Here is a 114,755-nt window from a genome sequence, read left to right as displayed (position 1 = left end):
GGGGCGCGCGGGTAGTGCGTCAGTACGAACACCGGTGCGTGGTACGGCGGGTCGTCGCCCCACCAGCCCGTCCACTCGTCGTCCCACTCGCCACGGCCTGGACCGAACATGTTGCGCCCCATGATGTAGGCGCCCGCGGTCGCGATGGCGGCGATTTCGGCGGCGTTCTCATCGGGCCGCTCGAAACGCCAGCGGGCCAGTCGTTCGCCGCCCTCGCCCAGCGGATGCTGCAGGCTCTGATTCACGCCGGCCGCGTAGCCGTCCTCCGCGACCATCATGTCGCAGGTCACTGTCATATCGTGCGCTCCTCTCTGTGTGGTACGGAACGCTTATCGCGGCGTTCGCAACCGAATTGCACCCTTGGCGGTTGACGGGTCGACCACGACGCCGCCCTGGGTGATCTGTAATTCGCCGCGGGCGACCATGCGCCGTGCGGCTCGTCGGGCCGGCTCCATCAGGTCGCGCCACTCCTCGCCGCCGATGGCGCGCGCCGCGTCAGACGGACAGATCGTGGCATCGCGTGCCCGTTCGTGAAGCAACGTCACGATGGTCGTTTCGAGCTGGAGGTCTGTCGTGTTGACCCCGTGTGAGCGGCAGGCTGCCGAGCAGTACTTCACCGAGTCCCAGTTGTGAGCCCACTTCGCACGCCACTCGATGCGTCGCCCACACGACGCGCAGGTCTTATCCGCCCGATCGGTTACGGGGTCAGCATCGGCACGGTGCCGTTGACGGTGGGCCATGGCCTCTATCTTGCCCGGAGTCCTGAGTTTGTGCCACGCTGGCGCTAGCGCCGTGCGGGCAGCAGCCACCTGCGAGAATGGAACCACCATGAAGACCCTTCTCAACATCATCTGGCTCGTGCTGTCAGGCTTCTGGCTGTTCCTCGGCTACATGCTGGCAGCCGCAATCATGTGCATTCTCATCGTGACGATCCCCTGGGGAATCGCCGCGGCACGCATCGGCGTCTACGCGCTCTGGCCGTTCGGCAAGACCGTGGTCGACGCCCCGGGCGCCGGCGCCGCGTCACTGCTCGGCAATGTCGTCTGGGTGATTCTGGCCGGCTGGTGGATCGCCCTCGAGCACCTGCTCTCCGGCATCGCCCTCTGCGTGACGATCATCGGCATCCCGTTCGGCATCGCCAACTTCAAGCTGATTCCGGTCGCGCTCATGCCGCTCGGCAAGCAGATCGTCGACACGCCGTAGTGTCGTAGGCAAGTCTCGCCTCCACTTCGAGCAATTACATTACCCAGTCGAACGCCTTCGCGGGTGAACGGGCGCCCTGAGCGGCCTTCGACCGGTTTGGCTCGTCGAGCTCCGACAGTAGCCCCTCTGTGAAGCTCACGAGCGCCCTGAAAATGGAAGGGGTGAGCCACCGCGGACGGGTAGCGAAGAGGATGTCCTCGCTCGCCGTGTTTCCGCTGGCGCCGGGAGCGAACGGGCATCCGCCCAGACCGCCCAGGGCGCCGTCCACCATAGTGGCCCCGGCCGAGATGGCCGAAAGAGTGTTCGCCACGCCGAGCCCCCACGTGTCGTGCCCGTGGAACACGATCTCCCGTGAAGGTGTCTCAAGGCGCACCCGGCTGATCAGCGACGCTACCTGCGCGGGCACCGCCTGCCCGAGCGTGTCACAGATCACGACGTGCGAGGCGCCGAGCGCGCGTTCATCCTGCGCGATCGCGAGCACCCGCGACGGAGCCACGTGACCGTCGAACGGACACGTGAACGACGTGGCGATGCACAGCTGGATCTGCCCATCCACGTCACGGCTGATCTCCACGGCCGCTGGCATGGCGGCGAGGCTCGCCTCGGTCGTGCGACCAATGTTGGCCTGATTGTGGGCATCCGTTGCGGAGAAGCAGTACTGAAAGTTGCGGGCACCGGCGGCGGCGGCGCGCTCCACATGCCGCGGCGTGGCGACCCACACCCAGCACCGCGCAAGCTCAGCGGGCGTGAGCTCCGCGAGCACCTCGAGAGTGTTCGCCATGGAGGGTACGAGGTCGGGCCGGGCCATCGACCCGATCTCCAGCGACTCCACCCCAAGCGCGAGCAATGACCGAATGGTCTCGAGCTTGCGCTCGGTGGAGAGCATGCCGCCGGTGAGTTGCAGGCCGTCGCGCAGGGTGACGTCGCGCAGCACCGCGGCGGGTTCGAGGGTGAACATCAGGCGGGCTGCAATTCGCTCATGATGTGGTCTATCTCGGCAGAGCTCTTGCCGAGAACCGCAGACAGCACCTCTCGGGTGTGTTCCCCGAGGTCTGGCCCGAGGGTCTTGATGTCGAGCGAGCGTTCGCCGATCACCGGCACAATGCCAGGGAAACCCACGCCAGGCAAGACCTGTGCCCCATCGGAGACATCGAAGCGCTGGATCATGTTGCGCGCCTCGTACTGCGCGTCCGCGCAGATATCGGCAGCCGTATATATACGACCAGACGGAACCCCCGCCTCCTCCAACACGGCCAAAGCCGCAGCTGCCGAAAGCCCCAACGTCCACCCCCCGATCGCGGCGTCGAGCTCATCCCGCCGCCGCCACCGCGCCGCATTGTTCTGCAACCCTGGGTCGAGCCCGAGGTCATCGCGGCCGATCACCTGCATGTAGCGCTGGTAAATAGCATCCGCGTTGCCAGCGATCACGATGCTCGCGCCGTCACCGCAGAGGTAGGCGTTGGTGGGGGCGATGCCGTCCATCCGCCCGCCGACACGCTCCCGCGCCACGCCATACGCCGAATAGTCGGGTATCAGCGATTCCATCATCGACAGCATCGATTCGTTGAGCGCCACGTCGATGACGCGTTCGTGCAACTCGAGCGCAGCATCCGTTCGCCCCTGACGCACCTCGCGCTGAAACAGGGCCATCACCGAGCCGAAGGCCGCGTAGAGCCCGGCGATCGAGTCGCCGATCGACACGCCGACCCGCACGGGAGGCCGGTCGGGGTCGCCCACGAGGTCGCGAAAGCCGCCCATCGCCTCGGCGACTGCGGCGAATCCGGGGCGCTGCGAGAGCGGCCCGGTCTGCCCGAACGCCGACACCCGGGTGAGAATGAGGTCGGGATTCACCGCGTTCAACTCGGCGGGCCCGAGTCCCCACTTCTCCAACGTGCCCGGCCGAAAGTTCTCGAGCACTACGTCGCAGTGCGCCACGAGTTCCAGCACGATGTCCCGCCCCAGCTCGGTCTTGAGGTCGAGCACGATCGACTTCTTGTTGCGGTTGATCGTGCGAAACAGCATTGACGTGCTGCCAGCGTGCAGCCGCCAGTTGCGCAGCTCGTCTCCGGTTCCGGGGCGCTCCACCTTGATCACCTCGGCGCCGAAATCGGCCAGCATGCGCCCGGCCGTGGGCGCGGCGATGAAGTTGCCGAGTTCGAGCACACGCACTCCGGTGAGCGGGGCCACGTTGGTCATATCAAGTCCTTTCGAGCGGATGCTGTGCGCCTATTTTCCGCCGACGAACTCGTTGGTGTAGGTGGCGGCGAGGTCGATCTCGGCGTCACCGACCTCCGGGTTGGCGATGCGCTGCGTGTCGAGCACGGCCTCGGCACCGGCCTCGCTGTTGCGTCCGTCTTCGGTGAGCTGCGGCTTGAGTTCCTCAATGAGCGCGGCGTAGCGTTCGAGGTCTCCGCCGCTGAAGGTCTCCGGCATCTCGGCCGCGATCTCGGCTCCGGTGTGCTCGGCAATGTAGGCGAGCGTCTTGGTGAGCACGTTCGCGAGTTTCTGGGCGGTCTCGGGGTTCTTCGCGAGCCAGTCGCTCTGCGCGTAGAACGACGACGACGGCCACATGTCGGTATCGTAGTGCTCCTCCACGCCCGCGGGCGAGCGCAGGTCGGCGAGGCTCACGGTTTCGGCGCCGGTGCGCTCCGCGAGCACGGACACATCGGGTTCGAGCATCACGCCGGCCACAACTCCACCCGACTCCATGGCAGCCACAGCGGATGCTCCGGCCCCCATCGCGACGACACTGACGCCATCGGGGTTCAAGCCCGCCTCCTCGAGCAGAAAGCGCAGCATAGTGTGGGTGGAGGAGCCCGGCGCAGTGACGCCAACACTCTTGCCGATGAGGTCGTCGAGGGACTTGATCTTTGAGGTTGATCCGGGAGCCACGACGAGGGCGATGGCGGGCGACTTGCCCATCTGCACGAACGAGGTGATGCTCTGGTTCTTCGCCTGCATCTGAATGGTGTGCTCGTAGTAGCCGCTCACCACGTTCACGCTGCCGCCGAGCAGCGCGGTGAGGGCCTTCGACCCGCCCTGCAGATCTTGCAGATCAACGTCGAGCCCCTCCTCCTCGTAATAGCCGAGCTGTTCGGCGAGGGTGGTGGGCAGGTAAGTGAGCAGGGTCTGACCGCCGATACCGATGGCGACTTTAGGGGTGGCTGCGGCATCCGCTCCCCCGCTTGCGGTACTGCTGCAGCCGGCAAACAGGGTGGCGGTGAGCAACGCTGCGGCGGCCACGGTGAACTTTTTGGGCAGGGACACGGTGTTCTCTTTCTCTAGGAAGATCAGTATTTACGCGCCGGGAACCGGGCGCCAGCGCAGCAGGTAGCGTTCGAGCCGGTTCACGCCGAGATCGACGAAGAGCACCACGATCATGAGGATGAACATGCCCGCGAACACGCCTTCGGTGTCAAACACGCCCTGAGCCTGAGCGATGACGTAGCCGACGCCGGCCGCGGCGCCGAGGTATTCGCCCACGACCGCGCCCACAATGGCGAAGCCGACGCTGATGTGCAGGCTGGAGAAGATCCAGGTGAGGGCGCTCGGCAGCACGACGTGCTGAATGAGGTGGCGTTCGGTGGCGCCGAGCATGCGGGCGTTGTCGAGCAACACCTTGTCGACGCTTTTCACGCCCTGCAGCACGTTGAAGAACACGATGAAGAAGACCAGGGTGACGCCGAAGGCCACCTTGGATTCGATACCGAGCCCGAACCACAAGAGGAAGATGGGCGCGAGCACCACGCGGGGCAGGGCGTTGAACATTTGCACGAACGGTTCGAACAGCCGCTCGAGAAAACGCACCCTGGCCAGCAGAAAGCCGAGAATGAGGCCGAGCCCGGTACCGATGATGAAGGCGTAGAGGGCTTCCTGCAGGGTGATCCACAGGTGCGGAAAGATGAAGCCGGTCGTGATCCAGTCCCACACGGCCACGCCGATGGCGCTCGGCAGCGAGAAGAAGAACGTATCGATCACGCCGGCCCGGCCGAGAATCTCCCAGGCACCGAGCACCACCGCGGTGAGCAGTAGCTGGTAGAAGCGCATCAGCACCGCGGGCGTTTCGCCGCGAGGTCGGGCCGAGCCGCTGCGGGGCGGGCGGGTAGCGGATGCGGCGGGAGCGGCATCCGCTCGAGTGGTCGTCGTTGACATGTCAGGCGGCCTGTGCCGCGTAGGTCTTAGCCACTTCGTCGCGCAGCTTGCCCCATATCTCGCGGTGCAGTTCGACGAACTGCGGATCGTCGCGAATCTCGAGCAGGTTGCGCGGGCGCGGCAGAGTGATGTCATAGCGGGCCACCACGTGGCTCGCCGGGCCGGCACTGAGCAGCACGACCTCATCGCTGAGGGCGATGGCTTCGTCGAGGTCGTGGGTGATGAAGATCACGGCCTTGCCCGACTCCTGCCAGATGTCGAGCAGCTCGTTCTCCATGATCTGGCGGGTCTGCACGTCGAGGGCGGAGAAGGGTTCGTCCATGAGCAGTATGTCGGGGTTCACGATCCAGGCCTGCGCGATGGAGGTGCGCTTGCGCATGCCGCCGCTGAGCTGGTGCGGGTAGCGGTCTTCGAAGTTCGACAGGCCCACCTTGGCGAGCCAGCGACGAGCCTCAGCGGCCGCTTCCTTCTTGCCAACGCCGCGCATGATGAGGCCGAGCGACACGTTGTCGAGCACGGTCTTCCACGGCAGCAGGGCGTCTTGCTGAAACATATACGAGGCCCGGCGGTTGACACCCACCACCGGGGCACCGAAGCTGCGCGCTTCACCCTGGCTCGGCGCCATCAGCCCGGCGGCCATGTTGAGCACCGTGGACTTGCCGCATCCTGTCGGGCCCACGATCGACACAAACTTGCCCGGCATCACCGTGAGGTCGATGCCCTTCACCGCGAAATAGGAGCCGCCCTGCGGCGTCACGAATTCCTTCGTGCAGGCATCGAGCTGGACTGCCGGTTGGTGCGCTGATTCTGTTGACGTCATTGTCATGCATTCCTTACAGGCCGGGTGTCGAGATTCTCACTCACATTGCGAGTGAACCACTCGCGATGTGGTTACATGAACCCTAGTGGCGCTTTGCACCCGAACGCAATGAATAATGGCTCTGTGACAAACGGATGCTTCGCTCGCCCAGCGCAGACAAGGACACCTCGTGACTGAAACAGCTGGTAACCGCATTCTGGTGCTGGGCAAGATTCGCCAGATCATGGACTGCTTCACCGTGGAAGAACCCACCCTGTCGCTGAGCGCGATTCGCCAGCGCGCCGGACTGCCCGAAAGCACCACTCAGCGCCTCGTACAGAACCTGGTGTCGGAGGGCTTTCTCGACCGCGACGGCAGCGGCTACCGCATCGGACTGGGCGTGGCGCGCTGGGCTATCAATGCCACGCAGGGCCTCGACGTGATCCAGGCCTCCCGACCGATGCTGCAGACCCTGCGTGAACACACCCAGGAGTCGTCGGTGCTCTATGTACGCTGGCGGCAGTACCGAACCGTGGTGGCCACGGCCCGCTCGCCGCGCGCCATCTCCCGCGTGCTCGAGGTAGGCACCGTCATGCCGCTGCACCTGGGTTCGGCCGGCAAGGTGTTTCTCGCCTTCGACGAGTTCGCCCGGCAGGAGCTGCTGACCGTTGCGCCTGAGGAGGCGCTGCCCGCCGAGCTGCTGGATCAGATCCGCACCCAGGGCTGGGCGTCATCGTTCGAGGAGCGCGAACCCGAGGTTGCCTCGGTGAGCTCCCCCGTATTCGACCACCATGGCAACGTGGTGGCTGTGGTGGGCATCGTGGCCCCGTTCTCGAGGCTCAACGAAGCGACCGCGATTCCGGGGTATACGGAGCCGGTCGTGGAGGCCGCCGCGCTGATCTCCGCTGCCCTGGGTTTCGAACAGTAGAACTTCCTGCGGAGCGCGCGGCGCAGGTTCGGCAGCGCCCGTTCCGGAAAAAAGCGGATGCCGTCTCCTTTGGCAAGAAATTCCGCAAGTGAGGCGCAAATCGGGCGCAAATAGCCCTCGACTTTGTGGTGCCATTATTGACACCGTTGTGTCTGGCTTCGGCAGAGCCGCTGTTGAGCGCGATGCGGGCGAATCCGAGAAATGTCCACTACGCCGCCCTTCTCAAGGTCTGCGAGCACTTCTTTGGCGCCGCTTGGCAAGCCGGCACCAGTCACGCCATCTTTCGAACACCCTGGCCAGGCATCCCTCGGGTAAGCATTCAAAATGACCACGGAACTGCCAAGCCCTACCAAGTGGGGCAAGTGCTCGCAGCAATCGACAAACTGGAAGGAGAACCCCAAGATAACCATCGACCACTACACCTACCGCGTTACTTGGTCTGCCGAAGACGAGGAGTTCGTTGGCCTGGTCTCCCACTTCCCGTCCCTCTCCTGGCTGGCCCCCGGACAGGTTGCTGCCTTGCTCGGAATCCGCAGTCTCACAGCCGACGTCGTCGCCGACCTTCAGCTGTCACAGGAGAAGATCCCGGTTCCGCTCGCCGATCGCGTCTACAGTGGCGAGTTCAAGCTCCGCATCCCGCCCGAGCTGAATCGATCGCTCGCGATGCAGGCCGCCGAGGAACGGGTCAGCCTCAACCGGCTGGTCGCTGCGCGGCTCGCGCGATAGCGTCTGCAAATCGGATGCCGCCTGCAATCAGCGCAGCGGAAACGCACCCGCCAACCGCGCCAGAGCGGCCTCCCCCACGATCGGAATTCCGTAGTCGCGGGCCTTGCGCGCCTTGCCCGACAGCGAGTCCGGGTCGGCGGCCACGAGCAGCGTCACTTTTTTGGTCACCGCACTTTTCGGCGCGAAGCCGCGGGCCAGCAGCTCCGATTCCCAGTCGCTGCGGGGTCGGGTCATCTCGCCGGTCAGCACCACGAGGTCGCCGAGGTGCAGTTCGAAGTGTGTACTCGTCACGGTGACGACTGCCGTTTCCGGCTGGTCGAGCCCGGCGTCGAGGGCATCCGCTGAGATGTCGAGCAGGTTGGCGACGTCGACAAGGTCGGCCATCTCATCCGTGGTGAGAATACCGTCGGCCCAGGCGATGCGGGCGAGCGCGGCGAAATACTCGCCGTGCAGCAGCTCGCAGCGGTGGCGGCTGAGGCCGAGCTCCTCGGCGAGCTGCACGAGCGCCTGCGCTTCGTGCGCCGAGAGCTTTCGGTCGAGCAGGCAGCGATCGAGCAGGGCGAGGTAGTCCTGGTGTTCGGCCGGTCCGGTGATCTCGGGCAGTCGCACGCTGATGCGTTCCAGAAAAGCGGATGCCGTCTGCTCCGTCGCGAATTCCGGCCGCGGGTACCACGGGCGCTCCGGCAACGACAGGGTCGGCCAGCGGTAGGCGGCGGCATGGTGAAGGGCGTCGGCCCACAGGAGCGGATCGGCGGCACCAATGATGTAGTTACTGAGTAATTGCGCGGTGGCGTAGGTATCGACCGAGGCTCGGTGGGCGCCGGTGAGATCGATGTCGTAGGCGGCGCAGCAGTCGGCGAGCGACCGACCGGTACCGGGTAGAAAGTCACGGGCGAGCTGCATGGTACACAGGCTGATCACCGGTTCGAAAATCGGGTAGCCGGCGCGGGCGAGTTCGGCGAGTAAAAAGCGGGTGTCGAAGGCGGCGTTGTGGGCCACGATGACGCGGCCGTCCAGCAGCGCCACGAGCTGCGGGGCAATCTCGTAGAAGCTGGGCGCGTTCATGACATCGGCGGCGCGCACGCGGTGGATATCCTGACGCCCGAGGTCTCGCCCGGGGTTGATGAGCGTCTCCCACTGCCCTTCGATCTGTCCGTCAGCGCTGACATGCGCGACGGCGACCTCGATGGCACGATCGTGGCCACCCGCGAAGAGTCCGGTGGTCTCGAAGTCGATGACGGCGAAACCGGGCATGGTACTCCTGAGCTGAGGGTGGTGGTTCCTTGACTGTAGCGAGGAGGCAGGCGCAACCGCGGCCCACAGACGAGGGGCGTCAGCGGTTGCGGCGGTGAAGCCGTTTAGCCCAGGCTCGCTCGGTGGGCCGCCGCATCGAACTCCGCGGTGAGCTGCCGAAGTTGCAGCACCTTCAGTGACGCGGCGAAGGCTCGTTCAAACGCGGCAGCATCCTTCGAGCGGATGCCGTAGAGCCGACTCACCCACTCCCCCACGTGCAGCTCGATCCGGCTCCAGAGCAGGCCGCGGGTGACGGTGAGAATCTCGACGTCCTCGACCGCGGTCACGATAGGGACGCCGCCCAGGGTGACCGTGAGGGTGCCGCCGTCGAGGGCGAGTTTCCAGTCGCCGGAGCTGGTGAGGGCCTTGCCCCAGGCGGATGGCTGCCAGGTTGGCGGCATGCTGGCTGTCCTCTCGCTAGCTCGACGCGTTCGATCCGGTTGCAGGACGCGGCTGACTGGCCGTGCATTCCAACAATCGTCCTGACTACGCGAGGCGGGCTTCAACCCGCACTTCGCACTCTAGCTGACACGTAGCCGGCCCGCGGCCCTCGGACAGGGCCAATTTTGGGGAGGCTCTGGCTAATCAGAGCGCCTCGGCTTCGTGGGTGGAGAGCTGCCGGTCGAGCAGGCAGCGGTCGAGCAACGCGAGGTAGTCCTGCTGTGACGTCGAAGGCGGCGTTGTGGGCCACGATAACGCGGCCGTCGAGCAGCACCACGAGCTACTCGTACACGTCCCGACGATGGCCGACGGTGACCACGACCACCACCAGAATGTCGTTGCGAATGGTGTAGATAATCCGATAGCTGCCCACCCGCACCCGATAGCCGTCCCGTCCTTGCAGCGCTCTCGCCCCGGGCGGGCGAGGGTCTTCGCCCAGCAGGGCGATGGCGCCTTGTACCCGACCGCGGTCCTGCGGATCAATGCGACGCAAAGCTTTGACCGCTGCCGGGCGCAATTCGATCCGGTATTTGCTCACATCCAGCCTAGATCCGCTTTGACCTGCTCCCAGGGAATGTTGTCGCCCTCGTCGGCCATCGCCACATCAAACGCCGCGACATCCTCAGCATCCTCAAGCGCTTCTTGCATGCGCGCGTACTGCTCAGGGCTCACCAGCACAGCAGCGACTTTTCCGCGACGCTCCAAGAAAACGGCCTCTGAGCTGGCCTGGGCAATCAACTCGGGTAGGCGCGCCCTGGCGTCGGTGACGCTTGACTTCGACATGCCTCAAATGTACATCAGCGTGATTGCAATGTACATGTGCAGTGCAGATCTGCAGCCGGGCGCACGGCAACGGCCAAACGGCGTCTGTTAGGCGCCGTCCGCGTGCGCTCGTGCCGCCATCCGCTGTGCACGGGCACGTTGAAAGAGCACGAAAAGTGCCACGAGGACTGCGGCACCAACACCGCTGGCGGTCCACACATACCAGTCGTTGCCCCGCACACATTGCGGCCACGCCCACCAGGGGCCAGGCCGCCGCCTCAAGCAGTTGGTCATAACCGTTCGCGAAAGACAATGTCACCGGATAACCGGGTGTCAGCGGTTGCGACGGTGCGGCGTGAACGGCTTGCGGTACCCGCCGACCGGCTTCACGACCGGCACCGATTCGCTGCCGTCGAGCGCCAGCGTCGTCTTGCAGCGCGGATAGCGGGCGCAGCCAAGAAAGGGGCCGCGCTTACCGGTGCGCTCAACCATGAACCCGCGACCACAGCGCGGGCAGACGATGGACTTCAATTCCTCGCCGATCGCGTTGGTGCGCAGCACGCCCTGGTCGCGAATGAGCTCCATCACGAAGCGGGATTCACGTTTGTCGATGGTGACCAGCAATGCGCTGCGCCGGGCGCGGGTCAGCGCAACATAAAACAGGCGCCGCTCTTCAGCCTTCGGAAATTCTTCGGCCTGCGGCATAGCGAGGCGCAACACCGGATCGTTGGGAATAGTGCTCGGAAATCCCCACTTTCCCGACACCAGACCGGCAATCACGACGTAATCAGCCTCCCCTCCCTTTGAAGTGTGGATGGTCGTGAACGACATCTCGAGCAGGTCAGAGAGGTGTTTACAGCCGTCCAGATAACTACTTTGGTGGCGGTATCGACCGAGCACGAGCACCGACACCGTGCGCCCGTTCGCACTGGGGATGGCGCCGCTGGCCACCCGGCCGTGCAGCTCAGTCAAACGATGACGGATGCCGGCCGCTACGGCCTTATCGGCTTGCACCGTCATGATCTCCACCGTGGGTGGGAACTCGGCGGTCGACGAAACGACGCTCTTGGTGATTTGCGCCGGATTCTGCAAAACGAAGGTGCTGGAGACATCCGCTATGGATTGCGGAAACCGAAAGGTGCGCTCGAGGCGCATGACGTCGCTCGGGCCGAACCAGCTCTCGAAGCCGGTCATGACCGAGAGGTCGGCTCCCGCGAAGCGGTTGATGCTTTGCCAATCATCACCGACCGCGAACAGGTGGCGGCCAGGTGCGGCGACGAGCGCCCGAGCCAAACGGGCGCGGGCGAAGCTGGCGTCCTGAAACTCGTCGACCATCACGAGTTCGTAGGGGCTCTCCCAATCGCCGTTTTCGAGGTGCTGCGCGGCAAGGGTGAGCATGTCTTCGAAGTCGATGCAGTCATCCGCCCGGAGTTTCTCGTTCCATTCTCGGCGGATTACCGCGAATAGTCGCAGAAACGACGCATCGCGGTAACGCACGGGGCCATGAGCCTGTTCGGCCAGGCGAGCGCTGAGCTGTTCGTCGGTGAGACAGTTACTTTTTGCGTGCAGGAGGAAGGTGCGAAAGGTACCGAGCAGAAGGGCGTTTTCGACGGGCTTCTGGCCTACGGCGAGGCGACCAGCGTCCGGCTGCAGCGTGCTACCACGCTCCGTCAGTTCGTGACCCAAGTTGGTCAAGGCGTTTCCGCCCCAGAGCTCCGCCATGGTCGTTTCCAGAAGGGTGGTGCCGTTGCTGCGATGGATGCGCCGCTTCCATGCCACACCATCGAGATAGTCCTCGAACGGCGACAACCCATCGGCATCAATTGCCCAATGCTCGTGGTACGCGTGGATGGCCGGGTAGAAAAAATCCGGCCGGTACTGCGCGTGCTCTGCGTCGACGGTTTCGATTTCGTAGCGCTGCTCGTAGACGTAGTCAACGCCGTTGAAGAACAGCCAGTCGGCGATCATGCGCTCTCCGGCGCTCTTGACGGTTTCACCCTGCGACGTTTTGAAACCCTCACCGGAATCGGACTTCGCCCCGTCATCATCCGGGTAATCGCGGGCAAGCACGGCGCGAAAGAAGTCCCACTCCGAGCGAAACACGACGTCGGTCGCGCGCAGCCGATCCACGATCAGGCAGAGCTGTTCGATGTCACCGCCGCCGTCGAGCCAGGGCGCCGATGACGGCTTCCGCCCGGTGGCCTGGCCGATGATTTCGAGCCCGAAGGCGTGAAAAGTGCGGGCGACGACCTTGTCGGCATCGAGACCGAGCGGTCCGAGGCGGTCGCGCGTGCGTTGTTGCAGTTGTTTGGCCGCCTCCTTGTTGAAGGCCAGCATGAGAATCTTGTCGGCCGGAATGAGGTTGCGGTGCAGGGCGTAACCGGCCTTGGCGACCATGGTGGAGGTTTTGCCCGAGCCCGCCGAGGCGACGACCAGCATGCGGTTGTCGAAGCAGATCACGGCGCGGGTCTGCTCTGGGGTCAGCGGCGAGGATTCCACGTTGTCGAAGAATTCGCGGCACTCATCCGTCTCACGCTCGAGGTGGCTCTGGTTTTCACGCGCGATGACGGCGCGCACGTCTTCTGACCAGTGCGCAATCGTAGCGGCGATGCCGTCGGTCTGGGCGTCAATGTGACGGCGCAAGACCTCGTCGTCGAGCAGTTGACTGAACCCGACGGCAGCCTTGCTGGCGGCCCAGTTCGTGCTGAATCCGGTGGTGATCCAGCCCTTGATTTGCAGGTGTATCGCGAGCGCGTCAGTGAATTCGTTTAGCCAGAGCATCGCTCGGTGAGCCACCGCATCGAACTCCGCGGTGAGCTGCCGAAGTTGCAGCGCCTTCAGTGACGCGGCGAAGGCTCGTTCAAACGCGGCAGCATCCTTCGAGCGGATGCCGTAGAGCCGACTCACCCACTCCCCCACGTGCAGCTCGATCCGGCTCCAGAGCAGGCCGCGGGTGACGGTGAGAATCTCGACGTCCTCGACCGCGGTCACGATAGGGACGCCGCCCAGGGTGACCGTGAGGGTGCCGCCGTCGAGGGCGAGTTTCCAGTCGCCGGAGCTGGTGAGGGCCTTGCCCCAGGCGGATGGCTGCCAGGTTGGGAGTGCGTCGTTGGTCATCGAGACCTGATCAAGAGCTTGATCGTACGTGCGGTAAAAGCAATGAGGGCTACCGGAATCGTAAACCTCAGGATTGTTTGAGCCAAGGAGTTCATTGCCGCGGTTGATTCCGCAGGAACGTTCGACGCATTCAACGCGTACTGCTGGGAGAAATACCGCGTTACGGCCACGAGAACGCTAAAACCCAGCGCCATCCAGAAAAGTTTCAGACAGTTGCTCCGGAGCACCTGTACGACACCATCAAGCAACCAAGAAGCGACGAACGACAAGATGCCAGCCCACAACATTACTGACGCGATCCCTGCAAATTGCGATGCAATCATGGACGAGAAAATGGTCGACCTCCGGGTTACTACATCTCTGTCACGTCGGATTCATCCCGGCGTTGTCTGCTCACCGCACGTTTCCGTGAAACAGCGACCTATCGGACATGGGGCATTTGCGCGTAATCCGAACTGTAGCGACACATTGTGGCGTCCCGCGGCCCTCGGACAGGGCCGATTTAGGGAGGTTCTGGAGCATCAGAGCGCCACGGTCTTGATCCCCGCCGACAGGCCCGCAGATCGCTCATCGAGGGACGGCGCTAGCGCTCACGTAGACGTCGGCGGGCATTTCTCGTTGGAGGTCCCAGGTGATGGCGATCGGCTTTTCGCCTGCATGCTTGAGGTAGTTGACGCGACCAAGACAGGTGTACGTGCCGACCATTCCCTCGTCGTCCTTACCGTCGTGGCGGGTGAAGAGCAGAACGTTTGAACCGCCGGGCCTGCCATTTATATAGCGGCTTCCAGTCGCGCTCTCGACGGTCGTCCCATTTTGAGATTCCCAGTGGAACCGGGAGGCGTTGAGGGCATAGTCGCGGTACATCGTGTTCGGCGAAAAGTCCTTTTCGGACTTATGGAGCGTCACGAGTAGGGCATCAGTCAACGTCTCGGCGCACCAGGCCACACCCTCACGGTGGCTGTCGACGCGGCCGCCCGTCTCCAAGTTTGCGTAGCCGAGTGCTGCCAGAATCTCTTCCCGGCGATACGAAGCGTGGCTGAACATCGGCACGTCTTCCAGCCCCTTCCCGAGGGCGAGCGGCACCCGCCGGGAGGCATCCGCGCTAAAGGCCACGATCTGCTGAATCTCCGAGCAGACAGTCCGCGTGGCCCGAAGCTGAATCAACGCAGCCTCATAAGACGCGAACTTGTTACCGTCCGGCCACAAAGTGAAGACAAGCATGCGCGCATATCGCTGGTCCCGGACGGACAGCTCCGCGTAGGCAGGGCACCCCGGTGTCGAGAGCCGAGTGTAGGCATCCGCTCGCTCGGGGTCGTCGACGTGCACGAAGGCAACCATCCGTTTGAGAAGCTGTTCCTCGCTTTCAGACATGACTGCGTCGTCACCAGTCGGCCCACTCAAACCGGCCTCTCGGGACAAATCGGTCCAGGTCCACCTGCTATAGATCTCGCGAATCCCCCGCTCGGCGTCTTCGAGGTACTCCGCGAGCAGGTATTCGTGTACCGACGGACGGGTCGATGCGTGTGAGCGGATGTCCGCAACGACGTCTTTCTTGAATTTGAGCTGCGAGCTGATGCTTTCCAGGACGACCTTGCGCGCAACCCGGTCCAACACAAGTTGCGACCCCGACGGCAAAAACGGGAACCCTGCCGCGGCCTCGCGCCTCAGACGGCTGCGGCCAAAGCCCGTCAACTCCCGATAGCGCGTATCGAGACGATATTCGCGGCGGTGCTGACCGATGTAGTCGAGCACGGTCAAAACTGCCTTGCCTTGCGCACGTCTTAATCCACGTCCGAGCTGCTGCAGAAAAATCGTCGGGCTCTGAGTGGGGCGCAACATCAGGATCGTGTCGACGACCGGAATGTCGAGTCCCTCATTGAGCACGTCCACCGCGAAAATGCAGCTGATCTCGCCGTGGCGTAGCCGACGCAGTGTCTCTTCGCGTTCCGCCGACGGAGTCGCGCCGGTAACACATGCCGACGTAATATTCGCCTCATTGAATTTGCGTGCCATGTACGCGGCGTGGGCTACGGAGACGCAAAATCCGATTGCTCGCATCTGGTGAACGTCCGTCACTTTGTCCGCCAGCGTCACCAAAATCTTGGCGGTCCTAGCATCGTTACCCGTGTAGACCGCGTCGAGGCCAGCGTCGCTGTAACTACCTCGCTTCCACTCAACTGACCTGAGATCGACGTCGTCTGAGATGCCGAAGTAGTGGAACGGGACCAGAATGTCAGCTTCGAGGGCGTCCCAGAGCCGGAGTTCGGCCGCGGCACGGCCGGCGAAGAAATCGTTCTTGACGTCGACACCATCCGCGCGCTCCGGCGTGGCGGTGAGACCGAGCAGTTCCTTGGGCTGGAGGTGTTCCAGCAGGCGCCGGTAGGTCTTCGCTTCGGCGTGATGGAATTCGTCGATGATGACCACGTCAAAGTGTTGGGGATGGATGTTCTCTACCCCGTAGGAGTTCAAGGACTGCACACTCGCGAAAACGTGGTTCCACCGCTCGGGCTTGCCCCCGGCGACAAACAGCTCCCCGAAGGTGCCGTCCATGAGAATTTGGCGGAAGACTCGTTGTGTCTGTTCAAGGATCTCCTTCCGGTGAGCGACGAACAGGATCTTCAGGTCAGAACCACGGGCCCGAAGCAGGTTCTGGTAGTCGAGCCCGGCGACGATCGTCTTGCCGGTACCGGTCGCGGCGATAATTAGGTTTCGGTGGCGACCGTGCACGTTTCGCTCGGCCTCGAGCGATTCCAGCATCGCCTGCTGGTACGGGTACGGTCGGACCTCAATGTTCGAGAGGTCGATGGAATCGCCACGGCCGTAATTCGCGCTGCGCCCCAATGCCATGTCGAGGCGTTCGGAATCGCGGTCCGGATCGTAATTCTCAAACGATGGGTCGTTCCAATAGCTGTCGAACGTCGCCGAAAATTTATGGATGAGCGCCGGCGTGCTGATCTGCGAGAGCCGTACGTTCCACTCCAGCCCGTCCACGAGGGCGGAGTGGGAGAGATTGGAACTCCCGACGTACGCCGTGTTGAAACCGGTCTTCCTCCGAAAAAGCCACGCCTTGGCATGCAAGCGGGTGGACTGGGTCTCATAGTTCACTTGCACTTCAGCGCCATACTTGGCCACGAGCTTGTCCAGTGCCTTGCGCTCGGTCGCTCCCACGTAGGTCGTCGTGATGACTCGGAACGGAATCTTGCGATCGTGAAGTTCGATGAGAGCGTCTTCGAGAACACGGATGCCGTGCCAGCGCACGAAGGCGCAGAGAAGGTCCACCTCATCTGCGCTCGCAAGCTCGGCCCGCAATTCAGCGCCCAGACTGGGCTCGTCTCGAGCGTTTGTGAGAAGGGCCGAATCGCTCAGCGCTGTCGCCGGGCGCTCGATCGCTTTTGCGCCGGCGCCGGGAGCGCTCAGCTGGAGCAGCTGACGCAACTCCCCGGGTTCAAAAGATTCATCGGACTGCAGGTCGGCGAGCACGCGGTTGACGAGCGCAACCCGATCAGCGGGATCGATGCCGGTCAGCGCCCGACGGGCGGCATGGGCGATGAATCGGGCGAGGAACTCGGGGGCCTCCGCGTCGACGATTTTATCGGTCGTCTTTCTTGCAGTCTCGGCGCGTACGGTGAGTTCACTCGTCAGGGAACCGGTAATGAGCGTCTCATAGAGCCCGAAGGGCATCGGTTCGGTCATTGGGTAATTTTCCGAGGATCCGCGAGGTCGGCCCGTGCAGGCTCATGGTCGCGGCTCGTTCTCGCACGCACACGTCTCATGTTGGCAATCCCCCAAGTATTTCTAGCGCCTGGTACTTCTGCCTACGACCATAGCAACGACCAGGCATTGGACTCCGTCCAGCACCACCTTGGTGTTCGGGCGCAGTCTCTCAGGCCCGTGGCTGGCACAAATTCCGGTTCCTTTGTGGCATCAGAAATTTCCAGTGACGTTCTCCGCCAGCGTTATTAGCTGTGGAAGAGCAACGAATACTCCGATTGCGGTCACCGTCGCAATGCTGAGCAGCTTCCAGCTGATGCGCCGAACGAGCGCAGATCGAAACTCGCCATCCAGCTTGGTGTACTGCGCCATAAAGTTCGGGGGGGGGGGAGTGCAGACGTGGCGGCAGACCAGGTCTCCGGCGCATCGACGATCGCCGCGAGTTCGACCAGTTCCGCTTCGGCAAGAATTACGGGCCGTTTCAGAAGCCAACGCCGCAAGTTGTACGCATCCAAGATTTTCACTTCCTCGGGCTGCTTCTTGATCGTGATCGACGCGGGGCTGACCAGCGCGATCACGGCCTGCACCGGCGGGAGCTGTGGCATCCGCTCGTGAAGTATTTTGGTGACGCGTGTGGCCTCGAATTTGGAGTTGCGAAGGTAGGGCTGCTTGTGGCCGTTGACCAGGAACGCCCGTTCGGCGATCCAGATCTTCTTGCCGCGATGGTGCTTGGTATTGATGGTGAAGATGCCGCCGGGGCCGATCACGAGGTGGTCGATATCGGCGTCGGCTTCGCCGATGGGGAGAGCGTGGAAGACTCGCCACTCGGGCGGGAGCCGGCTGAGAATTCTGCCGACCTCGATCTCGCCCTGGGCGCCGCGGTACCAGGCGACGCTGTCAGCGGCCAGCGGGGAGACGCCCCAGAACCGGGCGAAGCGCGTGCGCGGCGGCATCGACAGCTGCTGGTGGAGCAGCTCTTCGATGACCGATTGGGCGGCGATTCGATGGCGCATGCCCGGTAGCTGTGTTGTCATTCATCCCCCGATGATTAGTGCCACTTTAGCGAATCCGACACCGAGCCAGTCTGCGCTAGGCGAGAACCGCGGCGAGGTGCTGGTAGGCATCCACTTGATGTGTTGCACGCCGGATGCGCTCGGCCGGATCTCTGTGCCAGAGCGCCTGAGCTCCCGGATGGTAGGTGGAGATGACGGTGAGTTCATTGGCCGTATTCGGCGCGCGCCGCAGCACCCGGTGCCACGATCTGAGGGCGTCTCCGCCCTGAAGCAGCACGACCTGCACGGCTGGTGCCAGGTGGAGCATTTCGAGGATGGTGTCAACGCCGGCCTCTAACTCGGCGGCCTTGGGGGCGCGATTGATGAACCAGGGGTAGGCGTTCCACGGCAGAATATCGCAGGCACTAACGCCGACTGACGCGAAGCGCGCGCACTGCCGTTCAGCGGTTGGGTCATCGTTTTCGATGCTGATGAACCCACTGCCCTTGTCTTTGCGTGTGGCAGGGCCTGGATCGCGCAGCACGGAGAGTACGCGAGCGTTATTGCCACCGTGGATCGGTGCGACGTAAGGAACCCAGAGGTCTGGCGTGCTGATCTGGTCGACGTAGTCGTTGATCGGCTTGATGTGCCGATCGAAACGATGCTTCACCTGCTCAGCGAGGTAGGCGGGTTCCTTCATGCGTCGGGTCATGGGGTGAATGTACCCGGGGTTGCTGCAGTTCGCGAGGCTACCCGGGTGTTTGGGCCGCCCGACTGACGCGCGGGTCGCTAGTCGGTCACTAGCCGGCAAGGGGGCGAGAGTCATTCGCGCGTTCAGAAGTAAGAGTCCCTCCGTGCTCACGATTGAGCTTCGCGTGAGTGCGATAGCGGCGCGAACCCGCAGTGAGCCGGGCGAAAAGCCCGGTCATTTTAGCCAGTGTCTGACGCAACGGGGATCATCCGCTGGTGAATTGGGCGAGCCGATCACGGTTGCCGCTCAATCGGACGGAGGCGTGCCCAGTCTGGGCATCAGGATCGGAGGCATCGGCGTTGTGATGCGCGCAGGCCTACCCGCCGCCAGATTCTGCGCCTGGCCACGAATGTAACCCGGCACGTGTTTCGAAATCGACTGGTGCGCGGGCAACTCCCGCGTCGCTGCAATCACGGCGTCCAGGGTCTGAGCGATGACCTCTCGGGCGCGCGAAGACTCGAGGCCCCAGGCACGGGCCTCATCGACCAGGTGATCGAGAGTGACCCGCGTGATGACGCGTTCGCCGCTGATGGACATCGCCATCTCCAGCGGTGCCTCAAACCCGAGAGCGAGCGGCGCGGCATCGTAGAAGGGAGCCAATTGTGAGCGGCCATCATCAAAGCGGAGGAGCGAAAAATTCTTCGCGTGCGCGTCGGTGTTGCCAGCCGCGACGTTGAGCACTGTGTATCGAAGCAGCTTCTCGCGGTCTGGTTCTGTGCGGTCGAAGATGCTGCGGTCGCGGTCGAGCACCGAAGCGATCGCGGCCAGGCTGGCACCGCGGTTGCTGCGCTCGAACTTGTCGTCCCCGCCCCACGGGAGCGCCAACGCCTGCGCCAAGTCCTCCTGATGAATTCGCTCGATGCTGGAATTCGTGATTCGTCGGTCATAGCGCTCGACGACCAGCACCGGCGTCTGGCCGATCGTGTCCACCCACGAATCGAAGTGAAGGAGGCCGAGCGCCCGAGCGACACCCAACACGTAGTTCTCACCCTCGACGAGATGGCGATTTTCTTCGGAGACCGGTTTGAGGATGTGGGTGGAGGGTTTCGTACCGTTACCCGCGATCCAGCGGCCATCAGAACGGGTGAGGGCGAGTTTTCGTTGGAAGCCGGGCAGCGCGGAACCGCCGCCGCCAAGAATGTAGCCGGCCGCCTGGCTCAGCAACTGCACGAGTTCGGACTCCTCGAGCAGTCGGGGTTGCCCTGTCACGCGGCCCGCGCCGATCGTGAGCGCGCCGATGAGGTCTGCCCCGACAGCACCGAAGATGCCGATCAGGTCGTTGCTGCGCACCTGGAGCGCATTGGCCAGTAAGTCGAGCCAGCGCCCCTCCGGCAGCAGTGCGCCGAAGAATGACTCCGTGGTGTCGACATGTGACGTGCCGACGGGGAGGGAGGCCGACAGCGGCGTCGAACGCAGGGGCCACCGCGCGAGGGCGTCGTTGCTCCAGTCGAACAGGGCGCGACCCCGGGATGCGCGGGTGAGGTCGCCGATGTGTACGCCATAGAGCTCGACGCGCAGGGCGAGGTCACTCATCATCGACCGGCGACGTCGACTGCGCCGAGAGGGCAATTCCGAGCCTGGCCAGAATCTCGAAGTACCTCTCATCAGCCCTCTTGGGCTTTCCGGCCTCGAGTTCGGAGACGTAGCGCTGGGTTGTGCCGAGGGCCACCGCCAATTGCCGCTGGGTCATACCGTGCTGAAGACGGATGCGCCGCGTGAAGTCGCCGAGGTCAACCGCCGACCGAATTTGAGCGATCATCGCACCTCCGCTGCAGTATTACCGAACGGTAGTAGCCTAGCATTCGATTACCGAAAGGTAATGATGGGCGTGCAATTACCTTTCGGTAATACGGCTCTTAGACCGCATGCTCCGCGAGAATCGACTCCAGCGTCCTGCCCAGATATCGCGGCTAGCGTCGAGCGCGTTGGCGTTGGCGTTGGCGTTGGCCGGTACACAGGCCTCAGGAATTACACAAGATACACAGAGATATACAAGGCGCACAGCGGATGCCATGGGGTCGGTCCCTGACAGCACCGAACGCAGCTGGACACCCCAGGAACCCGGCCGTAGCGCGATCGTCACGAATGTGTACACATTCGAGACCACACATCGTCGACTCTATACATGACCGCAGCCGCCGCCTTTTCTGTTCTTCCGAGTCGAGAGATCCGCACCGAACTTCCGAAAGCCCGAGAACGATTTCGCGCTGAGCCTCGGGTCAGGTAACCAGGACAAACCCTGAGCCGAAGTAAGGAGTCTTGCCAGACTCGATTAGGGGCAGGGGATCTTGGTGTAGCGGCGACCCTTGTTATCAACAAAGGTTCCGTTGTTGCCGTAGGCGCGGCATCCGGTGTAGTTGTCGACGCTGGGGACGGCGGGCGCAACGTAGGGCGCGACGTAGGGGGCAACATACGGTTGCTCGGCGGCCCGCTGGGCGGCGAGAGCTTTCGCGTCGGCGGCCGCTTGCGCATCGTCGCCGTGTGGCGGGGGCGGCTGGGAGGCTTTGCTCAGGTTTGGCTGGGCACAATAGAAACCCCAGCCAAACCGAAGGGCCCCAATGAGCAATTTCCAGCGCATTCTGAGCATGGCATCCAAGGCCCTTGAACAGAAAGGGCAGCCGTCCTCCAGCGGGTCAGGCAAGACGGATTGGCGCGCGATGGTGCGCACCGCAGCCGACAAGGTCACCGGAGACAGCAGGCCCCCGGCGAACAACGAGCAGCGCAGTGCAGCTCCCCTTGCTGGTTCGAACGTGAGCGCGCAAGACCGCGCGGCTATCGCCCGTTACGACTACCTGCTGCAGACCGCGCAGCCGCAGCAGCTCGAGCAGGTGCACCGCGACGCGTTCGCGCGGCTCACTCCGACGCAACGCGACGAGGTCAATTCCCAGTTGCGCGCAGAGCTGCCCGCCAACGAATACCCGGCATCGTCCAGCCCGGACGACCTGGCCCGGTCGGCCACCCGCGGCGAAGCCCAGAATCCCGGGTTCCTGAAGAAACTGTTCGCGAAGCCGTCCGGCCGAGGAGTCGGCGGCGCTCTGGCCGGAGCCGCTGTCGGGCTCGGGGCCGGGGCCGGCGGGCTACTCGCCGCCGTCGCCGGTGGCGCGGTGCTCAGCACTGTGGCCGGGCCTCTTCTGGAACAGGCGGCGGGATTGGGCGTCGATTTCGAGAACCTTGCCGGCGGACTCGACGGCGTCACCGGCAGTCTCGCCGGCGGACTCGAGGGCGTCACCGGCGGTCTTGAGGGAGTCACCCAGGGCGTCACCGACGGGGCGGGCGAGTATGCGACCGGGCTGGGCGAGCAGGTGAAAGATCTGCGGTCGAACTTTGAGATCCCCGGCCTCTCGGCACTTGGCAACCTGTTTGGCCGCGACTAGGCAGTACCGACGACGACGGCTTCGCTAGCAGCCGGCCGGGACTCGGCCGGGATCTCAACCCCAAGGCTCTCGTCTTCTTCCTCGCGTTCATGCCGCAGTTCATCCAGCCGGAACAGCCGCTGCGCCCCCAATATCTCGTACTGACCGTCAGCGTAGTACTGATCGACATCGTCGTGATGTGGCTGTTCTTCGCGGTGGCGGCGAGATCGTTCCAGCGCTTCACGAACACCACTCGCGGCCAGCTCATTCTCAACCGCACGTTCGGCCTGCTGTTCATATCCGTCGCGCTGCTGCTGGCACTGGTGCACTGAGCGGGTATACCCGGGCGCGCCTGACCATCAGCGCTCTCGGAATGAGCCAGCCGGTCGTCGTCGGGTCCCCGCGCGGATCGCCGAGCAAGCCTCCGCCCGACCGGTTCCCTACAACGCGAGCGCCGGCTCCCCCAGCGCCCGCATGACCGAGTACAGGTCGGCTTTTCCCTCGAAGCCGATCCCGGGCAGGTTCGGCATCGTGATGAAGCCGTTTACTACTTCCGATCCATCAGGAAAACCGCCGAAGGGCTGGAACAGGTCGGGATAGCTCTCGTTACCACCGAGGCCGAGGCCGGCCGCGATGTTGAGGGACATCTGGTGGCCGCCGTGCGGGATGCAGCGCGAGCGGGACCATCCGTTCTGCTCGAGCATATTGAGGGTGCGCAGGTATTCCACGAGCCCGTAACTGAGCGCGCAGTCGAACTGCAGCCAGTCTTTCTCGGGTCGCAGGCCTCCGTAGCGAATGAGGTTGCGGGCGTCCTGCATGGAGAACAGGTTCTCGCCGGTAGCGATGGGCTTGTCGTAGGCGGCGGCAACCGCCGCCTGCGCCTCGAAGTCCAGGGGATCGACGGGCTCTTCGTACCAGAACAGGTCGTACTGCGAGAGCGCCCGAGCGTATTCCACGGCGGTCGCATGGTCGAAACGACCGTTGGCGTCTACGGCCAGTCGCTGATGCGGTTCAAGCATGCCCAGCACGGCTTCGATGCGCTGCAGGTCGTCGGCCAGCGGCGCTCCGCCGATCTTGGCCTTCACTACGGTGTAGCCGCGGTCGAAATAGCTCTGCATCTCATCGGTCAGGCCGGTGAGGCCGCGCCCGGGCTGGTAGTAGCCGCCGGCGGCGTAGACGAAGACCTCACGGTTGGGCGTTCCCGTACCGAAACGCTCGGCCAGCAGCTGAAACAGCGGCTTCTCCTCGATCTTGGCCACGGCATCCCAGACGGCCATGTCAACCGCGCCCACCGCAACGGATCGCTCACCATGCCCGCCGGGCTTTTCGTTGGTCATCATGGTGTTCCAGATGCGTTCCGGGTCTAAGTTGTCGCGCACCGGGTCGCGCAGGTCGGCCGGGTCTGCCTCGAGCAGGCGCGGCAACAGACGCTCGCGAATGATGGCGCCCTGGCCGTAACGCCCGTTGGAGTTGAAGCCATAGCCCACGACCGGGCGGCCATCGCGCACGACGTCGGTGACAACGGCGACCACGCTCAGGGTCATCTTGCTGAAGTCGATGAAAGCGTTGCGAATCGGCGAGCTGATCGGCATGGTCTCTTCGCGTACGTCGACGATTCTCATCGCAGCACAGCCTCGGCGGTCACGGTAGCGAATGCATCGGCGAGGGCGTCGGAAACCTCCTCGGTGGTGGCGCGTCCGCCGAGATCGGGGGTGCGCACATCCGTTTCGAGCAGCACGTGGCCCATGGTGTCCACGAGCGCGGCGCCCGCTTCGGAGTGGCCGAGGTGGTCGAGCATCATCGACGCGGCCCAGACCTGGCCGAGCGGGTTGGCTTTGCCCTGGCCGGCGATGTCGGGTGCCGAGCCGTGTACGGGCTCGAACATCGAGGGGAACTCGCCCTCGGGGTTGAGGTTAGCCGAGGGCGCGATGCCGATGCTGCCGATAATGGCCGCGCCGAGGTCGGTGAGAATGTCGCCGAACAGGTTGGAGGCCACGACCACGTCGAAACGGCCCGGGTCCAGCACGAACAAGGCTGCGAGGGCGTCAATGTGGTATTCCGAGATCTCCAGCAACGGATGCTCCTGCCCGAGTTCGCGCAGAATCTCGTCCCAGAACGGCATGGTGTGAATGATGCCGTTGGACTTGGTCGCGCTGGCGAGTCGTCCCTCGCGCTGTTCGGCGAGGTTGATGGCATAGTTCATGGCTCGGGTCACGCCGAATCGGGTGAAGATCGATTCTTGAATAGCGACCTCCTGCGGCAGGCCGCGGTAGAGGCGACCGCCGCTTTCGGAGTACTCGCCCTCGTTGTTTTCGCGCACCACCTGAAAGTCGATGCCCCCGGCGGGCACCTTGCGCAGTGGGCTTTCAATGCCCGGGAGCAGCTTAATGGGACGCAGGTTGATGTATTGCTGGAAGGCGCGGCGGATGGGTATGAGCAGGCCCCACAGCGAGACGTGGTCTGGTACACCGGGAAACCCGACCGCGCCGAGCAGGATCTGGTCGCACTCGGCGAGCTGTTCGATGCCATCGGCGGGCATCATGGCGCCGGTGCGGGCGTAGTACTCGCAGCTCCAGTCAAAATTTTGCCATTCGAAGGCGAACCCGAAACGGTGGCCGGCCAGCTCGAGCAGGCGCTGTGCCGGGGGCATCACTTCGGTGCCGATTCCGTCGCCGGGAATGACGGCGATGCGGTGGGTGGGAATGGTCATGGGGTTACCTCCGAGTTTGGATAGTTCGTTTGGGAAGGGTGAAGATCTGAATGCGCCACATTTCTTAGGCGCCGGCGCCCGAACCACCCTCGTGCACGCTCACGGTCGGCTCGATGCCGTCGGCACCGACCACCTCGCGCCAGGCCTCGAACCCGCCCTGGAACGCTACGATTCCAGCCTCGGGCAGCGAGATCTCGATCGCTTCCAGAATCTCGGTCGCCGACACCCCGAGGTCCAGAGCCACCCGGATGTGGCTTTGGATGTGCCCCTTCGCCGCGCGCATCACCGTGAGGCTCACGATGAAGATGAGCTCCTTGGTGCGCCGGTCCAGGGTGCGCTGGTCGAGGTACGCGGCCGACACCAGGTGGTTCGCGGCCTGCAGCACCGGAAAATCCTGTTTCGCCATCACCTTGTGGTAATCGAGCACATAACCACGCTTGCGGGCCATCTGGTCGATGTAGTCCTGCGGGTTCTCAGACATGAACTGCTCCTTCTGATTCGGATCGAATTGCTATGGATCGAAGCTCGACCTGGTTGACGACTTCGACATAACGCACGACCTCGGTGTGGTCTAAGGGCACAGTGTGGTCTAACGGCACGGGGTCACCGAGCACCCGGCGGGCCTCGGCGAGCACCCCCACGGTCGTGTCCGTGATCGGCGTGCTCATTCCGGCACCGAGCGCCTGGGCGATCGCCACGTCCTTGAGCATGAGGTCGAGCGAGAAACCGGAATCGAACGTGCCGTTCAGTACGTGTTTGGCGTACTTCACCTCAGTGGCCTGGCTGCGCCCGGTCGACGAATTCACTACGTCCAGCATTACCGCAGCGTCGATGCCGAAGCTGCGCGCCACCGTGAAGATCTCGGCCGCAGCCGCGAGATTGGTGGCCGACAATAAATTATTGAGCGCCTTCGCGGCGTGCCCGGACCCGCTCGGCCCCACCACGGTGATGCGGGTGCCGAGCGGAGCCAGGTGCTCCATCGCCCGCTCCCGATCAGCCGCGAGCCCACCCACCATGATCGACAGCTCCCCGATGCTGGCCTTTGCCACCCCGCCGGACACCGGGGCATCCACGAACGCGATCCCGGCGGAAGCGGCCTGCGCGGCCAGCCGTTGCGTGCTCGCCGGCTCCGACGAGCCCATGTCGATCACGAGGGCACCGGGCTCGAGCTGGGCGAGCAGCGCTACCACGACGGATTCGACGATGCGGCTGTTGGGGAGCATCAGGATCACCGTGCGGATGCCCACCGGAAGCTCCTCGAGCCCGGCCAGTGCCCGACCGCCCACCGCGGCGGCGAGCGTGGCGCTCGCCGCCGCATCCACGTCGTAGAGCAGCACGTCACGACCGGGCGCGTAGCGGCGAACCATCGGGTCGCCCATTTTGCCGAGGCCGATGAACAGTGTGGTCATAATGTCTCCTTTGACAGTGTGGAAAAGTACAGTGCTCAGGCCACGGGCACCGGGGGCGGAGTGGTTCGAGCCAGCACCACGGCGATGTATCCGGCCAGGATCTGCACCGCGCCCACAATGATCCACAGCGCTACCTCGGGCACCGCCGCGTAGAGCAGGCCGAATGCGAGCGGTCCGGCACCGCTGCCGATGTAGGTACCGATCTGCATGATGCCCGTCGCGCTTGGCGTAGCCGGACCGGCCACGCGGGACACCACAAAGTGGGTGAGTCCGGGCCAGCCCCAGCCAATGCCGAGAGCCAGCAGCATGCCCACCACGAAGGTCCACTGGGTGTCGACGGCCATGAGCAGCACCCCCACGCCGCCGACGCACATCATGGTGGCCACGGTCGCGAGCGCGAATTTGCTGTTCGCTCGATCCGCGATCCGTCCCACGATGACGCGCACGGTGACGCTGAGCAAACCGCCTACGCTCAAGAGGATGCCCGCCCACGCTAGCGGCAGGCCGCGCTCGATGCCGGTGATCACCGCATACGCGGTGACGGCGCCGGTGGCCGCGGCGGAGAGCGTGGTGACGCTCGTCATCAGCAGCAGGTACTTCATCAGCGCCGGCGTCAGCGGCACGTGTGAGCCGCCTCGTCGATGGCGCGAGAGCTCCCCGCGCGGCACCGACCACCAGAACAGCACGCCCACCGCAAGCGCGAACAGGCTCGCCAGACCGAATCCCCAGTGCCACCCCAAAGTGAGCGCGAGCGCGGGCACGGCCAGCCCGGCCAGGAACGCGGAGAACGGGATCGCCGATTGCTTGATACCGAACGCGGTCGCGAGCATGCCGCGCCGCACCCGCAGGTTGATCAGCTGATTCGCCGCCGGGTGACTGATGCCATTGGACACCCCGCCCACTCCGGCCCACACCAGCAGCCAGGCCCACGACGGTACCAGGAACGCGCTGCCCACCAGGCTCAGCGCGCCGATGACCACCCCTAGCAGGGTCGCCGAGCGGATACCCGACCACGACACAAGCCGGCCGGCCAGCAGGGACATCACCGCGGCCGCACCCCAGTAGCTGGCCACCGCCGCGCCGAGCACCCACTGTGGCGCCGGCACATCGCGCTGGATCTGCACGAACAGGGCGCCAAGCAAGAACACCGGCAGCCCGCCAGTGATGGTGGCGCCCACCGCGAGCACCACCGCACGGGAGCCCGACTCGCGCCGGCGCATCACTTACGCACGAGAGGCAGTGAGGGTATCTCTGGACACTGCTACGCCTCCGCCGAGCACTGTGGAGTCGTCGAGCTCGGACACGCTTGCGGCCAGTGCCTTCGCCGCGGGCGCCCCGATCAGCCCTTCCGCCTTCTGCACGATGTCGGCCCAGGTTGCCCGGTCGCCCGGCGCCCCACGGAAGGAATTTTCCCTCTTCTCGATCACGGTTCCGTTTCGGAGCACAACCTGCACTTCGGCCTGCCACCGAGCCGGGAATGCGGCCTCGAGCGAGTCGCTGCGATAGCACTCGACCTTTTCCATCCACTCCATGAGCTCCGCGGCCACGGCAGGTGCGTCGTCGAACTGGTCGACAGTGGCGCGCCCGGTTGCGAGCGCGACCGCCGCGCCGAACGGCATATTGAACTGGGCGTCCACCGGCGTGTTGACCACGAGTTTGCGTGCCGCGGGCTCAGAAACGAGCGAGGCACCGGCCCGGATCACGCCGACTCGGATGCGTGCGACATCGTCGATGCCGAGCTCAGGGTTCTGCTCGCGAATGTCGCGCAGCAGATCGATGTTGCCGTGCATATAGCGGCAGCAGGGGTAGAACTTGATCGAGGTGTCGAGCGCGCTACGGCCGAATTCGAGCGCCAGCTGTCGGCCCTCGACCACGCCCGCGCCATACTGCACGAGAAAGCCGTCTCGGCCCTCGATGGCCGTGGCCGGTGCGGTGAATCCGGCGGCGGCGAGCTTCGCAGCGCGAATACCCGTGGCCGCGGCATGCCCGGCGTTGAGCCGTTTGGTCCAGGAGCCGTCGGCCAGAAATTCGAGCGAACCAGACGCCATGTTCGCCGCCAGTCCGAGGGCATGCGCCGTCTGCTCCACCGTGAGACCGAGCAGCCGGGCCGCCGCCGCCGCGGCACCGAGGCAGCCGGCCACCCCCGTGGGGTGAAAGCCGCGCCCGTAGCTCTCGCGGGCACCGAGCAGCACGCCCACCGTGCACATCACGTCGTAGCCCACGATGGCGGCCCGCAGTACCTCACCGGTGAGCGACTGCCGCGTGCTGGCGAGAGCGAGCACTGCCGGGAAGATGACGACGCCGGGGTGCAGCGAGGACTCCTCGAAGGTGTCATCGAGTTCGAGGCCGTGTGCGGTGATGCCGTTCACCAGGGCGGCGCTTTCCACCGTGGCGAAGCCGCTTGTACCAGCTCCATCCACTCCGTGCAGGGCGGCCGAGAAGAAGGCCGTCGGCTGCTCCGATATTTCGACGGCAGCGCGGGCAGCCACCGCCGAGTCGCGGTGAAACCCGCCGCCGGTGATGGCGTGGTAGTCGAGCAGCAGCAGCCGCATCCACTCTGCAAGCTCGGGCGACACTGTGTGGTCGGCCACGGCGTGGGCGGCGAGACGGTGTGAGACGGTACTCATGTCGGTGCCTTTCATAGCAATCACGGCAGCAGGCGGGTGGGGCTGAGTCCCACGAAGGTGCGGTCGTCTTTCTGGAAGAAGTCGTTTCCTTTGTCGTCGACCACCAGGAAGGCGGGAAAGTTCTCGACCTCCACGCGGAAGACGGCTTCCATGCCGAGCTCGGCGTAGTCGATGACCTCGACCGAGCGGATGCAGTCCTGCGCCAGCCGCGCGGCCGGGCCGCCCACCGAGCCGAGGTAGAACCCGCCGTTGGCGTGGCAGGAGGCGGTGACGGCGGCGGAGCGGTTGCCCTTGGCGAGCATCACCAGCGAGGCCCCGAGCGCCTGAAACTCGGCCACGTAGCCGTCCATGCGGCCGGCCGTCGTTGGCCCAAACGACCCCGACGGCATTCCCTCCGGCGTCTTGGCCGGGCCGGCGTAATAGATGGGGTGCTTGAGCAGGTAGTCGGGCACGCCCTCGCCGCGCGCAATCCGCTCGCGAATCTTCGCGTGCACGATGTCGCGACCCACGATGAGTGTGCCGGTCAGTGAGAGCCGCATGCTCACCGTGCAGGCACTGAGCTGGGCGCGAATCTCCGCCATGGGCACCGTGAGGTCGATGGCAACGGATGCCGACGCGTCCGTTATTTCTGCCAGCCCGGTGCTCGGAATGAACCGGGCCGGGTCGCGTTCGAGTTCTTCGAGGAACACCCCCTCCGGGGTGATACGGCCGAGGACCTGACGGTCGGCCGAGCATGACACCGCGATCGCAATGGGCAGCGAGCCGCCGTGGCGCGGCAGGCGCACCACCCGCACGTCGTGGCAGAAGTACTTTCCGCCGAACTGGGCGCCGAAACCGAGCTGGGTCGTGAGCTCGAACACCTTCTGCTCGAAGTCTTGGTCGCGATAGCCGTGTCCAGCGTCGCTGCCCTCCTCGGGCAGGGTGTCGAGATAGTGGGCCGAGGCGAGCTTGGCGGTTTTCAGGGCGAATTCTGCGCTGGTTCCGCCGATCACGACGGCGAGATGGTACGGCGGGCAGGCCGCGGTTCCGATGCTTTCGATCTTCGCCTTCAGGAACTCGAGCATTCTCGATTCGTCGAGGATCGACTTGGTCTCCTGATAGAGGAAGGACTTGTTGGCGCTGCCGCCACCCTTCGCCATGAAGAGAAACTCGTACTCCAGCCCCTGCCCGAGGCCGATCTCGATCTGCGCGGGCAGGTTGTTCTGCGTATTCGCCTCGGTCCACATATCGACCGGGGACATCTGGGAGTAGCGCAGGTTGAGGTCCTGGTACGCCTGATAGACGCCGTGGCTGAGGCTGCGAGCATCCGTTCCGTCGGTCTGAATCCGATGGCCCCGCTTGGCGGAGATGATGGCCGTTCCGGTGTCCTGGCACATGGGCAGCACTCCGCCGGAGGCGACGTTGGCGTTCTGCAGCAGGTCGAGTGCCACATATCGGTCGTTCGCCGAGGACTCCGGGTCGTCGATGATGCGGCGCAGCTGGGCCAGGTGGGTGGGACGCAGAAAGTGGGCCAGGTCGCAAAAGGCCGCATCGGCGAGGGCCTCGATCGCGGACTGGTCTACCTCGAGCACGGCCTCCTCTCCGCTGCCGCGCACCCTGTAGCCGGCCACGTCGAGGCGGCGCATCGGGGTGTCGGTGGGGCCGAGCGGCAACTGGTCGACATAGCTGAACTCAGCCATCACAGCACGCCCGCGCCGGTGAGCTCGTCGATGGCGGCGGCGCTGTAGCCGAGGGCGCCAAGGATCGACCGGGTGTCGGCACCCACGTCGGGCACCCGGTCCATGCGCGCCGCCTGCCCCACCACGGTCACGGCCGGGAGCAAAGCCCGCACTTGTCCAGCCGAAGTCTCGACGGTGCGCCAGCGGTTTCGCGCGCTGAGCTGCGGGTGAGTGAGGACGTCTTTCACCTCGCGCTGACGTGCAAAGGCCACCGTCGACTCGGCGAGGCGGCGTTCCATCTCCGGCCCATCGTGGGAGGCGAAGACCGCATCGACCACGGCATGCAGCTCGGTGCGGTGCGTCAGGCGCACACTGCTGGTGGCGAAGCGCTCGTCGTTGATCAGATCCGGCCGTTCCAGCACACCGGCGCAGAACGACGCCCACTCGCGGTCATTCTGCACCGAGAGCACGACGTCCACGCCGTCTCCGGCCCGGAACGTGCCGTAGGGGGCGATCGACGCATGGCTGGTGCCGGCACGGGCCGGGGCGGTTCCGCCGTATTCGGTGTAGTAAAGGGGAAAGCCCATCCACTCGACCACGGAATCGAAGAGGCTCACCTCGATCTCTGACCCTTCACCGGTGCGCTCGCGGTGAAACAGGGCGGTGAGAATTCCGGAGAGGGCGTACATGCCAGCGCCAATATCCGCCGTAGGAATACCAGTCTTGGCGGGAGCCTCCGCAGTGCCCGTGATCGCGACGAGTCCGGCCTCGCTCTGAATCAGCAGGTCATAGGCCTTGGCGTCTCGGTAGGGACCACTACTGCCATATCCGCTGATGGAACAGGTAATCAGGGTCGGGTAGCGCTCGCGCAACTCGGCGGCGCCGAGACCGAGGCGAGCCGCCGCATCCGGTGCCAGATTCTGCACGAAGACGTCGGCGGTGGCAAGCAGCTCGTGCATTATCGCCAAGGCCTCTGGCCGTTTCAGGTCGAGGGCGAGGCTCTCCTTGTTGCGGTTGAGCCAGACGAAGTGGCTGGACAGCCCGTTCACCGTTTCATCGTAGCCGCGGGCGAAATCGCCTGTGCCTGGACGTTCGATCTTGATCACCCTGGCACCCTGGTCGGCGAGGTGGCGGGTGGCCAGGGGAGCAGCTACGGCGTGTTCGCAGGAGATCACCGTGATGCCCTCGAGGGGCAGAGTCTGGGACATATTCAACCTTCAACGCTGACGATAAAATGCATGATTCTCTAAACAATGTATCATTTTGAAACGGAGGCATCTACCCCTCGTCCGGTGGATGCGGTTCGGATAGAGTGAAGCCTTGGACCGCCACCCCGCGAAAAATGCAAGGAAATCTGATGGGAATCACCGAGGCGCCCCCCACAAAGCGGGATCAGATCGTCGACGAACTGCGACGCCTAATTCTCAGCGGAAATCTGCCCCGCGGCGCAAAGCTGCCCCAAGATGAACTAGCCCGCCAGTTCAGCAGCAGCATCACCCCGGTGCGCGAGGCGCTGCGCGCCCTCGAAGCCGAGAACCTCGTGGTGAGCGAACCTCGGCGCGGAGTGCGGGTGGCCGGCATCAATTTCGAGCGGGCCAAAGCGACTTATATTATTCGTCGGCTCACCGAGAGCTACGCTATGCGGCGCGCGGCGATCCGACTCTCCCCGCTCGAACTGCGCCAAGCCGAACTGCTGCTCGCCGAGCTGAACGCGGCGACAGCCCGGCACGATTCGGATGCCGCCCGCCAGCTGAACAAGCGCTTCCACTTCTTCTTCTACGAGCGGTGCGGTATTCCGAGTCTGGTCGAAGAGATCGACGTGCTCTGGCGCGTATTCCCGTGGGACCTATTACTCGACTCCCCCGAGCCGTCCGAAGACTCCGAAACCGAGCACCGGGCTATGCTCGAGGCCGTGCGCGCCGGCGACGCCGAGGCGGCCGGGCTGGCCCTCGAGCATCACGTGTCGCGCAGCTTCATCGCCCTGAACGCGCGCTATACCGGCAAGCCGCCCGCCGACCCGTTCGACATCGCCAACGACTGACGCGCGGCTCGTCGGCCGGGGCGACGGATGCCGTATGTTGCGCTGGGCGCACCGCCCGGACACGTTCACGCTTGCGCGGCCTCTGCCCCGCGGCGGGCGAGGATGCGCTCGGCCCGTGCGGTGACCGGGCGGTCGATCATCTGCCCGTTCACCTGCGCTGCACCCCCGGTGGCGCCCATCACGCTGCGTGCCCAGTCGATCTCGGCCAGCGTGGGGCGGAACGCGGCCGCCACCGGTTCGAGCTGGGCGGGGTGGATGCAGAGCTTGCCGCCGAAGCCGAACTGCCGGGCGAGGGCGGCCGAATCGGTCACTGCCCCGGCGTCACTAATGTGCACGCTCGGCGAGTCAAGCGGCGCATCGAGGCCGGCCGCGCGCGAGGCGACGACGATAGCCGACCGCGCGTAGTCGAGCACGCGGTCGCCAGCACCGGCGTTGATATCGAGGGCGTAGTCGATGGCGCCGAAGGCCAACCGAGTCACGCCCGGCACCCGGGCCAGCTCGGGCGCGTTCTGCACGCCGGCGGCGGACTCAATCAGCGCCACGAGCGCGAGCGGCGGCCCGGCGACCCCGGCAAACGCGGCCGCGACCTCGCGGAGCAGCTCGGGGTTTTCGGCCTTGGGCACGACGAGGCCGAGCAAACCGTGGCCGGGCCGCGCGGCGAGGTCACGGAGAGCTGCGAGCTCCGCGGGCAGGCTCACGGCCCCCTCGGCGTTGACGCGCACGAGGGCGCGAACCGGGTCGGGGCCGGCGGCAAGGTGCTCGAGAATGGCGGCCAGGGCATCCGCTTTGGACTCGGGCGCGACGGCGTCTTCGAGGTCGATAATGACGACATCGGCCGCTGAACCGGTGGCCTTGCGAAAGCGCTCTGGCCGGTCGCCAGGCACGAACAGGGCGGTGACGGCGCTGGCCGTGGTGGTACGGGGCATGGTGTCTCCTGAGTTGATCGGCACGAGATCGGTGGCGCTCAGTATGAGCGGGGCAGGCCGAGCACCTTGGTGGCCACAAAACTCTTGATCAGGTTATTGCTCACCGGAGCGGTCTGGAACATGCGTGTCTCGCGGAACTTGCGCTCCACGTCGTACTCGTCCACGAATCCGTAACCGCCGTGGGTGTCGAGGCACGCGTTGGCGGCGGCCCAGCTGGCCTCCGAGGAGAGGTGCTTGGCCATATTGGCCTCGGCGCCGCACGGCTCGCCAGCATCGAAGAGGCGGGCGGCTTCGTAGCGCATCAGGTCGGCCGCGCGCACCTTCATGTAGGCGTCGGCGATGGGAAACTGCACGCCCTGGTTGCTGCCGATCGGGCGGCCGAAGACCTCGCGGCTGTTCGCGTAGGCGCTGGCCCGGGCGCTGAACCAGTAGCCGTCGCCGATGGCCTCGGCCGACAGCAGGATGCGCTCGGCGTTCCAGCCGTCCAGTACGTAGCGGAAACCGCGGTCGACCTCGCCGATCACCGCGCTTTTGGGCACCCGCATGCCGCGGTAGTGCACCTGGTTGGTGGCGTAGTTGAACATGGTGCGCACCGGGATGGTTTCAAGGGTGTGCGGCTGCTCGGCACGAACCTTGCGCAGGTCGACGAGGAACAGGGTGAGGCCCACGGTCTTGTCGGCGCCCCGGTCGCTCGTGCGGGCCAGCACCATGGCCAGGTCGGAGTCGTTGATGCGGCTGGTCCAGTTCTTGTGGCCGGTGATCACGAAATCATCGCCATCGACCTCGGCGCGGGTGAGAATGCTCGTGGTGTCCAGGCCAGCGACATCCTCGGTGACCGAGAACGCCTGCAGTCGCAGCCGGCCGGCCGCGATCTCCGGCAGATACTCGGCCTTCTGCGCTGCTGTGCCGTGGCGGAGCAGCGCGCCCATGATGTACATCTGGGCGTGACAGGCGGCGGAATGACCGCCCGACCGGTTGATTTCTTCCATGATCACACTGGCCTGGGTGAGGGAGTAGCCGAGGCCGCCGTACTCGCTGGGGATGAGGGCGCTGAGCAGGCGGGCCCGGGTGAGGGTCTCCACGAATTCCTGCGGGTAGCTGCGGTCGCGGTCGCTCTGACGCCAATACTCGTCGGGAAAGCCGGAGCAGAGGTCTCGGGTGAATTGGCGGATCTCGTCGACCGAAAAATCGGGTGAGGCCTGCCGAGTGGCCGGTGCGGTGTCGAGCAGGTCTGGCATGGAGCTCCTTGTCGAGCGCCTGGAGGCGCGTTGCTACGAGAGTACATAATATATTGTAAAATCGCCGGAGACATTCACTGCCCTCATTACGCTTGACTTCTATCTACTTCTCACGGAAACTAGGCCAGAAAGATAATATATTCAGCACTAGAGGAGATCGACTCATGGCCGAGCACACCCTGTTCCCCGAATCATCCGGCCGCGTCGTGGATGGCTGGACCGGTCGCCTCTGGGAGGACTTTGCCGTCGGCGATATCTACTACCACCCGCTGGGCAAGACGGTCACCGAGGGTGACAATCAAATGTTCACGTTGATGACGCAAAACGTGGCCAAGACGCACATCGACAGCAACTTCGCGCTGCGCACGGAGTACAAGCTGCCACTCGTGAACTCCACTTTCATTCTCGCTCTCGTCACCGGGCAGTCCACGATCGACCTGTCGATGAACGTGTTCGCCAACCTCGGCTGGGACGAGGTTCGCATGCCCAGTCCGGTCTTCGAGGGCGACACCATCTACTCGCGCTCGAAGGTGCTGGCCACCCGCGCCTCAAAGTCACGCCCCACCCTGGGCCTGGTCACCGTGGCGACCGAGGGCTACAACCAGAACAGCGTCATCGTAATGAGCTACCAGCGCACCTTCATGGTCTACCGCGAGGGACACCTACCCGGCGTGCAAGACACCCGCCCGAGCGAGGCGAGCCTGCCGGCGACGCCCGAAGCGAGCTAGCGGATGCGCGCACTGCCCTTGGCCGGGCTCACCGTTGTCTCCCTCGAGCAGGCGGTCGCCGCGCCGTTCGCCACCCGCCAACTGGCCGACCTCGGCGCTCGAGTGATCAAGGTGGAGCGGGACACCGGCGACTTCGCTCGCGGCTACGACGAGACCGTGCAGGGCATGTCGAGCTACTTTGTCTGGCTCAACCGCAGCAAGGAGAGCATCGTGCTCGATCTGAAGAACGAGTCCGGGCTGGCAGTACTGCGTGAGCTGGTCAGCCGCGCGGACGTGCTCGTGCAGAATCTCGCTCCGGGGGCAGTGGAACGACTCGGACTCGGGCCCGACGAAGCGCTCGCCCTCAACCCGCGGCTCATCCACGCCTCCATCTCGGGCTACGGTCGCGGCGGCAGCTACGAGCAGAAAAAGGCCTACGACCTTCTCGTGCAATGCGAGGCCGGCCTGCTCAGCGTCACTGGGACGCCGGAGGACCCGGCCAAGGTCGGCGTTTCCATCGCGGATGTCTGCGCCGGCATGTATACCTTCTCCGGAATACTCACCGCTCTGCTGCAGCGGGCCACGACCGGGCGCGGCGATGTGCTCGAGGTATCGATGCTCGAGGCGCTCGGCGAGTGGATGCAGCAGCCTTATTTCTTCGCCGAGTACGGCGGTAGTCCCCCGCAGCGCAACGGCGCACAGCACGCGTCGATCGCGCCCTACGGCCCGTTCGATACCGCGGACGGCACGGTCTTCTTCGGCATCCAGAACGAGCGCGAATGGGTGACGTTCTGCACGGATGTGCTGGGCCGCCCCGTTCTCGGGGCGCAGCCGGATTTTCGGGGCAACGCCCTGCGGGTGCAGAACCGGCCAGCGCTGCACGCGGCGATCCTCGATGTGCTGAGCACGCTCACCTCCGTGGAGGTGCTCGCTCGACTGGACCGCGCGAACATCGCCAACGCGCAATTGCGCAGCATGCACGACTTCTCGGCGCACCCGCAGCTGGCCGAACGCGGCCGATGGCAGAACGTCGACTCACCGGTGGGGCCGGTGCGCAGCCTGATTCCGCCGGTGACGAGCCGTGAGACCGGGTTTCGCATGGACCCGGTGCCGGCGATCGGGCAGCACACCGAGCAGATCCTGGCTGAGCTCGGGCTCGCCCTCTGAACCAACCATCGTGACCCTGGCTCGGCCCCGGTGATGCCGTAACTTAGGAGTGACCCTGCCCGAGAAAGGACCCGCGATGGCCTCCCGCCGCCCCTCGACCCGCGCGCGCCCCCAGCTGAGCGATGAGGCCTCGGGCTACGTGCGCGGCATGATCATGTCCGGTGAGTTGCCGCCCGGCACGGCCGTGCGCGCCGAGACCATCGGCGCGGCACTCGGTATTTCCACCACGCCGGCACGCGAGGCGCTGCAGGCGCTGCGGGTAGAAGGGTTTCTCGAGCTCGTGCCGCGGCGCGGGTTCCAGGTGGCCGTTCTCACCGGGCAAGACGTTCGGGACCTGTTCACCGTGCAGGCGTTGATCGCGGGCGAGCTCGCCGCACGGGCCGCCGTCGCCGTCACGCCCGAAGATCTTGCCGAACTCGAGGCCCTGCACCACGAGCTGATCGCGGCGTCCGCGCGCGGCAACCTCGAGCTGCTCGAGGAGAAAAACCACGCCTTCCACCGGGAAATCAACCTGATCGCCGGTGCGCCCAAAATCATCTGGGCGCTCGGCTTGATGACGCGATATGTGCCGCGGCGGTTCTATTCGAGCATCCCGGGCTGGCCCGAGGCCACCGCCGACGACCACGCCCAGCTGCTGGCCAGCATCCGCTCTCATGACGCGCAGGCCACCCGCGTCGCCATGCAGACGCACGTCGAGCACGCCGGCGAGCTGCTCGCCGCCCACTTCGACGAGCGTACGTCGGAATCGACCTCGGCACACGAAACGCTCGGGCCGCCCGACTGAGTCGGACGGTCCGAGCCTTCCATTAGAGCGCGAAGGTCGACAGCTGCGGCACGAACGTCACGATGACGAGCGCGATCAGTAGCACGCCGACGCTCGGCAAGCATGCCTTCGCTACTCGAAGAATATTCATTCCCGTGAGCCCACTCGCGACGAACAGGTTGAGTCCGAGCGGTGGAGTCATCATGCCGATCTCCAGGTTGAGCACCATGATGATGCCGAAGTGGATCGGGTCGACGCCGAGCTCCATCGCCACCGGCAGCAGCACCGGGGCGAGGATAAGAATGGCGCTCGAGGTCTCCATGAACATGCCGACCACGAGCAGCAGCACGTTCACCATGATGAGGAACATCACCGGCGTGAGTTCTGACGCCAGCAGCGCCTCACTCACTTGCCCCGGAATGCGTTCGGCTGTGAGCACGAAGGAGAACAGGATTCCCGATGCCACAATGAACATCACCATCGACGATGTCCTCGCCGACGCCATCAGAATCGACGGCAGGTCCTTGAGTTTGATCTCCTTATACACGAAGATCGACACGACCAGGGCGTAGAACACGGCCATGGCGGCGGCTTCGGTGGGGGTGAAGATGCCGGTGTAGATGCCGCCGAGTACAAAGAGAGGCAGAAACAGGCTGAGTGAGGCGTCACGCAGGGCCGTGAAACGTTCGTACTTACTCATGCGGATGGCTTGAAGGCCCATACCGTAGTTCCGGCGTCGTGACACGACAACGGCGAGTATCAGCAGCCCGATACCGGCCATGATGCCCGGCCCGATACCGGCCACGAAGAGGTCACCGATCGACTGTTCGGTGGAGATTCCGTACACGATGAGCGGAATTGACGGCGGGATCAGGATTCCGAGCGACCCGGAGGTGGTCACGAGGCCGGTAGAGAAGTCCTTGCCGTAGCCACTCTTGATCATCGCCGGGATGATGAGCGTGCCCACGGCAACCACGGTCGCCGGGCTCGAACCGGAAATGGCCGCGAAGAACATGCAGGCGAGCACGGCCGTCATGGCCAGGCCGCCGCGGAACTGGCCGACGAGGGCGTTCGAGGCCGCAATGAGACGCTTGCTGATGCCACCACGACTCATGAGGTTCGCCGCCACGATGAAGAAGGGGATAGCCATCAATGGGAACGCGTTCAGTGAGTTGAAGAGCCGCTCGGGAACCTGCGTGAGTGGAATGGAGGTGAAGAAATAGAAGTAGATGAACGAGGTCAGACCCATTGCCACCGCGATAGGGGCGGACGTGAGTAAGAGGGCAAAGAGGATAATCAGGAGGGCAAGCAGTCCTTCAATCACAGTTTCGCCTCCCCTTCGCCCAGGCCGAGCGCTTCTTCTTCGCGCTGGAACTCGCTTTTATCTCCATCAACAGATGCCGGCAGGCCGCGAATGAGCCGCACCAGAATCTCGATCGCTCGCAGCAGCATCAGGGTGAAGCCCAGCGGAACGGCGACTTCGACCACCCACAGCGGCAGCTTGAGCGTGGGGGTGACCGTGGAGGTCGAGAACGGCTCGAACAGCAGTAACCAGGCGAAGAAGCCCACGATCGCGAGGTAGGCGATAGTGACCAGAATTCCGAGGATGTCCATCCGGCGTCGGCCGATCCTACCGAGGAACGGTTCAAAGACCTTCACGGCGATGTGTTCGTTGTGGCGCAGGGTGATGACCGCACCGAGGAAGGTGGAATAGATGATGAGGTAGACGATGGTCTCCTCACCCCACCAGAGGTGAATATTCAAGATGGCCCTGAGCAGTACCTGGGCGATGGCAACAAGAGTTGCCACCGCCAGACAGGTGCACACCAGGAAGTTTTCCACCCGGGTTAGAGCGTGGCTGAACCTGAGAATGGGGGCGTCCTTACGATGGAGGGGCAGCACGACGAAACCCGTGCCGGCGGGTGGAAACGAGGCGGGGCTAGTTGCGGTTGGCGAGCAGCTCGGCGATGATGTCCGGGCCGAGTACCTCGGAGTACTCTTCCCATACGCTCGGGATGACCGTGGCCATCAGGGCATCGCGTTCGTCATCGGTCAGCTGGATGATTTCGGTCGATCCCTCGGCAATGATCGCCTGCTTGGCCTCCTCATTTACCTCGGCCGCGATCTCACGGTTGTAGGTGCTGGCCTCGTCGACGGCGTCGAGAACGAGCTGCTGCAGGTCGGTCGGCAGCGACTCAAAGAAGTCACTGTTGATGGCCGGGATGTAGCCGATGTAGCCGTGGTTGGACTCTGTGATGTAGTCCTGAACCGTGTGCATGCTCTGCGTCTCCATGTTCGACCAGGTGTTTTCCTGACCGTTGATGACGCCCTGTTCGAGAGCGCTGTAGACCTCGGCGAAGGCAAGGATCGACGGGATGGCGTTCCACGTCTCGAACTGGCTCACCAGCACATCGGCCGGCTGGATGCGGAAGCTCAGTCCGGCCATGTCGGCTGCGGAACGAATGGGAACGTTTGCCCCCATCTGCTTGAAGCCGTTGTCCCACAGGCCTAGCGGCTTAATCTTCGCCGCGCGCAAGTCTTCGTTCTCGAAGATGGCCTCGCCCACGACGGAGTCACGGGAGGCGATCTCGGCGATGTCCTCACTGTCTTCGAACAGGAACGGCAGGTCGAGAAGCTGGAGCTGAGGGGCAATGGTGGTGAACTTGGCGCTGGCCGGGGCTATCATCTGGATGCTGTTCGACTGCAGGGCCTGCAGCTCGTCTTTGTCACCGTACAGCGAGGAGTTGGGGTAGATTTCGACTTCGATGCGTCCGTCCGAGGATGCTTCCAGGATCTCCTTGAACTTCTCGGCGGCCGCGCCCTTCGGAGTGTTGGTCGTCGTCACGTGGGAGAAGCCGATCGTGTAGACCTCGCCGTCGCCTCCGCCGGACGCGGCGGAACCGCGGGCGGACGAACAGGAGCCCAGTACGAGGACGGCTCCGAGAGCGATGGCCGTTGCCCCGATCAGGCGGGATTTACGGGTATGTTGTTGCATTGTTTCTTCCTTATCGTCATTGATTAGGCGATACGTGACGAGCATTGCGTCAGGTTCATCCAGAACGACGCTATCAAAAAAAATATGCTCTAAACTAAAATAATGCATTATTTTTATAACGAATGCATTGCTGCGGCTATCGAGTGGTGCGCACCTGGCAGGCGTTCAACGCTGTTTCGACAGCATCAGGTGAGGTGCCGACCGCACCGACCTGGCCCAGTATCTTCGCTGGTGACGCAAGCGGAGGCATCCGCCGTACCCGCGCTACGCTGACATGTGCAACTTTCCCTCTGGCTGGCCCTCGTGGGCGCCGGCGTGCTGATCAGCTTCACCCCGGGCGCTGGTGCGATCAACACCATGAACAACTCGCTCACCAGCGGGTTTCGCCGGTCGATCTGGGGAATTTTCGGGCAGCAGGCAGCGCTCGTCGTGCACGTGATCGTGGTGGCGCTCGGCGTCGGGGTGCTCGTCTCCGGCTCGCCCGTACTGTTCAACGTCATTCGGTATGCCGGGGCCGCCTACCTGGTGTTTCTGGGCATCCGTTTGATTCTGCAGAAACCCGACCCGTCTCGAGACCTTGCTGCACCGCGAGCCAGGGAACTCGCCTGGTCGATGTTTCGCCGCGGCCTGTGGGTGAACCTGCTCAATCCCAAGGCTCTCGTGTTCTTTCTCGCGTTCATGCCGCAGTTCATCCAGCCGGAGCAGCCGCTGCTCCCCCAGTATTTGGTGCTGACCGTCACCGTGGTGTTTATCGACGTCCTGGTGATGTGGTTCTTTTTTGCGGTGGCGGCGCGGTCGTTTCAGCGGTTCACGAACACGGCCCGCGGGCAGCTGATTCTCAACCGCACGTTCGGCCTGCTGTTCATATCCGTCGCGCTGCTGCTGGCGCTGGTGCACTGAGCAGTTCACGAGCGGGAACATCGTGCAGGAGCGCGGCGCGACCGACTGCTGCCCACGTTGCCACGTGCTGCTCGGGCGACCGGCAGGCCACACGCGCGAGCCGCTTTCGGGCGCGCGGCAGCTCGAGCGGGAGGCGTGCCCAGCCTGGGCGGGGCAGAATAGACGGATGAGCGACGCCGGCGACTTCGTGGATCGCACGCTGCAGTACGAGGCCACCTGGGAACGGGCTGCCGAGGCGCAGGCTCGACTTGGGAGCGAGCTCGAGTTCTACGGCGCCTCGGTCGGTGCCGTGCGCGGCACCATCCGCGATTTAGCCCGTCGGTACAGGAACATGACGCACGACGACGTAACGGCGCTGAGCTCTGAACTTTGGAAGGTGCCGGTTTTCGAGCGCCGCCTCGCCGCGATCGTGCTGCTGCAAGCCAACGTGACCCGGCTCGACAACACCGACCTCACCCGCATCGAGGGGTTTCTACGCGGCGCGGTCCTGCGGGAGCTGGTCGATCCGCTCACCAACGACGTCGTGCTCCCGCTCGTGCAGGGGCTGAGCGGGACGAGTCGTTTGAGAGCGGATGCCGCCCTCGCGCGCTGGGCGTACGACGGCGACCCCTGGCTGCGCCGCGCCGCCGACGGCGTGAGCGCGCGAATTACACGATAGGTGCAAGCCGGGTGCACGGAGTCCCAAGACTTCGAGGGCGGCGATCGCCTCAGCGTTGAGCGAGGAACGCACCAGCGGAGTGTCGATGAAGCCAGGGCCGACGGCGTTGGTGCGCACGTTTCGGACCGAGTATTCGAGGGCCGCAACCGTGGTCAGGCCGACGAGGGCGTGCTTGCTGGCCACGGAGGCCGCGTTCTAGGCGATGCCGACGGAGCCGAGCACGCTACTCATGTTGACTACCGCGCTGCCGGCGGCGGCCGACACCATCAATTACGAGGTGGTCACCCGCATCAGCCCTCACGTTCCCCGCGTCTACCGCAACGCCGGAGACCACACCGGTCGTTACAGCCGGGGCCGGCCAGCCCAGCGGACGGCTTTGAGGGCCAGGTGCAGCTCGAGACGAGCATGCCCACCCAGTGGGTCAACACCCAGCAGAGAACGGATACGCCCCAGCCTGTTGTACACACTGGTTCGATGCAGGTGCAGGTGCAGGTGCTCGGCGACCTCGGCCACGGAACCGTCCTTGTCGTAGAGCAGCTCGAGCACGGGCAGCAGTTCCCCGTTCCGGTCGAGGTCCCGCAACTCGGAGAACAGCGATGACTCGAACGCCGACACCTCTCGACCCACAACGGCCAGAAATTGGTAGACCCCCAGAGCGCGAAACGAGACGACCCTGCCGAGTTGGGCATCCACCCGGGCCGCCTGCACGGCGCTGCGCGCCTCGGCGTAGGCGCCCGGCAGCCCGCGCAGGTCGGTGAAGGGTTCGCTCAGCCCAAGCAGAGCGGGCGCCGCCACCTGGCCCCCACGGCGCGCGACTTCGAGCTCGAACCGTCTCAGAACCTCGGACTGGTCGAAGCCGTCGATCTCGTCGTGCAATAGCAGAACGGCATGCGTTTCGGTGCCGGCTGAGAACAGCACGGTGTCGATGCCGAGAGTGGCGTGAAGTGCGGAGAGCCGGTGCAGTAGACCACTCTCGGCAGGGTTGCGCTGAACGTTGTCACCGCGCTCCAGCAGCGTGGCGAGACGCCAGGGTCCGCGCCCGTGCAAGCATGGCCAACCGCCCACCGCCACCACGGCGTCGCGGTCGCCCAAACAGGCGGCGAGAAATTGCCCTTCGCTGGCGAGCCGCCCGTTAGAATCCGCGCTCGAGCGGTTGAGAAGCATCTCCGCGAGGGCATCCAGCTCCGGGCGGATGATGCCCAACTCATGCAGAATGGACTCCGGCGTCTGCTCGTCGTCGAGCTGGAGGACCCACAGATAGCCCACCCGGAATCCACGCGCCAGCAGCGGCACGCACACGCGGCCCAACATTCCGAGATCGGAATTGGCCGGAACGGGAACCGGTTTTACCGCCGTTGCGATACCGTGGCTCAGCTGCCAGGCGCTGACGTCGGGCGGAACCAGCTTGCTCAGCAGAAAATTCGTGCGCACGCGGTCAGCCGTAGGCCGATGCGCGCTATACGCGAGCAGCCCGCCGTCGAGGTCTTCGAGCGAGAGAGCACGGCCCAGATGGGCGGCGATAATAACTACCGCCTGGTCGATATCGGCCGCTGTCATAGCTTCAATCCTACGGAGCCGTGTGGACGCCTGGCGACAATCAACGAGCCGTGACGCTACAAATGTCGAGTCGGCCGCGGGGCGACTGCCGGGTGGGACACATCGGACCCCGGCGTCGACAGCGAAGAACCCCTGTAAAGGCGGCAAATTTGGGGTGGTGAGGCGTGCGAGGGCCAGCCCACGGCATCCGCTGCCCGGCCGCCCCGCCGGGAGAGCCGCGAAAACCCGGGCTTATCGTTTTTACGCCGACCAAAGTCGATCAGCACGCGTCTACCAGAAGCAGGAGTTCCCCATGATCATTGGTGTTCCCACCGAAGTTAAGAACAACGAATTCCGTGTGGCCATCACCGCCGCCGGAGTGCACGAAGCCAAGCTCCACGGCCACACCGTGCTGGTGCAGGCCGGCGCCGGTATCGCCTCCGGCTTCGCCGACGCCGACTACATGGCTGCCGGTGCCGTGATCGCCCCGAGCGCCTTCGAGGTGTGGGCAAGCGCCGACATGATCCTCAAGGTGAAAGAGCCGGTCACCGCCGAGTACGCGTATTTTCGTGAGGGCCTGATCCTCTTCACTTACCTGCACCTCGCCGCCGAGCCCGCCCTCGCCGCCGCCCTGCTCGAGGCGGGCGTCACCGCCATCGCCTACGAGACCGTGCAGAAGGCCGACCGCACGCTGCCCCTGCTCGCCCCGATGAGCGAGGTCGCCGGACGCCTGGCCGTTCAGGTCGGCGCCGCATCGATGACCCGCCCCGGCGGCGGCCCCGGCATACTGATGGGCGGCGTACCCGGAGTGCGCTCCGCCAAGGTGACCGTCATCGGCGCCGGCGTCGCAGGCTCCAACGCCGCTGCCATGGCCCTCGGCATGGGCGCGGACGTTACCATCCTCGACATCAACATCGACCGCCTGCGCGAACTCGACGCCCTGTACGCCGGACGTCTCAAGACCATCGCCTCCAACGCCTACGAGATCGACCGCTCGCTGACCGAGGCCGACCTCGTAATCGGCTCCGTGCTGATCCCGGGCGCCAAGGCCCCAAAGCTCGTCACCAACGAGCTCGTGTCGCGCATGAAGCGGGGCTCGGTGCTCGTCGACATCGCGGTGGACCAGGGCGGCTGCTTTGAAGGCACCCACGCCACCACCCACGAGGACCCCACGTTCCCCGTGCACGGCTCGATCTTCTACTGCGTCGCAAACATGCCCGGAGCTGTTCCGCAGACCTCGACCCTTGCGCTGACGAACGTCACTCTCCCTTACGCCCTGTCGATCGCCGACCGGGGCGTGCGCGCCGCGTTCGAGCGTGACGCCGCCCTCGCCGGCGGTCTGAACATCGCCGCCGGAAAGATCGCGAACCGCTCGGTGAGCGTCGCCCTCAACCTGCCGCTCGCGGACTGGACCGATTTGATCAGTCGGGTCGAGCCCGCTCTGGTCTGAGAGCGCTGTTTTCAAAGCGCTCTAGCAGCGCTGTTTCAACGTGCTGCTCTAGCAGCGCTGCGTAGCGGATGCCGGGCGCGGGCCTATCGGCCGGCCCCGGCATCCGCTGCCCGCTTTTTCTCAGAGTTCGAAAGAACCCGACGCTCTGTCAATCGCCTGGACTACAAGGAAGTAACTCCGATGTCGCAATTGAAAACCAACACTCGACCCGCCCCGAACGCGCAGCCACACCTGGCCCGATCGCTCTCGAACCGTCATATCCAGCTGATCGCCATCGGCGGCGCGATCGGAACGGGCCTGTTCATGGGCTCCGGAAAGACCATCTCCCTCGCGGGGCCGTCCGTGATCTTCGTCTATATGATCATCGGCTTCATGCTGTTCTTCGTGATGCGGGCCATGGGCGAGTTGTTGCTCTCCAACCTGGACTACAAGTCATTCAGCGACTTCGCTGGTGACCTGCTCGGGCCGTGGGCCGGCTTCTTCACGAGCTGGACGTACTGGCTTTGCTGGATCGTGACCGCCATCGCCGAGCTGATCGCGATCGCGCTGTATACGAGCTTCTGGTGGCCCGATCTGCCGCTGTGGATTCCGGCCCTCGGTGCCGTGTTGATTCTGCTTGGCTTCAACCTCACGAGCGTCAAGGCGTTCGGCGAGACCGAGTTCTGGTTCGCACTGATCAAGATCGTCGCGATCGTCACGCTCATCATCGTGGGGCTCGTGATGGTGTTCACGCAGTTCCAGTCCCCCGGCGGCTCCCCGGCAAGCCTCACGAATCTGTGGAACGACGGCGGGATGTTCCCGACCGGTCCGATGGGGTTCATCGCCGGCTTCCAGCTCTCCGTGTTTGCGTTCCTCGGGGTCGAGCTCGTGGGCACCACGGCCGCCGAAGCGCAGCACCCGGAGAAGAACCTTCCCAAGGCCATCAACTCGATCCCCATTCGCATCATGCTCTTCTACGTGCTGGCCCTGATCGTGATCATGGCGGTCACTCCGTGGCGTGAGGTCACCGCCGATGTGAGCCCGTTCGTGGCGATGTTCGCCCTCGCGGGGCTCGGCGCGGCCGCGGCCGTGATCAATTTCGTCGTGCTCACGAGCGCGACATCCTCCGCGAATTCCGGGCTGTATTCCACATCGAGAATGCTCTTCGGTCTGTCGGTCGAGGGTACGGCACCGGGGCGTTTTCAACGCCTGAGTCGCCACCGGGTGCCGGCCAACGCGCTGTTGTTCTCCTGCATGTTTCTGCTCGTATCCGCTGTTCTGCTGTATGCGAGCTCGTCGATCATCGCCGTGTTCACCGTGGTGACGACCATGGCATCGGTACTGTTCATCTTCGTGTGGTCCATCATCGTGGTGAGCTACATCGTGTACCGCAAGCGTCGCCCGGCACTGCACGCGGCCTCCAAGTTCAAAATGCCCGGCGGCGTCTACATGTGTTATGTCCTGCTCGCGTTCTTCGTCTTCCTGATCTGGGCGCTCACCCAGAAGGCCGATACCCTGCAGGCGCTGCTCGTGACGCCGGTGTGGTTCATCGGGCTCGGCGTCGTCTGGCTGATTATTCGCCGTCGCCCCGAACTGGCCGGCCATCAAGAACTTCACCGGGCAAATGTGCAGGCCGATCGGGCCGCGGCACTCGCCTTCCGGCGCTGATCCGACCGGAGCAGGATCACCGTTCGTCACCGACTTCGGAGGATCGGGCCGCGCCCGAATGATCGGTACGCTGGCAGCATGGAGAACACCGAGAAACCGCAACCGCGCCGCGCCGTCGTGGCGGCTGCCGCGGGCTTCGCGGCCGTGGCCGCGTACGCGATTGTGGGCGCCCTGCAGATTCTGGTGTGGAATCCGTTGGCGGCAGTTCCGGGCGCCACGCTCGGGCAGATCCGCGCTGAGATGGCGCGCGCGGATCAGTCGCTCACCGCGAACTGGGTTCTCGCCTGGGGCGCGATCGGAATCGTGCTCGCCACCGTCGTTCTGCTGGTGGCGATCGTACGGATGAACAGCCGGGTCGGGCCGGTGGTCGCGGCCTACCTGGTGCTGTTGGTATTTGCAGCTCCCGGACACATTGTCGTGGGCTTCGGACCCGGCCTGTCGCTCGCTGACACCTTTCTGGTTTCGGGCGCGGACCATGCCCCGTGGGGCATGTTGCTCTACGTCGTCAGCGCCGCCAGCCTGCTCGCTTTGATCGTGCTGATCATTCGGGCCGGGCGCTCCGCCACCGCTCGCGCAGTGAGGCACGGGTAGTTCGAGTCTTCGTCAGTCGACGACTTCGATCTGGGTGCGAATGTATTCCTTCTCACTATCGGAGAGGGCGGCCGGGCCTGGCTCGATAGTCGCGTCACACAAGCGGGCCACTTCGGCCACCGCCTCCGTGCTCAAGGGGGCATCCAAGTTAGCCAGGATCTCGTGCTTGAAGTCGATGTCAAGGTGCGGCCACCAGCGGTCAATGGGGGGCAGAACGGTCGCACGCATGAGAATCTCCTGTTCAGCGGCCAGAGTCGTGAGCCGCAATTCCATGATGCGCCGAGTTCGGCCGTCCCGATAGGGGCGAGGCATCGTGGAAGCGGATGCCCGCCGGCCGACACCGTGGCGCCGTTGGTCGTGTCGCACCCCACGCGTAGGCTGCGAGCATGCGCGCAATTATCGTGAACTCTCCCGGCGGTCCTGAAGCTCTCACCCTGACGACGGTGCCCGATCTCGTTGTCGGGGTCCACGACATCCGTTTGGCGGTGGCTGCGGCAGGTGTGAACCGTGCGGATATCGTGCAACGGCAGGGCCACTACCCCTCGCCGGCCGACGCGCCGCAGTGGCCGGGGCTGGAGGTGTCTGGTCTGGTCATCGAGGTGGGCGAGGACGTGACCCGGTTCGGCGTCGGCGACCGGGTGTGTGCGCTGCTCGCCGGCGGCGGGTATGCCACCGAAGCCGTGGTGCACGAAGATCTGGCACTGCTGGTTCCACTGTCGATGGACCTCATCGACGCCGCGGCCCTGCCGGAAGCCCTCGCCACGGTCTGGTCGAACGTGTTCATGAGCGCTGAACTCGCGCCCGGCGAGACGCTGCTCGTGCACGGCGGCGGGAGCGGAATCGGCACGACCGCCATTCAGCTCGCCCGACTCATGGACGCCCGCGTGGCCGTGACGGCCGGATCCGCCGAGAAACTCGCCGTGTGCGAGAGCCTCGGGGCGCAGATTCTGATCAACTATCGGGAGCAGGATTTCGTCGCCGAGATCAACACGGCCACCGACGGGCACGGCGCCGACGTGATCCTCGACATCATGGGCGGTGCCTACGCGGCGCGCAATATCGAGGCGGTCGCGGTGAACGGGCGCATCATGGTGCTCGCCAACCAGAGCGGCCAACCGGCCACGTTCGACCCGTTTCGCCTCATGCAGAAGCGCGCCCGCTATTGGGGCACCACCCTGCGGTCGCGGCCGCTGGCCGAAAAGGTCGCCATTCTGCGTTCCCTGGAGTCGGCGGTCTGGCCGTGGATCGCATCGGGCGAGTTCCGACCGGTGATCGACGGCCGGTTCTCGTTTGCGAGTGCAGCGGATGCGCACCGGCGGCTGGAAGCATCCACTCACGTCGGCAAGATCGTGCTGGTGCCATAGCCTGCGCTTACCGGCCGGCTGGCGGCATCCGTTATTGGGATCAGTCGTGCGGTCGAAAGCTGCTCGCGCGGCCGGCCTGCCGGGGGCGCGAGCAGCTTTCGGGCACAGCCCGTTCAGCGAGTGTAGTGCGACTCCTGCAGCTCGTACACCGGGGTGTCGAGCCCCTCCATGCGCGCCTTGATCTGCAGCGCGAGGTAGTTCGAGTAGTGCCGACTCTGGTGCAGGTTTCCGCCGTGAATCCACAGCTGAGGAACGTTTGTGGGCTTCCACATGTTGCGCAGCTCACCCTCCCAGGGCCCAGGATCCTTCGGCGTATCGGACCCGTAACCCCAGCAGCGGCCCACCTGATCGGCAACCTCTGTCGAGACCAGATCGGCTAGCCATCCGTTCATGGAGCCATACCCGGTGGCATACACGATCAGGTCAGCATCCAGCTCGGTGCCGTCCGCGAGCACCACGGACTTGGGCGTAATGTGGTCGAGTTGGCCCGATTTCACAGCGACGCGACCGTCAATGAGCAACTGCGATGCCCCCACATCGATGTAGTAGCCCGACCCACGGCGCAGGTATTTCAGGAACAGGCCCGAGCCATCCGTTCCAAAATCCAGATCGAAACCGACTTCGCTGAGCTGGGCATAGAAGTCGGCATCGCGCTCGGCCATCTGCTCGAAGACCGGAATCTGCGCGGACGGCAATATGCGGTAGGGCAGTGACGCGAAAAGCAGGTCGGCCTTTTCCGTGGTCACCCCGTTCGCCAGCGCCTGCTCGGAGTACAGGCCGCCGAGCGCAAGGTCCATGAGCGAGTCGCTGCGGGAGATGTGCGTCGACGAGCGCTGCACCATGGTGACGTCGGCCCCGTGCTCCCAGAGGTCGGCACAGATGTCGTGGGCCGAGTTGTTGGACCCGATCACGACCGCCTTCTTTCCGGTATAGTCCCCTCCTCCTGGGTGCTTCGACGAGTGGTGTTGCTCCCCTTCAAACAACCCGGCGCCCTCGAAGACCGGCGTATTTGGGTAGCCCGAGACACCAAGCGCAAAAACCAGTTGCTTGGGTCGCAAGGTGACCGGAGTGCCGTCTCGCACAACCTGCACGACCCACTCCTGGGCGTCCTCGTCGAACGCCGCCTTCGTGCATTCGGTGCTCGACCAATAGTTCAGCTCCATGATGCTCGTGTAATGCTCAAGCCAGTCGCCGATCTTGTCTTTCGAGGCGAAGACCGGCCAGTCCTCGGGAAACTTCAGGTACGGCAGGTGGTCGTACCATACCGGGTCGTGCAGATGCAGCGACTTGTAGCGGTTGCGCCACGAATCCCCCGCCTTCGCGTTCTTCTCGATCACAATCGTGGGAACACCGAGCCGGCGCATGCGGGCAGCCAGGCCAATGCCGCCCTGCCCACCACCCACGATGACGCAATATGGCTGCTCTTCGTAGCCGAGGCGCGCCTCCTGTGCCGTCTTATTCTCGAGCCAGGATGTGCGGCCCTTTGTGATTTTGTGGGAGACGCCCTGGTCGCGGTTTCGGCCTTTCTTCTCTTCAAAGCCTTTGAGTTCCTGCATCGTGGTGAGCAGGGTGTAGCACAGGCCATCGTTGAGGCGTAGGTGCGCATAGCCGCGGGCCTGGCCGGTTTCAAAGGTCACCCACGCTTCCGCAGCACCAGCGTCCCCGGTCGCGGGTTCGGCGAGCGCCCAGCTGTGCGGGCGCACGTCGTCGAGGGTGGCGGCGAGCATCCGTTTGATGTCGGCTTTATCTTCTAGGGTCTTCAGGTTCCAGGTGAAGGACACGAAATCGCGCCAGTAGCAGTCGTCGGCGAACAGCATCGCGGCGCCGTCGATATCTCGGTTTTGTAACGCGGTGTCAAACCGGGCGAGCCAGTTTTCGACCACGTCGCGCGGTGAATCGGGCATGTCACTCCTTTGTGAGCTAGCGGAAGGTGCGCCCATTGTCGGACGCGACCTGTATGTTCAAGTACACGGCCGCAGGGGTTACACAGGCGTTACACCCGGTGCTGCTGCTTGGCGCCATCGTCGGATCCAATGGAGGAGACATCGCATGCCCCACGGCCCGAACATCACCGTTCTCACTGCTGACCAGCGTTTCTCCTCCCCCCATGAATACGAACGGATGCTGCGCGCGGCCCATGAGGTGACACTGGCCGGTTCGCCCCCGCTCGGGATCAGCACCGAGGTTTGGGAATCCTGGCAGCGTTCGCTGGCCGCGGGCATCGACCCCGACCGGCACCTGCCCCGGCATCTGCACGAGGTGGCCGACGTCGTTGCGCTGCGCCGCGGCCATGCGCTAGAGGCCGTGATGCCAGCCCTCAGCGAGCTTCTCTCTGATGAGAGCTCTAATGGGCAGCATCTGCTCGTACTCGCCGACGCGAGTGGAGAGGTGCTGTGGCGGGTCGGCAGCCGCGCGGCGTTGCGGCAGGCCGACGGGCTCGAGTTCGTCGAGGGCGCTGACTGGTCCGAGGCGGGGGTAGGAACGAACGCGATCAGCGAAGTCGTCCTGAGTGGGCGCGCCGCACAGATATTCTCGGCCGAACACCTCGTGCGCACTCACCACGACTGGGCGTGCACAGCTTCACCGATTCGGGACGCGGACAGCGGCGCGGTCATCGGCGTCTTGAATGTATCCGGGCCACTCAACACGGTCACGGCCGACAGCATGCGGATGGTCAAGTGCGGGGTGCGGCTGGCCGAGGAGTTGTTGCGGGCGGCGCGACGAGAACTCGGGCGAGGGTCGCAGTTGATGACTGCTGGGCGCTCAGCTGCGGTCTTGTCGGTGGCCTCGTCTGCGCTCACCTCCGTGGCATCGCTCGCTCTGCTCGGTGATAGCCCAGGGGTGGTCGGCGGCGATGGACGCCGAGTGCCGCTCTCGCTGCGCCGCGCGGAGATTCTGGCCTTGCTCGATTCACGGGATCGCGGCTGGAGCGCCGACGAACTCGCCTATGCCATTCACGGGGAAACAGGCTTAGCCGCCACCATCCGCATCGAGATGCACCGTATTCGCCACGTGCTCGGCGAGGCGCTGGAGTCCACGCCGTATCGCCTCGGCCCCACCCTGCGAGGCTCGTCCGACGTGGGGCGGGTTCTGCGGCTCGTGCGCGAGGGCCAGGTTGCCGCGGCCCTCGCGGCGTACTCTGCCCCACTGCTGGTGAGGTCGTCCGCCGGGGCCATTGAACCGCTGCGCGCCGAACTCACAAGCGCGGTCGGAGCATCCGTTCGTGCAAGCGGAGACGCCGAGCTGCTGCGCCGCTGGTGCGCGACCGAGATGGGGAGCAATGATCGCGAGGCGGTGCAGGCTCTTGGCAGCTTGGCCGGCATCGACGATGCCGGCTACCTGGCATCGCTCGCGCGCCTCAGCCGCATCGACCGCGAGCTCGGCTGTTAGTTCTGTGGAGGTGACCAACGCTGCCTAAACTCACGACACATGTCCGAACCCTGACCCACAAATAAATCTAGGCAACCGGGTTCAGGTCCTGGGAAATGGACTCCACGGCGGCGCGCAGCGCGGGAATGGCGAGTTCTGCAAACGCATCATCGACCCGGGACACCGGCCCGGAGACGCTGACGGCGGTCGGCGTCGGCGCATCCGGAACCGCCATCGCGAAGCAGCGCACACCAATTTCCTGCTCACCATCGTCGATGGAGTAGCCGCGTTCCCGGATTCGGGCCAGGTCAGCCAGGAGATCGTTCACGCTGCCGATGCTCATCGTCGTGGGAGTGGGCATGCCAGCCCTGGCCACAATGGCGCGCACGGCGTCATCGCTCAGCTGCGCCAGAATCGCTTTGCCGACTCCGGTGGCATGAGTATGCGCGCGTCGGCCGACCTCCGTGAACATGCGCATGGAGTGTTTGGATGGAGCCTGGGCGATGTAAAGCGCCATGTCGGCATCGAGAACGGCCATGTTCGCCGTCTCCCCCAGTTGGTCGACAAGGGCCCGGAGTTGGGCCCCAGCCAGGGCGCCGAGCTGCGTACTGGCTGCCGTTCCGAGGCGAATGAGACCTGGGCCCAGCGCGTAACGCCGATTGGCGAGCTGACGAATGTATCCCTTCGCCACCAGCGTGCGCAGCAGCCGATGAATGGTCGGCAGGGGCAGCTCGGTGGAGGCCGCGAGCTCGCTCAGCATCACCTGCCCGCCAGCGGCCGTGATCAGCTCGAGGAGTTCAAAAACCCGCTCCACGGATTGCACACCGCTGCCAGCCGTGCGTTCTGCCATCTTTATGCCTCCAGGCCGTACGTGGCAACGGATATCCGCATTGTGGAAATATCGCCAGGTTACCCAGATTACACAGAAGTTGACGCCGGGCCGCACTGACCGTAGTCTTTCCATATAACAGAAACTAACTTCCACAATACGAAACTTGGTGGAATCAGGTCGCATAATCATCAACTCGAGGAGCAAGGACGCCCCCATGCTGTACACCGTAAACTGCTCCATCCTGCTGACCGAATTGCCGTTGCTCCAGCGCCCAGCCGCGGCCAAAGCCGCCGGATTCGACGCGGTCGAGTTTTGGTGGCCCTTTGCCACCGCCGTTCCCACCGAAACGCAGATTGCCGACTTTGAGAACGCAATCACGGATGCCGACGTTCGACTGACCGGTTTGAACTTTGCGGCCGGCGACATGCCGGCCGGGGATCGAGGTCTGGTGTCCTGGCCAGCCCGGTCCGACGAGTTTCGCGACAATCTGGCCGTCGCCGCTGGCATCGGCGGGCACCTCGGCTGCACGTCCTTCAACGCCCTCTACGGAAACCGTATCGACGGCGTTGCCCCAGAGGAACAAGATGAGCTCGCTATCGAAAATCTCTCCCTCGCCGCGCGATTCGTCGCCCCGATCGGTGGCACCGTGTTGCTGGAGCCGGTGAGCGGGGCACCGAAGTATCCCCTGCGCACGGCGGCCGACGTGCTGGCCGTGATCGAACGGGTGAGCATCCAGAGCGGCGACACGAACATCAAACTACTCGCCGATTTTTACCACCTGGCCGTCAACGGCGACGATGTCGAGGCCGTGATCTCCGAGCACGCGCACCGATTCGGACACATCCAGATTGCCGACGCACCCGGGCGCGGCGAACCAGGAACGGGCACGCTACCCATTCACGAGTGGCTCGCGCACAGTCACGATCTCGGCTATGACGGCCCCATCGGGCTGGAATACAAGACGGTCGCAACAAATCCGTTTGCCTGGCTTGAAACCGCCTAACCGACCGCTGCGCATCCGACACCCCTGAGAAAAGGACAAATAAAATGAATAATGTTGCCGTCATCGGCCTGGGAATAATGGGCCTGCCCATGGCAATCAATCTCGTGAAGGCCGGCCACAACGTCGTCGGCTTCAACCGCAGTTCGACACGAATTGACGAGCTGGTCGCCGCGGGCGGTCGAGGCGCGGCGAGTATCCCCGACGCCGTGCGGGATGCCAACGTCGTGATCACGATGCTGCCAGACTCGCCCGATGTCGAAGACGTCGTCGGCGGCCCGGACGGTGTCTTCGCCCATACGCCGGCCGGCGCCTATTGGATTGACGCCAGCACCATCCGGCCCGACGTTGCCGTTCGCCTGGCCGGAGCCGCGAGGGACGCCGGGCTCAAGCCCATCGACGCCCCGGTCTCCGGCGGCGAAGCCGGCGCAATCGAGGGCACCCTGTCGATCATGGTCGGCGGGGAGGTCGCCGACGTCGAGGCCATTCGTGGCGTACTCGACGCTATGGGCAGCACCGTGGTCCACGTCGGTCCGGCTGGATCCGGCCAAACGGTCAAGGCCGCCAACCAGCTCATCGTCGCCGGCACCATCCAGCTCGTCGCCGAGGCGCTCGTGTTTCTGGAGGCGCACTCGGTCGATACCGAAGCATCTATCAAGGTTCTGGCTGGCGGGCTGGCCGGCAATCGCATCCTGGACCGCAAGGCCGCCGGTATGGTGGCGCGCACGTTCGAACCGGGTTTCCGGGTCGACCTGCACCACAAGGACCTCGGCATAGTCACCGCAGCGGCCCGCGCGGCCGGCGTCGCCATTCCGCTTGGTTCGATGGTGGCCCAGCTAATGGGCACCCTGCGCGCCGAAGGCCACGGCTCGCTCGACCACTCCGCATTGCTGCTGTTGGTCGAGCAGATGTCCGGCCGCTCGCACGCCTGAACACCAACTTTTCAGATTCAAGGAGAATCACATGTCTAGAATGCGCGCAGTAGACGTTGCCGTCGCCATCCTCGAAAAGGAGGGGGCCACCCAGACCTTCGGTGTACCGGGGGCTGCCATCAACCCGTTCTACTCGGCCATGCGCGCCCACGGCGGCATCGACCACATCCTCGCCCGCCACGTTGAGGGCGCCTCGCACATGGCCGAGGGATTCACGCGCACGAAGGCCGGAAACATCGGCGTGTGTATCGGTACCTCCGGACCGGCCGGCACCGATATGCTGACCGGCCTCTACTCCGCGTGGGCCGATTCCACGCCCATTCTATGTATCACCGGCCAGGCTCCGGTGAGCAAGCTGCACAAGGAAGATTTTCAGGGCGTCGACATCGCCTCCATCGCGACCCCCGTCACGAAGATGGCCGTTACAGTGCTCGAGGCCGGGCAGGTTCCCGGCGTCTTCCAGAAGGCGTTTTATCTGATGCGCTCCGGCCGCCCTGGCCCGGTGTTGATCGATCTGCCGATCGATGTGCAACTTACCGAGATCGAATTCGACATCGACACCTATGAGCCGCTTTCGGTAGCCAAGCCCGCAGCATCCGTTGCCCAGCTCGAAAAGGCGATCGACATGCTGCTGCTCGCGAAGCGCCCGGTGATCATCGCCGGCGGCGGCGTGATAAACGCGGACGCCTCGGCGGAGCTGGTCGAGCTGGCCGAGGTGCTGAATATTCCGGTGATTCCCACGCTGATGGGCTGGGGCAGCATTCCCGACGACCACCGGCTCGCGGCCGGCATGGTGGGGCTGATGACGTCGCACCGCTACGGCAATGCAACCATGCTCGAATCGGATTTCGTACTCGGCATCGGTAACCGTTGGGCCAACCGGCACACCGGCGGCCTCGACACATACACGAAGGGCCGCACATTCGTCCACATCGACATTGAACCCACCCAGATTGGGCGGATTTTCTCGCCGGACTTTGGCATCGTCTCCGACGCCGGTGCAGCACTGCGCGGTCTGGTTGAGCTCGCACGCGAACGCAAGGCCGCCAACGTCCTCCCCGATTGGGAGAGCTGGGTCGAGGACTGCGCGCACCGCAAGGCCACGCTTCAGCGCAAGACGCACTTCGAGAACGTGCCGATGAAACCGCAGCGCGTTTATGAGGAGATGAATCGGGCATTCGGCACCGAAACCCGCTACGTGACCACGATCGGGCTGTCGCAGATTGCGGGAGCACAATTTCTGAACGTCTTCCACCCGCGACACTGGATCAATTGCGGCCAGGCCGGGCCACTCGGCTGGACGCTTCCCGCCGCCCTCGGCGTGGCCGTGGCCGACCCGTCGAAAACGGTCGTGGGGCTCAGCGGCGACTACGACTTTCAGTTCATGATCGAAGAACTCGCGGTGGGTGCCCAGTTCCACATCCCGTACATACATGTCGTCGTGAACAATTCCTATCTCGGCCTGATCCGTCAGGCGCAGCGCCGCTTCGATATGGATTACCAGGTGTCGCTCGCGTTTGAGAACATCAATTCGCCCGAACTTGAGGGCTATGGCGTCGACCACCTCAAGGTGGCCGAGGGCCTCGGCTGCAAGGCCATCCGGGTACGCGAAGCCGACGATTTGCAGGCAGCGTTCGCGCAGGCCCAGGCGTGGATGGTCGAGTTCAGGGTTCCCGTTGTCGTCGAAATTATCCTCGAGCGGGTCACAAATATCTCGATGGCCGCCGCCGAGATCGACGCCGTAACCGAGTTCGAAGACCTGGCCGTGACAGCGGCCGATGCGCCCACCTCGCTCTCGCTCATTGTCAGCGCCACCGAATAGTCTGTTTGCACGTGCACGTCGAAAACAAGGGAGTTTTTGTGAGTACAACAACCGTTAGCTCCGAGGCTGGTACCGCGATGTTCGGCGCGCTGCGTGCCGCCGTTGGCGACCCGGCTCGGGTGAAAACTCGGGCACTCGACCTCCACGCGAACGCCCACGATGCCTCACACTTTCTGCTTATTCCCCAGGCCGTGGTGGTGGCCACGGATGCCGCGGAGGTCGGCGCCTTGCTGCGCGCCGGCGCCGCGCAGGGCGTGCACCTCACGTTTCGCTCGGGCGGCACCAGCCTGAGCGGCCAGGCCATCACCGACGGTGTGCTGGTCGACGTGCGCCGGAACTTCAAGAACATCGACGTACTCGACGACGGCCTGCGCGTGCGCGTGCAGCCGGGCGTCACGGTGCGGGCGCTCAACACCCGCCTCGCCAAGTACGGGCGCAAGTTCGGACCCGACCCGGCGAGCGAATCCGCCGCCACCATCGGCGGCGTCGTGGCGAATAATTCCTCCGGCATGGCCTGCGGCACCGTGGACAACACCTACCAGACGCTCGAATCGGTCACCGTGGTGCTGCCAAGCGGCACGGTCATCGACACCGGGGCAGCGGATGCCGATGAGCAGTTGCTGAAGCACGAGCCGGTTCTATACAACGGCCTGCTCGAACTCGCGCGGCGCACCCGCGATAACGAGGCATCCGTCGCCACCATTCGTCAGCAATTCTCCATGAAGAACACCATGGGTTACGGCGTGAACTCGCTGCTCGACTTCGACCGTGCCGTGGACATGCTCGCGCATCTGATCGTGGGCAGCGAGGGCACGCTGGGATTCGTGGCCGAGGCGATATTTCGAACGGTTCCCAAACTGCCGCACGTCACCACCGCCCTGCTCGTGTTTCCCGGGCTCGAGGCAGCCACCGCCGCTCTGCCCGCCTTGGTAGCGACCGGTGCGGCCACCCTGGAACTCATGGACGCGCTTTCGCTCATTGTGGGGCAGAAGATGCCGGGGGCGCCCGCGATCGTGGTCGATCTCATGGTGGACCAGCACGCCGCCCTGCTCGTGGAGTACCACGCCGAGTCGCCAGAGAAACTGGCGCAGATGCTCGCGACCGGCATGCAGACCGTCAACACGCTCGGTCTCACCCTGCCAGCCGATTTTACGACCGATGCCGGCATCCGCGGCCAGCTGTGGTACCTGCGCAAGGGGATTATTCCGGCTGTGGGCGGTACCCGGCCGCAGGGCACGAACGCCCTGCTCGAAGACATCGTGGTTCCGGTGCCAGCGCTCGCCCGCACCTGCATGGAGCTCATTCGGCTGTTCGCCAAGTACGAGTATGAGAACTCTATGATTTTCGGTCATGCCAAAGACGGCAACGTGCACTTCATGCTCACCGACGATTTCGGCAGTGCCGTGGGTCTCGAGCGGTTCAGCCGGTTCACCGAAGATCTCGTCGACCTCGTGCTCGCCGAAGGCGGTTCGCTCAAGGCCGAGCATGGCACCGGGCGCGTAATGGCGCCGTATGTGCAGCGCCAGTTCGGCGACGAGCTCTATGACGTGATGCGCCGCATCAAGGTGCTCTTCGACCCGGCTGGCATGCTCAACCCCGGCGTACTCATCAACGACGACCCGAACGCCCACCTGAAAGATCTCAAGGCCATCCCGGCCGTGGCGAAAGAGGTCGACCGCTGCACCGAGTGCGGTTGGTGCGAGCCGGTGTGCCCGAGCCGCAACGTGACGCTCACGCCGCGGCAGCGCATCGTATCGTTGCGTGCAATCGAACAGGCCAGGCTCGACGGTAATCTCGCTCTCGTGGCCGAGATGGAGAAAGACTACGAGTACGACGCCGTGCAGACCTGCGCCGCCGACGGCATGTGTCAAACGGCCTGCCCGGTCAACATCAACACCGGCGACCTCATGAAGAGGCTGCGCCACGACGAGGCGAATCCACTGGAAAGCGCGCTGTGGAATGTGGCCGCCAACAACTGGGGCACGGTCACTCGCGGCGCGGGGCTCGCTCTCAAGGCGATCGCCTCGGTTCCGGTGCCGCTCGTACTCGGCCCCAACCGCCTCGCGCGCACCGTGCTCGGCACCGACACCGTGCCCCTCTACTCGCCCGACCTGCCCGGCGGGGGCCGACCCCGCCACGCCCACTCCGGTCAATCCCAGAAGGAGAATCACCATGGTTGATGCAGTAGTTGCCACCGAGCGGATGCGCCCTGCCCCGCGCCAGGCGCCGGCTGCCGTCTACTTTCCCGCCTGCGTGCAAACGATGTTCGGTCCGGCCGTTGCCGGAACTCCCGGCACGCAATACAGTTTCGAGCAGCTCTGCGAGCGCGCCGGCGTGACCCTACTCGTGCCCGACGGCATCGACGCGCTCTGTTGCGGTACCCCGTGGGCCTCCAAGGGTATGACCCGCGGACTCGCCACGATCGCGGCGAAGACCCTGGCCGCCCTGCGCACCGCGACCCGCGACGGCGAGCTGCCGGTGATCTGTGATGCTTCCTCGTGCACCGAGGGGCTGCGGCACATTATCGAGGGTGACCGGAGCGAGCATCCGCTGACGGTCATGGACGCGGTCGAGTTCGCCGCCACGAGCATTCTGCCCGGCCTGCCCGAATATGTGAAGATCGAGTCACTCGCGCTGCACCCCACGTGTTCGTCAACACGGATGGGCGCCAACGCTGCCCTACAGACCGTGGCTTCCAGCGTGGCCGAGCACGTTGAAATACCCGAGAACTGGGGCTGCTGTGCCTTTGCCGGCGACCGCGGCATGCTGCACCCGGAGCTCACCAAATCGGCTACGAAGGCTCAGGCCGATGACGTGCTCGCCATGGACGCCGTGGCGCACGCTTCGTGCAATCGCACCTGCGAACTCGGCATGACCCGTGCCACCGGCAAGCCGTACCGGCACGTGCTCGAACTGCTCGAAGAGGTCACTCGACCGTAACTTCCAGGGCGCACAACCGGAGTAGCTGCACGCAGCTACTCCGGTTTTTCGTGTGCTGGGGTCTGCCGCGCGCGGGTCCACAAGCCGTCGTCTGTTTCACCTGGCACGACAAAGCGGGCGACAACGGATGTCTCCGCTGCCGCCCGCTCTCGCGTGACTGACTTAGACGCGCTCGGGTTCGGGCGCCAGCACGGCCGCCTTCTGGCGCAGCATCCACCGCACGATGAATCCGAGCGTGCTCATCAGCAGCACGAGCATGATCGTGCCGAGGTTGAAGCCGAGCCCGTAGATAAAGATGAATGAGATCGCTCCCCCGGCGATGCAATAGTACAGCGTGACGAGAATTGTCTTGCGCAGCAGGTCGCCCTCGCGCCCGAGCAGCCCCACCGTGGCTGACGCGGCCACAATGTTGTGGATGGCGATCGGGTTACCGCCAGCGCCGCCGACGGCCTGGGCAGCCACCACCTGCTCCGGGTTCACCCCGATAGCGTTGCCCGTGGAGAACTGGAACTGCGAGAACGTAAGGTTGGACACCGTGTTGGAACCGGCGACGAAGGCTCCGAGCGCACCGATAAATGGGGCGATGAACGGCCACGAGCTGCCCGAGATGGCGGCAGTGCCCTCAGCGAGCGTCACCGGCATGCTCGAGAGACCGGATGCGTTGAGCTCCGGCCCCGACTGGATCAGCACGCGCACGAGCGGCACGGCAAAAAGCAGGGCCACGGCGGTTCCAGCGAGTTGCCTGCCCGATACCTTCCACGTCTCGCGAATCTGTTGGCCATTCATGCGATGAAGTCCATACGCGAACAGCGATGCCAGAATGAGCAGGAAGGCTGGCGAATAGAACGGCTGCACGGCGGTGGAGATGTCGGTGCCGAGAATGTTGTTGAACGGGATGGCGATACCGGTGAGGAATTCCGTGACCGGTGTAATTACCCGGCTGCCGACCAGCAATACGGCCATCAGCACGTATGGTGACCAGGCGCTCACGATGCCGATGCGGCGAACGGATGCGGCGGGTTCCGCCGGTTCTATGGTGCCCATCCAGCGCGGGCTCCAACTGGCTCGTGGGCCGAAATCGAAGGTTTTCTTCGGCATCAGGAAGCCCTTGCTTGACGTGAACATCACGACGATCAGTCCGAAGAGGCCGCCGAACAACGAGGGGAATTCCGGGCCGAGAAAGCGGGCCACGAGCACGGAGGGAATCGTCATAGCGACCGAGGCGTAGAGCGCGAATGGCCAGATGGCCAGTCCGTCGCGGAAGCGCCGCTCTGGACCGAAGAACCCGGTGAGCATGCACACCAGAATCAACGGGATGAGCAGGCCAACGATCGCGTGGATCGAGGCCACCTGAAAGCCGATCGACGCTACGAACTCGGGCATCGTCACCCCCAGCACGGAGATGCGCTCGGCGACGGCCGGATCACCGCCGAGCCCACCGCCGACACCCACGATGATCGGCGTGCCCACTGCTCCAAAGCTCACCGGTGTGCTCTGGATAATGAGGCCCACCATCACGGCGGCCATCGCTGGAAAGCCCATCGCCAGCAGCAGTGGGGCGACGACCGCGGCTGGCGTGCCGAAGCCAGATGCTCCCTCGATGAAGCTTCCGAATAGCCAGCCGATGATGACCGCCTGAATGCGCCGGTCGGGCGAGATGTTGTTGAATCCGCCGCGGATGGTGGCCATTGCTCCACCGACGGTCAACGTTGACAGCAGCAGAAGCGCCCCGAACACGATGTACAGCAGGGTTGCGGCCGTGATGACACCTTCGAGGGAGGCCGCGATGACTCCCCGAAAGTCCATCTTCCACACCGCGAGGGCCACGATTACCGCGGCGATATAGCCCAGTGGCATGGCGTATTTGGCAGGCCACCGGAATCCGGCGAGCAGTACGCCCACCACAAGAATTGGTGCCAACGCCAGAAGGCTGAGCACAGCAAGATTATCCACGATTAGGTCCTCTCTGACCAATTTTCGCATGGTGATATTTTATTTTTGTGTGGTGGATATCATCGTAGGCGTAACCGCTCTCGGGGTCAACGAATGTACTCGCTTCGCCACTCCTACCGATTCGACCCAGCGCATCACGATGTTCCCAATGCGCCCGGACGCGTGGAGTCCAACCGCCTGCTGCACCTGACCGTGGATGCGGCCAATTCGTCGATTTGTGCCCCAGATCGTCACCGATGTGTAAGTTGCTTTCCGTGACCACAATTCGTCGCCCAGGGAGTTCTGGGCGCATTCGACCGCAGCCGGAGCCGCGTTTCAGAACGAGCGGTGCCGCCGTTCACGGGCACGGCAAACGTTCCCTGGCGGGCTCCCGCCGAGTTCCTCGTCGGCGGCCTTCGGAATTGATGATTCCCAGCTGAGCCTTGCTGCCGTGGATCTCGCAGCGCCGGTGCCCACAGCCACCCTTGAGCTGGGCCCGCACTCTTTCTAGCCCTCGTCGTGGGCATGCTCGCGCTGGTTTGGGCCACCCTGAAGCTCATCGCTGCGCATCGTCAGGCAGTGTTGGCCCGCAATCCAGCCTGATTCGATCGACGTTTTTCGAATATTCATGAAGGCGACTGCTGCCACGGACGAGAGAATCGCCGTGACGGCGGCTGTACTGGAAATGGTCGTAGCCGTCTGAGCGTGAATGGTCGGCCGTCGGCGCTGCGCGGGGTGACCGTGGAGAACGTGGTCGCCGCGGCGCGGCGGGCGGTCGCGCGCAGCATCCGCTTATAGACGCGGCGGGATCTGCGCGGCCGAAATCTGCGTTGCACGCGGCTGGCCTGCCGTGCGCTCGAGCAGCTTTCGAGCGCACGCGCTCTCGGAGGCCACCCGAAAAGGGCTTAGCTGGTGCGAGCGACGCCACGACCCCTACGATCGAAGCTATGGCACTTCTCTACGACGCCGTCCTGCGGCCCTCCAAGTCTGAGCTCATCGCCGCGTGGGCTCCGACGCAAACGTGGTTTGTGGGCGACGTTGGGGCCGAGGTGGAGCGCGTCGCATCCTTCCGCTTCGACGATCCTGATGGAGGGGTCGGCATCGAAACCATCCTGGTGCGCTTTGGTACCGGGCCGCTGCTGCAGATTCCGCTGACCTATCGCGGCGCGCCACTCGAGGGCGGCGGGAATGAGCTCGTCGGCACCATGTCCCACTCCGTGCTCGGTGACCGCTGGGTCTACGACGCCACCGGCGACCCGGTCTATCTGGCGGCGGTCGCTGCCGCAGCCCTGACCGGCGGGCAGCAGGCCGACCAATTCACGCAAGGGAACGGTGAACTCATTCCGGTCGCACCGACCGCTACCGTGCGCGGCAGCGGCACCCCCGGAACCCCCGTTCCGGAGCGTGCTGCGACCATCGACACCGTCTCTACGGCGGGCACCACGATCGCAACGGCGGGCGCCCTGCGCGTCACCGTCGTGCGGGTACTCGACGGCACATCTTCGAGGGCCCTCGCAACGAATGCCGCCACGGTATTGGGTACTTGGGCCGAGCAGTCCCAGCCCCAGTTGCTCCTGACAGTCGGGGTATCGCCGGACTAAGACGCGGGCCGTCTCACTGCATCCGGGGTTCCAGGACGATTGTTGCCACGTTCTCCACCAGCGGATGCCGATGGTCGCCGGCCCGGACGACTCCCTTCTCCCACCGAATGGTGAGGCCGGCGGAGGTGTCGTCGAGGCTCGCCAGACAGTTGTCGAACCAGGGCCCCTTGATGCCCGCCCAGCGGAACGGCGGCGACGCGACTCCAGCGGAACGAGCCAGCCGGGCACTCAGTCGCGTGGCGATGCCGTAGGCGAGTACGGCGGAGAACGATCGCATGGCCATGGGGAGCGGATTGCGAATCGGCGAGCAGACGGCCTGCACGATGCGGCTCCCCGAGGTTCGCTCGACCTCGGAGACGGTGGAGTAGTGCACGTCGCCCGACAGAAACGTCACCGTATCGGGCGCCATCCCGCGTCGGCCGTCGGCCACCTCGGTAGCCATCCGTGCCACCTCGCGGAAGCTGCGCTGGAAGGCGCCCCAATGCTCCAGGTCGACCAGCTGACGCAGCCGTTCGCCGACCCGCGCGGCCGGCTTGCTCCAGGCTCCTTCGGAAATGGCTTCGTTCCAGGATTCCAGGTGGTGGAGGCCGGGCGGAAGCAGAAACGGCAGCGAGGTGCCGATCAAAAGGTGGCGGAAGCCGCCTCGCATCCGCTCATCGAGCCAGCCGATCTCGTCTTCGTCCAGAAGTGCCCGCCGGGCCGGGTCGAGTTCGCGGGCTGCGCGGGAGTCCACCACGATCAGCCGAACATCGCTGATGTCTCGACAATAACTCCATCGGTAGCTGGTGGGCTGCTGGTCACACCGTTCGGCAAATGCGTCGAGCGGGACGCTCAGGTCGAGTTCATCCGGGCCATCGTGGGCAGCGATCAGGCGCCAGATGTCATCGTTGGCTCGTTCGGCGGGTGACATATTGCCGAGATGCTGATACACCCAGTAGGAGGCCAGCCCCGCGATGATCCTGCCCCGCCACCACGACGTCGCCTCCATCTGGCGCTTCCAGCTCTGCGAGGTATTCCAGTCGTCGCGAATGTCGTGGTCGTCGAAAATCATCGCGGTCGGCACTGTGGAGAGCAGCCAGCGGTTGGCCTCGTCCGACCAGGCCAGGCGATAGAGGTGCGCGTATTCCTCATAATCGGCCAGCTCTTTGCCGGGAGGCTTCGTGATATCACGCCGCGCCCTGATGAACTTTTGCATCTCCTCGGTAGTCAGGTCGGCATAAACCTGATCGCCCAGAAAGAGGATCAGATCCGGGCGCGGCACGTCGTTGTCGGGCGAGGCCAGGCGCAGAGCGCAGGCCCGCAGAGCGTCAACGCCGTGCGTTCTATTGCCGTCCTCGTCATGGGGAACACTGGTGCGGCAGGATCCAAACGACATCCGAAGCGGATGCCCGCCGCCGAGCGTCGCGATGACCGCCGCCGGATACCAGGACTTCGAATCGGGCCAGACCGGACGTCCGTCGAACTCCACCGTGTACGGCAGGGTCGTGTTGGGGTGCAGACCGTCGACGTGCACGAGGGCGTAGTGGTGTGCATGCACGGCGAAGGTACGCGCCGCCCAGGAACGACCAGCCGCGGTGACCACGATCCGACCGGCATCCCGAGTCTCGAACCAGATGCTCGCCGAGACATTATCGACGTAGCGCATCATCGGGCCCAGAATCAGAGGTGAACTCGTCATGATTCAGTTGTACCGCTCCAAGAGCGGGTCGGCTACGCCCTGCGGTGGGTCGCGCGATATTGCCGACTCGTCGGGGCCGGTGTTACGCGGATTCGTGGGGCGTAGCGGCGGTTATACATGGGGGCCTGCATGGCTGCGGAGAATATTGGCCTCAGTGCCGACAGCTGGCGTGTTAAGTCGATTCTGACGAGAATCTCCGCTGTTCTGCACGGCAGGTCGGGCAGTCCGGCGCCGTCTAGACTCGGCGCATGCCCCGCCTCGTTGTCGTTCTGCCGCTTACGCCGCTGCAGACCGGCGAGAGCTTCACCGTCGGGAGTTGGCCGCTGCACATTACCGTGCTCGCTCCCTTCAAAACGGATGCTGCGCCCAGCGAGATTGCGCAGGTCATCGCCGCGACGATGGCCGGGTTCCCGGCGCTGACGGTGGCAGTCGGGCCGGACGCCCTGTTTGGCCGCCGACACGATATTCTGGTGACACTCATTGACGACAACGCTTCGCTGACGAGACTGCACGATCGGCTCGTCGAAGCGCTGCTCCCGTTGGCCACAGCCCCGAACGAGCCGGCCTTCTCGGGACCGGAGTTTCGGGCGCACGTCACGGTCAAGCAGCATCGGCGCGTGCAAGCGGGCGATGAGCTCGTACTGGTCCAGATCGCGCTCGTGGACATGGCGCCGCGCGCGGCAGCGAGCGGACGCACAGTGCTCGCGACATTGGACCTGGCTGGCTGAACGCTGAGGCGGCACGGGGCGGCACGGGGCGGCACGGGGCGGCGAGTACTCTCGAACTGTGCTGTCCCGCGATCTGATCCGTCTGTACCCCGAGCTCTACCACGTGGCCGCCGATGGCAGTTGGCCAGCCATCGAGCGCCACGGGCTGCTCAGTCCGGCCGCACTCGTGACCCGCTGGGGAGTCAAACAGGGCGCGCCGCAGGTGGCAATTCTGGGCAAGCGGCGCGGTGAGTCACACGTGCTCGAGCATGCGGAATTCGGGACCGCGGTCATCCGTCATCAAAAGGCGATTCACGAGCCGTCGCTGGAGGATGCCCTCGACGATATGACGCTCGCCGAGTGGTACGCCGCGCTGAACGACCGGGTGTTCTTTCACCTGCAGCCACGCTTTCTGCAGGAACTTCTGCAGGCCCGGTCGTATCGGGATGATGCCCACACCGTGATCACCCTGAGCACCAAGAGCCTGGTCGCGGCGCACGAAGACGAGATGGAGCTGAGCGCGATCAACTCCGGCTTCGCTCAGCGCCACAGCAAAGAGCCGCGCGGGCGCGACACCTTTCGGTCGATCGCGGACTATCAGCATCCGACCCGGTCGCACACCGCGACCAAGGGGCAGGATGTCGCCGAACTCGCGATCCCGCGCGGCGTGCGCGACCTGCGTGACCACGTCGTGCGCGTCGAACGGATGCGCGAGGGCACCGTTCTCGAGCGCCTCGCCTAAATCTTGCGCCGTCATGGTGGCTAAATCAGGATCTCTAGGTCGATCAAGCAGGCAGTGGCCCGAAAACACCGGACACCAGGCTGCCGGTGGTTCCGATTTCCTGATTTAGCCACCAGCGCACCACCCTGCCTCAGGTCATAACTCCTGCAATTTGGAGGAGCGGCAGAAAAGTTGGACGGAATTCGGCGCATCCGCTTGAAGCCGACCACAATTTGCAGGAGTTATGCCGTCCGCGGCGCCAGCAGGGCCGGCCGCGGACGGCGCGCGGCATTCGGTACTCGGGTTAGGGGGCGGCGAGGTACTCGACGGCGGAGACGATGACGGGCAGTGTCACGATCGCCAGCAGGCTGGCGCCCAAGGCGGCGGCGAGAACCGTGAACGTGGTGCGCCGGACGCCGGACGCCGAAACCTCCTGTTCGAGCGCGGTGAAGCGTGCGTGCAGGTGGTCCGGCGCGCTCGTTCGCACCGGCGTGTGCCACGTGGTCGGATCGTCAATGACCGCGGTCAGGGTCGCCTGCTGCTCCGCACTAAATTGCCGCGGGCGCCCCACCAGCCACCGGCGCAGCCTGGGCGAATCGATGACGGTCACGACGTCGGGCTTGCGATTGAGCCGAATTTTGTGCGGGTTGACCAGCACGATCATCGGCTGAACCACGGCCGTTGCCGGCATTGCCCCGGCCAGCAGTGCCGTGATCTGAGTCGACTCGAACCGCGCATCGCGCAGGTAGGGCATGGTGTGATCGCCAATCGGAATCGTGCGCACCGACCCGGTCAGGTCATGATCCCAGCGTGTTTTGGAGCTCAGCGCGAAAATTCCGCCGGGCCCGACGACGAGGTGATCCACCCAGAACGCCGTATTGCGAATGGGCAGCGAGTGGAAGACGCTGTAGCCCTCGGGCAGCCGGGCGAGAATGTCGCCCACCACCATCTCGGCCTGCGCCGCGCGCAACCAGGCCAGGCCATTGGCATCGAGCAGGGAGAGACCGAGGGTGCGGGCTAGCCGGGAGCGCGGAGCGCGATCCTCCTGTTGCCGCAAGAATTCTTCCACGAGGGATTGCCCGGCGAACCGCCCGGGGGCCGGTGACGGGTCAGAACCGGGCAGCATCGACACGGCTGGCGCCGCCAAAACCACTGGCGCCGGCTCGATGTCGCCGGCGTGCACACCATTGCCCAGCGTTGCGTTGATCACGTTCTCGCCTCACCTCGGGCTTTCGCCCGATACCATTCTGTCGCCGAGGAGTCCCCGTTCAGGGGTAACAGTCGGCCGGCGCGCGACATTGGTTAGCAAATTGGAGTAATTCTCAGACCGGCTGAGGAAGTGGCGCGCGAGGCTGGCGCGGAGCATCCGCTTGTCAATATAGGGGTAGGACCCGGACCGGCGCTTCCCCCACTAAATAGGCCACGGTCGGCTAGCCTGACAGTCACCCCACCGATTGGATTTGCCCCGTGAAACACCTGACTTTCAACGTTTGCGCCATCGCGGGCCTCGGTTTCAGCGGGCTGGCCGTGCTGCTGCTGGTGGGCAACCTGATTTCGGGCAATCAGTTCGTCGACTTCATTTTGCCGGCGGCCGTCGTTTCACTCGTGATCGGCGGCGCGTTCTCGGTGCGGGCGCGCCTGCTCTCCGCGAAGGGGAATGGGCCCAAAAAGCGCTAATTTTGCACGGTACCGGGCCGCGGCAGGATAGACGGACGGATGCCCCAGGTCAGCGGGTTGTCGATGGCGGCGGCCAGTTCCATGCGTTCGATCGGACGCAGCACCTGCGGCCGGGAAGCCAGCCAGTCGCCCAGAGCGCGCGCCCCGAGAACCGCCACCGGAACGGGACGACCCGGCGCCGCCCAACTCTGCCCAGTTTGGCCCGTGGCCCAGAGCGCGCGGGCGCCGAGCACGACAACGACGGGCTGCACCGCGGTGCGCAGCGGTACCCGCCCGCGCAGCAGCGTGGTGAGTCGTTGCGCGCCAGCCTCGGCGGTGGCCAGGTCGGGGGCCCGACGCCCCGCGACGTGCACGGTCTGGCGATACACCCAGGCGATCCGCCCGTCGCAGAGCTGCGCGTGCAGCGCAAAAACGCCGCCGGGGCCGACGATGAGCCGCGCCGCACTTGGGCCGTCGCCGGTCAGGGCAGGCGAGGTGAATGCCGCCCAATGTTCGGGCAGCGTCTCCAGAAAGGTGTCGACGGCCAGCTCGCTGCGGGCTCGCGCCAGCGCCAGGTCGGTGGGCGTCGGTTCGGGTCGGCGCTGGGCGCGATCGAGCAGCCAGGCCAGGCCGGGTGTTGATCGAAGCGCTCCGGTGCGATTCGATTCGGGCAATTCCGGGGGCGTCGCGAGACGCCGCCGCGTGGAGAGTATGTGAGTCATGAGTGCTCCTCGCCGGGTTCTATATCCTGCCAGTGCGGCCCCCGAAAGAAGACCCCCAGAATGGGTGTCTTTTCATCAAACGGATGCCGCGGCCTGACCCGACGGCCGCGGCGCACGCCGTATATTCGAGGGGTCGTGCCTTTGCGGCCAGAAGGAGCACCATGGCCGTCCGTCGCCCGAATAAGACTTTCGTGATCACGGCGGTGATCGTGGCCGCCCTGGCGGCGATTCTGGTGGGAACGTCGCTCGCGGGGACATCCGTTTCACCGGATCTGGCCGACACCGGAAGTTCCGCAAGTGCGACGCCATCAACTCATGCCACTGCGGAACCGGCCACCGCACAGCCAGCGCCCACGTCCGACTCCGCAGCCCTCGCCGTGCTCGCAACCCTGCCGGTAAAGGGTCGCGCGCAGAAAACCGGCTATGACCGCACGGAAAGCTTCGGATCAGCCTGGCAAGACGTCGACCAGAACGGATGCGACACCCGCAACGACATCCTGGCCCGCGACCTGACCGTGCTCGTCATCGCGGGCGGCTGCGAGGTGCAGAGCGGCACCCTGAACGGGCCGTTCACGGGCCTGACCATCGATTTTGTGCGGGGCCAGGCGACCTCCTCGCTCGTGCAGATCGACCACCTCGTTGCCCTGTCGAATGCCTGGCAGACCGGGGCTCAGCAACTGTCGCAGGAGCAGCGGGTGGCGTTGGCGAACGATCCGCTCAATCTGCTCGCCGTCGACGGCGTGACCAATTCGCGCAAGGGAGACGGCGACGCGGCCACCTGGCTGCCGCCGCTGAAAAGCTACCGGTGCACCTACGTGGCCCGGCAGATCTCGGTGAAGGCGACCTACGCGCTGTGGGTGACCGCGGCCGAGCGCGACGCGATGACGCGCATCCTCTCGGATTGCCCCGACGAGCTCGCGAGTACCGGTGAGCTTGCAGTCGTCACGCCGATCGAGGTCTATTTTCAGAACTGCACCGCAGCTCGGGAGGCCGGCGCGGCGCCGGTGCACTCCGGCGAACCCGGCTACGGCAGCCACCTCGACCGCGACGGTGACGGAACCGGCTGCGAATAGTCGCGGGCTAGGCGCGTGCCAGGGGCAGCGTCAGGGCGAAGCGCGCACCCGTCGCGACCGGTTCGAGGCACTCGAGCGTACCGCCGTGCGCGCGGGCGAGGGCCCGGGCGATCGACAGGCCGAGGCCGGAGCCGCCGCGATTGCTGGCCCGTGACGGGTCGAGGCGCACGAACCGTTCGAAGATGCGCTCGCGGTCTGGCGCGGGAACGCCGGCGCCGGAGTCGTTGACCTCCAGCCGGGCGGTGCCATCAACGATTGCCAGGCTGGTGCGGATGCTGCCACCCGGCTCGGTCGCAGTGCGCGCGTTCCCGAGCAGGTTGGTCACGATCTGCGCCAGGCGCTGGGCGTCACCGCTCACCCAAACCGCGGCCGCGACCGCGAGGTCGAATTCGCGGCTGGCCCCGAGCATCCGCTGCTCGGCAACGACGCCGCGGGTGAGCGCGGACAGGTCGACCGGTTCGAAGGCCGCGCCCTCATCGCCCTGGTCCAGCCGGGTCATCAGCAGCAGGTCATCGACCAGTCGGGCAGCCCGCTGGGTCTGCTGAATCATGCCGACCGTGAGGCTCTCGCGCGCAGCGCGGGCCGGATTGTCGCGCAGCAGCGTTTCAGCGCTGGCCTGCAGGCCGGCAACCGGGGTGCGCAGTTCGTGCGAGACATCGGCGAGAAGCCGCCGCATCCGTTCCTCGGCGGCAGCCGCGACCTGCGCGGCATCACGGGCCGTGATTTCTGCGGCCTGCGCATCGGCCGCGGCCTGGCGAGAGGTGTTTTCGGCGGTTTCGAGCGCCTGCAGCATGTCGTCGAAGGCGCCGGCGGTGCGCCCGATCTCTGAGCGCGGATTGCTCGGGCGCAGCCGGCCGCCGCGCCCGCCCTGGGTGATGGCGAGCGCGAGCTCGGTCATGCGGGTCAGTGGTCGCAGCGCCACCCCGACCACACCGGTCAGCAGCAGCCCGGTGACGACAATCGTGAGTGCACCGGCGACGACCTCGATCGTGCGCAGCTGGACCAGGGCCGCGTCGATGCCGGCCTCACTCGAGCTGAGGGTGAGGGTTCCGCCGGCCACGGTCTGGGTGACCGAGAGGCGGTCACCGCTCTGGGTGACGACGGCGCCGGGCACGGTCTCGGCGTGCGGCGAAGCGCCAGGGCCGCGGTCGCCGCGGGGAGTGGGATCGGTGCGGCCATAGACGGTGTCGCCGCCGACCGAGTAGGTCACGGTGACGTCATCGCCGGTCAGCCGGTTGGCCAGGCTCTGCGCCGCCAGACCTTCCTCGGCCAGAATCTGCGCGTAGCCGGCCCGGTCGATCAAGCGCTGCTGCAGGTCGGCCCGGAGCTGACCGCCGAGCACGACGTTGATCAGAATACCTACCGTGACCAGCACAATCGTGAGCATCGCCAGAACAGCGGCGATGACTCGCAATCGTAGGGACGTGGTCCGCATGAGGGGGTGCTTTCTAATGGGAGCGGGAGATGAACGGATATTGCGAGCAAACGGCATCCGCTGGCCGAGACGAGCCGGTCAGCCCGTGAGGCGGTAGCCGATTCCGCGCACGGTGTGGATGAGGCGCGGACCGTTGGCGTCGAGTTTGCGGCGGAGGGTACTCACGTAGGCCTCGACCAGGTTGGGGTCGTAGTCGTCGTAGCCCCAGACCTGGGTGAGGATCTGGGTTTTGGAGAGGGTGCGTCCGCGGTTGTGCACGAGGTAGGTGAGCAGGCGGCGTTCGGTAGCGGTGAGGTCGATCAGCTGACCGGCCCGAGTGGCCGTGGCGGCCTCCTCATCGATGACGAGGTCGGCGACCTGCATGGTGGGTGAGACCAGGCGGCCGGTGCGGCGGAGCACGGCGGTGACGCGGGCAACGAGCTCGGCCAGCACGAACGGTTTCATGATGTAGTCGTCGGCACCGGCCTCAAAGGCGGCGAGCCGGTCATCGACCGCGTCGCGGGCGGTTACGAACAACACCGGGGTGTTGCCGGCCGCCCGTAGCCGTTGGGCCAGGTGCAGGCCGTTTTCACCGGGCAGCATAATGTCGAGCACCGCGGCATCCGGTCGAAAGCGGGTGATGCGTTCGGCGAAATTCGTGCCGTCCGGCGCGGTATCGACCACGAACCCGGCGTGAGTGAGGGCCTGGCCGATCGCGGTGCGCAGCACGTCTTCATCTTCGACGACGAGGACGCGGGCAGGTTGGGTGGGCACGGTCTAACAGTGCGGGGCCAAGCTGAGCGTTTACTATGCGCCCGCTGACCGTTTGGCGGCGTCGGGCGGGATTCAGTTCGTCTTCAGATTCGCGCCAGAAGCTGAAAACAGATCCCCCACTCACTTCAGTTCGTCAGGAGACAGCATGACCCGCACCAACGATTCCCAGCCCACCGATCCCACCGATCCCGCCGACGGTGCCGACGACACCGTCGAGCCACGCACCACGCCCGACGCCCGGAACACCAGCGCGGACACGACAGACACTAAGAAGACAGACACTGCCCAGTCCAGCACCGATACCGCCGCGACCGAGGCCTTCGACGCGCAGTCGGACCTGCCGTACGACGCGCAGCAAACCCTGCCCTTCGACTCCAACGCGACCGTTCCACTAACTGGAACGCCGGTCGACGCGAACGCGACGGTTCCGTTCGCGGCAGCCTCAACCGGCTACGCCACCCCGAGCGCGCTCTTCGATCCCGCCGCGCCGAAGCCCCGCGCCTGGTACCGCAAGCCGGTCGCTATCGGCGGAATCGCCGCCGCGGTCATCATCCTCGGTGGCGCCGGAATCAGCTTCGGCATTGCCGCGAATTCCGGTTCGAACGCCGAACTCGCGTCGAACAATTCCAGCATTTCCGATGGCCCCGGCCACGGCGGCTCCGACTCTGACGGCGGCCCGGGGGCGTCCACCGGAATGGCCGGCCGCGACGCTTCGGGTCCGAGCATCTCGGGCACCGTGCTCTCCGTGTCGGGCGATACCATCACGATCACCGACAACGACGGGTTCGTGCGCACGATCAACGTCACCTCCGACACCGAGTACGGCGACGGGCTTGCGGCCGACCTCGAAGATGGCATCGAAATTCGCGCCACCGGAACGGTCAATGACGATGACACGAGCCTCGATGCGACGTCGATCACCACGGCCTCGGCGGGCCATGGCATCGACGGCGGTATGGGTGATCCCGGCATCGGTGGTCCCGGCATGGGCGGCGGTCACGGCGGCCCCCGGGGAGCGGATGCCGGCACCAGCGTCACCCCGCCGACCGACGGCACCGCACCCGTCGCCCCGACCGACACCCCGAGCACGCCCGCCGTGTAACCGCTCACCGATTTGTGCCGCTCGGCGGCCCCTCACCGGGCCGCTGAGCGGTTTCTATTGCCGCCGGGCGGCCAGCTTCAGCCAGGGAATTGGGCCTCCTGACCGGCGACCAGTAAATAGGCTATGGCTTGCCCCCTCACATTAGGGGGTGTACATTGTTTCGCTTATGCTGAACCCAGCAACTTGGGCACGGCCGTTCGGTCTCCGGCTTCTGGGGCACCGACGTAAGGCACTGCACCATGAACAAGAAGAATATTCTCATCGCCACCGCCGCTGGCGTGGTTCTGCTCCTCGGCGGCGCTGGCATTGCCCTCGCCGTGAGCGACAACGACAACGACGGCCCCCTCACCGGTGAGACCCTCGACCGCGCCAGCAACGCCGCCCTGGCCGAGGTCGGCCCCGGCACCGTGACGAACGCCGACCGCAACGACGACGGCGGAAGCGCCTACGACCTCGAGGTGCGTCTGGACGACGGCACGACCGTCGACGTTGAGCTCAACGACGCCTTCGACGTGGTTTGGGTCGGCGATTACGACACCGACGACAGCAACTCATCCTCGTCGAGCGCCGCCCCGAGCGCTTCCGCAAGCGCCACTCCGAGTGCTACGGCCGACACCAGCTCCACCGACCAGGCCGCCAGCGACCGTGCCAGCGCGGAGGCCGCAGCCCTCGCCGCGATCGGCAGCGGTCGCGTCACCGACTTCGACCGCGATGACGACTGGGACCACCTCTACGAGGTTGAAGTCACCCTCGACAACGGCGACGACCGAGACGTCGACCTCGACGCCAACTTCGTCGTCGTGAGCATCGACGACGTTCTGCAGTAAGTCCCCTCTTCTGTGCAGCCCTAAGCGAATTCGCTCAGCGCTGCACGCGTTTAAGGGGTCAGCGCTCGACCAGAATGCCGTCCTCGTCGCAGTACACCGTGCGCCCGGGGGTAAAGACGACGCCGGCGATCTCGACGACGGCGTCCGCTACCCCCGAACCGGTCTTGGAACTCTTGCGGGGGTTGCTGCCGAGGGCTTTGACTCCGAGGTCGAGGGCTCCGATGGCGACCCGGTCGCGCACGGCGCCGTTAATGATCGCGCCAGACCAGCCGTTCGCCACGGCGAGGTCGGCGATCATGTCGCCCATGAGCGCCGAGCCCAGCGAACCACCCCCGTCGATGACGAGCACGGCGCCGTTGCCCGGCGTGGACAGGATCGACTTGAGCAGCGCGTTGTCCTCGAAGCAGGTGACCGTGCGGATCGGGCCGCTGAACCGGGCCCGCCCGCCGATCGTCTGAAACTGCAGGGGTACGGATTGCAGCTCGTCGCCACGTTCGTCGTACAAATCGGCGGTCAACACGGTCATTGTTCCTCCAGGGTTTCGTTGCTTACAGAGTAGGCCCCGATCGGGCGTACGCGTCCGCCGAGCTACATGACGCTGTCGAGGAATGCCTTGGTGCGCGGATTCTGCGGATGGTCGAGCACGCTCGCTGGCGGCCCGCTCTCCACGACGACCCCGCCGTCCATGAACACGACCTCGTCGGCGGCACCGCGGGCGAAGCCGATCTCGTGGGTGACCACGACCATCGTCATGCCATCGGCGGCGAGCGCCCGCATCACATCGAGCACATCGCCGACCAGCTCCGGGTCGAGCGCGCTCGTCGGCTCATCGAACAGCAACAGCTTCGGATCCATGGCCAGGGCGCGGGCGATCGCGACGCGCTGCTGCTGCCCACCGGAGAGTTGCGCGGGGTACGACTGCGCCAGGTCGGCGAGTCCGACCCGGTCGAGCAGCTCCCGGCCGCGAGCCAGGGCGGCCGGCTTGGCCAGCCCGCGCACCCCGATCGGCGCCGCCGTGATGTTCTCGAGGGCGGTCATGTGCGGGAACAGGTTGAATCGTTGGAACACCATGCCGATGCTGCCGCGCTGCTTGGCGACCTCACGCCGGTTCATCTCGAAGATGCGGCCGTGTCTGGCCGCATAGCCGATGAGTTCGCCGTCGACGGAGATGCGGCCGCCGTCGATGCGTTCGAGGTGGTTGATGCAGCGCAGAAACGTGCTCTTGCCGGAGCCTGATGGCCCGAGCAGGCACATCACTTGCCCGGCCGCGACCTCGAGCGAGATGCCCTTGAGTACCTCGACACCACCGAAACTCTTGCGAACCTTGCGCGCGCTCAACAAGGGTGCAGAAGCGGATGCCGTCGGTGCGGCTGTTGTGACGCGCGTATCGGTCATGGGGCATCCGCTCTCGTCGGGCGGGGCGTTGGGCGCAGGACCGCCCAGACCCGTCCGAGTGGGGTCGGCGGCAGCGTTCGGGCGTTGCCGCGGCCGTAGTGGCGTTCCAGGTAGTACTGCGGAATCGACAGCACCGAGGTGAGAAACAGATACCAGCAGCTGACGACCACGAGCAGTTCGACCTGGCGCAGGTTCTGCGAGGAGATCTGGGTGGCGACCGTGTACACCTCGAGTACCGCGATCACCGAGAGCAGCGAGGTGTTCTTGAGCATCGAGATGGTCTCGTTGCCCATCGGCGGAATAATCACCCGCATCGCCTGTGGCAGCACAACCTTGAACAGGGTGAAGGTGGGGCTCATACCGACCGAGTAGGCGGCCTCGTACTGGCCTTCGTCGACCGAGAGCATTCCGGCACGCACGATTTCGGCCGAGTACGCGGCCTGGTTAAGGGTGAGCGCGAGGAGCCCCGCGACAAAGGCCGGAATGAGCGTGTTCGTATCGACCGAGAACAGGCTGAAGTCGGTGAACGGAATTCCGAGCGTGATCTGCGCATAGAGCAGCCCGAGGTAGCCCCAGAATACGATCTGAATCAACAGCGGCGTGCCGCGAAAAGCCCAGACGTACAGCCAGGACAGCGCGTTCATCACCGGGTTGTTGGAGAGCCGCATGACGGCCAGCAGCACGGCGAGCACCGTCGACACGACCATCGACACGACGGTGAGCACGAGCGTGAGCACGACGCCGTCGAGAATGCGTCGGTCGAAGATGAACTCCTGGATGGTCGGATGGTTCACATTGTCGTTCTGCCACAGCGACACGGCGACTCCGGCGAACGCGAGCAGGAGCAGCACCGCGATGACCCAACGCCACGGATGCCGCAGTGGCATCGCGTCGATGTCGTCAGGGTCGCGCGCCACTGGGACTCGCGGGTTGCGCGGGTCCGGATCGCGAGAGTCTCTTTCGCGGGTGGCCACGGCGCGTGGGTTCGGCATCAGGTCACGACCCGAGGTTGAAGCCGGCCTCGTCGAGCCCGTAGTTGGTGAGGTCGTACTTGGCCAGAATCTCGGCGTAGGTGCCGTCGGCGATGGTCGCGACCAGGGCGAGACGGATGGCCTCGCTGAGTTCGCTGTTCTCCTTGAGAATGCCGATTCCGCTGTAGACCGGGCTGTACCCGTTCGGGTTAGCCTCGTCGGTGACGACCTCGAACATCTCACCGTCACCGGCGGTTTGCGCGGTGTAGGCGGCGACGGCGGAGTCGACGACCTCGGCAACGGCCCGGCCGGACCGCACTGCGGTTTGCACCTCGGTCTCGCCGGGCAATTCGGAGATGATCACCGGGCCGGGGCCGGCCGCGGTGCACTCTTCGTCGTAGCCGCGCAGAATATCCGCCTGCACGGTGGCCTTGGGCACCGCGACCTCCTTGCCGCACAGATCGAGTACCCCGGTGATGGTCTCGGGGTTGCCGGCGAGCACGAGAATCGAGAATCCGGCGTGGAAGTAGTCGACAAAGTCGAGGGTGCCCTGCCGTTCCTTGGTGTCGTTCATGCCCGACATGATCACGTCGTTCTTGCCGGCCTGCAGCGACGGAATCGCGGTCGCGAAGGCCTGCTTCTGCAGTTCGAACCGCACGCCGAGCTTCACTCCGAGGGCGGCCGCGAGGTCATGGTCGAAACCGGTGATGTTCTGCTCGGCGTCGTACATTTCCATCGGTGGGTAGGGAATGTCGGAGGCCGCCCTGATGATTCCGGCCGATTTGATCGATTCGGGCAGGGCAGCCGCGGCGGCCGGGTCGACGTCGCCGGTCACGGCGGCGGGTTCGGTGTTGTCGACGGTGGCGGAGCATCCGCTCAGGGCCAGGCCCAGGGCGAGGCCGAGCACCGGCCAGGTCAGCCGGCGGTGCGAGCGAGTTTCGAGCTTCACGTGCAGGGTCATGACGGTCTCCTGTTGTTGGGTAAGGCTAGAAACGGATGCTGTCGGTGCTGGCGGTGACGCTGGCCAGCACGTCGGGCAATACCTCAACGCCGATGCCGGGCCCGGTGGGCACCCGCAGGTGCCCGTTCTCGAGCTCGAACGGCGCGGTGAGATCCTGCGCAAAGTACCGGTTAGACGCCGAGGTATCCCCCGGCAGCACGAAGTTCGGCAGCGCGGCGAGGGCCACGTTCGCGGCCCGACCGACGCCGGTTTCGAGCATGCCGCCGCACCAGACCGGCACGCCGTGGGCCGCTGCGACATCGTGAATGCGCCGAGCTTCAAGGTAGCCGCCGACTCGGGCAGGCTTGACGTTGATAACGCTGCAGGCACCGAGGGTGATCGCCGTTGCGGCGTCTCTGGCCGATTCGATCGACTCGTCGAGGCAGATCGGCGTGGAGATGAGCTTGGCCAGATTGGCGTGGCCGAGCATGTCGTCCTCCTTCATCGGCTGTTCCATCAGCAGCAGGTCGAAGGGGTCGAGCAGGGCGAGGTGGCGGGCATCGGCGAGGGTGTACGCGGTGTTGGCGTCGACCTGCAGCAGAATGTCTGGCCCGAAGCGTTCGCGCACCGCGCGCACCGGGGCGAGGTCCCAACCCGGTTCGATTTTGAGTTTGATGCGCAGGTAGCCTTCGGCGAGGTAGCCGGCGACCACGTCAAGCAGCTCGGGGATTGAGTCCATGATGCCGACGGAGACGCCGGCCGGCACGGTGTCCCGTACGGCGCCGAGGTAGCCGCCGAAGGACACCCCGGTGGTCTTGAGCTGCGCGTCGAGAATGGCCGTTTCGAGGACGGCCTTGCTCATCATGTGGCCCTTGACCGGTTCGAGCGCCGAGGCAACCAATTCGGCTGTGAGCCGGTTGCCGAGCGCCTGCAGCCGGGGCACAAGATGGTCGCGAATGACCAGGTCGCTCGCGTCCAGAAATTCGGAGCTGTAGAGGGGGTGGGCGTCGGCGGCGCACTCGGCCCAGCCCTCGGCATCCGCTGTGATGACACGTACCAGCGTCACTTCACGCTCGGTCGATGTGCCGAACGAGGTACGGAACGGCCGCACCAGCGGCAGGTGTACGCGGCGTAGCTCGATGGTCTCGATTTTCATGCTGTTCCTCCTGGTGCGAGTCGGTACCAGCCGTCACGGCTGACCCCGCGGGCTATATGCCCCGAAGCGAATACGTCGGTAAAAATAGAACGGATGCTGCGCCGCCACTCGGCCGCGAGCTGCGGGTTCTGCGCGCGCAGCGCCACAATGTCGGTCGGAACCCGGCACCACAGGGCGCCGGCCGCCGTTACGAGCACGGGGTCGCCGTCGGGTCCTACTCTGAGCACATCGCTCGGGCCGTAGGAGGGGCCGTCGATCGGGGCCTGGCTGTTCTCGCTGCAGCCAGTCGATTCCGCGCTCGTGAGCTGCCAGACCGCGACCAGGCGGTCACTCTCGTCGTTCGCGTTCATCTCGCCCTGCATCGGGCCGTAAAAGTCGACGGCGTACTCGCTCGCCGAGGCCCCGAGTTTGGTGAGGTTGAAGCGGGCATTGCGGCTGACCAGGGGGTCGAAGGTCCAGGTCATTTCGGTCAGGTCGCGCGCCAGGCCCCAGGCCCGCTGGTGCTGCTTCAGGGCGAAACCGACGCCGCGGTCGCTGATTCCGGGCAGAACCCCGGCAATAAGGGAGTACATCGACGCGGACTTCGGACTAACGATGGCCGCAGCGGCGCCCACGAGGCGGCCGGTCTGGTCGCGGGCCGCCGTGACGTTGCAGCCGGCGTGGCTAATGCTGCGTAAGAGTTCGGAGGGGATGGCGCTCTCGCCGGGCGGCAGCAGCCAGACCGTATTGAACAGCTGCTCGACCTCGAGAAAGCCAGCGAGGCTGGCCTCGTCACTCACCCGCACCCCGGCCGATTCGGCGGCGATCCGGGCCGCCTGCTGGGCCTGGTCCGTGAGTGCGGCGAGGGGCAGGTGCGGGGACATCTGCCCAGTGTGGTCGGGTCGCAGCCTCCGATCTTTAGCGGGCAGCACCAAGAAAGAGCATAGTTATGGTCGTGCAGCACAAAGCGGATGAGTATGGTGAACGAATGACTACCCTGGGATTGCCGGTCGGTGACCTGTTCGCGCTGGCAAATGCGATCGCCGCGATGGTCGGCGGCGCGACCGCGATCGAAGATCTGCAGACTCGGGTCCTCGCGTATTCCACGTTGCCAGACCAGCCGATCGATGACACCAGACGCGACGGCATTCTGGGCCGTCAGGTGCCCGACCTGCCCGATAACGCAGAGGCCTACGCCGCACTGTTTCGGGCGTCCGGCGCGGTTCGGCTACCCGGGGCGATGACACCGAGCCTGCCCGGCGAACCCGCCGTGCCGGTGGGGCTGGCCCGACTGGCGGTCGCCGTGCGGGCCGGCGCCGAGCCCCTTGGGTCGATCTGGGTCGTCGACGTCACCGGTTCGCTCGACGATGCTGCCGCCACCGAGCTTGAACGCGCCGCAGCCATCGCGGCGCTGCACATTCTGCGCGCCCGCAGCGCGGCCGACCTGGCTCGGGCGCAACGCGCTGTGCTCCTGCGCCGGTTGCTCGACGGCGATGCGGATGCCCGACTCGTCGCCGCTCAGCTCGGCCTCGACTTGGCCGGCCCGTTCGTGGCTCTGGCCTTTCAACCGCAGTTCGGCCCCGCGGGCGACGAGCTGCGCCTGAACCGGCTGGTTGATCTGGTGGCGATGGCCTGCGAAGCGCACCAGAGCGGCACGGAGTGTGTGGCCATCGGCACCACGGTCTATGCCCTTTTTTTCGGCGGTCAGCTCGACGACACGCAATTGATCGGCATCGAGGCGATGGCAGCTCGATTGGTGATCCGGGCTACGGGAGCGATGCGGATCGTGCTGCGGGCATCCGTTGGGTCGCGGGTGACCGGTGTCGACACGATCAGCCGGTCGCGGCGGGACGCGGATTTGGTCCTCCTGTTGACGGACCATTCAGCCGGTACCGGCCAGGTCGTCAGCGCGCGGAACGTCGGCAGCCGATTGAGTCTGCTCGAACTCGGGCAGGTTCTTCGGGATACCCCGCGGCTCTTTTCGGCACAGGCGCAGGCGGTGCTCAACCTCGATGCCCGCTCTGGCACCGAGTATGCCGCAACCCTGCGCCGCTACCTCGACTGCGGGCGAGACTCGGCCAGAACGGCCACCTTGCTGTCGGTGCACCAGAACACGCTGCGCTACCGACTGCGGCGGGTGCAGGAACTGTTCGGCATCGACCTCGACAACGCCGACGACACACTCATGCTGTGGCTGAGCCTGCGGGTGGGCGACTAGCTGTGCGGAGCAGAATAGTCCCGTGATACGTAAACGAGTGCTGGCCCACGGCGAGGTGCAGGGCGTCGGATTTCGGTACCACGCTGCTGCCCAGGCCCGGCATCTGGGACTCGTCGGATATTGCCGCAACCGCCCGGACGGAACGGTGGAACTCGAGATCGAGGGTCGGGAGGCATCCGTTTCGCGCATGCTGCGCTGGCTCGAAACCGGCCCGCGGTATGCCGTCGTCACGGCGCTCGACGTGAGTGACATCGCTGCGACCGGCGAAAGCGACTTTCAGATCACCGACTAGGGTCAAACCGCCCCCAACGCTGGCGTAGCGTTGCATTATGACCGCGCGCGAAAGCCCCGCCGGGGGACGCCAATGACGACGCGCACAGCGTTCGCTCTGGCGCGCCTCGGCCTGGCCGCAGCCGGAATATTCGCTCTGAGCGGCTATTTCTACTACACACTCGGTGTCGCAACCTTTGCCATCGCGAATTTCTTCAGCTATTTCACCGTGCAAAGCGCCATCGCAGCGGTCGCCGTGATCGTCACGGCAGCCATCGTGGCCCTGCGGCGACCGACCGACCCGGTCTGGGTCGACATGCTGCGCGCCATGGTAACGACCTACATTCTGGTCTCCGGAGTGGTCTACGGAATCATCGTCTGGCAGTCTTCCAGGGCCAACTATTCAATCGAGGTGCCATGGTCGAGCCAGCTGCTGCACTTCGTCATTCCGGCCTGCGCCCTGATCGACTGGATGGTCGACCCGTTCAAGGCTCGCCTGCCGTGGAAGTATCTCGGCTGGGCCATCGTGTTTCCGGTATTGTGGCTGGTGTTCACGCTCATTCGCGGGCCGATCGTCGGCTGGTATCCCTACTTCTTCCTCGACGCCCGGCAGGTCAGCGGCCCCGGTGAGACCGTGTTCTACTGTCTGATCATCGTGGCGATCATCACCGGAATCGCAGCGTTGCTCACCTGGATCACCCGATTGAAGCGGATGCCGCGGCACCTGTTGCCGCCGTGGGGTTCATCGCTCTGAGCCGCGCTACTGCGCGTCGGGTGGGCGAGCGCCGCGAGATGCCATCTTCGGCCCCTTGACAGCCCCTTGACGGGCTTTCATGGGGCTAAAGGTGGCACCTCACGAGGAGGTCGAAGTGCCCATGGGGCCGAAAGTGGCTTTTCGCGTGCGTGACGCCGTGGCAGCCTGCTACTTCGCGTCGGGAACGGCCAGGAACGGCTCGAGTGCGGTGAGTGCGGCCGACAAGAACTGCTCGTCATCGAGCTCGGACAGCCGAGTGGCGTTCTCCGCGGCCACGACCCCCATGAGAATGGGCTCCCCGGTGAGCGGCATCATGTTCACCCAGACCGGAAAATCGGCGTCTTCGCCGACGATGGTCCAGAGCCGGGCCTCGGTGTCCCAGAACGGCTCGTCGAAGCGCAGCCAGACCTTGTCGAGTACCCCCATTCCCAGGGCAGCAATGGCACCGCGATGCGCGAAGGGCAGCGCCGGCGAAAATTCGATCGCGGCAGTCTGCAACACGCCAAGCGGCACTGTGAGAATGACCCGGTCGGCCGAGAGCGACTCGCCGGTGCCGAGGCGCAGACTCACGCCACCATCGTCGTGGGCGACCCGGTTGACCACGCTCGATAACAATAGCTCCAGACCGTCGGCGTCACTTTTCAGCAGAGTGGAATAGCCGCCGATCACGATCTGGTCGTCGTTGGGGGTGCCGATGTCGGTGGTGTACCAGGCGGACTGTTGACTCGGCGTTGCCCCGGTTTCAACCTTGAGTTTCGTGGCGATCTCATACTCGAGCCAGTCGGCATCCGACACGCCGTCGGCGTTGGGCGTGCTCGACAGGTTCGCTTCTCCCGAATCGATCAGGGCACGTTCAACCGAGACATCCTGCTGCTGATCCGCTGCCCAGTCGAGGGCACCGGCGACAGCCTCAGCGCCCAGCGTCGACACCTCGACGACGGCCCCGGCCCGGGTGCGCACCTCCGGGGTACGCACGAACGGCAGCAGGCTGACCCCGAGCGTGGTCAGTTCATCGTCGAGAAAATTGTCAGAAGTGCGGTGCACAAAGGAGGACCCACGTTCGATCGGAAAGGGCCAGTCGCTGCTGACGGTGTCGATGCGCCCGCCAATGCGGTCGCGCGCCTCGATCACGACGACGTCGTAGCCGGCATCGACGAGTTGGCGGGCCGCTGTGATGCCGGCAATCCCGGCGCCGACGATGGTGATGCGTTCGCCGGGAGCTGCGACATCCTGCACCCGTCCGGCTGCAAGCAGGCCGGACGCGCGGGCGCCCAGCACCGTGCCGGGCGCGTCCACTGCTGTGGCTTCACCGGCGAAAAACACCCGGGCATCGACGGCCTGACCGAGCGCAACGCGGTGTTCCGGGGTGGCCCCAACGGCGGCGTAGCTGAAGGATCCGCGCGAGAAGGGGTCGGTCGACCAGTTGGTGCGGGAGACGGCGAGCGGCTGCGGAACGAGCGAGGGCGTGAGCGTGCTGGGCACAACGGATGGCGTCGGCACCGGCGTCTGCTCCGGCTCCACGCACGCCGCAAGCGCCAGGACTGAAAACCCCGACGCCGTGCCGAGCAGAAAAGTGCGCCGCTTCACGATCGGTCCAGCCCAGAACGGTCAGTCAGTCCGGCACCAGTCATGATTCCAAACTACCGCAGACCGTCACTATTGTGGCTGCTGCTCCCGCCGGCGCTGGCCGGCTTCGGCGGTTTTCTGGCCCTGCGCCGGGCCACCCCGAAGAACTCGGGCAGTCGGCCCCGCCTCACGTTCCGGCCGGGGGCTAACTCAGGAAATCCGGCCGGGCCCGGTCCGGGTACCCCGTGGTTTTGCGGTCGCGCGGGCTCGTCCGACCGGGATCTCCTGATTCAGCCACCACGAACCGGTGTGACGGGGGCCGGGCGAGCAGCTAGACAGGTTCCGGTCCGGTCAGGAAGCCGTCGACGAGCAGGGCGCGCACCTTGGGCAGCAGTTCGGCGTTAAGCGCTGGCTCATCGGCGTCGAGCAGCTGGGCGAGCGCACCGATGATGGCACCGACCGCGAGGTCGCCGTCGCAAGCCCCGACCAAGCCGGCCAGGGCCGTGTCGAGCGGCACCGAGCGGCCGAATCCGCTGCCCTGGTGCAGGGTCATCAGCGTCGGATCCGACTGGCCGGGCCAGTAGTGACGCTCCTCGGTGACGTCGGAGGCCACTGTGAGGTTCGTGCGCAACAGGTGCGCGTCATCCGTTTGAGCCTGCCAATCGTGCGCGGCGACGCAGCCGGCGAGGTGCGCACCGAGGCCGGCCGGGTTATGGCCGAGGGCTTCGGGCAGCCGTTCGAGGCGGCGCAGCGTCGGGGCGGAGATGGGCGCCTCACTGCCAGCGGCGGGTGCATCGCCGGCGGGCAGGCGCAACAGCAGGTATCCGAACCCGACGCGGCGCACGCCGCGCGCTTCGAAGTCGTTCAGCCAGGCGTTGTATAGCCGGTCGAAGTCGGGGCCGGGTCGGGTGCCGCCGTCGCGGATCCAAGTCTCGGCGTACTCGCCCGGCGACTGCACTTCGCGCTCAATGATCCACGCGTCGAGTGCCGGCGAAGCGGATGCGGCCGGTGCAGCCGCCGAGATCGCTGCTGTCGGCGCGGACGCGGCCGAGGATGGCGCCGCCGAAGCCGGCGCCGACTGCCCGGCGACCGGCGTGAGCCAGCGCTCGAGCCGTTCGAAGGCATCCGTTTCATCGTGGTATTCCCAGTTGCCGAGCAGCTGCACGACGCCGCCGGGGGTGAGATGGTCGGCGGCCCCGCGCACGACGGCCTCGACCAGGGCGTCGCCGACCATTCCGCCGTCCCGATACTCGTAGCTCGGCACCCCCTCGGCGCGCGGCGTGATCACGAACGGCGGGTTCGAGATAATGTGATCGAACCGCTCCCCCGCCACCGGCTCGAACAGGCTGCCACAGCGAAACTCGATATTGTCGATCTCGTTGAGATCGGCGTTCAGCGCCGCAAGCTCGAGCGCCCGCACCGAAATGTCGGTCGCGACGACCTGCTCGGCGTGCCGCGAGGCGTGCATGGCCTGGATTCCGCAGCCGGTTCCGATGTCGAGCGCCCGCTCCACCGCCGTCGGCATCATGAGTCCACTGAGGGTGCGCGAGGCTCCGCCGATGCCGAGAACGTGCGATTCGCCCAGCGGATGCCCGAGCGCAAGCTCCCCCAGATCGCTCACGATCCACCAGCTGCCGGCGCCGTGCGCGTCGATGAAGCTGTACGGGCGCAGGTCGACGAGCGGGCATACGTCGGCCGAACCGTCCGCCGCCACGAGCCCGAGCTCCGCGGCGCCGACCGCCCCGAGCGTCGGAAGCGCGGCGTCGAGGTCGGCTCGCGGCACTGCGTCACCGAGCAGGAACAACCGGGCGAGGGTCGCGGCGGGCTCGTTCCGGCCGAGTTTCGCGGCGAGCGCGGCGAGCGCCCGCTGGGCCGGAACCCGCCGGTTGCGGCGGAGGGCAGCATCCGCTTCAATGCCCCACAATCCGGTCAGGCCGGGAACCGAGAAGTGGGCGGCGGCGAGGTCGGTGCGCAGGCGGGGAATGAAAGTTGCAGAAGTCACCCGTCTATTCAACTCGATCTGCGGCCCACGCCCGAACGTCAGGCCGGTGAATCTGCGACCCACTGAGCGGAGCCGGCGTGTCGTGCGTTAGACCGGCGACCTACCCGTCAGATCACAGCCAGCGCATCGTGAACGCGCGGGCGACGAGTTCGTTGGCCGGCGGCAGGGTGAGCGAACGCACGAGGGCGTTGCGGGCACCGAGCCGCAGGCCATGGGCTGGCCGGCCCATATTCATGTTGAATCCAGCCTGGACGGCCGCGCGGTAAGCGGCACTCCGGCGGAACCGATCGTAACCACCCAGAACGGATGCCGCCACCCCCGGCTCCAGCAGCGCCCGCTGCAGCGCCGGCGCGAGCGCAACGGCGTCGAGCCAGCCCAGGTTCATGCCCTGCCCGCCGATCGGACTGATCTGATGCGCGGCATCGCCGACCAGCACGATGCGGCCCGCCTGCATGCGTCCTGCAAGCCGCTGCTGCACTCCGAAGGCGCTCGCTGCCCCGAGCGGTTCGGCCACCCTGACGTCGGTTCGATGACGGATGAGCGCGGCCAGGTCGGCGCTGTCGGCTTCCGTGGCGAGAAAATCGGTCATCGCCACCCAGCGGCGCCGGCCGCCGGGCAGTGGAAAGGACTCCACCACCCCGCCGCGCTCGAAATAGAGCACCGCACCGGTGTCGCCCGGATCGGGGTCGGCGAAGTCGCCCATGAGATAGGTTTCGCTGCGGCCGAGCTGCCGCCAGGCGATGCCGGCCGCCGCCCGCACCCGGCTGCGGGCGCCGTCCGCGCCAATCACATAGCGCGCCTCGATTGGGCCGGCGTCGGTCGAGAGCACGACGGCATCGCCGCGATCGTGCACTCCGGTCACCGTCACACCGCTGCGATACTGCCCCGGCCGGAGTTGGTCGAACCGGGCACGTAACAGGGCCTCCGTCTCGTATTGCGGCAGCGCGACCACGAATGGATACCCCGGCGCTACCCGCTCGAACGACAGCTGCCCGAGCCTGCGGCCGTCGCAGCGCACCTCCCCCTGGTGAATGTGTACCACCCGGTCGAGCAGGGCATCGGCGACACCGATAGAGGCGAGGGCGCGGAGCGACGGCGGGTGGATGCCGATCGCCCGCGAGCGTAGCGACGGCAGCTCGCGCTGCTCGACCACCTCAACATCGAGCCCGCCGACGGCGAGCACACAGGCGAGCATCGTACCGACCGGCCCGCCACCGACGATGACAACGTCACGCATCAGGCCGCATCCCAGCCCAGCACGAGCCGCGATGGCAGGCCGCGCGACACCGTCCACCCAGCGGGCACCGCCGCCCGCAGCTCGACGGCGGTGTAGCTGCGTTGAATCGAGGTGAGCCCGTCCGGCCGAATATAGGAGTGTCGAAAGAAAGGCCAGGTAGCCGCCGCGAACCCGAGATAGGCGAAGTTCGAGCGTTCGAGATCGGCGTGCAGCACCCGGCGACGCGCGAGCGACTCGGAGTCCACGAGCAGCCCCTTGAGCTCGTCGACGCTCAGGTGGTGCAGCACATGGTTGGAGACCACGAAGTCATAGTGCTCGCCCTCCGCGACAAGATCCGAGCTCAGCGCCCGCCGAAAAGTCAGCCCGGCAATCTTCGGTTGCGACGTCGCGAACACGTGCGCGCGGGCATCCGGATCGATGCCGGTCACCCTCAGCCGCAGGCCGTCACGCACCGCCCAGCCGGCCAGCGCCCGCGACACATCGCCGCCCCCCGATCCGACATCGAGCAGCGTCAGTTCGGTCGTGGTTGACAGGGCGGGGCGGATGCTGCGGCGATAGATCCCCCACCAGCCCGAGACGACCGCATTGACCACGCGAAAATCCTGATAGGTGCGGGTGAGCATGGTCGGGTCACAGAGCGGGGAATCCATGATCTCCACCGCGTCGTGAGCCCGCACGCGCAAGGAGGGAAGGGCCATTCAGCCCTCGATCACGGTCATCAGGCCGGACTCCACGGTGAGTCCGGGTCCGAACGCCATGGCGCAGACCCGCTCGTCAGCGGCCGTGGCCGGACCGTCGAGAATAGCCTTCATCACGAACAAAATGGTCGCGCTGCTCATATTGCCGTTGGTGCGCAGCGTCTGGCGCGAAGGAAGCAGCTGGTCGGGGCGCAGTTCAAGCTTCGCCTCGGTCTTGTCGAGAATGCTGCGGCCGCCGGGGTGGATCGCCCAATGCTCGATCACCGAACTGAGCGAGGCGGGGGGCGCGAGGGTGAGCACTGCCGCGCCTAGAGTCGAGCCGACGGCATCCGCTTCGAGGGAAGCAGCGGCTGCGAGCTGCCCGGTGATCGACACATCGCGGGCGAACAGTGGGGCGAGCGCGCCCTCGATGTGTTCGTCAATGATGTGCGGAACGTAGGTGCTCAGAATCATCTCGAAGCCCTCGTCGCCGATTTTCCAGGCCATGTCGCCCTCGCCGACCGGCGTGATCACCGTTTCGAACAGGTCGAGGCCCAAGGCCTTCTCGCCCGCGAGCGGGGCCCGCGCGCTGACGATGCCGGCGGCCGCGCCGTCGGAGAATAGCGAGGAGGCGACGATGGTATCTGGATCGTTCGAGGTACGCAGGTGCAGCGAGCAGAGTTCGGCGCTGACCACCAGCACGACCGCGTTCGGGTCGGCCTCAACGAACTGCTTCGCGGTGCGGAGGGCCGGCATCGCTGCGTAGCAGCCCATGAATCCCAGGTGATAGCGCTGCGTGCTGGCCTTCAGGCCAAGCTCCCGCACGAGCATGTAGTCGGGGCCGGGCGCGTAGAACCCGGTGCAGGAAACGGTGACAACGTGCGTTATGTCTTCCGGACGAATGTCGGGGCAGGCGGCGAGCGCCCGACGGCCCGCCTCGACGAACAGTTTGGTGGCCTCTTCGATGTAGAGCTCGTTGCGCACCCTGGTGCTCGGCACGAGCAACAGCTGTTTGTGCGCGTCGAAGAACTGCGGTTCGGTCGAATCGTTGTCGAGGGTCAGCTCGGCGATCACGGTATGTCGCGTCTCGATACCCGACACGTTGAAACTGGTGCTGACCAGCCGTTGAGCTAGTCGGCTGAGTCCGGGCTGGGCGGCGAAGATATCGCGCACCTGCTCCTGGATCAGAATCGTCGGGGGTACTACGGTCTGGAGCGCTCTCAGCGTGACGGCCATGAGTCAGTGTCGCACGCGACTTCTGTTCCGTACAGCCCTAGTGCGCCGAAAAATCGGCCCGACACAGCTTTTCGGGGGCGCCAGGCCAGAGAACTCCCAGCTGCCGTGCATAACTGCGGAGATTGTCGGAACAGGATGCCCCATTTCGCGAAAAGGAGCCGATTTCCCTCTGCGTCAAGCTGGTTGTGAACGGGCAGCGAGCGAAATCTACGGAAGGCGGGCGAACAGCCGCGTTCCGCTGAGCGCGAGCAGCAAGCCTGCGGTAACGATGGCCGCGACGCCACCGAAATAAGCGACGACGGTGCCCAGCGTTCCGACGCTGTCGAACAGGCTGCTGTTCACCACGAGGGTAGCGACAAAGGCCAGCACGGAGACAGCCCCGAGGCCGACCGACAGCCAGCGAATAACGCGAATGGTGGATCGGCGCAGGCCGATGAAGGCGGGCCACCGCGAGCTGGAGCCGTCGCCGGCGGCGCGGGGCAGCACCCCGGCCCACGGCCAGGCCAGCACGGCACCGGCCAGGCAGCCCCAGAAGGCAACCCAGAGCAGCCCGGCAATCACGTCACTGGGCCGATGCCACTGGTTGGCGAGCGTTGCGACCCCGGCCAGCACGGCGAAGGCGGTGCCCCAGCCGGCGACCATCGGCCGGGTGCGCGGGCTCGCCACCAGAAACACCACGAGAGCGGATGCCGCCGCCACCGTCGTATGCCCCGACGGGAAAGAGTTTCCGGCGTAGCCCTCGACGGCCAGATCGGGGCGGGCCAGGATGCCGTACTTGAGCAGCTGCGCGGTCGCCGTCGCTGCCCCGGCCGCCACCAGGGCGACGAGCAAGGTGCGCCAGTTGCGGCGCACGAGCGCGATGATCGCGGTCAGCACGACGCCGAACACCACGGCCACATCGGGCACAGAGTCGAGCACCCGACCGGTGAACGGGGTGATGCTGCGGCGGCCGAATTCGGCGCCGTTATAGGCGAGCTGGTCGGCCTCCTGGCCGGCATGGCTCCGCACGAAAAATAGGTAGAGACCGACGAATACGAGCGCGATCAGCGCGGCTCCGGCGAGGTAGCCATACGCCCCCTGTAGCGGAGCGTTCGGTTTGGATCTGGTGCGCACGGTCAAGCATGCCACAACCGGCTGGGAGCCCGAGCGGGTCGGCCTGGAGCGGCCACGTCTCCGGAACAAATCGCAGGCCAGCCAGCGTGCCGCGCCGGCGAGCCCCTTTCCCGGCCAGGAACGGCCGGACCGTGGCCCCGAGCAACCGGGACTCGCCTACCGGGTCGCGAGCACGACCTTGCCGCGCAGGTGCCCGGCCATCAGGTGGCGGTAGGCGCCCTGCACCTGCTCGAGCGGGAACACCCGGTCGATCGGCAGCACGATCTCCCCGCTCGCGATCAGCGCGGAGAGGGCACGGAGGTCATCAATATCCGCGGCCTGTCCGCCCACCTCGGTGATGCCGGCGCCAGCCCGGTGGCCACGCGCGGCGATCGTGTTGATCCGACCGCCGGGAACGCCCAGCTCGAGTGCCGCATCGATGGTCGCGGTGCCGTTGTAGTCGAGGGCGGCAGTCACAACCGGCGCGGCCGCACGCACCCGGTCAACGAGGCCGTCGCCGTAGGCGACCGGGATGACCCCGAGTCCGCGCAGAAAGCCGTGGTTGGCCGGGCTCGCCGTGCCGACGACGGTCGCGCCGGTGCGCAGGGCCAGCTGACCGGCGAGCACGCCGACTCCGCCGGCCGCGGCGCTGATCAGGACGGTATCGTCAGCGCTCAGGCCCAGCGAGGCGACGCTCGCCCAAGCAGCGCGCCCGGCAATATCGAGAGCGCCGGCCTGTTCGAAGGAAAGCGCCGCCGGTTTGGGGAGCACCCGGGACGCGTCGACGACGACGAAGTCGGCTTGGGCCTGCATCCGCTTGCCGCCGAATACCGCATCGCCGATCTGAAAACCGGACACGCCATCACCCAGCTCATCGATGACGCCCGCGAAATCGTTGCCGTTGCCGCACGGCGGAACCGCCTCGTAGCGCACGGCTGCGGGGCCGCCGTGAAAGATCTTGTAGTCGACCGGGTTGAGTCCGGCGGTGTGCACGCGCACGCGCACCTCTCCCCGACCGGCCTGCGGCTGCTCGTCGTGCACGATGCTCAGAACGCCTGGGCCACCAAATTCCTCAATGCGTACGTATCGAGCCATGCGGCCAGCCTAGGGCACGGATCCTGAGCACGATTCAATAACGGCACTTGCCCATTTACCCCGCCCGATGCAGGATTAAGGTGTGGCGTACACCGGTTGTTCAAGTACGTCTGATCGAATGGTTTCAAACATCGTGAAAGCGCGCCGGTAAAGCGCGTACGCGACAAACGAATGGACGCTCCGTGAGCTTTCGAACGGCTGAATACCCCCGGCCGGATCATTTCCTGTTACACCTGAGCGACACCCACCTGCTGGCGGGGGGCTCGAAACTCTATGGCAGCGTCAACGTTGAAGCCCGACTGGCCGAGCTGTTTGCCGAGGTCGAGGCCTCCGGAGCCCAGCCAGAGGCCATCGTCGTCACCGGTGATCTCGCCGACAAGGGTGAGCCCGGCGCCTACCAACTGCTGCGTCAGATCGTGGAGCCGGTCGCTGAGCGCCTCGGAGCCCGGATCGTCTGGGTCATGGGCAACCACGACAATCGCTCGGCTTTTCGCACCGAACTGTTCGGTGAGATGGCCAGCGATGCGCCGATCGACCGGTCCTACGACCTCAACGGCCTGCGCCTGATCACCCTCGACACCTCGGTGCCCGGTCACCACTACGGCGCCGTGACCGACCAACAGCTGCAGTGGCTCACTGAAGAGCTGCGCGTACCGGCCCCCGACGGCACGATTCTGGCGATGCATCACCCGCCCATTCCGAGCGTGCTCGACCTGGCCACCGCCGTCGAGCTGCGCGACCAGAACCGTCTGGCCGACGTGCTGCGCGGCACCGATGTGCGCAGCATCATTGCCGGCCACCTGCACTATTCATCGATGGCTATGTTCGCCGGCATCCCCGTGTCGGTAGCGTCGGCCACCTGCTATACCCAGGACCTCAACGTTCCCATCGGCGGAACCCTCGGGCGTGATGGTGCCCGAGCGTTCAACCTGGTGCACGTCTACCCCGGCACGGTTTTGCATTCCGTGGTTCCGCTCGGTCACTACCCAACGCTCGACTACGTGGATGCCGCCGAAAGCGCGCGTCGTCTCCGCGCTTCCGGCGTCGAGATCACGCCGTCGGAAACTCTGCCTGCACTGCGTGAGCCGCCCATGACACGGCCGATTCCGGTTCTGCACTAGCGGCCAGGCTGGCCCGTTCCCACGGTGCCACGATTGGAAAGTACAGGTTCAGGAACTCGGTGACCGCGGCGCGCCGCGCATCGGGCGTGATTTCCGGGTGGCTGCCGTCATTGAGACAGAACATGTCCTGATCGCGGCGCTTGCGCAGATGGTTCATCTGCCGCAGGGCGATGCGCAGGGTCGTCTCGATGTAGAGCGAGCGCACCTGCGTCTGCGCGACCGCACGCCCAGTCATCAGGGCGTAATAGTGGTACAGCGAGTTGGTGACCGAGATGTCGGTCGCCGAGCGGAACCGGCTGGCTGCCGTGCGGCTGAAGTCCGCGGGGAACTCCTGTTCCAGCTCGAGCAGTACGCTCTTGCGCATGGGCGCGGGCGTGTGCTCGAGGTGGCGGGTCGTGACCTTGCCGAACCGGCCACGCAGCAGCGCTCGGTTCACGCGCGCGGCGTTCTCAAACCCGCTGCGGGTCGGGTCGTTCTCGCCGAGTCCGATTCGAGTGGATGCCTCCACGAACTTTGTCACTCCGCCCGGTGAGAAGAACAGTTCAGGGCCAACCGGGCGGCCGAAGAACATGTCGTCGTTGGAGTAGAGAAAGTGCTCGGCCAGGCCCGGAATGTGGTGCAGCTGGCTTTCGACGGCGTGCGAATTGTGGATGGGCAGCACGCTCGTGTCGACGAAGAAATCTTCGCTGCGCATGATGGTGACGCGGGGATGCTCGGCAAGCCACTCCGGAGCCGGTGAATCGGTCGCGATGAAGATGCGTCGAATCCACGGGGCAAACATATAGACGCTGCGCAGCGCATACTTGAGCTCGTCGATCTGGCGAAAACGGGCATCCGAATCGTCGCCCTCGCCGATGACATAGGCCTTCATCCGCTTGGCGCGTTCCCGCTGGAACTCGTCGCTCGAGCCGTCGACCCAGCTGAAGACGAGGTCGATGTCGAACGTGACATCACTGGCCAGATCGTCGAACATATTCTGCAGGGTCAGCCAGGTGCGCCCATACAGGTCGATCGTGGTTTCGCGGGCCTCGGAGCGCGGCAGCCGGGTGCGCATAAGCGCGTTTTCGACCGGAGCGACGATTTCGTCCTCGCCAAAACGCCACAACTCGAACTGGAACGCTGTCTGGGCTCCGTAGCGCAGGCGTCCGATCGGTTCGATGCGCGGGCGGTAGACCCGAAAAACGCTGGACTTGCGCAGCATGGTGAGGGCGCCGTCGGCGAGGAGAAACTGCTGGTTCGCGTTGCCGTCGAGCGGCTTGGCGTAAAAGGGCTCGTTGGCGAACGCCTCGCTCAGAACCTGAGTGATTTCCTTGCGACGCTTGCGGTCGACGGCGATGACCGGACGATTGTGGTCGCCGCGTACCAGCAGAAAGTCGATTCCAGCGCGGGTGAGGGCGTCGTAGACGGCCAGGAGGTCCTTGACCATGGACTCGTGGGGCGTGTAGTGGCCGTTGATGAGCGCGATCTCGCCCTTGCGCACGACGACGTCATCACGGTTGAAGCGGCGGGTGCGGGCATCCGGTGTGATCAACACCAACTCGGGCTCGCTGCTGAGGGAGAGAGTCGGGATCAGGCCGGTGTTCGTGGGCGGCTCGGGTTCGCTCGAGTCGTAGCCGACGGAGTCGGAACGAAAAGCGTCGGTGTCAAAAATGTCACCGCCGAAGGAATCGGGGTAACTGTCTTCTAGGGATTCCGTGCGCGCATCCGGTTGTGCGTCTGGAATATCGAGTGTCGCCATGGTCCTCCTTGAAAAAGTGGAGCACTCAAACGCGGGGCAATTCGTGCCTGCGCCGGGGAGTGCGGCCGAAAAAGCCGGCGTGAACGCTGCTCTGCCTGTGTCTCGAACAGCTGACTCTCAGTATGGTGCCGCCGAGATTCTCGATGAGCGACCAGCGGCCGGTGACACGCAGGGGCGTTCACCTCAGTGTACGTCCCCGATGCCGGTAGTTTGCTGCACCCGCGCGACGACGGGCGGGCCTCCGAAACGGATGCCGCGGCATCCGTTTCGCACAGTCGGTGCACGTTAGAGGGAGGAGATGCCGAACAGGCCGATAATCAAGGCCATGAGCAGAATGGTCACGAGTTCGTGGGCCAGGTTGAGCACGGTGAGGCCGGCCGGGCGGCGGTCGAAGGCGTCGTGGGTAACCATGCGGGCTGCGGTGAATCCGGCCCAGAGGATGAGCCCGGTGAGCAGGGTGTTGAACAGAAAGTTGCCGCCGTAGAAGTTCTGGGCGATCGCCGCGGCGCCGGCCAGCACGGAGGCGGTGACGAAGCTGACGATGACCGTGATGATGATGGCGCCAGTGCCGCTGCCCTTCATGCTTTCCTGGGTGTGTCCGACGGCTTTCATCCAGTACCGGCCGAAGACCGCGCGGGTGTACCAGATCGAGCCGATGACCATGCTCGATGCGGTGGCCAGGAGCACGGCCCAGATGTTAATTTCGGGAACCATGAGGGATCCTTTCGGCTGGTCCTGAACGTGGGGCGTAGGTGGTATCCCGATGTTAGTGCTTGTGTGGCCCGCCCAATTGTTGCTGTTCAGCGGCAATTTTGGCCAGAAGCGCGGCGGTGGCGTCGATCGGCGGCAGTTGACCCGGGTCGGTGACCGGCAGTTGGCAGACGAAGTCGCGGCAGAGGTACGCGGTGGGCTGGCCGGTCTGCGCTGTTCGAGCGGCAAAGAGGTCGAATCCGGCGTCGGCGAAGGCGCAGGCCTGCGATTCGGTCACGGCGACGACTACGCCAGCCGGATGGCGCCGGGCGAGGTCGAGCAGGGTGGGGTTGAGGCCGGTGGCGCCGTGGGCGGTGGGGTCAGGGTTGGTGGGGTCGGGGTTGGTGGGGTCGGGGTTGGTGGGGTCGGCGTGGACTCCGTCTGGCTCGTCTGGCCCGTCTGGCCCGTCTGGCGAGACGATGACGAGCTGCTGGATCGGGGCGTTGAGCTCGTCGAAGAGGCGCAGCGCGGCGCCGAAGGCGAGCGGACGCTGCGGAGCGAGGGTGGCGACCAGGCTGAGTCCGGCCGCCGCGGCTCGGCGGTAGCGGTCGTCGCCGGTGAGCTGGTGGAGTAGTACGGCCGCGTCGACCGTGGCGGATAGTCCGGAGGGGTAGGCGCCCTCCGACGGGTCAATGGCGCTGACCAGGCCCTGCGCGGTGAGTACGGTATCCGAGCCGTGCGGCGGGCGAAAAGCGGGGCTCGATGCCGTCGTGCTGACACCGGGGTCGGTCACTGCGCTGGCCCGATCAGCAGCGTCGGTGGTGTCCGCTAGCGTTCTGTCGAGCAGGTGACGAGCCTGGGTGGCGTATGTGACGTCACCGGTGACGAGAGCAAGTTCAAGGAGTCCCCGTGAGTACATGCCGTAGTCCTCCAGCGTGGCCTTCGCATCCGAGGAACGTTCGCCGGAGGTAGATCCGCTGACGGAGGCGCGTACCAGCGTGCCATCAGCGCGCTCGTGGTGCACGCGCAGATAGTCGGCCGCGCGGCGGGCGGCGGCGATCAGGTCGGGCTGGTCGAAGGCGAAGCCGGCTCGGGCCAGTGCTTGGATGGCGAGGCCGTTCCAGCCGGTGAGTACCTTCTCGTCGCGGGCTGGCGGGGTCTGCCGGAGGCGGTCGCTCGCTTCGAGGGCGTAGTAGCCGCCCTCGACGCGCTGGCCGTCGACTGTGCTCTCCGAATCCTGGGCACTCGCGAAACCGCCGCTCGGCAGCTGCATCACGTCGCAGAGAAAGCGTGCGATTCCCTCGGCGACGTGGCGTGCCCACGGCGCTTCGGTGAGCATCCAGGCGCGGGTGTAGAGGCCGAGCAGTTGGGCGTTGTCGTAGAGCATGCGTTCGTAGTGCGGATCGCTCCAATCGCGGTTGACGGCGTACCGAAAGAAGCCGCCCTCGATCGGGTCCCGCAGGGGTGACGCTCCCATGAGTTTGAGCGTACGCAGGGCGAGCTCGGGGCCTGGGCCGTCGAGCCCACCGTGCCCGAGCAGAAAGGAGAGTGCCGGCGCCACCGGAAACTTCGGCGCGCCGCCGAAGCCGCCGAACGAGGCGTCCTCGTAGGCGACCAGTTCAGCCACCGCCTGGTCGAGCCGGTCGGCATCGGGTCCAGCACCGAGCCCACCGCCGGACGCGGAGCCGACTCCCGCGGCCAGGTCACGCGCCGACTCGGCGAGCATCTCTGCGACCCGAGCCGCGCCCGCCGTCAGGTCCGCGCGGCGCGTGAGCCAAGCATCCGTCACCGCGGTCAGTACGTCGCGAAATGACGGATGCCCCGGCTGCCCGACCGGCGGAAAGTAGGTTCCGGCATGAAAGGCCCGGCCCTCGGGCGTGACGAACACGTTGAGCGGCCAGCCGAGCCCGTCGATAAACGCGCTTGCCGCGGCCAGGTAGCTCGCGTCGACGTCGGGGTGCTCCTCACGGTCGACCTTGATGCTCACAAAGTGGGCGTTGAGGTACTCCGCGATGGCCGGGTCGCTGAAGCTCTCCCTGGCCATGACATGACACCAATGGCAGGTGGAATAGCCGATCGAGACGAGCACCGGCACGTCCCGCTCGCGCGCTTCGGCGAAGGCCTGCTCGCCCCAGCCGAACCACTCCACCGGGTTGTCAGCGTGACTGCGGAGGTAGGGGCTGATGGCGTCGGCGAGGTGATTGGGCATGTTCCATTCTCCTCCCGCTTGGCCAATTCGAGCGAGCCGGGCCTAAACGACGCCGACCAGTGCACTCCGGCGGCGTTGTACCCGCACCCAGACGATGAACCCGATGATGGTGAACGCCCCGTAGAACAGATACAGCACGGCGGAGGCGTAGTAGCCGGCGCTGATCAGCAGCGGCACCCCGACTACGTCGACGGCCACCCAGATCAGCCAGAACTCGGTCCATCCCTTGGCCATACCGTAGGTCGCGAGCAGCGAACCGGTGAAGATCCAGGCATCCGCCCAGACCGGTTCGAACGAGCCGAGCGCACGAAAAATCGGGGTGAGCACGAGGGTGCCGGCGATCAGCCCAGCGGCGAGCAGAATGCGGGTGCGGTTGCCAGCCCAGTGCGGCGCGACGGCAACGTGCACGGCGGAATTGCGGCTGCGCTGCCACTGCACCCAACCGAAGATCGACACGACGATGAACATGATCTGACGGCCGGCCTGCCCAAGCAGGTTGACCGGGTTCGGCGTCCCGAACACGGCGCCGAGGAACACTGTGAACAACAGCACGTTGCCGACGATCCCGACCGGCCAGGCCCAGATCTTGCGGCGCATGCCCCCGACGGCGCTCGCAATTCCGAAGGCGTTGCCGATGACCTCGCGCCAGAGAATGGTCTGGGTGCCAAGCTGCAGCTGCGCGTCGAATAGCCATTCAATAGGATTCATGGGATCTTTTCTGCCAAACGGCACGCACTCGCGCACCGGCGCGGGGAAAACGCAGCACATCCCAATGTACGCCGCTGACCGGCGGAATCTGGCCGGTGACGCAGCAGTTCCCCGGCAGGCCAACGGTCACGCTGGGGCACTGCCTTCAAACGGATACTGGGGGCTAGTTCACCTCGTTACGGTGAGCCGAGTCGCGGGCCAACCCGCCGCGCTCCCGCGACCTGGCTAGTTCACCTCGTTGGGGTGAGCCGAGACTCGGCCGGCGCGCTCGAGCGCGGAGATCATGGTCACCTCAGTGTGGGTCAGTTCGAAGTCGAACACGTCGAAGTTCTCCGTCATGCGCGCGAGGCGGTTCGACTTGGGGAACAGGATGTTGCCGATCTGCAGGTGCCAGCGAATGACGACCTGCGCTGGCGACTTGCCGTGCGCGTCGGCAGCATCCGCGATCACCTGCTCGTCGAACAGGGGGTACTTGCCCTGGCCGAGCGGGCCCCAGGCTTCAATATTGATGCCGTTTTCGCGAGCGAAAGCGGTGACCTCCAGCTGCTGGTGTGCCGGGTGCAGCTCGATCTGGTTGACGGCGGGCACGATGCTGGTCTCGTGCAACAGCCGGTCGAGGTGCGGCACCAGAAAGTTCGACACGCCGATGGAACGGGCGCGGCCCGACTCCTGAATCTTTTCGAGGGCCCTCCAGCTCTCGACGAACTTGTCGTTGGCCGGAGCCGGCCAGTGGATGAGGTACAGGTCGACGTAGTCGAGGCCGAGCTTCTCGAGGCTCTCCTCGAACGCGTCAAAGGCTGATTGGGTACCCTGACGGTCGTTCCAGAGCTTGGTGGTGATGAAGAGTTCGGAGCGGGCGATGCTCGAGGCTGCGAGCGCCTTGCCCACACCTTCCTCGTTACCGTATATCGCGGCGGTGTCGATGTGGCGGTACCCGACCGAGAGCGCGTCGGCCACAATGCGGGTAGTTTCGTCTGGTTCGACCTTGAACACGCCGAAACCGAGCTGAGGAATCGTGTGGCCGTCGTTGAGGGTGATGGTGGGTACAGATTTCGTCATCGCCCCAGCCTATAAGCAGGGCTCCTCGACACTCTCTCCCAACCCCCAATGTTCACTGACCGCGAAAGCGCCCGCGCTGGCCAGCACGGGCGCTTTCACGTCGCGGGTGGGGGCGAAGTAATATTGATACTTCATGGAAACGCTCAATATCACCTTCCCACCCGAACTGCCGGTCAGCCAGCGCCGGGAAGACATCGCCCGCGCGATTCGCGACAACCAGGTCGTGATCGTCGCCGGATCGACCGGGTCGGGCAAGACCACCCAGCTGCCCAAGATCTGCCTCGAACTCGGCCGCAAGAACATCGGCCACACCCAACCGCGCCGGCTCGCCGCGCGCACCATCGCCGAACGTATCGCCGAGGAGCTCGGCCAGGAGGTCGGGCAGCTCGTCGGCTACCAGGTGCGGTTCACCGACAAGGTCGGCGCGGATACCCGCATCAAGTTGATGACCGACGGCATCCTCTTGAATGAGATTCACCGCGACCGGATGCTGCGCAAGTACGACACGATCATCATCGACGAGGCGCACGAGCGCAGCCTCAACATTGACTTTCTGCTCGGGTATTTGCGGCAGCTCCTGCCCAAGCGCCCCGATCTCAAGCTCATCATCACCTCGGCCACCATCGACCCGGCCAGTTTCGCAAAGCATTTCGCGGCCGCCGACGGTACCCCGGCGCCCGTCGTCGAGGTGTCAGGGCGCACCTTTCCGGTGGAGATTCGCTACCGCCCGCTCGTGGCCGAGCCCGGCATCGACGACGATGACGACACGACGGATGCCGCTCCCCCGGTCGACCGCGACTACATCGAGGGCATCACCACGGCTCTCGACGAGCTCGAACGGGAATCCAACGGCGACGTGCTCGTGTTTCTCTCCGGCGAGACCGAGATTCGCGACGCCGCCGATGCCCTGCAGGGCAAGTACGCCTCCTCGGCTAGCCGCAACCCCACCGAGGTTCTGCCGCTCTATGGCCGGCTGTCGTCGGCCGACCAGCACCGGGTGTTCCAGCCGTCGACGGTGGCCGGGGTCAAGCGGCGCATCGTGCTCGCGACCAACGTGGCCGAGACCAGTCTGACGGTGCCGGGCATCCGTTATGTCATCGACGCCGGAACGGCGCGGATCAGCCGGTACAGCGTGCGGTCCAAGGTGCAGCGGTTGCCGATCGAAGCGATCTCGCAGGCCTCTGGCAACCAGCGCAGCGGCCGCAGCGGCCGCACCAGCGACGGTATTGCGATTCGGTTATATTCCGAAGAAGACTATATGCGCCGCCCGGAATATACCGAGCCGGAGATTCTGCGCACTAACCTCGCCGCGGTCATTCTGCAGATGATCTCGCTCGGCCTCGGCGACATCGCGTCGTTCCCGTTTCTCACGCCGCCGGACAGCCGCAATATCAAGGACGGCCTCGACCTGCTCGCCGAACTCGGCGCCATCGAGGCGGAGGGTACCGGCCGCACCAAGAGCGGTCGCCGCCCGGTTGAAACGGATGCCGCCCCCGCCGCTGCCGGCCCGGCCACCCCGCGCCTGACCCGCATCGGCCAGCAGCTCGCGCAGCTACCGATCGACCCGCGCTTTGGCCGCATGGTGATCGAGTCGAAAACGCAGGGCACCAGTAGGGAAGTCATGGCGATCGTCGCCGGGCTGACCATTCAGGATCCGCGGGAGCGCCCGCTCGAACGGCGCGCGCAAGCCGACCAGTTTCACGCTCGGTTCGCCGACCCGACGAGCGACTTTCTCAGCCTGCTCAACCTTTGGAACTACCTTGAGAAGCAACAGTCCGAACTCGGCTCGAGCGCCTTCCGTCGACTGTGCAAGAACGAGTACCTGAACTACCTGCGGGTGCGCGAATGGCAAGACGTCTTGCGCCAGTTGCGCCAGCTCGCCAAGCCGCTCGGGCTGCAACTCGGTGAACCGAGCGCCAACCCCGACGGCGTGCACCGGTCGTTGCTGGCCGGGCTGCTCTCGCACATCGGGCTGAAGGATGTCGCCAAGAAGGACTATGTCGGCGCCAGACAGCAGCGCTTCGTGCTGTTTCCCGGCTCAACCCTGGCCAAGAAGCAGCCGAACGCGGTGATGAGCGCCGAACTGGTCGAAACCAGCCGGTTGTTCGCCCGCATGAACGCGGTCGTCGACCCGGCCTGGGCCGAACCGCTCGCCGGCAACCTGTGCAAGCGCAGCTACTCCGAACCGCACTGGGAGATGAAGCAGGGCGCCGCCGTGGTCTACGAACGGGTCACCCTGTACGGCGTGCCGATCGTGGCCCGCCGCCGGGTGCAGTTCTCCCGGATCGACCCGGCGTATGCCCGCGAGTTGTTCATTCGGCACGCCCTGGTCGAGGGCGAGTGGGACCGCGCGTCTGGACCGCAGTCTGCTTCGGCCGAGAAGGAAGCGGATCGCGGCTCCCGCGGACCATCCCGCAACGAACGCGTCACCATCTCAACCGACGGCGGCGACGCCAGCGGTGGGCGCGGCGCTGGCCGCGCACCCGCCGTTGGCTCGAGCGCCAGCCGCGGCGGACGTCCCGGCCAGACGCGCGACCCCGGCATGTGGGCGTTCGAACGGGCCAATGCGCGGCTGCGGGAGGAACTGGCCGAGCTGGAGGAGCGCACCCGGCGCCGGGACATCCTCTTTGATGACGAAGCGGTGTTCGACTTCTATCAGCGTCGCATTCCGGCCGACGTGTCGTCAACCAAGAGCTTCGAGGGCTGGTGGCGCACTGCTCGGTTCGATACCCCCGACCTCCTGACCATGACCGTCGACGCGCTCGTCGCCGAGGACTCCCCCGAGATCGATGAGGGACTCTTTCCGCCAAGCTGGCAGCAGGGCGACCAGCGCCTGACCCTCGGCTACCGCTTCGAACCCGGCGAAGAAGACGACGGCGTGACAGTGCGCATTCCGCTCGCGCTGCTCGCCCGCCTCTCGCCGAACGGTTTCGACTGGCAGGTGCCCGGCCTGCGCGCCGAGCTCGTGACCGCCATGATCAAGTCGCTGCCGAAAAGCATCCGGCGCAATGTCGTGCCCGCCGCCGACTGGGCAGCTCGGCTGCTCGTCGAGCTGCCGAGCGAGCCCGGAATCGTGGAGGCGCTGCCGACGCCGGTGCCGCAAGGCTCGTTCGCCGAGACGCTCGCGGCGCTGGTTCAGAAGCTCACCTATGTGCCGGTTTCCGCGCGCGACTTCGAGCTGGGCCGGGTTCCGTCGCACCTGCGCATGACCTTTGTCGTCACCGACGAACGCGGGCGCACGGTCGCCGCCGACAAGGACCTCGCAGATCTGCAACGGCGGCTCGGTACCCGCGTTCGGGAGAGCGTCGCGAAGGCGACGAGCGCCGCGGCTCCCAGCAACGCGATCGAGCGCGGCGGCATCACCACCTGGGACCTCGGCGAGCTCCCGCGCTTTCTCGACGCGTTGCAGGGTGACAACACGATTCGTGGGTATCCGACGCTGGTCGATGATGGGGCATCCGTTTCTATTCGCATGATGAGCACCGAGCTGGAGCAGGCGCGCGCGCTGCCCCGCGGGGTGCGCCGGCTGCTGCTGCTAGCGACGCCGTCGCCGGCCGCGTATGTGCAGCAACACCTGACCGCCGCCGAGAAGCTTTCGCTCGCGACCAGCCCGTATAAGAGCACGCAAGCCCTGTTCGAGGATTGCCTCGCCGCCGCGGTCGACGACGTGCTGTTTCGGGTGCGGCCCGACGGGCAGGTGTTCATGAAGGCCGAGTTCGACACCATTCGCGACCGGGTGTCGGGAGTCGTGATGGACTCCATGTTCGAAACGGTCGGCTTGGTTGCCCGTATTTTGACCGCTCATCGGCTGGCCGACAAGGCGCTCAAGGCCGCGACCAGCATGGCCTTGCTGCCCGGAATCAGCGATGCCCGCCAACAGCTGACGGCGCTGGTCTACCCGGGATTCGTCAGCGAGACCGGCCTGGCCCAGCTGCGACACCTGCCGCGCTACCTCAGCGGCATCAGCGCCCGGGTGCCGAAACTGGTCGACAACCCCAGTCGCGACCGGGTCTGGATGAACGAGACCCAGGCCGCGACCACGCGGTTCGAGAACGCCGGCGGCACGATGCCGCTCAGAGCGGATGCCTCGGCGCCGGTCCTGCGCGCCCGCTGGATGATCGAGGAGCTGCGCATCAGCCTGTTCGCGCAGGAACTCAAGGCCGCCGAATCCGTGTCGCTGCAGCGCATTCAAAAGGTGCTCGCCGGGTAGTTTGCCGCTACGGCCGTATTCTGCTGCCCGGGCCCACCTTACGGAACCAGGCCCATGATCCATCATGGGCCCGGTTTCCGGGCCCGGGCCCGGGCCCGGGAGGCAATGGAAGCGAAGCCGACGGGTGGCGGCACTGTCCGGCCCCACGCGTTTGACTATCGGAGTGCACGCACCGGTAACTTTCGGCCGCTTGGGCCCACCTTACGGAACCAGGCCCATGATCCATCATGGGCCCGGTTTCCGGGCCCGGAAAGGAGAGAGCGGGGGCTAGAGGACCTTGGAGAGGAAGGCCTGGGTGCGGTGGTGCTGGGGGTTTGCTAGCACCTCGGTGGGGATACCGCTCTCGACGACGACTCCGCCGTCCATGAAGACGAGCGAGTCGGCGACCTCGCGGGCGAAGCCCATCTCGTGGGTGACCACGATCATGGTCATGCCATCGCGGGCCAGGCCCTGCATGACGTCGAGCACCTCACCGACGAGCTCCGGGTCGAGCGCGCTGGTCGGCTCGTCGAACAGCATGAGCTTGGGCTCCATCGCCAGGGCGCGGGCGATCGCGACCCGCTGCTGCTGGCCGCCGGAGAGGTGCGCGGGGTAGTAGTCGGCGCGTTCGGCAAGCCCTACCCGAGCCAGCAGGGCGCGGGCGTTGGCCTCGACCCCGGCCCTGGACAGGCCCTTGACCCGGATCGGCGCTTCCATCACGTTTTGCAGCGCGGTCATGTGCGGAAACAGGTTGAAGCGCTGGAACACCATGCCGATATCCCGGCGCTGCCGAGCGGCCTCCTTGGGGCGCATCTCGTAGAGCTTGTGGTTGGCCTCGCGGTAGCCGATGAGCTCACCGTCGACGCTGAGGCGGCCGGCGGAGACGACCTCGAGATGGTTGATGCAGCGCAGGAAGGTGGACTTGCCGGATCCGCTCGGCCCGACCAGGCACATGACCTCGCCTCGCTTAACCTCGAGCGAGATGCTCTTGAGCACCTCGTTGGAGCCGAAGCTTTTCGAAACGCGGTCAGCGACCACCATGGGGGGCTCAATAGCGGCGAGCATCATCGTTCTCCCTGGTTCGGGTCGGTAGGCGGCAGCACCACCGTGGGTTGGCCACTGCCGATGACCGGGGTGGCGCCCGTCATGGCGGCGGTCGCGTCATCCGCTTTCTTATCGGGACGTCGATCACCGATGCCGCGGGCGAACCGCTTCTCGAGAAAATATTGGCCGACCATGAGAATGGAGGTAAAGAACAGATACCAGATCGACGCGACGATGAGCATCGGCACGGTGTCGAAAGTCACGGCAGCGATGTCGCGGGAGCGCGTGTACAGCTCGAGGGTGAACGGAATCGCGGTCACGAGCGAGGTGGTCTTGAGCATCGAGATGACCTCGTTGCCGGCCGGCGGAATGATCACCCGCATCGACTGCGGCACGACGACGCGCACCATCGTCTGGAACCAGCTCATGCCGAGCGCGGTCGCTGCCTCTTCCTGCCCGCTGTCCACGGAGAGCAGCCCGGCGCGCACAATCTCCGCCATGTAGGCGGCCTCGTTGAGCGCCAGTCCGACGATCGCGAGAATGAACGCGCTCAGCGCGACGCGGGTCGGGAAGGACGCCCACGGTTCCGTGAACGGCAGCCCGATGTCGATGGACTGGTAAATCGTGCCGATCAGGCCCCAGAACACCAACTGAACATAAACAGGGGTGCCGCGGAACACCCAGAGGTACACCCAGGCGATGCTGTTGACCACCGGGTTCGGCGAGAGCCGCATGATCGCCAGGGTCACGCCGAGAATAATCGCGATGACCATCGAATACACCGTGAGCTGCAGGGTGACGAACGCCGCCTGCGAGATGCGCTGGTCGAACAGGTACTTGCCGACCGCCGGCCAGTCGTAGGCCGGGCGCATCGCCGCATCCGCGATGAACAGAGCAACAATGAGCAGTAACACGACCGCGAAGGTGTTGCGCCACGGGTGGCGCAGGCGAATCGCCTTGATTCCGGGCTCCGTCTCGCCGCCGGTCGCGGCCGTGTTCGTCATGATGCGGGTCGCTTATTCTCTAGCCGTTGGATGCGGCGTTGATGGTGATGGTGTCGATGCCACCGTCGGTGACACCCCAGGCGTCGAGGATCTCGCCGTAGGAACCGTCATCGACCATCGACTGCAGGGCAGCCTGCACGGCCTTGGTTAGTTCGGAACCCTTGTCGACCGTGATGCCGTACGGCGCAGTGTCGAAGCTTTCGCCGGCGGGCGCCAACTTGCCGTCGGTCTTGGAGATGGCATACAGCGTGACCGGGGAATCGGCGCTGAGGGCGTCAGCCTTGCCGAGAACAACCGCGTTGGTCGCCTCGTCCTGCGAACCGTAAGGCAGAACCTCGATCTTCTCCAAACCGGCCGCGACGCAGGCCGCGCTCTTGGCGGGCAGCTCATCGGTGTCTTGAACCGTGTTGTCCTGCACGGCGACGGTCAGGCCGCAGGCATTGTCGGGGTCGACGGTAGATCCGGTCGGCGCGGCCCAGAGAATTCCGGCGTTGTAATAGTTGACGAAGTCAACCTGCTTCTCGCGCTCAAGATTATCGGTGAACGACGATTCGCCGATGTCGACGGTGCCGCCGGTGATGCTCGGAATGATGTTGTCGAAGGACGCAATCTGGTACTCGGCGGTAAGGCCGAGCTTGGCGGCGATGCCGGCGGCGAGTTCAATGCCCCAGCCGATCGGTGCGCCGGCATCATCCTTGAACTCGTTCGGCGGGTACGCCGCGTCGGTTCCGATAACGAGCACGCCCGCGCTCTTGATGTCTTCGGGGAGCAGCGCGACGGCTGCAGCATCCGCTTCGATGGTGGTACCGGCGTCGGTGGGCGTCGTGGCGGCCGGATTCGAGTTGTCGACACAGCCGGTGAGCAGCAGAACGGCGGCGGCGGCGAAAATCGGAACAATGTAACGTGCGCGCATGGCACTTCCTTCTTGATTTGGTCGAAAATGCGCGGATTCAACGGTGAACCCACACGCGAGTAGACCTAACGAGCCTAGTGCAACCGCAGCCGACTGTTTTCGAGCCCCTGGCATTCAAGCGGTTTTGACCAGCGGATGCTGCGGATCTATCGTCAAAAGGTGCCTAACCTGAGACCGAACATCCTGTACACCTCACCGACCGACCCGCTCGCGGCGCCGCTGGTGGCCGAACTCTCGCGGGAGTATGACGAGCGCTACGGCCTGAACGACGGGATTCCCTCGTCGGTCGAGCTCAGCCGGTATCCGGCCCGGCGCTTTCAGCCGATCGATGGCGGCACCTTTCTGCTGCTCGTCGAGAACGGACAAGCAGTCGCCGGTGGGGCGTTCATGCGGGGCGAGGACGATTCCGTCGAGGTAAAAAGAGTCTGGACGCACTCCGCGCATCGCCGCCGTGGATTTGCCCGCCAGGTGATGGCCGAACTGGAGGCCGAAGCAAAGCGGCGGGGCATCCGCTCTATTGTGCTGACCACGGGAGCACGACAACCCGAAGCGGTGGCGCTGTACCTCGCGCTCAAGTATGAGCCGCAGTTCGACCTTGACGACGATTGGGAATCGATCGGGTATTTGGAGTTTCGCAAGCAGCTCGCCGTCGTCGACGAGCAGTTCAGCTAGTACATGCTGAATACGGAATATATGTACGAGGCAGCCGATTCGGCGGCTTCGAGCAGCTGCACGGTCTGGTCGACGACCTCGGTGAAGGGCAGGTTTTGCGCCAAGATTGTGCAGAGCGGGCACCAGCCCGGTGGTTGACCGGCCCGCCGGGCCCTGCAGCTGTGCGGCGTGCAGCTGTGCGGCGTGCAGCGCCTCGATAGCGAGAATCTCAAGCAAGAGCGCGACGACCCGATCGGCCGCATTCGAGAGCCGGTCGAGCCGGTCCAGCTCGAGCGCTCTGACCTCAACGCTGTGGGCGTTGCTGCTGAGGCAGGCGAGGGCTTCGCCGGGTGCGAGGTCGACGATCGTCGCGCCCGGGGGCGAGCGCGCCGCTGGCTTCGGCCTGACGGATGATGTTGAACGCGACCCGGTCCTTGGCCGAACCACCGGGGTTGCGTCCTTCGAGCTTGACCAGCACCCGGGCCGGCAGCCCGGCGGCGAGCACCCGCAGCTCAACCAACGGGGTATTACCCACAAGGTCGGCGACGCTCGCGAGCACGTCTTCGCGCAGCGGTTCGTCCGCCGACGGCATCGGTGCCGCGAGGTGCCCGGTACTGCTCATCTCTCCATGGTAAATTTCACGGCGCACACTGACCCCATGCGTCCTACTAATGCCGGCACGCCGAAAACGGATGCCGCGGCGCCTGCTGGCTTACGCTGCATCCGTTCTGAGAAAAGTTACTGAATAGCGGCGGAAAGCAGGGCGACGTAGTCGTCGAGTCCCCAGCTCAGCGAGAGTCCGGTGGGCGGGGAAACGGACGAGATGAAGGCCGCTCCGACCGGGCTTGCGACCGTGCCGGCCTGCACCTGCTGCATGGCCTGGGCGTAGCTCGCGTTCAGGAACGCGTCGGACTCTTCCTGGGTGGAGCCGAAGTTGACCAGCAGGTCGCTGTCGAGCTGGTCGAGCTGCTCGTAGCTGAGCGTGTAGTAGAAGCTCGCCTCGTCGGTCGCGAGGTCGTCGACGGCGGGAGCGCTGACGAAGCCGAGGTCGAGTGTGAAGTCGACGCGCGGGTCTTCCTTCTTATAGATGTAGAAGGTTCCGGCGCTGTCGCTTGTGAGGGCGATGGTCTTGCCGGCGAATTCGGGGTGCGCGGCGGCCTGATCGGCGATTTCGGTGTCGATCGATGCGAGCAATTTGTCGGTCTCGTCGGTCTTGCCGAGCGCGGTTCCGGTGATTTCGATCAGTTCGCGCCACGGGGTGGCCCAGGCGTCGCCCGGGTAGGCGACGACCGGGGCGATCTCGCTGAGCAGGTCGTATTCCTGCTCGGTGATGCCGGAGTACGCGGCGAGGATCACGTCGGGCGCGGCCGCGGCGATGTCTTCGTAGGGCGGCTCCTGGGTGTCGGGCAGGATGACGGGCATCTCTTCGCCTTCGAGCGCCTCGTTGATCCACGGCAGCACGCCGTTTTCGTCGCCGGCGTAGCTTTGGAACGGCATCGCCACCGGAGTCACGCCGAGCGCGATCGCGTCGTCGGCGCTGCCCCAGCCCCAGGTCACGACGCGGGTCGGCTGCTCGTCGATCGTGGTTTCGCCGAACGCGTGCTCGATGGTGACGGGAAAGCTGCCGGATGCCGCGGCGTCCAAGGCAGGGCCGGTCGCGTCATCCGCGGCAGCCGTGCAACCGCTCAGGGTCAGAGCGAGGATGCTGGCGGCGGCAGCCAGTGTGACGGTGAGGCGTCGGGACACGAAAATCTCCAGTTCGTCGGTCGCGGGCGACATTCTCGCCCTGCACGATAAGGGTAGCCTACCCTAAATAGATACGCTTTCGATTTGTCGGGATTCGGGCGCAGCCTCTGGGACCGCTGTCGGAGGGGCAGCAGGCGCAGCGCTGGGGACAGCGCTGTCCGACCCCGAAGCCGGCGCCCGGCCGTGGAACCGACCGATCGGTATGACCATGGGCGAGCCGCAGACCGGGTCGGGTCTGATGAGCGCCTCGAGGTCGAAGGCCTCGCGCACGATCTCGGCCGTGAGCGTCTCGGCCGGCGCGCCATTGGCGACGATGCGTCCAGCCCGCATAACGACAAGGCGATCGGCATAACGAGCGGCCAGGTTGAGGTCGTGCAGCACCATCACGACGGTCGTACCGCGCTCACGATTGCGTTCGAGCAGCAGGTCGAGCACCTCGATCTGGTGGGTGACATCGAGAAAGGTGGTCGGTTCGTCGAGCAGCAGAATCTCGGGATCCTGCGCAAGCGCCATGGCAATCCAGACGCGCTGGCGCTGGCCGCCGGAGAGGTCCTCGAGGCGGCGGGAGGCGAGCTGGTCGGTGTTGGTGGCGGCCATGGCCGCGGCGACGGTCTCTCCGTCGGTGCTTGACCACTGCCGAAACCAGCCCTGGTGCGGGTAGCGTCCACGCCCGACGAGGTCGGCCACGGTGATGCCGTCCGGGGCGACCGGCTGCTGGGGCAGCAGGCCCACGACGGTCGCGACCTTCTTGCCGGGGAGTGCGGCGATGTTGCGACCATTCAGGGTAACCTGGCCGACATCCGGTTTCAGCAGCCTGGCGAGGCCCTTGAGTAGCGTGGATTTGCCGGAGGCGTTGGCCCCGACGACGACGGTGATCGCGCCGGGAATCACCTCGAGGTCGAGGTTGTCGATGATGCGGGTCTGGTCGTAGCCGAGGCTGACGCCCTCGGCACGCAGGAGCTGGGTCATCAGGCGCCCTTTCCGGTTTTATTGCTGGTGGCGAGCAGCCAGAGCAGGTAGGGGGCGCCGATCGCGCCCGTGATGATTCCGGCCGGCAGTTCGAGCTGCCCCGGCAGCAGGTGTTGGGCGGCGAAGTCGGCGGCCGTGGTGATCAGCGCTCCGATCAAGGCGGCCGAAATCAGGGCGAGCCCACCGGAGCCGACGATGCGACGGGCGATCGGCGCCGCGACGAACGCCACAAAGGCGAGCGGGCCGACCGCCGCTGTCGCCGTCGCGGCGAGGGCGACCGCGATCACGAGCAGCACGAGTCGGGTGCGTTCGGCGCCAACGCCGAGGCTCGTCGCAAGATCGTCACCAAGCTGCAGGGCGCGCAGGCGGCCGCTCAGCACCCGAATGATGGGCAGCAGCATGAGCAGCACCACGGCGACGACCGAAATATCCTGCCAGCGGGCGCCGCTCACACTGCCGACCAGCCAGAGCAGGGCGCCCTGCGCGTCGTTCAGGTCGGCGCGGGAGAGCAGATAGCCGAGCAGTCCCTGCACCATGAACGCGACCCCGACACCGATCAGCACAAAGCGGTAGCCGACGACTCCGCCGCGCCAGGCCAGCAGATAGATAGCGCAGGCGACGATAATGGCCCCGGCAAACGCCGCGAGCGAGGTGGCGACGGCACCGAAGCCGAGAATGAGCATGCCGAACACTGCGGCAGCGCTCGCTCCCCCGGTCACTCCGATGATGTCGGGGCTCGCGAGCGGATTGCGCAGCACGGTCTGGAACAGTGCGCCCGAGATTGCGAACGCCACGCCGACGAGCACGGCGAGGGTCAGCCGCGGCAGACGCAGCGACAGCACGATGAAGTTCTCGCTCTGCGTTCCCTGCCCGGTGAGCGTGCGCAGCAGGTCGGGCACGCTGAGCGAATACGCTCCGATCGCGAGGCTGAAGGCGCCGACGATGACGAGGGCACCGAGCAGTCCGAGCACGATCCGGCGCTCGCGTCTGCGGAGCTGCGCGCGCGTGTGGGCCAGCGGTGCGGCATCCACTGCCTTAACGGACGCTGCCAAAACGGATGCTGTCGTCAGGGCCATCACAGGCCGGCCAGTTTCACTCGGCGCACGAGCGCAATGAGTACCGGCGCGCCGAGGAAGGCGACGACGAGGCCGGCCTCGATTTCGCCGGGCTGGGCGATGATGCGGCCCAGCACATCCGCCGCGACGAGCAGGGTGGGGCCGAGCAGCGCGGAGAACGCGATAATGAGGCGGTAGTCCGGGCCGGTGATCCAGCGTGCCACGTGCGGCACGGCGAGTCCGACGAACACAATCGGGCCGGCCATCGCGGTCGCCGAGCCGCACAGCAGCACGATCGCGACGGCGCAGACGATGCGAGCGGTCACCAGATTTTGGCCGAGACCACGGGCGAGATCGTCCCCGAGGGCGAGGGCGTTGAGCATACGTGCGGCCACGATGGCGAGAATCGCGCCGACCAGAATGAACGGGGCCAGCGGCAGGGCGGCGTCGAGGCCACGCGCGACGAGGGAGCCAGCGGCCCAGAACCGATAGCGATCGAAGGCCTCCGAGTCGGCCAGCAGCACGATGGTGATGAGCGAGGTGAACGCCGCTGTCAGCGCGGTTCCGGCGAGAGCCAGCTTGACCGGGGTGGCGCCTTCACGGCCGAGCGAGCCGATCAGATAGACGATCGTCGCGGCCACCGCGGCGCCGATAAAGGCGAACCAGACGTAGCCGAGCGCGGTGGTGACGCCGAACCAGCCGATGCCAGCGACGACGACCAGGGAGGCGCCGGCGTTGACGCCGAGCAGACCCGGGTCGGCGAGCGGGTTGCGGGTGACACCCTGCATGAGGGCCCCGGCCAGGCCGAGGGCCAGGCCGGCGAGCAGTCCGACGACCGTGCGCGGCACGCGCAGGTCCAGGATGACGGTGCGGTCAGTCAGCGCAGTGTCGGTCAGGGTTCGATCGGGGTTCATTAGCGCATCGAGCACGGCGCCGAGGGCGATCTCCCGGGTGCCGACGATGAGCGACGCGGCGATGGTCAGAACGAGCAGCGCGAGCGCGAGCGCGAAGCCGATGACGACGCGGCGCGGCCGGGTTCGGGTTCGGGTTCGCTCCGGCCGTGCCAGAACCAGGGTCACTGAGCTTCGGACCGGCCGAGCCGCCAGTAGCCCATGAAGGCCACGCGCTTTCGGTCGATGCCGGTTTCACTCACCAGAAAACGGCGCAGCAGCTTGATCATGCAGGATTCACCCGCGAGCCAGGCGTAGAAACCGGTGCCGGCTTCATCGTTGGGCGATTCCCAGAGCAGATCGCAGTCCACGTCGATGTCCGCCCAGGGCTGCGGGGTGGCGGCGACCGCTGTCTTGACGAGCGAACGATTGTTCGCCACCCAGCCGCGCACCGCGGCGTCGAGTCGCTCACCGTGCGGGGCGGTGTCGCGAGCCAGCCAGGTGATTTCGCAACCGGCGGGAAGGTCGAGGGGTAGGGCATCCGCTTCGGTGGGCACTTCGATGAAGGCGCGCGCGCGGCGGCCGGCCGGGAGACTCTCGAGGATGCTGCAGATGGCTGGAGCTGCGGTTTCGTCGCCGGCCAGCAGCAATTCGGTCGCCTGCGCCGGGTGCCAGTCGAGGCCGATGGCGCGGCCCGGGCTGCGCTCGTCGGGCCCGATGATGAGCACGTCACTGCCGACCGACGCGGTGTACAGCCAGCGCGCGGCCGGGCCGAGCGGGCCGTGACCGTTGTGGGTGAGGAAATCCACGTCGATTTCACGCAGTTCGGGGCGCACAGCGCGAACCGTGTAGGTGCGAAACGGGTTGCGATCGGCGTCGGGCAGCGCGCGCCAGCGGGCGTACCAGCTTCCGTCTGCGATGGTGGACTCGTCGTTTGCACCAATGTCGGACAGACCACGGCCGGGCAGCGGCAACACGATCTTGACCCTCTGGTCGAGCCCGGCGGTACTGAAGGTGTCAAACTGCTCACCGAAGAAGGTCACCCGCGTGAAATGCTTACTCAGAGAACGGATGCCCACTACCGTGGCCCGATAGGGTCGATAGGCTGGACGATCCAGGACCGCGGTCGCACTCTCGTTCGGTAAGGTAAGCATTGCCTTAGTATGGCATGCCTTATCTGGAGCATGTCTCGCACCGCAATTTTCGCGGTCAGCTGCCCGCCCCGGTTTTCAATCGGTCCCGCCGTAGACTGAAATCGTGAAAAGCTACTGGACCCTTCTGCGCACGCCCGGCGTATCCCGCCTCATCGCTGCGCAGTTGACGGCCCGTTTTCCCTTCGGAATGCTCTCCCTCGCTTTTCTCATTCACATTGAGCGGATCTTTGATTCCTACGGCGCGGCCGGACTGGTTCTCGGTGCCATGAGCATCGGTCAGGCCATCGCCGGGCCGCTCACCAGCCGACTGATGGGCCGACTCGGCATGCGCCCGGTGATCATCGCCACCATGTTCATTTGCGCGGTGGCGATCATCGTGATGGCGCTGATTTCGCTGTCGGTGCTGAACCTCATGCTGATCGGATTCGTCGCCGGCCTGTCCACCCCGCCGATTCAACCGGCCGTGCGCACGATTTACCCCAAAATCGTCAACTCCCGCCAGCTCACCCCGCTCTTCTCGCTGGATGCCTCGGCACAGGAGATCATCTGGGTGCTCGGCCCGGTGATCGCGACCTTCGTGGCGCTGCAGGTATCGACGACCGCGGGCATCCTGCTCGCCGCATTCTTCCTGGTCGCCGGCGGAATCTGGTTCGTCGCCCTGCCCGAGGTAGGCCGGGTGCGCATCCCGCGCAGCCGCCGCAAGCTCGGCGTTGTGCTCAAAAAACCCGAGGTGCTGCTCAGTACGGTCGTCGGGTTCACGCTCGTCGCCGCCTGCGCCGCGGTCGAAGCCGGTGTGGTTGCGGTGTTCGGCCACGGCAGCGCCGACGCCGGCTGGGTGCTCGGCATCTTCGCGATCGGCTCACTCATCGGCGGCCTGGCACTCGGACACGCTCCGATCGGCCCCTGGGCCCTCGCCACCCGTATGCTCATCGTCACCATCGGGTTAATTCTGGCCAGCCTATGGCTCACCTTTTGGTGGCTCTCCCTCGCGCTGCTCCTGGCCGGGGTCGGCATCGCGCCCGCCTTCGCTGTTCTTTTCGGCATCGTCTCGGCGAGCGTGAAATTCAGCGACACCGCCGAAGCCTATGGCTGGGTCGGTACCGGCCAGCTGATCGGCGCCGCCATGGGCTCCGCCATCGCCGGGTTCTCGATCGACCATTCCGGCCCGGTGTCGGCGATCTACGTCGCCGCCGGTTTCGCGGCCCTCGGCTGCATCATCCCAGCGCTCGGCCGCCGCTGGCACCCGGACCTGCGCGGGCGCGACATCAGCCCCATACCCGACACCGAGCCCATCCAGGTGCAGGTCTCGTAACATTGAGGGATGACTTCCCTCACGCTCAATGACGGCCACGTGATTCCCCAGCTCGGTCTCGGGGTGTACAAGGTAGCGGATGCCATCGCCGCCGACACCGTGCAGGTCGCGCTCGAGGCCGGGTACCGTCACGTCGACACCGCAGCACTCTATGAGAACGAGGTCGGCGTCGGGCAGGGGCTCGCGCGCTCCGCTGTGCCCCGGGAGGACGTGTTCGTCACGACCAAGGTGTGGAATGACCGCCACGGCTACGACGAAACGATGAACGCCTTCGACGAGAGCCTGGCCAAGCTGGGCCTGGACTACGTCGATCTGTACCTGATCCACTGGCCGGCACCGCAGCAGAATCGCTACGTCGAAACCTATCGCGCCCTCGAAGCCCTGCGCGCCGACGGCCGTGCCCGCTCGATCGGGGTCTCGAATTTTCACCCGCACCACCTCGACCGGCTCCTGGCCGAAACCGACGTCGTGCCGGTGCTCAACCAGGTGGAGTTGCACCCGTGGCTGCCGCAAACGGAGGTTCGCGCGTATGACGCGGCCCACGGCATCCGTACCGAAGCGTGGTCGCCTCTGGCCCGCGGGCGCGCAATCGGCAACCCGATCCTCGATGCGATCGGCGCCCGGCACGGCAAATCAGCCGCGCAGATCGTGATCGCCTGGCACCTCGCGCTCGGCAACATCGTCATTCCCAAGTCGGTCACCCCGGAGCGCATTCGCGCCAATATCGACGTGTTCGACATTGTGCTCGACGACGACGACCTCGCGGCTATCGCCGCGCTCGAAACCGGCGAGCGCACCGGCACGGACCCCGACGACTTCGACTGAACGGCCGCGGGTCGAGCTCGGTCCCGCAGGAGGTGGTCGTAGGCCCGCACGCCCATCGTCACAATCAGGCTCGCCCTCGCGAGCCGGACCTGCCAGACTCCGCACGCTATAAGGGCAGGACCCTGATCGTGAACGTCCTGCGTGCAGTCGCGCCGGTATTGTCCTTGACCTCCACGGTAAAGGTGAACGTCCCGGCCCTCGTCGGTGTGCCGGTGACTCTGGCCTCCGGCCTGTTCTCCAGGGTGTTTCCAAAGAAGCGTGTTCCGTCCGGAACATTGCCGGAGGCAAGTTTGAATCTGAACGTCGAGGGGCCGGGTGGATCGCTGCAGACGATATAACCCAAATACGCCTGTCCCACCGTGGCATCGGGCAGCTGTGCCGGAGTGAGAAAGACGAGTTGCTCGGAGGCTGCCACCGAAGCTGAAGCACTGTCGGACGAGGCGGACATATTCCCAGCGGCGTCGAAAGCGGCCACGGTGTACGTATAGGTGCCAACGGCGAGGCCGGAGTCGATGAAGCTCGCCGAATCGGTCGTACCCAGGAAGGTGCCGTTACGGTTGACCCGGTAACCGGTCACCCGGGTGTCGTCCGTACTGACTCCCCAACTCAGGCTGACCGTGGATCCGACGACAGTAGTCGCCAGATTCGTTGGAATCGAGGGAGCGGTGGTATCCGTGACCGGCGGTTCCGGCACCGTCACTGATGCGCTGTTGCTGGCCGCAGAAACATTACCCGCACCGTCCACCGCAGCCACCGAATAGGTGTAGCTACCGGGGCTGCGGCCGCTGTCGTTATAGAAGGTGTTCAGCACGGTGGTGATCACGACGCCGTTGCGGGTCACCCTGTACCCGGTGACGCCCACATTGTCCGTACTGGCGGTCCAGCCAAGATCCGCGGTGGTGCCGGAGAGTGTCGCCGTCAAGTTGGCGGGCACACTGGGAGCGGTGGCGTCCGTCGTCGGAGCCGAGACGGTCACTGATGCACTATTGCTTGCACCGGAGGCATTCCCGGCAGCATCGAAAGCGGCCACAGTGTAGATGTAGGTTCCTGCCGTCAGGCCTGAGTTGGAAAAGGATGTACCCGTCACAGCGCCCGCAAGCAGAGTTCCGTTTCGGGTGACGCGATAGCCGGTCACGCCGATATTGTCGCTGCTGGCTGTCCAGGCGAGATTGG

The 114,755-nt window shown here is 65.5% G+C and carries 101 protein-coding genes and 5 pseudogenes (2 of these 106 cut by a window edge); 35 read left to right on the top strand and 71 right to left on the bottom strand.

From position 1 onward, the window contains the following. The 3 genes and pseudogenes from E3T31_RS06500 to E3T31_RS18240 all read right to left on the bottom strand — a co-directional run. Positions 1-296: the beginning of a dihydrofolate reductase family protein gene (locus E3T31_RS06500; protein ID WP_134468022.1), read on the bottom strand. 409 nt of this gene lie to the left of the window's left edge; only the first 296 of its 705 coding nucleotides appear in the window; its start codon is at positions 294-296; the stop codon falls past the left edge of the window. Between the two features lie 33 nt (positions 297-329). After that, positions 330-617 (bottom strand): DUF3253 domain-containing protein, encoded by a 288-nt coding sequence (locus E3T31_RS18245; RefSeq protein ID WP_255454036.1) that lies wholly within the window; start codon positions 615-617, stop codon positions 330-332. Beyond that, a pseudogene (locus tag E3T31_RS18240) lies at positions 600-740 on the bottom strand (DUF2256 domain-containing protein); the annotation flags it as partial. The gene E3T31_RS18245 and the pseudogene E3T31_RS18240, both read right to left, overlap by 18 nt. An 88-nt stretch (positions 741-828) precedes the next feature. On the opposite strand from E3T31_RS18240, the gene E3T31_RS06490 reads away from it, so the two are divergent. Next, positions 829-1,203 (top strand): YccF domain-containing protein, encoded by a 375-nt coding sequence (locus tag E3T31_RS06490; protein WP_134468021.1) that lies wholly within the window; start codon positions 829-831, stop codon positions 1,201-1,203. Between the two features lie 34 nt (positions 1,204-1,237). Here the strand turns inward: E3T31_RS06490 and E3T31_RS06485 are convergent, their stop codons facing one another. The 5 genes from E3T31_RS06485 to E3T31_RS06465 are packed head-to-tail and all read right to left on the bottom strand — an operon-like array spanning position 1,238 to position 6,175. Continuing rightward, positions 1,238-2,161 (bottom strand): hydroxymethylglutaryl-CoA lyase, encoded by a 924-nt coding sequence (locus E3T31_RS06485; RefSeq protein WP_134468020.1) that lies wholly within the window; start codon positions 2,159-2,161, stop codon positions 1,238-1,240. After that, the gene (locus E3T31_RS06480) at positions 2,161-3,399 is read right to left on the bottom strand and encodes a CaiB/BaiF CoA-transferase family protein (protein ID WP_134468019.1); all 1,239 of its coding nucleotides are present in this window, start codon (positions 3,397-3,399) and stop codon (positions 2,161-2,163) included. Before E3T31_RS06480 ends, E3T31_RS06485 begins: the two co-directional genes overlap by 1 nt. A gap of 30 nt (positions 3,400-3,429) precedes the next feature. Further along, the gene (locus tag E3T31_RS06475; RefSeq protein ID WP_166788409.1) at positions 3,430-4,470 is read right to left on the bottom strand and encodes an ABC transporter substrate-binding protein; all 1,041 of its coding nucleotides are present in this window, start codon (positions 4,468-4,470) and stop codon (positions 3,430-3,432) included. Between the two features lie 30 nt (positions 4,471-4,500). Beyond that, the gene (locus E3T31_RS06470) at positions 4,501-5,355 is read right to left on the bottom strand and encodes an ABC transporter permease (protein WP_198416984.1); all 855 of its coding nucleotides are present in this window, start codon (positions 5,353-5,355) and stop codon (positions 4,501-4,503) included. Between the two features lies 1 nt (position 5,356). Continuing rightward, complete coding sequence (locus tag E3T31_RS06465) at positions 5,357-6,175, bottom strand: ABC transporter ATP-binding protein (protein WP_134468017.1); 819 nt, start codon at positions 6,173-6,175, stop codon at positions 5,357-5,359. A gap of 169 nt (positions 6,176-6,344) precedes the next feature. Here E3T31_RS06465 and E3T31_RS06460 point away from each other — a divergent pair, with 169 nt between their 5' ends. After that, positions 6,345-7,082, top strand: a complete 738-nt coding sequence (locus E3T31_RS06460; protein ID WP_134468016.1) for an IclR family transcriptional regulator — start codon at positions 6,345-6,347, stop codon at positions 7,080-7,082. A 324-nt stretch (positions 7,083-7,406) separates the two neighbouring features. Further along, the gene (locus tag E3T31_RS06450; RefSeq protein WP_134468015.1) at positions 7,407-7,808 is read left to right on the top strand and encodes a type II toxin-antitoxin system HicB family antitoxin; all 402 of its coding nucleotides are present in this window, start codon (positions 7,407-7,409) and stop codon (positions 7,806-7,808) included. 27 nt (positions 7,809-7,835) lie between these two features. Here the strand turns inward: E3T31_RS06450 and E3T31_RS06445 are convergent, their stop codons facing one another. The 11 genes from E3T31_RS06445 to E3T31_RS06395 all read right to left on the bottom strand — a co-directional run bounded on the left by E3T31_RS06445 (position 7,836) and on the right by E3T31_RS06395 (position 21,453). Further along, positions 7,836-9,062 carry an exonuclease domain-containing protein gene (locus E3T31_RS06445; RefSeq protein ID WP_134468014.1) on the bottom strand — a complete coding sequence of 409 codons (1,227 nt, stop codon included), beginning with the start codon at positions 9,060-9,062 and terminating at the stop codon, positions 7,836-7,838. Positions 9,063-9,166: 104 nt separating this feature from the next. After that, positions 9,167-9,502, bottom strand: a complete 336-nt coding sequence (locus tag E3T31_RS06440) for a hypothetical protein (RefSeq protein ID WP_134468013.1) — start codon at positions 9,500-9,502, stop codon at positions 9,167-9,169. A gap of 320 nt (positions 9,503-9,822) precedes the next feature. Continuing rightward, positions 9,823-10,080: a type II toxin-antitoxin system RelE/ParE family toxin gene (locus tag E3T31_RS06435; protein WP_092338846.1), complete on the bottom strand. Its 258-nt coding sequence runs from the start codon at positions 10,078-10,080 to the stop codon at positions 9,823-9,825. Further along, positions 10,077-10,325: a type II toxin-antitoxin system Phd/YefM family antitoxin gene (locus E3T31_RS06430; protein ID WP_104089781.1), complete on the bottom strand. Its 249-nt coding sequence runs from the start codon at positions 10,323-10,325 to the stop codon at positions 10,077-10,079. Before E3T31_RS06430 ends, E3T31_RS06435 begins: the two co-directional genes overlap by 4 nt. A 312-nt stretch (positions 10,326-10,637) precedes the next feature. After that, a complete protein-coding gene (locus E3T31_RS06425) occupies positions 10,638-13,421 on the bottom strand; it encodes a UvrD-helicase domain-containing protein (RefSeq protein ID WP_134468012.1) in 2,784 nt (927 codons plus the stop codon). 567 nt (positions 13,422-13,988) lie between these two features. Beyond that, positions 13,989-17,114 carry a DUF3427 domain-containing protein gene (locus E3T31_RS06420; RefSeq protein WP_134468011.1) on the bottom strand — a complete coding sequence of 1,042 codons (3,126 nt, stop codon included), beginning with the start codon at positions 17,112-17,114 and terminating at the stop codon, positions 13,989-13,991. 302 nt (positions 17,115-17,416) lie between these two features. Continuing rightward, complete coding sequence (locus E3T31_RS06415; protein WP_166788408.1) at positions 17,417-18,145, bottom strand: nuclease-related domain-containing protein; 729 nt, start codon at positions 18,143-18,145, stop codon at positions 17,417-17,419. Positions 18,146-18,221: 76 nt separating this feature from the next. Next, positions 18,222-18,836 (bottom strand): uracil-DNA glycosylase, encoded by a 615-nt coding sequence (locus tag E3T31_RS06410; RefSeq protein WP_134468009.1) that lies wholly within the window; start codon positions 18,834-18,836, stop codon positions 18,222-18,224. Between the two features lie 285 nt (positions 18,837-19,121). Then, complete coding sequence (locus E3T31_RS06405; RefSeq protein ID WP_166788407.1) at positions 19,122-20,408, bottom strand: type II toxin-antitoxin system HipA family toxin; 1,287 nt, start codon at positions 20,406-20,408, stop codon at positions 19,122-19,124. After that, complete coding sequence (locus E3T31_RS06400; RefSeq protein ID WP_134468007.1) at positions 20,401-20,634, bottom strand: helix-turn-helix transcriptional regulator; 234 nt, start codon at positions 20,632-20,634, stop codon at positions 20,401-20,403. Before E3T31_RS06400 ends, E3T31_RS06405 begins: the two co-directional genes overlap by 8 nt. Before the next feature lie 513 nt (positions 20,635-21,147). Beyond that, positions 21,148-21,453 (bottom strand): hypothetical protein, encoded by a 306-nt coding sequence (locus tag E3T31_RS06395; RefSeq protein WP_134468006.1) that lies wholly within the window; start codon positions 21,451-21,453, stop codon positions 21,148-21,150. Between E3T31_RS06395 and E3T31_RS06390 the strand changes: the two genes are divergently transcribed. Next, the gene (locus E3T31_RS06390; protein ID WP_134468005.1) at positions 21,434-22,249 is read left to right on the top strand and encodes a hypothetical protein; all 816 of its coding nucleotides are present in this window, start codon (positions 21,434-21,436) and stop codon (positions 22,247-22,249) included. The genes E3T31_RS06395 and E3T31_RS06390 overlap by 20 nt on opposite strands. Positions 22,250-22,302: 53 nt before the next feature. After that, positions 22,303-22,560, top strand: a pseudogene (locus E3T31_RS06385) (LysE family transporter); the annotation flags it as partial. A 108-nt stretch (positions 22,561-22,668) separates the two neighbouring features. Here E3T31_RS06385 and E3T31_RS06380 read toward each other — a convergent pair. The 8 genes from E3T31_RS06380 to E3T31_RS06345 form a co-directional block, all read right to left on the bottom strand. After that, the gene (locus E3T31_RS06380; RefSeq protein WP_134468003.1) at positions 22,669-23,850 is read right to left on the bottom strand and encodes a mandelate racemase/muconate lactonizing enzyme family protein; all 1,182 of its coding nucleotides are present in this window, start codon (positions 23,848-23,850) and stop codon (positions 22,669-22,671) included. After that, entirely contained in the window at positions 23,847-24,938 is a 1,092-nt protein-coding gene (locus E3T31_RS06375) for a tartrate dehydrogenase (protein ID WP_174844854.1), read from the bottom strand. Before E3T31_RS06375 ends, E3T31_RS06380 begins: the two co-directional genes overlap by 4 nt. A gap of 64 nt (positions 24,939-25,002) precedes the next feature. Further along, a complete protein-coding gene (locus E3T31_RS06370) occupies positions 25,003-25,419 on the bottom strand; it encodes a carboxymuconolactone decarboxylase family protein (RefSeq protein ID WP_134468002.1) in 417 nt (138 codons plus the stop codon). Continuing rightward, entirely contained in the window at positions 25,412-26,347 is a 936-nt protein-coding gene (locus tag E3T31_RS06365) for an NAD(P)-dependent oxidoreductase (RefSeq protein ID WP_134468001.1), read from the bottom strand. Before E3T31_RS06365 ends, E3T31_RS06370 begins: the two co-directional genes overlap by 8 nt. 35 nt (positions 26,348-26,382) lie before the next feature. Continuing rightward, entirely contained in the window at positions 26,383-27,537 is a 1,155-nt protein-coding gene (locus E3T31_RS06360) for an MFS transporter (protein ID WP_206750309.1), read from the bottom strand. Between the two features lie 33 nt (positions 27,538-27,570). Continuing rightward, complete coding sequence (locus E3T31_RS06355) at positions 27,571-28,974, bottom strand: MmgE/PrpD family protein (protein WP_166788405.1); 1,404 nt, start codon at positions 28,972-28,974, stop codon at positions 27,571-27,573. 20 nt (positions 28,975-28,994) lie between these two features. Beyond that, positions 28,995-30,653, bottom strand: coding sequence for a FumA C-terminus/TtdB family hydratase beta subunit (locus tag E3T31_RS06350; protein ID WP_134467998.1), 1,659 nt, complete (start codon positions 30,651-30,653; stop codon positions 28,995-28,997). Then, entirely contained in the window at positions 30,653-31,840 is a 1,188-nt protein-coding gene (locus tag E3T31_RS06345; protein WP_134467997.1) for a CaiB/BaiF CoA-transferase family protein, read from the bottom strand. The genes E3T31_RS06350 and E3T31_RS06345 overlap by 1 nt, the downstream gene beginning before the upstream one ends. A 149-nt stretch (positions 31,841-31,989) precedes the next feature. Between E3T31_RS06345 and E3T31_RS06340 the strand changes: the two genes are divergently transcribed. Beyond that, positions 31,990-32,673 (top strand): GntR family transcriptional regulator, encoded by a 684-nt coding sequence (locus E3T31_RS06340; RefSeq protein WP_166789482.1) that lies wholly within the window; start codon positions 31,990-31,992, stop codon positions 32,671-32,673. A 65-nt stretch (positions 32,674-32,738) separates the two neighbouring features. On the opposite strand, the gene E3T31_RS06335 is transcribed toward E3T31_RS06340, so the two are convergent. Both E3T31_RS06335 and E3T31_RS06330 read right to left on the bottom strand, forming a co-directional pair. Further along, positions 32,739-33,599 carry a CoA ester lyase gene (locus tag E3T31_RS06335; protein WP_134467996.1) on the bottom strand — a complete coding sequence of 287 codons (861 nt, stop codon included), beginning with the start codon at positions 33,597-33,599 and terminating at the stop codon, positions 32,739-32,741. 38 nt (positions 33,600-33,637) lie between these two features. Further along, entirely contained in the window at positions 33,638-34,837 is a 1,200-nt protein-coding gene (locus E3T31_RS06330; protein WP_134467995.1) for an acyl-CoA dehydrogenase family protein, read from the bottom strand. A 164-nt stretch (positions 34,838-35,001) separates the two neighbouring features. On the opposite strand from E3T31_RS06330, the gene E3T31_RS06325 reads away from it, so the two are divergent. The 3 genes from E3T31_RS06325 to E3T31_RS06315 all read left to right on the top strand — a co-directional run bounded on the left by E3T31_RS06325 (position 35,002) and on the right by E3T31_RS06315 (position 37,495). Beyond that, positions 35,002-35,565 carry a MaoC family dehydratase gene (locus tag E3T31_RS06325; protein ID WP_134467994.1) on the top strand — a complete coding sequence of 188 codons (564 nt, stop codon included), beginning with the start codon at positions 35,002-35,004 and terminating at the stop codon, positions 35,563-35,565. Between the two features lie 3 nt (positions 35,566-35,568). Next, complete coding sequence (locus E3T31_RS06320) at positions 35,569-36,711, top strand: CaiB/BaiF CoA-transferase family protein (RefSeq protein ID WP_134467993.1); 1,143 nt, start codon at positions 35,569-35,571, stop codon at positions 36,709-36,711. Positions 36,712-36,787: 76 nt separating this feature from the next. Beyond that, positions 36,788-37,495 carry a GntR family transcriptional regulator gene (locus tag E3T31_RS06315; protein WP_134467992.1) on the top strand — a complete coding sequence of 236 codons (708 nt, stop codon included), beginning with the start codon at positions 36,788-36,790 and terminating at the stop codon, positions 37,493-37,495. A gap of 22 nt (positions 37,496-37,517) precedes the next feature. On the opposite strand, the gene E3T31_RS06310 is transcribed toward E3T31_RS06315, so the two are convergent. The 3 genes from E3T31_RS06310 to E3T31_RS06300 all read right to left on the bottom strand — a co-directional run bounded on the left by E3T31_RS06310 (position 37,518) and on the right by E3T31_RS06300 (position 40,469). After that, positions 37,518-38,798: a TRAP transporter large permease gene (locus E3T31_RS06310; protein ID WP_198416983.1), complete on the bottom strand. Its 1,281-nt coding sequence runs from the start codon at positions 38,796-38,798 to the stop codon at positions 37,518-37,520. Beyond that, the gene (locus tag E3T31_RS06305; RefSeq protein WP_166784183.1) at positions 38,795-39,283 is read right to left on the bottom strand and encodes a TRAP transporter small permease; all 489 of its coding nucleotides are present in this window, start codon (positions 39,281-39,283) and stop codon (positions 38,795-38,797) included. Before E3T31_RS06305 ends, E3T31_RS06310 begins: the two co-directional genes overlap by 4 nt. Positions 39,284-39,413: 130 nt before the next feature. Then, positions 39,414-40,469, bottom strand: coding sequence for a DctP family TRAP transporter solute-binding subunit (locus E3T31_RS06300; protein ID WP_166788404.1), 1,056 nt, complete (start codon positions 40,467-40,469; stop codon positions 39,414-39,416). Positions 40,470-40,745: 276 nt separating this feature from the next. On the opposite strand from E3T31_RS06300, the gene E3T31_RS06295 reads away from it, so the two are divergent. Continuing rightward, on the top strand, positions 40,746-41,369 hold the full coding sequence (locus E3T31_RS06295) for a LysE family transporter (RefSeq protein WP_134467989.1): 624 nt from the start codon (positions 40,746-40,748) through the stop codon (positions 41,367-41,369). Positions 41,370-41,535: 166 nt separating this feature from the next. Beyond that, positions 41,536-42,027 carry a DNA alkylation repair protein gene (locus E3T31_RS06290; RefSeq protein ID WP_134467988.1) on the top strand — a complete coding sequence of 164 codons (492 nt, stop codon included), beginning with the start codon at positions 41,536-41,538 and terminating at the stop codon, positions 42,025-42,027. A 54-nt stretch (positions 42,028-42,081) separates the two neighbouring features. On the opposite strand, the pseudogene E3T31_RS18495 reads toward E3T31_RS06290, so the two are convergent. Both E3T31_RS18495 and E3T31_RS06280 read right to left on the bottom strand, forming a co-directional pair. Continuing rightward, positions 42,082-42,210 (bottom strand): annotated as a pseudogene (locus tag E3T31_RS18495) (SDR family NAD(P)-dependent oxidoreductase); the annotation flags it as partial. A gap of 159 nt (positions 42,211-42,369) precedes the next feature. Beyond that, positions 42,370-43,584, bottom strand: coding sequence for a CdaR family transcriptional regulator (locus E3T31_RS06280; RefSeq protein ID WP_134467987.1), 1,215 nt, complete (start codon positions 43,582-43,584; stop codon positions 42,370-42,372). Between the two features lie 292 nt (positions 43,585-43,876). On the opposite strand from E3T31_RS06280, the gene ald reads away from it, so the two are divergent. The 3 genes from ald (at position 43,877) to E3T31_RS06265 (ending at position 47,251) form a co-directional block, all read left to right on the top strand. Next, entirely contained in the window at positions 43,877-45,013 is a 1,137-nt protein-coding gene (ald, locus tag E3T31_RS06275) for an alanine dehydrogenase (protein ID WP_134467986.1), read from the top strand. 180 nt (positions 45,014-45,193) lie between these two features. After that, positions 45,194-46,660: a D-serine/D-alanine/glycine transporter gene (gene cycA / locus E3T31_RS06270; protein WP_134467985.1), complete on the top strand. Its 1,467-nt coding sequence runs from the start codon at positions 45,194-45,196 to the stop codon at positions 46,658-46,660. Between the two features lie 78 nt (positions 46,661-46,738). Beyond that, a complete protein-coding gene (locus E3T31_RS06265) occupies positions 46,739-47,251 on the top strand; it encodes a hypothetical protein (protein ID WP_134467984.1) in 513 nt (170 codons plus the stop codon). Between the two features lie 12 nt (positions 47,252-47,263). On the opposite strand, the gene E3T31_RS17690 is transcribed toward E3T31_RS06265, so the two are convergent. Further along, the gene (locus E3T31_RS17690) at positions 47,264-47,617 is read right to left on the bottom strand and encodes a hypothetical protein (protein WP_166788403.1); all 354 of its coding nucleotides are present in this window, start codon (positions 47,615-47,617) and stop codon (positions 47,264-47,266) included. A gap of 20 nt (positions 47,618-47,637) precedes the next feature. Between E3T31_RS17690 and E3T31_RS06255 the strand changes: the two genes are divergently transcribed. Then, positions 47,638-48,615 carry an NAD(P)H-quinone oxidoreductase gene (locus E3T31_RS06255; protein WP_134467982.1) on the top strand — a complete coding sequence of 326 codons (978 nt, stop codon included), beginning with the start codon at positions 47,638-47,640 and terminating at the stop codon, positions 48,613-48,615. A 113-nt stretch (positions 48,616-48,728) separates the two neighbouring features. Here E3T31_RS06255 and E3T31_RS06250 read toward each other — a convergent pair whose 3' ends face one another. Next, positions 48,729-50,519 carry an NAD(P)/FAD-dependent oxidoreductase gene (locus E3T31_RS06250; protein ID WP_134467981.1) on the bottom strand — a complete coding sequence of 597 codons (1,791 nt, stop codon included), beginning with the start codon at positions 50,517-50,519 and terminating at the stop codon, positions 48,729-48,731. A gap of 145 nt (positions 50,520-50,664) precedes the next feature. Between E3T31_RS06250 and E3T31_RS06245 the strand changes: the two genes are divergently transcribed. After that, positions 50,665-52,005: a transcriptional regulator gene (locus tag E3T31_RS06245; protein WP_134467980.1), complete on the top strand. Its 1,341-nt coding sequence runs from the start codon at positions 50,665-50,667 to the stop codon at positions 52,003-52,005. A gap of 67 nt (positions 52,006-52,072) precedes the next feature. Here E3T31_RS06245 and E3T31_RS06240 read toward each other — a convergent pair whose 3' ends face one another. Further along, positions 52,073-52,834 carry an IclR family transcriptional regulator gene (locus E3T31_RS06240; RefSeq protein ID WP_134467979.1) on the bottom strand — a complete coding sequence of 254 codons (762 nt, stop codon included), beginning with the start codon at positions 52,832-52,834 and terminating at the stop codon, positions 52,073-52,075. Between the two features lie 196 nt (positions 52,835-53,030). Between E3T31_RS06240 and E3T31_RS06235 the strand changes: the two genes are divergently transcribed. The 4 genes and pseudogenes from E3T31_RS06235 (at position 53,031) to E3T31_RS06220 (ending at position 59,510) form a co-directional block, all read left to right on the top strand. After that, the gene (locus E3T31_RS06235; protein ID WP_134467978.1) at positions 53,031-53,819 is read left to right on the top strand and encodes a hydroxypyruvate isomerase family protein; all 789 of its coding nucleotides are present in this window, start codon (positions 53,031-53,033) and stop codon (positions 53,817-53,819) included. A gap of 44 nt (positions 53,820-53,863) precedes the next feature. Beyond that, on the top strand, positions 53,864-54,748 hold the full coding sequence (locus E3T31_RS06230; protein WP_134467977.1) for a 2-hydroxy-3-oxopropionate reductase: 885 nt from the start codon (positions 53,864-53,866) through the stop codon (positions 54,746-54,748). Between the two features lie 31 nt (positions 54,749-54,779). Next, positions 54,780-56,570 (top strand): glyoxylate carboligase, encoded by a 1,791-nt coding sequence (gcl, locus tag E3T31_RS06225; RefSeq protein WP_134467976.1) that lies wholly within the window; start codon positions 54,780-54,782, stop codon positions 56,568-56,570. Between the two features lie 77 nt (positions 56,571-56,647). Beyond that, positions 56,648-59,510 (top strand): annotated as a pseudogene (locus E3T31_RS06220) (FAD-binding and (Fe-S)-binding domain-containing protein). A gap of 162 nt (positions 59,511-59,672) precedes the next feature. Here E3T31_RS06220 and E3T31_RS06215 read toward each other — a convergent pair. Beyond that, the gene (locus E3T31_RS06215) at positions 59,673-61,463 is read right to left on the bottom strand and encodes an L-lactate permease (RefSeq protein WP_134467975.1); all 1,791 of its coding nucleotides are present in this window, start codon (positions 61,461-61,463) and stop codon (positions 59,673-59,675) included. A 926-nt stretch (positions 61,464-62,389) separates the two neighbouring features. Here E3T31_RS06215 and E3T31_RS06210 point away from each other — a divergent pair. Next, positions 62,390-63,043, top strand: a complete 654-nt coding sequence (locus E3T31_RS06210) for a hypothetical protein (protein ID WP_134467974.1) — start codon at positions 62,390-62,392, stop codon at positions 63,041-63,043. Between the two features lie 13 nt (positions 63,044-63,056). On the opposite strand, the gene E3T31_RS06205 is transcribed toward E3T31_RS06210, so the two are convergent. Then, entirely contained in the window at positions 63,057-64,721 is a 1,665-nt protein-coding gene (locus E3T31_RS06205) for an alkaline phosphatase D family protein (protein ID WP_134467973.1), read from the bottom strand. Positions 64,722-64,969: 248 nt separating this feature from the next. On the opposite strand from E3T31_RS06205, the gene E3T31_RS06200 reads away from it, so the two are divergent. Beyond that, complete coding sequence (locus E3T31_RS06200) at positions 64,970-65,449, top strand: 2'-5' RNA ligase family protein (RefSeq protein WP_134467972.1); 480 nt, start codon at positions 64,970-64,972, stop codon at positions 65,447-65,449. A 58-nt stretch (positions 65,450-65,507) separates the two neighbouring features. Next, on the top strand, positions 65,508-66,170 hold the full coding sequence (locus E3T31_RS06195) for a hypothetical protein (protein ID WP_134467971.1): 663 nt from the start codon (positions 65,508-65,510) through the stop codon (positions 66,168-66,170). A gap of 283 nt (positions 66,171-66,453) precedes the next feature. On the opposite strand, the gene E3T31_RS06190 is transcribed toward E3T31_RS06195, so the two are convergent. Beyond that, a complete protein-coding gene (locus E3T31_RS06190; protein ID WP_134467970.1) occupies positions 66,454-67,359 on the bottom strand; it encodes a nuclease-related domain-containing protein in 906 nt (301 codons plus the stop codon). Between the two features lie 257 nt (positions 67,360-67,616). On the opposite strand from E3T31_RS06190, the gene E3T31_RS06185 reads away from it, so the two are divergent. Beyond that, positions 67,617-67,826, top strand: a complete 210-nt coding sequence (locus E3T31_RS06185) for a hypothetical protein (RefSeq protein WP_104133285.1) — start codon at positions 67,617-67,619, stop codon at positions 67,824-67,826. Here the strand turns inward: E3T31_RS06185 and E3T31_RS06180 are convergent. Beyond that, a complete protein-coding gene (locus tag E3T31_RS06180; RefSeq protein ID WP_134467969.1) occupies positions 67,823-68,527 on the bottom strand; it encodes a hypothetical protein in 705 nt (234 codons plus the stop codon). The two genes, E3T31_RS06185 and E3T31_RS06180, sit on opposite strands and share 4 nt — an antisense overlap. A gap of 161 nt (positions 68,528-68,688) precedes the next feature. On the opposite strand from E3T31_RS06180, the gene E3T31_RS06175 reads away from it, so the two are divergent. After that, positions 68,689-69,600, top strand: a complete 912-nt coding sequence (locus E3T31_RS06175) for a DUF1524 domain-containing protein (RefSeq protein WP_134467968.1) — start codon at positions 68,689-68,691, stop codon at positions 69,598-69,600. Positions 69,601-69,607: 7 nt separating this feature from the next. Here the strand turns inward: E3T31_RS06175 and E3T31_RS06170 are convergent, their stop codons facing one another. Both E3T31_RS06170 and E3T31_RS06165 read right to left on the bottom strand, forming a co-directional pair. Then, a complete protein-coding gene (locus E3T31_RS06170; RefSeq protein WP_166788402.1) occupies positions 69,608-71,035 on the bottom strand; it encodes a cell wall metabolism sensor histidine kinase WalK in 1,428 nt (475 codons plus the stop codon). 78 nt (positions 71,036-71,113) lie between these two features. Then, positions 71,114-71,788 carry a response regulator transcription factor gene (locus E3T31_RS06165; RefSeq protein ID WP_134467966.1) on the bottom strand — a complete coding sequence of 225 codons (675 nt, stop codon included), beginning with the start codon at positions 71,786-71,788 and terminating at the stop codon, positions 71,114-71,116. A gap of 145 nt (positions 71,789-71,933) precedes the next feature. Between E3T31_RS06165 and E3T31_RS06160 the strand changes: the two genes are divergently transcribed. Then, positions 71,934-72,890, top strand: a complete 957-nt coding sequence (locus E3T31_RS06160; protein WP_134467965.1) for a hypothetical protein — start codon at positions 71,934-71,936, stop codon at positions 72,888-72,890. A 239-nt stretch (positions 72,891-73,129) separates the two neighbouring features. Next, positions 73,130-73,717, top strand: coding sequence for a PepSY domain-containing protein (locus E3T31_RS06155; RefSeq protein WP_134467964.1), 588 nt, complete (start codon positions 73,130-73,132; stop codon positions 73,715-73,717). A 58-nt stretch (positions 73,718-73,775) separates the two neighbouring features. Here the strand turns inward: E3T31_RS06155 and rraA are convergent, their stop codons facing one another. From rraA to E3T31_RS06125, 6 genes are all read right to left on the bottom strand, one after another. Then, positions 73,776-74,243, bottom strand: a complete 468-nt coding sequence (rraA, locus tag E3T31_RS06150) for a ribonuclease E activity regulator RraA (protein ID WP_134467963.1) — start codon at positions 74,241-74,243, stop codon at positions 73,776-73,778. A gap of 62 nt (positions 74,244-74,305) precedes the next feature. Further along, on the bottom strand, positions 74,306-75,112 hold the full coding sequence (locus tag E3T31_RS06145) for an amino acid ABC transporter ATP-binding protein (protein ID WP_134467962.1): 807 nt from the start codon (positions 75,110-75,112) through the stop codon (positions 74,306-74,308). Further along, positions 75,109-76,104 (bottom strand): amino acid ABC transporter permease, encoded by a 996-nt coding sequence (locus E3T31_RS06140; protein ID WP_134467961.1) that lies wholly within the window; start codon positions 76,102-76,104, stop codon positions 75,109-75,111. The genes E3T31_RS06145 and E3T31_RS06140 overlap by 4 nt, the downstream gene beginning before the upstream one ends. Positions 76,105-76,108: 4 nt before the next feature. Continuing rightward, on the bottom strand, positions 76,109-77,044 hold the full coding sequence (locus E3T31_RS06135) for an ABC transporter substrate-binding protein (protein WP_134467960.1): 936 nt from the start codon (positions 77,042-77,044) through the stop codon (positions 76,109-76,111). A 25-nt stretch (positions 77,045-77,069) separates the two neighbouring features. Next, the gene (gene menC, locus E3T31_RS06130) at positions 77,070-78,179 is read right to left on the bottom strand and encodes an o-succinylbenzoate synthase (RefSeq protein WP_134467959.1); all 1,110 of its coding nucleotides are present in this window, start codon (positions 78,177-78,179) and stop codon (positions 77,070-77,072) included. After that, on the bottom strand, positions 78,176-79,042 hold the full coding sequence (locus E3T31_RS06125; protein ID WP_134467958.1) for a chorismate synthase: 867 nt from the start codon (positions 79,040-79,042) through the stop codon (positions 78,176-78,178). Before E3T31_RS06125 ends, menC begins: the two co-directional genes overlap by 4 nt. A 104-nt stretch (positions 79,043-79,146) precedes the next feature. Between E3T31_RS06125 and E3T31_RS06120 the strand changes: the two genes are divergently transcribed. From E3T31_RS06120 to E3T31_RS06110, 3 genes are all read left to right on the top strand, one after another. Next, on the top strand, positions 79,147-80,376 hold the full coding sequence (locus E3T31_RS06120) for a CdaR family transcriptional regulator (protein WP_166788401.1): 1,230 nt from the start codon (positions 79,147-79,149) through the stop codon (positions 80,374-80,376). A gap of 22 nt (positions 80,377-80,398) precedes the next feature. Next, complete coding sequence (locus tag E3T31_RS06115; protein WP_134467956.1) at positions 80,399-80,668, top strand: acylphosphatase; 270 nt, start codon at positions 80,399-80,401, stop codon at positions 80,666-80,668. Between the two features lie 72 nt (positions 80,669-80,740). Next, positions 80,741-81,400 (top strand): Pr6Pr family membrane protein, encoded by a 660-nt coding sequence (locus E3T31_RS06110; RefSeq protein WP_134467955.1) that lies wholly within the window; start codon positions 80,741-80,743, stop codon positions 81,398-81,400. Positions 81,401-81,568: 168 nt separating this feature from the next. On the opposite strand, the gene E3T31_RS06105 is transcribed toward E3T31_RS06110, so the two are convergent. The 7 genes from E3T31_RS06105 to E3T31_RS06075 all read right to left on the bottom strand — a co-directional run bounded on the left by E3T31_RS06105 (position 81,569) and on the right by E3T31_RS06075 (position 90,305). Then, positions 81,569-82,987: a flavin monoamine oxidase family protein gene (locus tag E3T31_RS06105; RefSeq protein WP_134467954.1), complete on the bottom strand. Its 1,419-nt coding sequence runs from the start codon at positions 82,985-82,987 to the stop codon at positions 81,569-81,571. A gap of 310 nt (positions 82,988-83,297) precedes the next feature. Further along, positions 83,298-84,968: a methyltransferase gene (locus E3T31_RS06100; RefSeq protein WP_241977695.1), complete on the bottom strand. Its 1,671-nt coding sequence runs from the start codon at positions 84,966-84,968 to the stop codon at positions 83,298-83,300. A 112-nt stretch (positions 84,969-85,080) separates the two neighbouring features. Next, positions 85,081-86,205, bottom strand: a complete 1,125-nt coding sequence (locus tag E3T31_RS06095; protein WP_134467953.1) for an NAD(P)/FAD-dependent oxidoreductase — start codon at positions 86,203-86,205, stop codon at positions 85,081-85,083. After that, positions 86,205-86,903, bottom strand: a complete 699-nt coding sequence (locus E3T31_RS06090; protein ID WP_134467952.1) for a class I SAM-dependent methyltransferase — start codon at positions 86,901-86,903, stop codon at positions 86,205-86,207. Before E3T31_RS06090 ends, E3T31_RS06095 begins: the two co-directional genes overlap by 1 nt. Beyond that, positions 86,904-88,118: a type III polyketide synthase gene (locus E3T31_RS06085; protein WP_134467951.1), complete on the bottom strand. Its 1,215-nt coding sequence runs from the start codon at positions 88,116-88,118 to the stop codon at positions 86,904-86,906. It lies immediately after the preceding gene. Positions 88,119-88,325: 207 nt separating this feature from the next. Continuing rightward, complete coding sequence (locus E3T31_RS06080; RefSeq protein ID WP_166788400.1) at positions 88,326-89,231, bottom strand: phosphatase PAP2 family protein; 906 nt, start codon at positions 89,229-89,231, stop codon at positions 88,326-88,328. 156 nt (positions 89,232-89,387) lie between these two features. Next, positions 89,388-90,305 (bottom strand): NADP-dependent oxidoreductase, encoded by a 918-nt coding sequence (locus E3T31_RS06075; protein WP_134467949.1) that lies wholly within the window; start codon positions 90,303-90,305, stop codon positions 89,388-89,390. Positions 90,306-90,487: 182 nt separating this feature from the next. Here E3T31_RS06075 and E3T31_RS06070 point away from each other — a divergent pair, with 182 nt between their 5' ends. After that, complete coding sequence (locus E3T31_RS06070) at positions 90,488-91,426, top strand: phosphodiesterase (RefSeq protein ID WP_134467948.1); 939 nt, start codon at positions 90,488-90,490, stop codon at positions 91,424-91,426. On the opposite strand, the gene E3T31_RS06065 is transcribed toward E3T31_RS06070, so the two are convergent. The 5 genes from E3T31_RS06065 to E3T31_RS06045 all read right to left on the bottom strand — a co-directional run bounded on the left by E3T31_RS06065 (position 91,356) and on the right by E3T31_RS06045 (position 97,830). Continuing rightward, on the bottom strand, positions 91,356-93,164 hold the full coding sequence (locus tag E3T31_RS06065; RefSeq protein ID WP_134467947.1) for a stealth family protein: 1,809 nt from the start codon (positions 93,162-93,164) through the stop codon (positions 91,356-91,358). The genes E3T31_RS06070 and E3T31_RS06065 overlap by 71 nt on opposite strands. A 285-nt stretch (positions 93,165-93,449) precedes the next feature. After that, positions 93,450-93,878, bottom strand: coding sequence for a DUF1761 domain-containing protein (locus E3T31_RS06060; RefSeq protein WP_134467946.1), 429 nt, complete (start codon positions 93,876-93,878; stop codon positions 93,450-93,452). Between the two features lie 52 nt (positions 93,879-93,930). Continuing rightward, positions 93,931-96,063, bottom strand: a complete 2,133-nt coding sequence (locus E3T31_RS06055) for a thioredoxin domain-containing protein (protein ID WP_134467945.1) — start codon at positions 96,061-96,063, stop codon at positions 93,931-93,933. Between the two features lie 42 nt (positions 96,064-96,105). Further along, complete coding sequence (gene pnuC, locus E3T31_RS06050) at positions 96,106-96,771, bottom strand: nicotinamide riboside transporter PnuC (RefSeq protein ID WP_134467944.1); 666 nt, start codon at positions 96,769-96,771, stop codon at positions 96,106-96,108. 225 nt (positions 96,772-96,996) lie between these two features. Further along, complete coding sequence (locus tag E3T31_RS06045; protein ID WP_134467943.1) at positions 96,997-97,830, bottom strand: aldo/keto reductase; 834 nt, start codon at positions 97,828-97,830, stop codon at positions 96,997-96,999. 133 nt (positions 97,831-97,963) lie between these two features. Between E3T31_RS06045 and hrpA the strand changes: the two genes are divergently transcribed. After that, positions 97,964-102,040: an ATP-dependent RNA helicase HrpA gene (hrpA, locus tag E3T31_RS06040; protein WP_134467942.1), complete on the top strand. Its 4,077-nt coding sequence runs from the start codon at positions 97,964-97,966 to the stop codon at positions 102,038-102,040. Positions 102,041-102,307: 267 nt separating this feature from the next. On the opposite strand, the gene E3T31_RS06035 is transcribed toward hrpA, so the two are convergent. Genes E3T31_RS06035 through E3T31_RS06025 form a run of 3 tightly spaced genes read right to left on the bottom strand, consistent with a single transcriptional unit; the run spans position 102,308 to position 104,980 of the window. Then, on the bottom strand, positions 102,308-103,060 hold the full coding sequence (locus tag E3T31_RS06035; RefSeq protein ID WP_166787452.1) for an amino acid ABC transporter ATP-binding protein: 753 nt from the start codon (positions 103,058-103,060) through the stop codon (positions 102,308-102,310). A gap of 23 nt (positions 103,061-103,083) precedes the next feature. Beyond that, positions 103,084-104,067, bottom strand: coding sequence for an amino acid ABC transporter permease (locus E3T31_RS06030; RefSeq protein ID WP_134467940.1), 984 nt, complete (start codon positions 104,065-104,067; stop codon positions 103,084-103,086). Between the two features lie 19 nt (positions 104,068-104,086). Continuing rightward, positions 104,087-104,980, bottom strand: coding sequence for an ABC transporter substrate-binding protein (locus tag E3T31_RS06025; protein WP_174844853.1), 894 nt, complete (start codon positions 104,978-104,980; stop codon positions 104,087-104,089). Positions 104,981-105,139: 159 nt separating this feature from the next. Between E3T31_RS06025 and E3T31_RS06020 the strand changes: the two genes are divergently transcribed. Continuing rightward, positions 105,140-105,652 (top strand): GNAT family N-acetyltransferase, encoded by a 513-nt coding sequence (locus E3T31_RS06020; RefSeq protein WP_241977693.1) that lies wholly within the window; start codon positions 105,140-105,142, stop codon positions 105,650-105,652. A 352-nt stretch (positions 105,653-106,004) separates the two neighbouring features. On the opposite strand, the pseudogene E3T31_RS06015 reads toward E3T31_RS06020, so the two are convergent. The 6 genes and pseudogenes from E3T31_RS06015 to E3T31_RS05990 form a co-directional block, all read right to left on the bottom strand. Continuing rightward, positions 106,005-106,223 (bottom strand): annotated as a pseudogene (locus tag E3T31_RS06015) (pyridoxal-phosphate dependent enzyme); the annotation flags it as partial. Between the two features lie 146 nt (positions 106,224-106,369). Next, on the bottom strand, positions 106,370-107,410 hold the full coding sequence (locus E3T31_RS06010) for an iron-siderophore ABC transporter substrate-binding protein (RefSeq protein ID WP_134467939.1): 1,041 nt from the start codon (positions 107,408-107,410) through the stop codon (positions 106,370-106,372). 30 nt (positions 107,411-107,440) lie between these two features. Continuing rightward, positions 107,441-108,346, bottom strand: coding sequence for an ABC transporter ATP-binding protein (locus E3T31_RS06005; RefSeq protein ID WP_134467938.1), 906 nt, complete (start codon positions 108,344-108,346; stop codon positions 107,441-107,443). Continuing rightward, complete coding sequence (locus E3T31_RS06000) at positions 108,346-109,422, bottom strand: iron chelate uptake ABC transporter family permease subunit (protein ID WP_134467937.1); 1,077 nt, start codon at positions 109,420-109,422, stop codon at positions 108,346-108,348. Before E3T31_RS06000 ends, E3T31_RS06005 begins: the two co-directional genes overlap by 1 nt. Further along, positions 109,422-110,480 (bottom strand): iron ABC transporter permease, encoded by a 1,059-nt coding sequence (locus tag E3T31_RS05995; protein ID WP_166788399.1) that lies wholly within the window; start codon positions 110,478-110,480, stop codon positions 109,422-109,424. Before E3T31_RS05995 ends, E3T31_RS06000 begins: the two co-directional genes overlap by 1 nt. Then, complete coding sequence (locus E3T31_RS05990) at positions 110,477-111,445, bottom strand: siderophore-interacting protein (protein WP_134467936.1); 969 nt, start codon at positions 111,443-111,445, stop codon at positions 110,477-110,479. The genes E3T31_RS05995 and E3T31_RS05990 overlap by 4 nt, the downstream gene beginning before the upstream one ends. 103 nt (positions 111,446-111,548) lie before the next feature. Here E3T31_RS05990 and E3T31_RS05985 point away from each other — a divergent pair, with 103 nt between their 5' ends. Both E3T31_RS05985 and E3T31_RS05980 read left to right on the top strand, forming a co-directional pair. After that, positions 111,549-112,757: an MFS transporter gene (locus E3T31_RS05985; RefSeq protein WP_134467935.1), complete on the top strand. Its 1,209-nt coding sequence runs from the start codon at positions 111,549-111,551 to the stop codon at positions 112,755-112,757. A 9-nt stretch (positions 112,758-112,766) separates the two neighbouring features. Next, positions 112,767-113,582 (top strand): aldo/keto reductase, encoded by an 816-nt coding sequence (locus tag E3T31_RS05980; protein WP_134467934.1) that lies wholly within the window; start codon positions 112,767-112,769, stop codon positions 113,580-113,582. Positions 113,583-113,688: 106 nt separating this feature from the next. Here E3T31_RS05980 and E3T31_RS05975 read toward each other — a convergent pair whose 3' ends face one another. After that, positions 113,689-114,755: the 3' portion of a putative Ig domain-containing protein gene (locus E3T31_RS05975; RefSeq protein ID WP_134467933.1), read on the bottom strand. Its footprint extends 391 nt past the window's final position; only the last 1,067 of its 1,458 coding nucleotides appear in the window; the start codon falls outside the window, past its right edge; the stop codon is at positions 113,689-113,691.

Source organism: Cryobacterium sp. TMS1-13-1 (genome assembly GCF_004403125.1).
GTDB lineage: Bacteria > Actinomycetota > Actinomycetes > Actinomycetales > Microbacteriaceae > Cryobacterium > Cryobacterium levicorallinum.
The sequence above is the reverse complement of the archived record's forward strand: the minus strand, read 5'-3'. Positions and strand labels throughout refer to the sequence as shown.

Coding starts and splice junctions, on each gene's coding strand:
- E3T31_RS06335 (WP_134467996.1), bottom strand. CDS start 33,599: ATGCCCCGTACCACCACGGCCAGCGCCGTCACCGCCCTGTTCGTGCCT.
- E3T31_RS06175 (WP_134467968.1), top strand. CDS start 68,689: ATGGCCGTCCGTCGCCCGAATAAGACTTTCGTGATCACGGCGGTGATC.
- E3T31_RS06085 (WP_134467951.1), bottom strand. CDS start 88,118: ATGGCCGTCACGCTGAGAGCGCTCCAGACCGTAGTACCCCCGACGATT.
- E3T31_RS06255 (WP_134467982.1), top strand. CDS start 47,638: ATGCGCGCAATTATCGTGAACTCTCCCGGCGGTCCTGAAGCTCTCACC.
- ald (WP_134467986.1), top strand. CDS start 43,877: ATGATCATTGGTGTTCCCACCGAAGTTAAGAACAACGAATTCCGTGTG.
- E3T31_RS06430 (WP_104089781.1), bottom strand. CDS start 10,325: ATGTCGAAGTCAAGCGTCACCGACGCCAGGGCGCGCCTACCCGAGTTG.
- E3T31_RS06480 (WP_134468019.1), bottom strand. CDS start 3,399: ATGACCAACGTGGCCCCGCTCACCGGAGTGCGTGTGCTCGAACTCGGC.
- E3T31_RS06210 (WP_134467974.1), top strand. CDS start 62,390: ATGGCACTTCTCTACGACGCCGTCCTGCGGCCCTCCAAGTCTGAGCTC.
- E3T31_RS06470 (WP_198416984.1), bottom strand. CDS start 5,355: ATGTCAACGACGACCACTCGAGCGGATGCCGCTCCCGCCGCATCCGCT.
- E3T31_RS06005 (WP_134467938.1), bottom strand. CDS start 108,346: ATGACCCAGCTCCTGCGTGCCGAGGGCGTCAGCCTCGGCTACGACCAG.
- pnuC (WP_134467944.1), bottom strand. CDS start 96,771: ATGAATCCTATTGAATGGCTATTCGACGCGCAGCTGCAGCTTGGCACC.
- E3T31_RS06265 (WP_134467984.1), top strand. CDS start 46,739: ATGGAGAACACCGAGAAACCGCAACCGCGCCGCGCCGTCGTGGCGGCT.
- rraA (WP_134467963.1), bottom strand. CDS start 74,243: ATGACCGTGTTGACCGCCGATTTGTACGACGAACGTGGCGACGAGCTG.
- E3T31_RS06065 (WP_134467947.1), bottom strand. CDS start 93,164: ATGGCGACACTCGATATTCCAGACGCACAACCGGATGCGCGCACGGAA.
- E3T31_RS06390 (WP_134468005.1), top strand. CDS start 21,434: ATGAGCAATTTCCAGCGCATTCTGAGCATGGCATCCAAGGCCCTTGAA.
- E3T31_RS06485 (WP_134468020.1), bottom strand. CDS start 2,161: ATGTTCACCCTCGAACCCGCCGCGGTGCTGCGCGACGTCACCCTGCGC.
- E3T31_RS06345 (WP_134467997.1), bottom strand. CDS start 31,840: ATGTCCCAGACTCTGCCCCTCGAGGGCATCACGGTGATCTCCTGCGAA.
- E3T31_RS06095 (WP_134467953.1), bottom strand. CDS start 86,205: ATGCGTGACGTTGTCATCGTCGGTGGCGGGCCGGTCGGTACGATGCTC.
- E3T31_RS06160 (WP_134467965.1), top strand. CDS start 71,934: ATGACCCGCACCAACGATTCCCAGCCCACCGATCCCACCGATCCCGCC.
- E3T31_RS06230 (WP_134467977.1), top strand. CDS start 53,864: ATGAATAATGTTGCCGTCATCGGCCTGGGAATAATGGGCCTGCCCATG.
- E3T31_RS06420 (WP_134468011.1), bottom strand. CDS start 17,114: ATGACCGAACCGATGCCCTTCGGGCTCTATGAGACGCTCATTACCGGT.
- E3T31_RS06490 (WP_134468021.1), top strand. CDS start 829: ATGAAGACCCTTCTCAACATCATCTGGCTCGTGCTGTCAGGCTTCTGG.
- E3T31_RS06125 (WP_134467958.1), bottom strand. CDS start 79,042: ATGTCCCCGCACCTGCCCCTCGCCGCACTCACGGACCAGGCCCAGCAG.
- E3T31_RS06315 (WP_134467992.1), top strand. CDS start 36,788: ATGGCCTCCCGCCGCCCCTCGACCCGCGCGCGCCCCCAGCTGAGCGAT.
- E3T31_RS06145 (WP_134467962.1), bottom strand. CDS start 75,112: ATGACCGATACGCGCGTCACAACAGCCGCACCGACGGCATCCGCTTCT.
- E3T31_RS06340 (WP_166789482.1), top strand. CDS start 31,990: ATGGGAATCACCGAGGCGCCCCCCACAAAGCGGGATCAGATCGTCGAC.
- E3T31_RS06320 (WP_134467993.1), top strand. CDS start 35,569: ATGCGCGCACTGCCCTTGGCCGGGCTCACCGTTGTCTCCCTCGAGCAG.
- E3T31_RS06035 (WP_166787452.1), bottom strand. CDS start 103,060: ATGGTGGTCGCTGACCGCGTTTCGAAAAGCTTCGGCTCCAACGAGGTG.
- E3T31_RS06325 (WP_134467994.1), top strand. CDS start 35,002: ATGGCCGAGCACACCCTGTTCCCCGAATCATCCGGCCGCGTCGTGGAT.
- cycA (WP_134467985.1), top strand. CDS start 45,194: ATGTCGCAATTGAAAACCAACACTCGACCCGCCCCGAACGCGCAGCCA.
- E3T31_RS06450 (WP_134468015.1), top strand. CDS start 7,407: ATGACCACGGAACTGCCAAGCCCTACCAAGTGGGGCAAGTGCTCGCAG.
- E3T31_RS06425 (WP_134468012.1), bottom strand. CDS start 13,421: ATGACCAACGACGCACTCCCAACCTGGCAGCCATCCGCCTGGGGCAAG.
- E3T31_RS06060 (WP_134467946.1), bottom strand. CDS start 93,878: ATGGTTCCCGAAATTAACATCTGGGCCGTGCTCCTGGCCACCGCATCG.
- E3T31_RS05980 (WP_134467934.1), top strand. CDS start 112,767: ATGACTTCCCTCACGCTCAATGACGGCCACGTGATTCCCCAGCTCGGT.
- E3T31_RS06120 (WP_166788401.1), top strand. CDS start 79,147: ATGACTACCCTGGGATTGCCGGTCGGTGACCTGTTCGCGCTGGCAAAT.
- E3T31_RS05990 (WP_134467936.1), bottom strand. CDS start 111,445: ATGCTTACCTTACCGAACGAGAGTGCGACCGCGGTCCTGGATCGTCCA.
- E3T31_RS06170 (WP_166788402.1), bottom strand. CDS start 71,035: ATGCGGACCACGTCCCTACGATTGCGAGTCATCGCCGCTGTTCTGGCG.
- hrpA (WP_134467942.1), top strand. CDS start 97,964: ATGGAAACGCTCAATATCACCTTCCCACCCGAACTGCCGGTCAGCCAG.
- E3T31_RS06440 (WP_134468013.1), bottom strand. CDS start 9,502: ATGCCGCCAACCTGGCAGCCATCCGCCTGGGGCAAGGCCCTCACCAGC.
- gcl (WP_134467976.1), top strand. CDS start 54,780: ATGTCTAGAATGCGCGCAGTAGACGTTGCCGTCGCCATCCTCGAAAAG.
- E3T31_RS06110 (WP_134467955.1), top strand. CDS start 80,741: ATGACGACGCGCACAGCGTTCGCTCTGGCGCGCCTCGGCCTGGCCGCA.
- E3T31_RS06030 (WP_134467940.1), bottom strand. CDS start 104,067: ATGACGAACACGGCCGCGACCGGCGGCGAGACGGAGCCCGGAATCAAG.
- E3T31_RS06350 (WP_134467998.1), bottom strand. CDS start 30,653: ATGGCTGAGTTCAGCTATGTCGACCAGTTGCCGCTCGGCCCCACCGAC.
- E3T31_RS06380 (WP_134468003.1), bottom strand. CDS start 23,850: ATGAGAATCGTCGACGTACGCGAAGAGACCATGCCGATCAGCTCGCCG.
- E3T31_RS06090 (WP_134467952.1), bottom strand. CDS start 86,903: ATGGCCCTTCCCTCCTTGCGCGTGCGGGCTCACGACGCGGTGGAGATC.
- E3T31_RS06000 (WP_134467937.1), bottom strand. CDS start 109,422: ATGGCCCTGACGACAGCATCCGTTTTGGCAGCGTCCGTTAAGGCAGTG.
- E3T31_RS06465 (WP_134468017.1), bottom strand. CDS start 6,175: ATGACGTCAACAGAATCAGCGCACCAACCGGCAGTCCAGCTCGATGCC.
- E3T31_RS06370 (WP_134468002.1), bottom strand. CDS start 25,419: ATGTCTGAGAACCCGCAGGACTACATCGACCAGATGGCCCGCAAGCGT.
- E3T31_RS06300 (WP_166788404.1), bottom strand. CDS start 40,469: ATGCAACAACATACCCGTAAATCCCGCCTGATCGGGGCAACGGCCATC.
- E3T31_RS06200 (WP_134467972.1), top strand. CDS start 64,970: ATGCCCCGCCTCGTTGTCGTTCTGCCGCTTACGCCGCTGCAGACCGGC.
- E3T31_RS06135 (WP_134467960.1), bottom strand. CDS start 77,044: ATGACCCTGCACGTGAAGCTCGAAACTCGCTCGCACCGCCGGCTGACC.
- E3T31_RS06245 (WP_134467980.1), top strand. CDS start 50,665: ATGCCCCACGGCCCGAACATCACCGTTCTCACTGCTGACCAGCGTTTC.
- E3T31_RS06365 (WP_134468001.1), bottom strand. CDS start 26,347: ATGACCACACTGTTCATCGGCCTCGGCAAAATGGGCGACCCGATGGTT.
- E3T31_RS06410 (WP_134468009.1), bottom strand. CDS start 18,836: ATGACCCGACGCATGAAGGAACCCGCCTACCTCGCTGAGCAGGTGAAG.
- E3T31_RS06355 (WP_166788405.1), bottom strand. CDS start 28,974: ATGAGTACCGTCTCACACCGTCTCGCCGCCCACGCCGTGGCCGACCAC.
- E3T31_RS06045 (WP_134467943.1), bottom strand. CDS start 97,830: ATGACGAAATCTGTACCCACCATCACCCTCAACGACGGCCACACGATT.
- E3T31_RS06235 (WP_134467978.1), top strand. CDS start 53,031: ATGCTGTACACCGTAAACTGCTCCATCCTGCTGACCGAATTGCCGTTG.
- menC (WP_134467959.1), bottom strand. CDS start 78,179: ATGAAAATCGAGACCATCGAGCTACGCCGCGTACACCTGCCGCTGGTG.
- E3T31_RS06405 (WP_166788407.1), bottom strand. CDS start 20,408: ATGAGTGACCTCGCCCTGCGCGTCGAGCTCTATGGCGTACACATCGGC.
- E3T31_RS06330 (WP_134467995.1), bottom strand. CDS start 34,837: ATGCCAGACCTGCTCGACACCGCACCGGCCACTCGGCAGGCCTCACCC.
- E3T31_RS06400 (WP_134468007.1), bottom strand. CDS start 20,634: ATGATCGCTCAAATTCGGTCGGCGGTTGACCTCGGCGACTTCACGCGG.
- E3T31_RS06075 (WP_134467949.1), bottom strand. CDS start 90,305: ATGGCTCGATACGTACGCATTGAGGAATTTGGTGGCCCAGGCGTTCTG.
- E3T31_RS06010 (WP_134467939.1), bottom strand. CDS start 107,410: ATGTCGCCCGCGACCGACGAACTGGAGATTTTCGTGTCCCGACGCCTC.
- E3T31_RS06250 (WP_134467981.1), bottom strand. CDS start 50,519: ATGCCCGATTCACCGCGCGACGTGGTCGAAAACTGGCTCGCCCGGTTT.
- E3T31_RS06445 (WP_134468014.1), bottom strand. CDS start 9,062: ATGCCCGGTTTCGCCGTCATCGACTTCGAGACCACCGGACTCTTCGCG.
- E3T31_RS06415 (WP_166788408.1), bottom strand. CDS start 18,145: ATGCGCCATCGAATCGCCGCCCAATCGGTCATCGAAGAGCTGCTCCAC.
- E3T31_RS06375 (WP_174844854.1), bottom strand. CDS start 24,938: ATGACCATTCCCACCCACCGCATCGCCGTCATTCCCGGCGACGGAATC.
- E3T31_RS06395 (WP_134468006.1), bottom strand. CDS start 21,453: ATGCGCTGGAAATTGCTCATTGGGGCCCTTCGGTTTGGCTGGGGTTTC.
- E3T31_RS06290 (WP_134467988.1), top strand. CDS start 41,536: ATGAGCGACGCCGGCGACTTCGTGGATCGCACGCTGCAGTACGAGGCC.
- E3T31_RS06205 (WP_134467973.1), bottom strand. CDS start 64,721: ATGACGAGTTCACCTCTGATTCTGGGCCCGATGATGCGCTACGTCGAT.
- E3T31_RS06280 (WP_134467987.1), bottom strand. CDS start 43,584: ATGACAGCGGCCGATATCGACCAGGCGGTAGTTATTATCGCCGCCCAT.
- E3T31_RS06025 (WP_174844853.1), bottom strand. CDS start 104,980: ATGCGCGCACGTTACATTGTTCCGATTTTCGCCGCCGCCGCCGTTCTG.
- E3T31_RS06240 (WP_134467979.1), bottom strand. CDS start 52,834: ATGGCAGAACGCACGGCTGGCAGCGGTGTGCAATCCGTGGAGCGGGTT.
- E3T31_RS06180 (WP_134467969.1), bottom strand. CDS start 68,527: ATGACTCACATACTCTCCACGCGGCGGCGTCTCGCGACGCCCCCGGAA.
- E3T31_RS06055 (WP_134467945.1), bottom strand. CDS start 96,063: ATGCCCAATCACCTCGCCGACGCCATCAGCCCCTACCTCCGCAGTCAC.
- E3T31_RS06155 (WP_134467964.1), top strand. CDS start 73,130: ATGAACAAGAAGAATATTCTCATCGCCACCGCCGCTGGCGTGGTTCTG.
- E3T31_RS06140 (WP_134467961.1), bottom strand. CDS start 76,104: ATGCCGAACCCACGCGCCGTGGCCACCCGCGAAAGAGACTCTCGCGAT.